The 90,023-nt window shown below is 60.0% G+C and carries 79 protein-coding genes and 2 pseudogenes (1 of these 81 running past the window's edge); 53 read left to right on the forward strand and 28 right to left on the reverse strand.

From position 1 onward, the window contains the following. The 7 genes from RGM2987_RS25895 to RGM2987_RS25925 form a co-directional block, all read left to right on the forward strand. Nucleotides 1-324, forward strand: partial view of a hypothetical protein gene (locus RGM2987_RS25895; protein ID WP_245145705.1) — the end only. 402 nt of this gene lie to the left of the window's left edge; 324 of the gene's 726 nt are visible here — the last part of the coding sequence; its start codon lies beyond the left edge, outside the window; its stop codon occupies nucleotides 322-324. Nucleotides 325-338: 14 nt separating this feature from the next. Further along, the gene (locus tag RGM2987_RS25900) at nucleotides 339-1,607 is read left to right on the forward strand and encodes a hypothetical protein (RefSeq protein ID WP_245145706.1); all 1,269 of its coding nucleotides are present in this window, start codon (nucleotides 339-341) and stop codon (nucleotides 1,605-1,607) included. Further along, entirely contained in the window at nucleotides 1,607-1,948 is a 342-nt protein-coding gene (locus tag RGM2987_RS25905; protein ID WP_245145707.1) for a hypothetical protein, read from the forward strand. Before RGM2987_RS25900 ends, RGM2987_RS25905 begins: the two co-directional genes overlap by 1 nt. After that, nucleotides 1,938-2,303, forward strand: a complete 366-nt coding sequence (locus RGM2987_RS25910) for a phage tail protein (RefSeq protein WP_245145708.1) — start codon at nucleotides 1,938-1,940, stop codon at nucleotides 2,301-2,303. The genes RGM2987_RS25905 and RGM2987_RS25910 overlap by 11 nt, the downstream gene beginning before the upstream one ends. 57 nt (nucleotides 2,304-2,360) lie before the next feature. Then, a complete protein-coding gene (locus RGM2987_RS25915; protein WP_245145709.1) occupies nucleotides 2,361-2,786 on the forward strand; it encodes a structural protein in 426 nt (141 codons plus the stop codon). After that, nucleotides 2,783-3,295: a lysis system i-spanin subunit Rz gene (locus tag RGM2987_RS25920; protein ID WP_245145710.1), complete on the forward strand. Its 513-nt coding sequence runs from the start codon at nucleotides 2,783-2,785 to the stop codon at nucleotides 3,293-3,295. Before RGM2987_RS25915 ends, RGM2987_RS25920 begins: the two co-directional genes overlap by 4 nt. A gap of 87 nt (nucleotides 3,296-3,382) precedes the next feature. Continuing rightward, the gene (locus RGM2987_RS25925; RefSeq protein ID WP_245145711.1) at nucleotides 3,383-3,676 is read left to right on the forward strand and encodes a hypothetical protein; all 294 of its coding nucleotides are present in this window, start codon (nucleotides 3,383-3,385) and stop codon (nucleotides 3,674-3,676) included. A 501-nt stretch (nucleotides 3,677-4,177) separates the two neighbouring features. Here RGM2987_RS25925 and RGM2987_RS25930 read toward each other — a convergent pair. Then, on the reverse strand, nucleotides 4,178-5,023 hold the full coding sequence (locus RGM2987_RS25930; protein ID WP_245145712.1) for an AraC family transcriptional regulator: 846 nt from the start codon (nucleotides 5,021-5,023) through the stop codon (nucleotides 4,178-4,180). 83 nt (nucleotides 5,024-5,106) lie between these two features. Here RGM2987_RS25930 and RGM2987_RS25935 point away from each other — a divergent pair, with 83 nt between their 5' ends. Both RGM2987_RS25935 and RGM2987_RS25940 read left to right on the forward strand, forming a co-directional pair. Beyond that, nucleotides 5,107-5,730 carry a glutathione S-transferase family protein gene (locus tag RGM2987_RS25935; RefSeq protein WP_245145713.1) on the forward strand — a complete coding sequence of 208 codons (624 nt, stop codon included), beginning with the start codon at nucleotides 5,107-5,109 and terminating at the stop codon, nucleotides 5,728-5,730. 168 nt (nucleotides 5,731-5,898) lie between these two features. Then, nucleotides 5,899-6,804, forward strand: coding sequence for a DMT family transporter (locus RGM2987_RS25940; RefSeq protein WP_245145714.1), 906 nt, complete (start codon nucleotides 5,899-5,901; stop codon nucleotides 6,802-6,804). 125 nt (nucleotides 6,805-6,929) lie between these two features. Here RGM2987_RS25940 and RGM2987_RS25945 read toward each other — a convergent pair whose 3' ends face one another. Further along, on the reverse strand, nucleotides 6,930-7,283 hold the full coding sequence (locus RGM2987_RS25945) for a DUF6124 family protein (protein WP_245145715.1): 354 nt from the start codon (nucleotides 7,281-7,283) through the stop codon (nucleotides 6,930-6,932). Between the two features lie 638 nt (nucleotides 7,284-7,921). Between RGM2987_RS25945 and RGM2987_RS25950 the strand changes: the two genes are divergently transcribed. Both RGM2987_RS25950 and RGM2987_RS25955 read left to right on the forward strand, forming a co-directional pair. Continuing rightward, nucleotides 7,922-8,215 (forward strand): type II toxin-antitoxin system RelE/ParE family toxin, encoded by a 294-nt coding sequence (locus RGM2987_RS25950; protein WP_245145716.1) that lies wholly within the window; start codon nucleotides 7,922-7,924, stop codon nucleotides 8,213-8,215. Nucleotides 8,216-8,217: 2 nt separating this feature from the next. Continuing rightward, entirely contained in the window at nucleotides 8,218-8,526 is a 309-nt protein-coding gene (locus RGM2987_RS25955) for an addiction module antidote protein (protein ID WP_245145717.1), read from the forward strand. On the opposite strand, the gene RGM2987_RS25960 is transcribed toward RGM2987_RS25955, so the two are convergent. Beyond that, nucleotides 8,511-8,708, reverse strand: a complete 198-nt coding sequence (locus RGM2987_RS25960) for a hypothetical protein (protein WP_245145718.1) — start codon at nucleotides 8,706-8,708, stop codon at nucleotides 8,511-8,513. The genes RGM2987_RS25955 and RGM2987_RS25960 overlap by 16 nt on opposite strands. A 268-nt stretch (nucleotides 8,709-8,976) precedes the next feature. Beyond that, nucleotides 8,977-9,330 carry a DUF6124 family protein gene (locus RGM2987_RS25965; RefSeq protein WP_245145719.1) on the reverse strand — a complete coding sequence of 118 codons (354 nt, stop codon included), beginning with the start codon at nucleotides 9,328-9,330 and terminating at the stop codon, nucleotides 8,977-8,979. Between the two features lie 695 nt (nucleotides 9,331-10,025). On the opposite strand from RGM2987_RS25965, the gene RGM2987_RS25970 reads away from it, so the two are divergent. Next, nucleotides 10,026-11,660 (forward strand): methyl-accepting chemotaxis protein, encoded by a 1,635-nt coding sequence (locus tag RGM2987_RS25970; protein WP_245145720.1) that lies wholly within the window; start codon nucleotides 10,026-10,028, stop codon nucleotides 11,658-11,660. A gap of 71 nt (nucleotides 11,661-11,731) precedes the next feature. Here RGM2987_RS25970 and RGM2987_RS25975 read toward each other — a convergent pair whose 3' ends face one another. The 3 genes from RGM2987_RS25975 to RGM2987_RS25985 all read right to left on the reverse strand — a co-directional run bounded on the left by RGM2987_RS25975 (nucleotide 11,732) and on the right by RGM2987_RS25985 (nucleotide 13,426). After that, complete coding sequence (locus RGM2987_RS25975; protein WP_245145721.1) at nucleotides 11,732-12,100, reverse strand: cupin domain-containing protein; 369 nt, start codon at nucleotides 12,098-12,100, stop codon at nucleotides 11,732-11,734. 212 nt (nucleotides 12,101-12,312) lie between these two features. After that, nucleotides 12,313-13,119: an AraC family transcriptional regulator gene (locus RGM2987_RS25980; protein WP_245145722.1), complete on the reverse strand. Its 807-nt coding sequence runs from the start codon at nucleotides 13,117-13,119 to the stop codon at nucleotides 12,313-12,315. Between the two features lie 115 nt (nucleotides 13,120-13,234). After that, nucleotides 13,235-13,426 carry a DUF1508 domain-containing protein gene (locus RGM2987_RS25985; protein WP_245145723.1) on the reverse strand — a complete coding sequence of 64 codons (192 nt, stop codon included), beginning with the start codon at nucleotides 13,424-13,426 and terminating at the stop codon, nucleotides 13,235-13,237. Between the two features lie 221 nt (nucleotides 13,427-13,647). Here RGM2987_RS25985 and RGM2987_RS25990 point away from each other — a divergent pair, with 221 nt between their 5' ends. Then, nucleotides 13,648-14,562, forward strand: coding sequence for a LysR family transcriptional regulator (locus RGM2987_RS25990; protein ID WP_245145724.1), 915 nt, complete (start codon nucleotides 13,648-13,650; stop codon nucleotides 14,560-14,562). 101 nt (nucleotides 14,563-14,663) lie between these two features. Further along, nucleotides 14,664-15,029, forward strand: coding sequence for a 5-carboxymethyl-2-hydroxymuconate Delta-isomerase (locus RGM2987_RS25995; RefSeq protein ID WP_245145725.1), 366 nt, complete (start codon nucleotides 14,664-14,666; stop codon nucleotides 15,027-15,029). A 3-nt stretch (nucleotides 15,030-15,032) separates the two neighbouring features. On the opposite strand, the gene RGM2987_RS26000 is transcribed toward RGM2987_RS25995, so the two are convergent. Beyond that, entirely contained in the window at nucleotides 15,033-15,965 is a 933-nt protein-coding gene (locus RGM2987_RS26000; RefSeq protein ID WP_245145726.1) for a LysR family transcriptional regulator, read from the reverse strand. Nucleotides 15,966-16,305: 340 nt separating this feature from the next. Between RGM2987_RS26000 and RGM2987_RS26005 the strand changes: the two genes are divergently transcribed. From RGM2987_RS26005 to RGM2987_RS26025, 5 genes are all read left to right on the forward strand, one after another. Next, on the forward strand, nucleotides 16,306-17,955 hold the full coding sequence (locus tag RGM2987_RS26005) for a phosphoethanolamine--lipid A transferase (RefSeq protein WP_245145727.1): 1,650 nt from the start codon (nucleotides 16,306-16,308) through the stop codon (nucleotides 17,953-17,955). Nucleotides 17,956-18,021: 66 nt separating this feature from the next. Further along, nucleotides 18,022-18,663 carry a class I SAM-dependent methyltransferase gene (locus RGM2987_RS26010; protein ID WP_245145728.1) on the forward strand — a complete coding sequence of 214 codons (642 nt, stop codon included), beginning with the start codon at nucleotides 18,022-18,024 and terminating at the stop codon, nucleotides 18,661-18,663. 121 nt (nucleotides 18,664-18,784) lie between these two features. Continuing rightward, nucleotides 18,785-19,918, forward strand: coding sequence for a ribonuclease D (gene rnd, locus RGM2987_RS26015; RefSeq protein WP_245145729.1), 1,134 nt, complete (start codon nucleotides 18,785-18,787; stop codon nucleotides 19,916-19,918). Next, entirely contained in the window at nucleotides 19,915-20,208 is a 294-nt protein-coding gene (locus RGM2987_RS26020; protein ID WP_245145730.1) for a YcgL domain-containing protein, read from the forward strand. Before rnd ends, RGM2987_RS26020 begins: the two co-directional genes overlap by 4 nt. Nucleotides 20,209-20,329: 121 nt before the next feature. After that, on the forward strand, nucleotides 20,330-21,262 hold the full coding sequence (locus tag RGM2987_RS26025) for a D-2-hydroxyacid dehydrogenase (RefSeq protein ID WP_245145731.1): 933 nt from the start codon (nucleotides 20,330-20,332) through the stop codon (nucleotides 21,260-21,262). Between the two features lie 257 nt (nucleotides 21,263-21,519). On the opposite strand, the gene RGM2987_RS26030 is transcribed toward RGM2987_RS26025, so the two are convergent. Further along, nucleotides 21,520-22,113 carry a nitroreductase family protein gene (locus RGM2987_RS26030; protein ID WP_245145732.1) on the reverse strand — a complete coding sequence of 198 codons (594 nt, stop codon included), beginning with the start codon at nucleotides 22,111-22,113 and terminating at the stop codon, nucleotides 21,520-21,522. Nucleotides 22,114-22,273: 160 nt separating this feature from the next. On the opposite strand from RGM2987_RS26030, the gene RGM2987_RS26035 reads away from it, so the two are divergent. Next, the gene (locus tag RGM2987_RS26035) at nucleotides 22,274-22,723 is read left to right on the forward strand and encodes a YcgN family cysteine cluster protein (RefSeq protein ID WP_245145733.1); all 450 of its coding nucleotides are present in this window, start codon (nucleotides 22,274-22,276) and stop codon (nucleotides 22,721-22,723) included. 31 nt (nucleotides 22,724-22,754) lie between these two features. After that, nucleotides 22,755-23,984 carry a hypothetical protein gene (locus tag RGM2987_RS26040; RefSeq protein ID WP_245145734.1) on the forward strand — a complete coding sequence of 410 codons (1,230 nt, stop codon included), beginning with the start codon at nucleotides 22,755-22,757 and terminating at the stop codon, nucleotides 23,982-23,984. Nucleotides 23,985-24,247: 263 nt separating this feature from the next. Here the strand turns inward: RGM2987_RS26040 and RGM2987_RS26045 are convergent, their stop codons facing one another. The 4 genes from RGM2987_RS26045 to RGM2987_RS26060 form a co-directional block, all read right to left on the reverse strand. Further along, nucleotides 24,248-24,625 carry a DUF2892 domain-containing protein gene (locus RGM2987_RS26045; RefSeq protein ID WP_245145735.1) on the reverse strand — a complete coding sequence of 126 codons (378 nt, stop codon included), beginning with the start codon at nucleotides 24,623-24,625 and terminating at the stop codon, nucleotides 24,248-24,250. 77 nt (nucleotides 24,626-24,702) lie between these two features. Continuing rightward, nucleotides 24,703-25,173, reverse strand: a complete 471-nt coding sequence (locus tag RGM2987_RS26050) for an RNA methyltransferase (protein ID WP_245145736.1) — start codon at nucleotides 25,171-25,173, stop codon at nucleotides 24,703-24,705. A 274-nt stretch (nucleotides 25,174-25,447) separates the two neighbouring features. Beyond that, on the reverse strand, nucleotides 25,448-25,822 hold the full coding sequence (locus RGM2987_RS26055) for a YajD family HNH nuclease (protein ID WP_003184246.1): 375 nt from the start codon (nucleotides 25,820-25,822) through the stop codon (nucleotides 25,448-25,450). A 48-nt stretch (nucleotides 25,823-25,870) separates the two neighbouring features. Beyond that, on the reverse strand, nucleotides 25,871-26,557 hold the full coding sequence (locus RGM2987_RS26060; protein ID WP_245145737.1) for a hypothetical protein: 687 nt from the start codon (nucleotides 26,555-26,557) through the stop codon (nucleotides 25,871-25,873). Nucleotides 26,558-26,631: 74 nt separating this feature from the next. On the opposite strand from RGM2987_RS26060, the gene RGM2987_RS26065 reads away from it, so the two are divergent. Continuing rightward, nucleotides 26,632-26,919 (forward strand): hypothetical protein, encoded by a 288-nt coding sequence (locus tag RGM2987_RS26065; RefSeq protein WP_245145738.1) that lies wholly within the window; start codon nucleotides 26,632-26,634, stop codon nucleotides 26,917-26,919. Between the two features lie 132 nt (nucleotides 26,920-27,051). On the opposite strand, the gene RGM2987_RS26070 is transcribed toward RGM2987_RS26065, so the two are convergent. Both RGM2987_RS26070 and RGM2987_RS26075 read right to left on the reverse strand, forming a co-directional pair. After that, on the reverse strand, nucleotides 27,052-27,525 hold the full coding sequence (locus RGM2987_RS26070) for a cyclic nucleotide-binding domain-containing protein (protein ID WP_245145739.1): 474 nt from the start codon (nucleotides 27,523-27,525) through the stop codon (nucleotides 27,052-27,054). A gap of 225 nt (nucleotides 27,526-27,750) precedes the next feature. Next, nucleotides 27,751-29,805 (reverse strand): S9 family peptidase, encoded by a 2,055-nt coding sequence (locus RGM2987_RS26075; protein ID WP_245145740.1) that lies wholly within the window; start codon nucleotides 29,803-29,805, stop codon nucleotides 27,751-27,753. A 164-nt stretch (nucleotides 29,806-29,969) separates the two neighbouring features. Between RGM2987_RS26075 and RGM2987_RS26080 the strand changes: the two genes are divergently transcribed. The 7 genes from RGM2987_RS26080 to RGM2987_RS26110 all read left to right on the forward strand — a co-directional run bounded on the left by RGM2987_RS26080 (nucleotide 29,970) and on the right by RGM2987_RS26110 (nucleotide 35,840). Further along, entirely contained in the window at nucleotides 29,970-30,458 is a 489-nt protein-coding gene (locus RGM2987_RS26080; RefSeq protein ID WP_245145741.1) for an MFS transporter, read from the forward strand. 31 nt (nucleotides 30,459-30,489) lie between these two features. Further along, nucleotides 30,490-31,266 carry a class II glutamine amidotransferase gene (locus tag RGM2987_RS26085; protein WP_245145742.1) on the forward strand — a complete coding sequence of 259 codons (777 nt, stop codon included), beginning with the start codon at nucleotides 30,490-30,492 and terminating at the stop codon, nucleotides 31,264-31,266. A 12-nt stretch (nucleotides 31,267-31,278) separates the two neighbouring features. Beyond that, nucleotides 31,279-31,821 carry a DUF2937 family protein gene (locus RGM2987_RS26090; protein ID WP_003184238.1) on the forward strand — a complete coding sequence of 181 codons (543 nt, stop codon included), beginning with the start codon at nucleotides 31,279-31,281 and terminating at the stop codon, nucleotides 31,819-31,821. Between the two features lie 300 nt (nucleotides 31,822-32,121). Next, on the forward strand, nucleotides 32,122-33,408 hold the full coding sequence (locus tag RGM2987_RS26095; protein WP_245145743.1) for an MFS transporter: 1,287 nt from the start codon (nucleotides 32,122-32,124) through the stop codon (nucleotides 33,406-33,408). 61 nt (nucleotides 33,409-33,469) lie between these two features. After that, entirely contained in the window at nucleotides 33,470-34,222 is a 753-nt protein-coding gene (locus RGM2987_RS26100; protein ID WP_245145744.1) for a 5-oxoprolinase subunit PxpA, read from the forward strand. Continuing rightward, a complete protein-coding gene (gene pxpB, locus RGM2987_RS26105; RefSeq protein WP_245145745.1) occupies nucleotides 34,219-34,923 on the forward strand; it encodes a 5-oxoprolinase subunit PxpB in 705 nt (234 codons plus the stop codon). The genes RGM2987_RS26100 and pxpB overlap by 4 nt, the downstream gene beginning before the upstream one ends. Further along, nucleotides 34,920-35,840: a biotin-dependent carboxyltransferase family protein gene (locus RGM2987_RS26110; RefSeq protein ID WP_245145746.1), complete on the forward strand. Its 921-nt coding sequence runs from the start codon at nucleotides 34,920-34,922 to the stop codon at nucleotides 35,838-35,840. The genes pxpB and RGM2987_RS26110 overlap by 4 nt, the downstream gene beginning before the upstream one ends. 104 nt (nucleotides 35,841-35,944) lie before the next feature. On the opposite strand, the gene RGM2987_RS26115 is transcribed toward RGM2987_RS26110, so the two are convergent. Beyond that, entirely contained in the window at nucleotides 35,945-37,123 is a 1,179-nt protein-coding gene (locus RGM2987_RS26115) for a VWA domain-containing protein (RefSeq protein WP_003198888.1), read from the reverse strand. A gap of 34 nt (nucleotides 37,124-37,157) precedes the next feature. Further along, nucleotides 37,158-38,003: a MoxR family ATPase gene (locus tag RGM2987_RS26120; protein WP_025212404.1), complete on the reverse strand. Its 846-nt coding sequence runs from the start codon at nucleotides 38,001-38,003 to the stop codon at nucleotides 37,158-37,160. Nucleotides 38,004-38,202: 199 nt separating this feature from the next. On the opposite strand from RGM2987_RS26120, the gene RGM2987_RS26125 reads away from it, so the two are divergent. Both RGM2987_RS26125 and RGM2987_RS26130 read left to right on the forward strand, forming a co-directional pair. Continuing rightward, nucleotides 38,203-38,433: a DUF4160 domain-containing protein gene (locus tag RGM2987_RS26125; RefSeq protein ID WP_245145747.1), complete on the forward strand. Its 231-nt coding sequence runs from the start codon at nucleotides 38,203-38,205 to the stop codon at nucleotides 38,431-38,433. Continuing rightward, entirely contained in the window at nucleotides 38,421-38,921 is a 501-nt protein-coding gene (locus RGM2987_RS26130; RefSeq protein WP_245145748.1) for a DUF2442 domain-containing protein, read from the forward strand. Before RGM2987_RS26125 ends, RGM2987_RS26130 begins: the two co-directional genes overlap by 13 nt. On the opposite strand, the gene RGM2987_RS26135 is transcribed toward RGM2987_RS26130, so the two are convergent. Further along, on the reverse strand, nucleotides 38,918-39,994 hold the full coding sequence (locus RGM2987_RS26135) for a DUF748 domain-containing protein (RefSeq protein WP_245145749.1): 1,077 nt from the start codon (nucleotides 39,992-39,994) through the stop codon (nucleotides 38,918-38,920). The two genes, RGM2987_RS26130 and RGM2987_RS26135, sit on opposite strands and share 4 nt — an antisense overlap. A gap of 129 nt (nucleotides 39,995-40,123) precedes the next feature. Here RGM2987_RS26135 and cysK point away from each other — a divergent pair, with 129 nt between their 5' ends. Both cysK and RGM2987_RS26145 read left to right on the forward strand, forming a co-directional pair. Beyond that, nucleotides 40,124-41,098: a cysteine synthase A gene (gene cysK, locus RGM2987_RS26140; protein ID WP_245145750.1), complete on the forward strand. Its 975-nt coding sequence runs from the start codon at nucleotides 40,124-40,126 to the stop codon at nucleotides 41,096-41,098. Nucleotides 41,099-41,470: 372 nt separating this feature from the next. Then, nucleotides 41,471-42,409 (forward strand): aspartyl/asparaginyl beta-hydroxylase domain-containing protein, encoded by a 939-nt coding sequence (locus RGM2987_RS26145; RefSeq protein ID WP_245145751.1) that lies wholly within the window; start codon nucleotides 41,471-41,473, stop codon nucleotides 42,407-42,409. Between the two features lie 161 nt (nucleotides 42,410-42,570). Here the strand turns inward: RGM2987_RS26145 and RGM2987_RS26150 are convergent, their stop codons facing one another. Further along, on the reverse strand, nucleotides 42,571-43,479 hold the full coding sequence (locus RGM2987_RS26150; RefSeq protein WP_245145752.1) for a DMT family transporter: 909 nt from the start codon (nucleotides 43,477-43,479) through the stop codon (nucleotides 42,571-42,573). Between the two features lie 130 nt (nucleotides 43,480-43,609). Here RGM2987_RS26150 and aceK point away from each other — a divergent pair, with 130 nt between their 5' ends. The 7 genes and pseudogenes from aceK to RGM2987_RS26185 all read left to right on the forward strand — a co-directional run. After that, the gene (aceK, locus tag RGM2987_RS26155) at nucleotides 43,610-45,331 is read left to right on the forward strand and encodes a bifunctional isocitrate dehydrogenase kinase/phosphatase (RefSeq protein ID WP_245145753.1); all 1,722 of its coding nucleotides are present in this window, start codon (nucleotides 43,610-43,612) and stop codon (nucleotides 45,329-45,331) included. A gap of 223 nt (nucleotides 45,332-45,554) precedes the next feature. After that, a complete protein-coding gene (gene hrpA / locus RGM2987_RS26160; RefSeq protein WP_245145754.1) occupies nucleotides 45,555-49,466 on the forward strand; it encodes an ATP-dependent RNA helicase HrpA in 3,912 nt (1,303 codons plus the stop codon). Nucleotides 49,467-49,804: 338 nt separating this feature from the next. Next, the gene (locus RGM2987_RS26165) at nucleotides 49,805-50,926 is read left to right on the forward strand and encodes a beta-ketoacyl-ACP synthase III (RefSeq protein WP_245145755.1); all 1,122 of its coding nucleotides are present in this window, start codon (nucleotides 49,805-49,807) and stop codon (nucleotides 50,924-50,926) included. A 380-nt stretch (nucleotides 50,927-51,306) separates the two neighbouring features. Then, nucleotides 51,307-52,617, forward strand: coding sequence for an OprO/OprP family phosphate-selective porin (locus tag RGM2987_RS26170; RefSeq protein ID WP_245145756.1), 1,311 nt, complete (start codon nucleotides 51,307-51,309; stop codon nucleotides 52,615-52,617). A 254-nt stretch (nucleotides 52,618-52,871) separates the two neighbouring features. Further along, the gene (locus RGM2987_RS26175) at nucleotides 52,872-53,885 is read left to right on the forward strand and encodes an RHS repeat-associated core domain-containing protein (protein ID WP_245145757.1); all 1,014 of its coding nucleotides are present in this window, start codon (nucleotides 52,872-52,874) and stop codon (nucleotides 53,883-53,885) included. Further along, nucleotides 53,870-54,973, forward strand: a complete 1,104-nt coding sequence (locus RGM2987_RS26180; protein ID WP_245145758.1) for an RHS repeat-associated core domain-containing protein — start codon at nucleotides 53,870-53,872, stop codon at nucleotides 54,971-54,973. Before RGM2987_RS26175 ends, RGM2987_RS26180 begins: the two co-directional genes overlap by 16 nt. A gap of 160 nt (nucleotides 54,974-55,133) precedes the next feature. Then, nucleotides 55,134-56,252 (forward strand): annotated as a pseudogene (locus tag RGM2987_RS26185) (GNAT family N-acetyltransferase); the annotation flags it as partial. A gap of 21 nt (nucleotides 56,253-56,273) precedes the next feature. Here RGM2987_RS26185 and RGM2987_RS26190 read toward each other — a convergent pair. The 4 genes from RGM2987_RS26190 to RGM2987_RS26205 form a co-directional block, all read right to left on the reverse strand. Continuing rightward, nucleotides 56,274-58,106, reverse strand: a complete 1,833-nt coding sequence (locus tag RGM2987_RS26190) for an ABC transporter ATP-binding protein (RefSeq protein ID WP_245145759.1) — start codon at nucleotides 58,104-58,106, stop codon at nucleotides 56,274-56,276. Between the two features lie 83 nt (nucleotides 58,107-58,189). After that, nucleotides 58,190-58,753, reverse strand: coding sequence for a peptidylprolyl isomerase (locus RGM2987_RS26195; RefSeq protein ID WP_245145760.1), 564 nt, complete (start codon nucleotides 58,751-58,753; stop codon nucleotides 58,190-58,192). A 3-nt stretch (nucleotides 58,754-58,756) separates the two neighbouring features. Continuing rightward, complete coding sequence (locus tag RGM2987_RS26200; protein ID WP_245145761.1) at nucleotides 58,757-59,560, reverse strand: alpha/beta hydrolase; 804 nt, start codon at nucleotides 59,558-59,560, stop codon at nucleotides 58,757-58,759. 14 nt (nucleotides 59,561-59,574) lie between these two features. Beyond that, nucleotides 59,575-60,498: a LysR family transcriptional regulator gene (locus RGM2987_RS26205; RefSeq protein ID WP_076385912.1), complete on the reverse strand. Its 924-nt coding sequence runs from the start codon at nucleotides 60,496-60,498 to the stop codon at nucleotides 59,575-59,577. Nucleotides 60,499-60,548: 50 nt separating this feature from the next. On the opposite strand from RGM2987_RS26205, the gene RGM2987_RS26210 reads away from it, so the two are divergent. The 3 genes from RGM2987_RS26210 (at nucleotide 60,549) to RGM2987_RS26220 (ending at nucleotide 62,803) form a co-directional block, all read left to right on the forward strand. Beyond that, nucleotides 60,549-60,863 (forward strand): 3-phosphoglycerate kinase, encoded by a 315-nt coding sequence (locus RGM2987_RS26210; protein WP_245145762.1) that lies wholly within the window; start codon nucleotides 60,549-60,551, stop codon nucleotides 60,861-60,863. A 150-nt stretch (nucleotides 60,864-61,013) separates the two neighbouring features. Beyond that, nucleotides 61,014-61,613: an FMN-dependent NADH-azoreductase gene (locus RGM2987_RS26215; protein ID WP_245145763.1), complete on the forward strand. Its 600-nt coding sequence runs from the start codon at nucleotides 61,014-61,016 to the stop codon at nucleotides 61,611-61,613. Nucleotides 61,614-61,939: 326 nt separating this feature from the next. Further along, nucleotides 61,940-62,803, forward strand: a complete 864-nt coding sequence (locus RGM2987_RS26220; protein WP_245145764.1) for a carboxylate/amino acid/amine transporter — start codon at nucleotides 61,940-61,942, stop codon at nucleotides 62,801-62,803. Here RGM2987_RS26220 and RGM2987_RS26225 read toward each other — a convergent pair. Then, nucleotides 62,796-63,683 carry a LysR family transcriptional regulator gene (locus RGM2987_RS26225; protein ID WP_245145765.1) on the reverse strand — a complete coding sequence of 296 codons (888 nt, stop codon included), beginning with the start codon at nucleotides 63,681-63,683 and terminating at the stop codon, nucleotides 62,796-62,798. The genes RGM2987_RS26220 and RGM2987_RS26225 overlap by 8 nt on opposite strands. 158 nt (nucleotides 63,684-63,841) lie before the next feature. Here RGM2987_RS26225 and RGM2987_RS26230 point away from each other — a divergent pair, with 158 nt between their 5' ends. Next, on the forward strand, nucleotides 63,842-64,486 hold the full coding sequence (locus RGM2987_RS26230) for a hydrolase (protein ID WP_245145766.1): 645 nt from the start codon (nucleotides 63,842-63,844) through the stop codon (nucleotides 64,484-64,486). Nucleotides 64,487-64,656: 170 nt separating this feature from the next. Here the strand turns inward: RGM2987_RS26230 and RGM2987_RS26235 are convergent, their stop codons facing one another. Beyond that, on the reverse strand, nucleotides 64,657-65,955 hold the full coding sequence (locus tag RGM2987_RS26235; protein ID WP_245145767.1) for a mechanosensitive ion channel family protein: 1,299 nt from the start codon (nucleotides 65,953-65,955) through the stop codon (nucleotides 64,657-64,659). 194 nt (nucleotides 65,956-66,149) lie between these two features. Here RGM2987_RS26235 and RGM2987_RS26240 point away from each other — a divergent pair, with 194 nt between their 5' ends. Next, complete coding sequence (locus RGM2987_RS26240) at nucleotides 66,150-67,496, forward strand: DEAD/DEAH box helicase (protein ID WP_245145768.1); 1,347 nt, start codon at nucleotides 66,150-66,152, stop codon at nucleotides 67,494-67,496. Nucleotides 67,497-67,744: 248 nt separating this feature from the next. On the opposite strand, the gene RGM2987_RS26245 is transcribed toward RGM2987_RS26240, so the two are convergent. Next, a complete protein-coding gene (locus RGM2987_RS26245; RefSeq protein ID WP_245145779.1) occupies nucleotides 67,745-68,017 on the reverse strand; it encodes a hypothetical protein in 273 nt (90 codons plus the stop codon). Nucleotides 68,018-68,297: 280 nt separating this feature from the next. On the opposite strand from RGM2987_RS26245, the gene RGM2987_RS26250 reads away from it, so the two are divergent. The 4 genes from RGM2987_RS26250 (at nucleotide 68,298) to RGM2987_RS26265 (ending at nucleotide 85,897) form a co-directional block, all read left to right on the forward strand. Continuing rightward, nucleotides 68,298-70,004: a ShlB/FhaC/HecB family hemolysin secretion/activation protein gene (locus RGM2987_RS26250; protein WP_245145769.1), complete on the forward strand. Its 1,707-nt coding sequence runs from the start codon at nucleotides 68,298-68,300 to the stop codon at nucleotides 70,002-70,004. Between the two features lie 24 nt (nucleotides 70,005-70,028). Further along, nucleotides 70,029-84,632, forward strand: a complete 14,604-nt coding sequence (locus tag RGM2987_RS26255) for a hemagglutinin repeat-containing protein (protein WP_245145770.1) — start codon at nucleotides 70,029-70,031, stop codon at nucleotides 84,630-84,632. A gap of 15 nt (nucleotides 84,633-84,647) precedes the next feature. Further along, nucleotides 84,648-85,061: a hypothetical protein gene (locus RGM2987_RS26260; RefSeq protein ID WP_245145771.1), complete on the forward strand. Its 414-nt coding sequence runs from the start codon at nucleotides 84,648-84,650 to the stop codon at nucleotides 85,059-85,061. A 140-nt stretch (nucleotides 85,062-85,201) separates the two neighbouring features. Next, the gene (locus tag RGM2987_RS26265) at nucleotides 85,202-85,897 is read left to right on the forward strand and encodes a transposase (RefSeq protein WP_245145772.1); all 696 of its coding nucleotides are present in this window, start codon (nucleotides 85,202-85,204) and stop codon (nucleotides 85,895-85,897) included. A 458-nt stretch (nucleotides 85,898-86,355) separates the two neighbouring features. Here the strand turns inward: RGM2987_RS26265 and RGM2987_RS26270 are convergent, their stop codons facing one another. After that, nucleotides 86,356-86,628: a hypothetical protein gene (locus RGM2987_RS26270; protein WP_245145773.1), complete on the reverse strand. Its 273-nt coding sequence runs from the start codon at nucleotides 86,626-86,628 to the stop codon at nucleotides 86,356-86,358. A gap of 611 nt (nucleotides 86,629-87,239) precedes the next feature. On the opposite strand from RGM2987_RS26270, the gene RGM2987_RS26275 reads away from it, so the two are divergent. The 3 genes and pseudogenes from RGM2987_RS26275 to RGM2987_RS26285 all read left to right on the forward strand — a co-directional run bounded on the left by RGM2987_RS26275 (nucleotide 87,240) and on the right by RGM2987_RS26285 (nucleotide 88,450). Next, nucleotides 87,240-87,860 (forward strand): DUF1493 family protein, encoded by a 621-nt coding sequence (locus RGM2987_RS26275; protein ID WP_245145774.1) that lies wholly within the window; start codon nucleotides 87,240-87,242, stop codon nucleotides 87,858-87,860. Between the two features lie 99 nt (nucleotides 87,861-87,959). Beyond that, nucleotides 87,960-88,073: pseudogene (locus RGM2987_RS26280) on the forward strand (3-oxoacyl-ACP synthase); the annotation flags it as partial. Nucleotides 88,074-88,156: 83 nt separating this feature from the next. Next, nucleotides 88,157-88,450 (forward strand): HigA family addiction module antitoxin, encoded by a 294-nt coding sequence (locus tag RGM2987_RS26285; protein WP_245145775.1) that lies wholly within the window; start codon nucleotides 88,157-88,159, stop codon nucleotides 88,448-88,450. Nucleotides 88,451-88,544: 94 nt separating this feature from the next. Here the strand turns inward: RGM2987_RS26285 and RGM2987_RS26290 are convergent, their stop codons facing one another. Beyond that, nucleotides 88,545-89,276 carry a thioredoxin family protein gene (locus RGM2987_RS26290; RefSeq protein WP_245145776.1) on the reverse strand — a complete coding sequence of 244 codons (732 nt, stop codon included), beginning with the start codon at nucleotides 89,274-89,276 and terminating at the stop codon, nucleotides 88,545-88,547. A gap of 275 nt (nucleotides 89,277-89,551) precedes the next feature. Between RGM2987_RS26290 and RGM2987_RS26295 the strand changes: the two genes are divergently transcribed. Beyond that, complete coding sequence (locus RGM2987_RS26295; protein ID WP_245145777.1) at nucleotides 89,552-89,944, forward strand: transcriptional regulator; 393 nt, start codon at nucleotides 89,552-89,554, stop codon at nucleotides 89,942-89,944. Nucleotides 89,945-90,023 lie beyond the last annotated feature (79 nt).

Below are 90,023 nucleotides of genomic sequence, written 5' to 3' on the forward strand. Positions count from 1 at the left end.
TACTCCTCAAGTGACAACGTAATTAGGTATGGGAAGTTCACAAAGTCCTGGGCTTTTACACAAGGCGATACATTGGATGTTTATAGCAGTGGTCTTGTTATTGACGAGGATGATTTTGTTTCTATTTCCTCAATAGATAAAGGTGTTAGCTGGTTTGCGGGGCATTCCAAATACGCAGGTTTAACTTTGTTGTCGGGTGGCGTTCGCACGCTGGAAATACATAATTTAAAAATCACGGCTGACTGGTACTACCAAGGAACCAATGGCACTTGCCTGGCAATTCCTGTGTGCAAGTTTCCTGCTTCCAGATACTTCAACACTTAATTGAGGGGTTGCGCATGCCCTGGTATAAAACCGGGACGGTCTCTATCGTCCTGAATTCCAATGCTGTGACAGGTGTTGGAACATCTTTCATCGCGAACTGCAGGATTGGTGATGCGTTTCGCGGGCCGGACGGTCGCTGGTACGAAGTGACCAACGCACCCAGCAACACTTCCCTATCAATCGATCCGCCATACCTGGGGCCTACCGTCTCCGGAGGCAGCTATGCGCTTGCGCCGATGCAGGGCTACGTGAAGGATTCGGCGGACGCACTGAGGGCGCTGGTCAACACCTACGGATCTCAGCTTGCCGCACTTGGCACGACAGGCAACTACGACGTCTTGCCGGTCAGCAAAGGCGGAACCGGAGGCACTGATCAGGCTACTGCTCGAGCAGGGCTGGGCCTGGGGACCACAGGCAACTACGACGTGCTTCCGGTAATAAAGGGTGGCACAGGAGGAACAACCCAAGCTGCCGCGCAGTCTGGTCTGGGGCTTGTCCCGCAACAGAATACGGGCGATACAACAGCTGGTCGTTTGCTGACGCCGGGTGCTTTCGGCTGGGGCGGCACTGGCGTTTCTATTGCCGAAGCCAGCCTCAACAGCACTCGGCAGACACAGCTGAACATCGTGTCGGCCGCTGGGCTCGGAATTCTCCCTGCCAACATCAACAGCTACGTGTTCCACTGGAACAACCCGAGCAACGGATACGCGTACCAGACTTGCCGAGCGGTAACCGGCGGGCCGGAATACACCCGGTATCAGGTGGCTGGAACATGGTCGGCATGGGATTCCAGGGCAAAGTCCGGCGCCAATAGCGACATCACTTCGCTGACAGGCATGACGACGCCACTGAGTGTTGCGTTTGGCGGTACTGGCAATAACGCAGGTATCGCACAACGCATAGCGCCAGGCGCAATGGTGGGCACGGTTAGCCAAAGCTCAGGTATCCCGACGGGAGCCATCATTGAGCGTGGAAGCAATGCCAATGGCGAGTACGTGAAATTCGCCGACGGGACGATGCTGGCGAGCTTCACAGATGTCGTAACAATGAACATCGACATCGGTTACGCCTCGATCTTCTATAGAGCCGCAGCCTGGACGTTCCCTCTCCAGTTCGCCGCGTCGCCAACTGTTTCTTTGCAGGCTAACCGCACATCCGGTGTTTTTGCCACGGGCGGCGGGGCCTCCTCTGTGAGTGCAGCAACTCTTTATATCATTGACTTCGTATCTGTATCGGGTGCGTCAGTCACTCGCAAATGGTTCGCTATCGGGAGGTGGTTCTGATGAGGATGATTCTGTCCCCGCAGCGGCGTGATGACACGCTGGAAATAGTTAAGGCCGGCGACGTTCTGTCAGTAAACGGCGAGTCATTTGATTTCTCGCAGATCGGTGAGGGTGACACCTTGCCGGCCTCGGCCATTTCCTCTCAGTGGTTTCTGGACAAGGTGGACAGGGTCGGCGGTGAACTGGTCTTTACGATCCTGTTGCCGCTTCCTTGGAACTACAGCCAGGAGCAGGCATTCCCAGTGCCGCTGGAGAACATTCAGGACGGCCCCGTTGAGTTTCCGCTGCCCCTCCCTGTTCCTGATGCTGAAACGATGCCGGAGGGCGAAGATGAACATTGATTGGTCACAGCTCATCACGAAAGCCATGAAGGACGCCGCCGACCAGGCCGCACAGCTCGCCGCAGCCAAGGCGGATCTGCTGGCCCGCAATACCAGGGCGGTTGCGCAGATCGCTCGGGTTCAGGAGCGCATAGACACCATCGGGTTCGGCATCGAGGTTGGCGAAGCGACCGAGGAGGAAGAGGCCGAGCAGGCCGCACTGCTGATCACACTGAAGGCCTGGAAGAAGTACAAGTATGACCTGGGTAAGGTCACGGTCCAACCGACATGGTACCAGGCGCCGGTGTGGCCGGTGGAGCCGCCCATTCCCGAAATCGTCGCCGCGCCGATGCTGCGAGTCGACGAAACCATCTGACGCGAAGCCGTCACCGCAACCCGCCATTGAGCGGGATTTTTTTGCCTGGAGAAACCCATGCCTTCCACCGAAACCCGCGGAGTGCGCAACAACAACCCTGGAAACATCGATTACAACCCGGCCAACCAGTGGCAAGGCCAGCTCAAGCCAGACCCGGCGATCGAGAAGCGCTTTGCCCGGTTCGATACGCCGGAGAATGGTATCCGCGCCCTGGGCAAGCTGCTGCTGACCTACCAACGCAAGCACGGGCTCAAGACCGTGGAGGCAATCATCAGTCGCTGGGCGCCGTCGGTGGAGAACGACACCGCCGCCTACGTGCGAGCCGTCGAGACGAACATCGGCACCCGGCCGGGCGCGGAGGTAGACCTGAGCCAGCCAGCGGTGATGGCGGGCTTCGTCAAGGCGATCATCCATCAAGAGAACGCAGGGTATGCCTACCCTGACGCAGTGCTGGCTGAAGGCGTGCGGCGGGCTCTGGCATGACACCGGTGCAGAGGCTGGCCGCGTTATTGGTGCTGGTGCTGGCGCTGATGGTCGGCACCGCCGGCGTGACCTGGCAGGTGCAGGAATGGCGGATGGGCAAGAAGCTCGCCGACCAGGCCAGCCTGCACAAGGATGACCTCACGGCCATCAGCAACGCAGCCGCCGCCCAGGCCAAGGCCGAGCAGGACAAGCGCCTGGCCCTGGAGCAGCGACTGTCGGCCAGCGAGCAAACCCATTACAAGGAACTGACTGATGCTGAAAAACAACAGGCTCGCCAGCGCGATCGCCTTGCCACTTCTGATCTGCGGCTGTCAGTCCTCCTCGAGGATTCAGCCAGTTGCAGCCCAGTGCCTTCCACCGCCGGCGCCGGCGGCGTGGTTCATGGAAGAGCAAGAGCCCAACTTGACCCAGCGCATGCTCAAAGAATTATCGCCATCACCGACGACGGCAACCGGGGGCTGATCGCGCTGAAAGCGTGCCAGGCGTATGTCAGAGGATTAAATCAGTAACGATGCGCGAAACCGCCCATCGGTGCGATTTGAAGATGTTATGTGCTCAGCTTGATACTGTTTGTTTGTACAGTATTGAGCCAAGCCATGTACTTCTTAATCACTCCACGCCGCAAGCTGGGCGTAGCCATCCCGAAGGATCAGTTGAAGAATGCTGAGGCGTTTCGCGGAAATATCATCATAAGTGAATCGCTGGAGCCTGACTTTGGCAGGGCAGCGGTCGTAGCTAAGATTTTCAATTCGGGGCCTGACCCTGACAACATCCCGCCGTTGCTCGACGTGAAGATAACGGGGATGGCCCAAGGTGGGATGAACCTGACCGGTGTGGAAAAAATAGGAGATGCGTTTTACGCACAGTCGTGGTGGTGCCGTGCTGAGTGATGGGGTTGTTTTGGGTCGGCAGGACGCCGGGGGAAAAATGGGGGAGCTACTCCCCCAAATGGTGTGGAATGGTGTTGTGTTGGTCCATGTTGAAAGCCAGACCCTCAAGGGTTCCTGGAGGGTGTCGCCCAATGTTTGTTTGGTGCGAAAACGGATTCGAAATCCGTTGTACTGGCGACAGTACCTAGGGTTCAAATCCCTATCTCTCCGCCATACGTATACACAGAAAAGCCCTGATATTCAGGGCTTTTCTGTTTCTGTGCTTCCAGAAAAAAGACCTGCCCTTACATTGGGCCATTTCCCGTGCGGATTGCTGCTGACTGGAATTGGGGCAGTCTTGTATCGGCACGGGGTCAAAAACGCATAAGACAACACCCTATCAGTGCTCGGGTGGTGACCGATACAGAGCGTGTAACACCACGCACATTGGGATTTCGCCAGATACTGCAAAGCCTTTCAGGACTGACTCAAACGAGTCAAGCTGTGGGGTTGCTTACAGCCTCAGGCACTGTTGTTGCGGAAACTGCCGGGTGTGATGCCGACTACTTTTTTGAAGGCGCGGGTCATGTGGCTTTGATCGAAGAAGCCGCAAGTGAATGATGCTTCTGCGAGACTGGACCCGGTGCGCAGCAGTTTTTGGACCTGGGCGATTCTTTTCTGGATTTGATAGCTGTGGGGGGACACGCCAACGCTTTTTTTGAACACCCGGATCAGGTAAAGAGGGTCAAGGTTCACCAGTTGCGCCAGTTCTTCCAGAGACAGATGTTTGTCGAACTCGTCTTCAAGCTTCCTCTTGATCCTTTGCACTGCGTGCTGCTCAGCCGCACTGACTGGTTCGATGGGCGCTCCGCTGCGCTCGAAGAGCTGTGTCACCAGATCCAGCAGGATAGTTTCCCGTTCAAGACTGGAGGGGGATTTTTCCATGATTTGATGTTGATGCAAAAAAGCCCGGGCGAACTCGGGGGCCTGGCTCAGGGCTGTTTGAAAAAGATGAATATGATCGTCTGAAAAGCGCCCTTGAAACACCATTCGATTGACCCAGTCGGGGTCGATATAGAGCATTCGATACATCCAGCCCTCATCATGGCCCGGCAAGCCGTCGTGGATCTCCCCAGGGGTAATGGTGACCACGCTGCCAGCGACCCCCATGCAGTAACTACCGCGATAAAAAAGTTTTTCAACACCGCTACTTATAACGCCGATAGCGTACCGGTCATGTGAATGTCGGCCGAAAGATTGAGTACTGTAACGCGCGGATAGCAACTCACAATCGCCTTCAGGTATGCGCCAGAATTGAACAAAGTCCTTGTCTTTTTGAGGGGCTTTGTTATGGCGATTCTCGTCCATGAATTGTCCAGTTTTGTGCAATACGTATGAAAAAAAGGTCGCTAAATTTAGCACCTATTTCATAACACAAGCTAGGGGATGCGATGTCTACAAAACTGGTAATTGGGGATTTTAATAAGTCTTCATGGTCATTTCGTGCGTGGCTGGTTCTTGTGACTGCGGATGTCGCATTTGAAACCCTTCAGATCAAACTGGAACAAAGCGACACCCGCCAGCGCATTCTGGAGCACTCGCCTTCAGGCAAGGTGCCGGCGCTGCTGCTTGATGATGTCGTGATCAACGACAGCCTGGCCATCAGCGAATACATTGCCGACACCTATCCGACTGCCAATCTTTGGCCTCAAGAGTTGCAGGTCAAGGCCCTGGCACGAGCTGCTGCGGCAGAGATGCACTCCGGTTTCACCTACCTGCGCACGCACATGTCGTTTGGCCTGAACACCGGTGACATCCCAGAAAGCCTAACCGCCGAGACCCGAGAGGAAATCATGCGGGTATTCGCTATCTGGAACCAGCTCCGTGAGGTGAGTGGTTCAACACAGTTCCTCTGTGGTGACTTTGGCATTGTTGATGCGATGTTTGTTCCGGTGGTGTTCCGCTTCCGTCGTTATGGTATTGCCATCCCTGCACAACTACAGAGCTATGTCGAAAATATTCTGGGTTATGCACCGGTACAACAATGGTTGAAGTTGGCCGCGCAAGAGGTTTAAAGAGTTGTGTTGCTGCTAACTATTAAAGCCAATTATTAGCTGTTTTTTGGGCTTGTGGCAGAAAAGACCTTTGGGGCTTTTCTGCTTTGTCGAGTCTGATGTTTGTTGCCCGGGAGAAGTTGTGAGTGTTCATAAAATTAATACCGGTCTTTATCAATGAGGTTGCTCGTGTCGACTAATAACAATCGGGCAATCATTGAATTGACCATCGGTGGACTGATGCTCAGTCTGTCTGCTCTAGCCGTCGCTTTCGCCCATATCGGCGCGGGTGGCGCCGGGTTCTATCGGATGGTGTTCGCCTCGATCCTGTTCTTCCTACTCCTCAAGGTGCGCAAGACGCCGGTGCGACTAAAAAGCGTCAAAGCCCAGCTCTACACCGCATTGGCCGGGGTATTCCTGGCGATCGACCTGGTGCTTTGGCATCAGAGCATCTACATCGTTGGCCCGGGCATCGGCTCGATCCTGACCAACTGCCAAGTGTTCTTCATGACCCTGTTGGGGTTGTACCTGTTGAAGGAAAAGCCCTCGATCTACTTCCTTATTTCCATCTCGCTGGCCTTCGTCGGGCTATACCTGTTGCTGTTGCCGGAAATGACCAGCGGGATCGGGATCAAGGGCGTGGTGTATGGGGTGTTGTCGGGGCTGGCATATGCCATTTGCGTGTACTTCCTGAAGATCAATACCCAGTTGCCTGACGGTGGTGGTGATAAGATTGCCCAGATGCTCAATTTGAGCCTGTGGGCGGCGCTGGTATTGCTGGTGTACGCGCTGGCGACCGGGGAAAGCCTGGCCATCGTGGACGGACAAACCCTGGTGATGCTGGTGATTTATGGGGTGCTGGTGCAATTCGTCGGTTGGCTGCTGGTAAACCGTTCGATCGGCGCCATCAGCCTGGGGCTGGCTGGACTGATCCTGCTGCTCGAACCGGTGATCACTTACTTCATCGACGTCGCTTTTCTCGGCAAGGCCAGCTCCTCGCTACAGATTGTCGGCGCGCTGCTGACGATCTTCGCGGTGTACATCGGCTCAATCAAACCGCCGGAAAAGGCTCAGGCCATCCCCGAGGCTACCTGATGGATGGGGTGTCAAAGCGTTCGGTGAACAGGTGAGCTGACTATCTCTGCGTCACTATTGAATGCGACTGATCCCCTGAAATAGTTGAATATTTCAGGGGATTTTGGTCTCGGGGATCTGCTTCGCTAGCGCGGATCGATGTTATCCAATACTCGGTTCGCCAACAGTTCGCTCAGTTCGATCACCTGCAAAATACCCATTGCCACGCGTCGGCGTGACCCTTCGAGGTCGAATGTCAGGTCGTTGATCATGGCGTTGGCCGAGGCCAGGTTTTCGCTGAGGTTGGCGAGCAGGGTTTCATTGTCGATGCCCTCGACGACCGTGAAGAGCTGACCCGGTGATGGATTGCTTTTAGTGTCGGCTTCCTTTGGCTTCAAGTAGTAATCCAGCGCCCTGTCGGTAGCTTCCTGGACTTTTTTTGGATCGAGGCCGGCGGAGCTGGCGTCCGTTTCCGGTGGGTTGGGGGTGACCTTGAACATAGTAAAACTCCTGTACCTGTTTGAGCCACCATGACTTGTCGCTAAACAAGTAAGGGTGGCGGCTGTACGCAGGTTAGCGAACCGGGGGTACAGGAGCCCGGCAGATCCGAAGATCTCCCGCGCACAGCCACCATTGCAACCGTTGCAGACATGAATACCTGCAACGAGATCAGGAGTGCTGATGCGTCCATACCCTTCGGGTCGCTAAACCCGATCACTGATGAGCAGTGACGGGAACCAAGCTACCCGTGCCGGCAAAGGCGCACAAGCGGGCGGATTCTGGCTTAGTTGTAGGCAAAGGCGCAAGGTAACGTAGCCGGGATCCATGGGGTTGGTGTTTCCAGGTATGTATGGTTGTAGGACTGGCTACTCGTCTTGCTGAGACGGCGCCTATAAGTAAAAGCCCGCCCACTGTTTAGAGCTGGAATGCATCCGTGGCGAGGGAGCTTGCTCCCGCTGGGCTGCGAAGCGGCCCCTTTTCTATGAGCGCACAAAGACTGGGGACAGACCACAGTTTGAGTTCACTCATATCAGATCGTGGTCTGTTCCATTTCCTCCCTCATCCCGGATTGAGAATACGGAGGGATGACCAGCATCAGCATCTTGACTTTCTGTATCCAACTGGATACGGTCCGCCCATGAATTATCTCATTCAGCAAACGCAGACGTTTACTGCTTGGCATTCATCGGTTCGTGATCTGCGAGCAAAAATCGCAATCGCCCGCCGCATCAATCGCGCCGCAGCAGGTAACCTGGGCGATGTGAAACCTGTCGGTGACAGTGTTTCAGAGTTGCGTGTGGATGTAGGCGCTGGCTACTGGGTCTATTTCACCATGCGCGGTGGAGTGGTCATCGTGCTACTGGCTGAAGGCGACAAGTCTTCACAGAGTGCTGATATCCGGCGAGCGAAGAAATTGGCAAAGGAGATTTGAGCATGAGCCAACACCTGACGACATTCGACATGGCGGCACTACTCGATAGCGACGAAGCGATCAGTGAATACCTTTCTCAGGTGTTGGCTGATGGTGATAGCGAGGAGTTTCTCCGAGCGATCGGCTATGTAGCCAAGGCCCGAGGCATGGCGCAGATCGCTAAAGACTCCGGCCTGGGACGAGAAAGCTTGTACAAGGCATTCGCCCCCGGATCAAAACCGAGATTCGATACCGTACTCAAGGTCATTCATGCGCTAGGCATTGATCTTCATGCACAGCCTGGGCATGCGGCTAATCATTCACCTGCCTGAAGAAGGGATTGGACAGTGGTGATTGGGAGCAGGCCACGATTATGAGTAATAGGAAGCTTGCCAGTGAGTACAAATTTATCGAACGCTTTTAGACCAGCACGCGCTGCTTGTCGGACGTCAGCAAACGTCAGCTGGTCTTGAGCGATTTTTTTGTGTGTGCTGTCGGCTTTTATGGTCTTCATCGGAGTTCTCTAGATAGCCTCTTGGTATTACTTGGGCAGAAACGAAAAAAGATGCCATAGGTGCCTTTTTTCGTGTTCGGTAAAGCAGATCCAGACACCACTTGCGAACCGCCTTGCGCGGGTTACGGCTTTCGCCGCTGAGAAGCGCTCTATCTCATCTGGTCAGTCGCTTCGAGGGAGTAAATCTGGAGAAGATTGAGAGACCCGTCGATCAAGCCTCTGAAATGTCTGAGCACTCCAGAGGCCTGATCGTTTGAGGTTTGCTTCGCTAGCGCGGATCGATGTTATCCAACACTCGATTCGCCAACAGTTCGCTCAGTTCGATCACCTGCAGAATACCCATTGCCACACGTCGGCGTGACCCTTCGAGGTCGAATGTCAGGTCGTTGATCATGGCGTTGGCCGAGGCCAGGTTTTCGCTGAGGTTGGCGAGCAGGGTTTCATTGTCGATGCCCTCAACGACTGTGAAGAGCTGAGCCGGTGATGGATCGCTTTTAGTGTCGGCTTCCTTTGGCTTCAAGTAGTAATCCAGCGCCCTGTCGGTAGCTTCTTGGACTTTTTTTGGATCGAGGCCGGCGGAGCTGGCGTCCGTTTCCGGTGGGTTGGGGGTGGCCTTGAACATGGTGACGCTCCTATAAGTATGGAGCCGCCAAGATCTGTCGCTAAACAGAATGGTGGCGACTGTACGCAGGTTAGCGAACCGGTCATAGGCACCCGGCAGACCCGAAGGTCTCCTACATACAGCCGCCATGACGTAATTGCAGTGAAGCCTGCAAAAAGCATGGAGCGCTCATGTCCTAATGATCCGAGTCGCTAAACCCGATCGCTGATTTTTCAGCGACCTGGAAACGATAGGGGCGGGAACCAAGGCGCACAAGCGGGCGGATTCTGGCTTAGTTGTAGGCAAAGGCGCAAGGTAACGTAGCCGGGATCCATGGGGTTGGTGTTTCCGGGTATGTATGGTTGTAGGACTGGCTACTCGTCTTGCTGAGACGGCGCCTATAAGTAAAGACTCGCCCACTGTTTAAAGCTGGAGTGCACCCGTGGCGAGGGAGCTTGCTCCCGCTTGACCGGGCTGGCGTTCCAGTGCGAAGCACTCACAGAAAAGGGGCCGCTTCGCAGCCCAGCGGGAGCAAGCTCCCTCGCCACGGAAAGCCAAGCAGATCCTGATCGTTCTCTCCCTCACCGAGCCAAGCAGTTCCCAGTGCGATTCTCCATCGCACGTCACCACCCTGTGACAATTTGGTCTACCGTCTCTCTAGCAGAACCCACCTCTGCCGATAGCTAAAGACATACCCTCGAAAAGGAGCAGTACCCATGCCACGGTTTTTCGCCGATCTGGGCTTCCGCTGGAAAATCACCTTGCCCATTGCGTTCCTGGCGTTGCTGCTGGTGCTGATGGGGTGGTCAGGCATGCGGGGGATTGGGCAGGTGACTGAGTCCAGTACTCAGTTGACCAAACGGTATCTGCCGGCGATCAGCCTGTTGCTCAACGCCGACCGGGATCTCTACCAGGCTTTCGTCGCCGAGCGCAGCCTGTTGGGCGGTAATGCCGGGGATCATTCGGAGGCGTTGCGCGCCAGTCATCGGGACAATCTGAAGCAGGCCTATGACCGCGTGCAGAAATATGCGGCGATGCAGCCTGGGGCCGAGGCGATGGCGTTGGTCAGTCAGTTCAATGATCGCTTTGCCCAGTGGTCGCAGATTTCCCGGCAAGTGGTCGAGCAGGCGGCGAGCAATCCGCAGGCGGCCAGTGCGCTGAGTTTCGGTGAGGGCGAAAGTAAGTTCGATACCATGCGTGACGCCATCGACAAGCTCGGTGAGCTGGAAGATGCGGCCTCCAACCGCGAGGGTCAGGCGGCCATAGATCACGGGCAGGCGGTGGGCGTGCAACAGGGTGGCATTTTGCTGATCGGTCTGCTCGGGTGCGCGCTGTTGATCGTGGCCTTGCCCATGGTGGTGTTGAGCCCCATGCGTCGTTTGCTGCATCGCGTCGAGCAGATTGCCGAGGGTGGGGGTGATCTGAAGGGGCGTCTTGAGGTGCGTTCGGCTGATGAACTGGGGCAGCTTGGCAGCGCCTTCAACCGCTTCCTCGATAAATTGCAGCCATTGATCGCCGAAGTGGGCCGGGTCACCGGTGAGGTGGATGCCGCGGCACGTGCGATGGCCAATATGGCGGCGACCAACGATCAACTGATCAGCAGTGAGCATGCGGCGCTCGATCAGGTGAGTACCGCCGCGACCCAGATGAGCGCCGCCGTGCATGAGGTGGCGCAAAATGCCGTGGGTGCCTCGGACGCTGCGCAACAAGCCAGCAGCCAGTCTCGCGATGGCGCCGAGGTGGTCAGCAGCACCATTGAATCGATCCGCCAGTTGGCCCAGGAAGTGGAGAGCGCTTCGGGCACCATCGAGGCGTTGGCCCAGGAAACCTCCAGCATTGGCGCGGTGCTCGAAGTGATCCGCGGCATTGCCGAACAGACCAACCTGCTTGCGTTGAACGCGGCCATCGAGGCGGCGCGGGCGGGCGAGCAGGGCCGGGGGTTTGCCGTCGTGGCCGACGAAGTCCGGGCGTTGGCGGCGCGTACCCAGGATTCGACCAAGGACATCCAGGTCCGTATCGAACGCCTGCAGTCCGGTGTTGCCAAGGCGGTGCAGGCCATGCAGGTCGGGAGCAACAAGGCCCGGGACAGCGTCGAACGCGCCGCCGGCGTCGATCAGGTGCTCAGCGGCACCAGCGGCTCAATCCAGCGGATCAACGACATGGCCGCGCAGATTGCCAATGCGTGCGAGGAGCAGAGCAGCGTCACCGAGGAAATTGCCCGCAATATCTCCGACATCCGCGACTTGTCCAACGAAGCCGCCGAGAACTCGGCCCAGAGCATGCACGCCAGCCGGCAGCTTTCCAGCTTGTCGAAAAACCTGGCGGAGCTGACCGGCCGCTTCCGCACCTGAGTTCGGTCCATCCTGGTTATTGAGCGTGAGCCCAGCGCAATCATCATCCGGTGATTGCGCTGGGTGTGCGCTCAGATCCAGACATCATTGATCGCGGTTCGCTCGTTGGTTTCTTCACCGGTATTGAGCACGCCACGGGGTTCGATCAGCAACAATTTCACTTCCCGCTCGGCACTGGGCTTGTGCTCGATGCCTTTTTTGACCACGTACATCTCGCCCGTGCCGATGGTCACCGCGCCGTCGCGAAAATCGATTCGAAGCTCGCCCTCCAGCACGATGAAGGTTTCATCGGTGTCGGCGTGGACGTGCCACATGAAATCCCCCTCCAGCCTGACGATCTTGAACTGGTAGTCGTTCATCTCGGCCACGACTTTAGGGGCCCATTGGTCGTGGAACAGGGCGTATTTCTCGGCGAAGTTGATAGGCGCGTAATGGGTCATGGCGAGGACTCGAATGAGGTGGAAAGCGCCACCTTACTGCCCGGCACCGGGGAGGGATTGTACGATTGTGCAGCTTACGAGAATCGATTGTGGCGAGGGAGCTTGCTCCCGCTGGGACGGTCCGACGCTTCGGGCGCAGCAAACCCTCCTTGTGAGCGCTACGCACTCAAGCGGGAGCAAGCTCCCTCGCCACAGGGGGGCTGAGTTTGAATTCATCGCAGCATGTTCAACCAACGCGCCGGTGAAATGCCGAAGGCCTGGGTGTGCAGGCGGGTCATGTGGCTCTGATCGAAAAAGCCACAGGCCAGCGCCACCTCGCTCCATGCCACGCCTTGAAAGGCCAGGCGACGGGCTTCGTTGAGGCGGCGCTGGGTGATGTAGCGATAGGGGCTGGTGCCGTACAACGCACGAAAATCCCGGGACAGGCTCCAGCGATCCCGGCCGCTGGCCTGCACCAGGCCGTCCAGGGTGATCACCTGGTCCAGGGCATCATGGATGAACAGGCGTGCGCGCTCTGCCGCAGGGTAGTCGAGCAACCGCCGGCCACGCCGGTTGCCGGCGGCGAGGTCGAGGGCCTGGGCCACATCATAGATGGCGTCTTCTTCCTCCAACGGATCGAGAGAGTGATCGATGCTGCTCAGTAACCGACGGGTCGCGATGTTGAGACGAGGATCGCTAGACAGTCCCCCCTCGATGAAGGGCAGCGGCCTGCCCCCCAGCACTTGCTGGATCACCGACGGCTCTATGTAGAACATCCGGTAACGAAAACCGTCGCTTGTCCCGGCTTCGCCATCGTGGATTTCGTCCGGGTGCAGGACGATGGTTCCGCCGGGCTGGCTATGACGCTTGCTGTGGCGATAATTGAAGCTCTGCACGCCAGCAAGCGTGACCCCGATGGCATAGGTGTCATGCCGGTGTGCGCTGTAGCCATGGCCGCTGAAATAGGCTTCGATGCGTTCCAGTTTCTTCGACTCTGGAGCCCGCAGCAGCCAGTCGCGATGGTGGTTGGATAGGGTCATTGCGACCGGCCTCTCACGGTTGTCTGCGCACCATACCTGAGCCTGGAGAAAGTGCGAATACAAAGACCAGACAGGCCCTGGAGACAGCCTGTCTGTCGATACAGCGCGAGGCTGTTCAGATCTCCTTCACAGGCGTCTCGCCCTGGACGTTCTTGATCAGCCCGATCACGTGCAGGCAGTCACTCTTGTTCACGTAGGACTCGCCGCTGGCGATGGTCTCGTGATTGCCGGCCCTCAGGCGCCAGCGCCATTGGCCTCTTCCACTGCTTTGGGTGCCTCGGGTCTGACGGTAGATTTCAAAGTACATCGATTCGCTCCCTGCGATTGATTCATTCAAGACATGTGTTGCACATGTGGCTGCAAGCCTAGCCAAGCTGAAGTTTTTGGCTACGGGAAATTCGTTTCCATTGGTTATCAGATATTACCGAGGGATCGGTCCGGCAGAGATTGTGGCTTGGGCTTGATGTGGATGGACGCGTCCCCGTCCCCGTTCCTACACTGCATGCATTCAGGGAAAAGGAGCAGTAGATGAACCGCAACGAATTGCGCAAGGCTGACATCAATCTGATGGTGGTGTTCGAAACGCTGATGCTTGAGCGCAACGTGACCCGGGTGGCGGAAAAACTGTTCCTGGGCCAGCCGACCATCAGCTCGGCGCTCAATCGGCTGCGCAAGATGTTCAACGATCCGCTGTTCATTCGCGTCGGCCATCGCATGGAACCGACCGCCCGGGCCGAGGAGATCATTCGGCATCTGTCGCCGGCGCTGGACTCGCTGTCGATGGCCCTGAGCCTGACGCATGATTTCGACCCTGCCAGCAGCACCATGACCTTTCGCATCGGGCTTTCGGACGACGTGGAGTTCGGGCTGCTGCCGCCGTTGTTGGGCAGTCTGCGCCAGGAAGCACCGAACGTGGTGTTTGTGGTCCAGCATGCGGATTACTGGCGCATTCCCGATCTGCTGGCATCGGGCGATATCACCGTGGGTATCAGCCAGACGCGCGGGTTGCCGGCCAATGCCAAGCGCAAGTTGTTGCGACATATCCAGCCTCGGGTGTTGCGCGCCGATGCGTCCGACACGCCGCTGACCCTCGACGAATATTGCTCACGACCCCATGTGCTGGTGTCCCACACTGCGAATGTCGCCGGTCTCGCTGACGAATGGCTGGCCGAGATCGGCCGCCAGCGTCAGGTCGTGTTGTCGGTGCCGCAGTACAGCGCCTTGCCGGCGCTGCTGGCCGGCACTGACCTGATCGCCAGCCTGCCGGATTACACCGCCGCCGCCATGGCCGCGTCGGGTCAGTTGTTCAGTGAACCGTTTCCTTTCAAGACCCCGAACCTGGACCTGTCCATGGTCTGGCTGAGCCATGTCGACAGCGATCCGGCTGAACGCTGGTTGCGCTCTCGGCTGGAGGCGTTCATGGGGGAGCGTGGGCAACCGTGAACGGCGCGCGGCGAAACAAAATCTGCCGCCAGGAATAAAGTCGCGGTAAGGTTGCGACGGTTGGAATCACCTCACCATATTTTCGAAATGGAGTCGAACACATGCCTCACCTGCACCTGGAGTACACCGCCAACCTGCCGGAGCTCAAGGCCGATGTCGCGCTGCTGCGCCTGAATAATGCACTGGTGGCTTCCGGCCAATTTGCCGCCGAGCCGGACATCAAGAGCCGGGCCATAAAGCTTGAGACGTTCCGGGTCGGCACCGGTATGGGTGAGCGTGGTTTCGTTTATGTGAAGCTGGCCTTGCTGGGCGGTCGATCACCGACGATCAAGAAACAGCTGTCCGATAGTCTGCTGGCCGTGCTCCAGGACCTTTGTCAGTGGCCGGCTGAGGTTTCCGTGCAGTTGTGCGTGGAAATCGTCGATCTCGACAGAGGTTCCTATGGGAAGGCCTTGGCCGGCCAGTGATGATCAGGCGTCTCGCCCGGCGCAGGCCTTGATGATCTGTTCGCGCAGCCAGGTATTGGCACTGTCCTGATTGGCCGCCTGGGTCCACTGCATGTCCAGGGTAAACCCAGGCAGACCATTGGGCGCTTCGTGGTGATTGAACGTCGCCTCGCTGGCCAGCAGCCTCTGAATGCGTCGGGGCAGGGTGAGGATGAAGTCGGTGCCGCTGATCATCTTCAATGCGGCGCTGTAGCTGTTGGCGCGGGCGGCGATTTGCCGTTGCTGGGCCTGTTGCGCCAGCCACCCGTCCACCATGTTGGTGGGTGACGTCCAGGGCGTCGGAAAGATGTGCCGGCGCCGTACGAACGTCTGAAGACTCAATTGCGGTTCCAGGGGCGCTGCCCGTTTATCGACGACACAGACCAGATCCTCCTGTAGCAGTTGCCGGGATAGTAGGTCGGCATGATTGCTGTGGAAGTTGGGGCCGAAGCAAATCACCAGGTCCAGGCTGCCGTCGCGCAGTCCATCGGCCGGAATGTCGGCCTCGAGCTTGTGCACGTTCACGACGACCGGCAGGTCGGCGTAATCGAAACCTTGCAGCAGTTGCGGCAGGATCAAATGCTCGAAGTATTCCGGCGCGCAGATGTTGAAGGTCACCGCCTGGCGTGTCGGATCAAATGTTGGCGTACCGGCATGGCACAGGTTGATGCTTTGCAGGATCGCTTGCACATGGTCGTACATTCTCACGGCCTTGCAGGTGGGGCGCATGCCGCTGCGGGTGTTGGTAAACAGTTCGTCGTCGAAACAGGTCCGCAGTTTCTTCAGGCAATAACTGACGGTGGACTGGCTGACGCACAGCGCCTCGGATACACCGCTGACACTGCTTTGCTCGTACACCGCGCTAAACACCATGAGGTCCTGCATATCGAGCTTTCTTAGGGCGTTACTGTTCAGCATCCGTTCTGTCTCTCGCTGTGCTCCTTGCGCGGATCGTGCGCAAACCAGGCTGGTGATCCTAGCGGAACGATAGTCCCAGGAGAATGCCCGGCAGGCCGTTCAACGATCAGGAGTGGGACAGATAGTGTAGGGAACACGACGTTCGATCAACAGCCGGGCGTTTATCCGTTGCTCGGTTCGTCCAGTCCATTCGCTTAAAAAATAATTTACTAGCAACTTTTTCACGAAAAATTGATGGTGGGTTACCTAAAGTTTGTGCTGCCGTAGGAAACGAATTTTTCACATTCCTTTTCCGGCACTTCTTTTCCAAAGAGCAACTTTCAGGAAGCCGTCAACTATCATGCTGACTATTAAAGCCGTGCGCCCGGAATGGGTGACGCTGGTTGCCAGTGCCTTTTTATTGGCAGGCTTCAACATTGTTCTGTGGCAACACCTGCTCTCGATCACCGCAGATGACGGCCGTGGCATGCTGATGTGCGTGGCGTTTGGCGTGATGATCTTCTGCGCGTTCAACCTGGTACTCACCCTCGTGGCGTTCCGTCCGGTGCTCAAGCCCGTGCTGGTGCTGCTGTTTCTGATCAGCGCCGGGGTGGCGTATTTCATGGCCCAGTACGGCGTGCTGATCGATGCAGGGATGTTGCGTAACTTCGCCGAAACCAATGCCACGGAAGTCCGTGATCTGTTATCCCTGAAGTTGTTTGCTTATCTTGCACTGCTCGGTGTTCTGCCTTCCTGGTTATTGTTAAAAACACCGATCAAATACCGTCGCTGGCCCAGGGAGCTGTTAAGTAAGTTGCTGGTGGGCGTGGCTTCGGCGGCGGTGATTGGTGGGGTTGCCCTGGCCAACTATCAGGGCCTGTCTTCGTTGTTTCGCAATCACCATGAATTGCGCCTGATGGTGGTGCCGAGCAACTACATCGGTGCATCGATCGGCTACTTGCGCGAGCAGGTCGCGTCGGCCAAGCAACCGTTCATCCCGTTGGGCGAGGACGCCAGCCGCAACCCGGCGTGGCAGTCCCATGCACGTAAATCCCTGACGGTATTGGTGGTAGGGGAGAGCGCCCGTGCAGAGAACTTTGGCATCCTGGGCTATAACCGTGACACCACGCCAACGCTGGACAAAGAGGCCGGCCTGATCGCCTTCACCGATGTGCATTCCTGCGGTACCGAAACCGCGGTGTCGGTGCCGTGCATGTTTTCCAACATGGGGCGCAAGAACTACGACGCCAGCAAGGCCAAAAATGAAGAGGGCCTGCTGGATGTGCTCAAGCGCGCCGGCCTGGACGTGATCTGGCGGGATAACCAGTCCGGCTGCAAGGGCACTTGTGACCGGGTCACCTTGCAGGATGTGAGCAACCTCAAGGATCCGGCCCTGTGTGCCAACAGCGAATGCCGCGACGAGATCCTGCTCCAGGGCTTGCAGCATTTCATCGACACCCTCGACAAGGACACCGTGCTGGTGCTGCACCAGATGGGCAGCCACGGGCCGGAATACTTCAAGCGCTACCCCAAGGAGTACGAGCATTTCACCCCAGTGTGCGAGAGCAACGCGCTGAACAATTGCAGCCGCGAGAGCATCGTCAACGGCTACGACAACACCCTGGTGTACACCGATCATGTGTTGTCGACCCTGATCGACCTGCTGCGGGCCAATCAGGACAAGGTCGACACCGCCATGCTGTACCTCTCGGACCACGGTGAGTCGTTGGGCGAATACAACCTGTTTCTCCATGGCACGCCCTACATGCTTGCCCCCGAGCAACAGAAACACGTGGCGATGCTCGCCTGGTTCTCCGACAGCTATCAGAAGTCGTTCTCGGTCGACACCCATTGCCTGCAATTGAGCCGGGAAAAACCCCTGAGCCAGGACAACCTGTTTCACTCGATGCTCGGACTGCTGGAGGTCAACAGCCAGGTCTACAACCGGGATCTGGACATGTTTGCCAACTGTCGCGGCGCGGTTATCGACGGGGTGTTGGCGCGGGAATAATTCCTACACCTTTTTTTCACGAATGAGTGTTTAACCTGTCATCCAACTATTCCAAGAGCGGTTCGTATGTCCGGGTTACCTCCCTCCACCGTCGAGCTTGAGTTCGCCAGGCATCACGATCAGGAGCACGCGCAGGTCTGCTGCCAGCCAGCGCCTCGTCGGATGCGCCTGGCGTACTGGCGTGACGAGCAAATGGTGCGCAACGCCCTGAAAGTGGCGGGAGAGCCCGGGCTGGTGCTGGATGTGGCCTGTGGCGCGGGGCGGTTCTGGCCGGTACTGGCCGAGCACGCCAACCGGGTGATCCTTGCGGCGGACCCGTCGCCGGACATGCTCGAGCACGCGCTCACCCACCATGGCGGCGCGTTTCTCAAGCGGGTCAAGACGTTTCCCAGTTCAGCGTTCACCATCGGGCTGTCAGCCAATGCGGTGGACTGCATTTGTTGTCTGCAACTGTTTCGCCACGTCTGCGCCAGCGAGCATCGCCTGGCGTTGTTGCGCGAATTTCATCGGGTCAGTCGCGATACGGTGATCGTGTCGGTCCGGATCGAAGGCCCCCTGAAGATCGGCCATCCGCCGCAGCGAAACCTGGCCGGCAAGGCTGACATCGAGGCCGAGTTTCGCCAGGCCGGTTTCAGCGTGCTGTGGCATCAGGATTTCCTGCCCGGTTTCGCGCTGACCCGGGTTTATGTACTGCGTAAGACCGGATAACTCCTGATGTAGGACTATTCTTGCTTTTGCGTAGGCGATTTCTCTCAGGCTCTTGCTCTATGGGTGCTCGCAATCGCCGACGGCGATATATACTGCGCGCCATTCTTCAAGGGAGAGCCGTGTGGCCATCGATATTCACTGGATTCGCGACAACGATAGCCTCGGTCAGTTTTGCGCCGAATGGCAGCAGTTGCCATTCGTCGCCCTCGACACCGAATTCATGCGGGTCGACACCTTTTACCCCATCGCCGGCTTGCTGCAGATCGGTGACGGCAAGCGTGCCTACCTGATCGACCCCTTGACCATCGACAACTGGCAGCCTTTGGCGGCCCTGCTGGAAAACCCGGCGGTGCTCAAAGTGCTGCACGCCTGTAGCGAAGACCTTGAAGTGCTGCTGCGCCTGACCGGCAGCCTGCCCGCGCCGTTGTTCGATACACAATTGGCGGCCGCTTACCTGAACCTCGGTTTTTCCATGGGTTATTCGCGGCTGGTGCAGGAAGTGCTGGGCATCGAACTGCCCAAGGGCGAGACCCGTTCCGACTGGTTGCAACGGCCGCTGTCCGAGACGCAGATCAGCTATGCCGCGGAAGATGCCGTGCATCTGGCGGAAGTTTTCGTACAGTTGCGTCCCAAGCTGTCTGACGAAAAATATGCCTGGGTCCTGGAGGATGGCGCCGAGCTGGTAGCCAACCTGCGTCGCGAAGTCGACCCGTACGAGGTGTACCGCGAAGCCAAGCTGGCCTGGAAACTGTCCCGTGCCCAATTAGCCGTGCTGCGCGAGCTGTGTGCCTGGCGCGAGCGCGAGGCGCGGGCCCGTGATCTGCCGCGCAATCGCATCATCCGCGAACATTCACTGTGGCCGCTGGCCCGCACGCAGCCGGACAACCTCGGCGCGTTGGCAAAAATCGAAGACATGCACCCGCGCACGGTGCGCCAGGACGGCGAGTTCCTGTTGGGCCTGATCCAGCGCGCCGCCAACGTACCACCCGAGCAGTGGCCGCCGGCCGTGGCCGAGCCGCTGCCCATCGAGGCCTCGGCGCTGGTCAAGCGCCTGCGGGCGCTGGGGCAGGCTGAAGCCGAGCGCCTGGGGATTGCTCCAGAGCTGATGCTGCGCAAGAAAACCCTCGAAGCGCTGATCAAGAGCGGCTTTCCCGAGGGCCCTTACCAATTGCCCGATTCGCTGCGTGGCTGGCGCCGCGAATTGATGGGCCAGGCGCTGCTCGACAGCCTGGCCACTGCCGGAGAACCGCCTTGAAACGTATCTGCTCCATCTACCGAAGCTCGAAGAAAAACGAGATGTACTTGTATGTGCTCAAAAGCGATGCCCTGGCCCGCGTGCCGGAGCCGTTGATGGCGGCCTTTGGCAAGGCGATCCATGCTTTTGACCTGGTACTGAGCCCCGAGCGGCAGCTGTCCCGGGAAGACATCAACCAGGTGCTGGAGAACCTCGACACCCAGGGTTATCACCTACAGATGCCGCCGGCCGAAGACGAGTACATCGAGCATTTGCCCGAAGAGCTGCTGCGCCGCAACGACCCCGTTTGACGCTACCCCAGGCACTCGTCCTGGGGGTTCTTGAAATACGGAATGATTTTTGGCGACGATCGCATGGATGGAGTGACACTCTGTCGGCGCTCGTCTGCCCTGTTTTTGAAAGGTTTGATTCATGCGCGTTCTGATTGCCGAACACGACCACGCGGTGTATGCCCAGCTGTTGCGTCAGGCGGCACCCGATCTTGAAGTACTGACCAGCGGCGATTCCGCCGAACTGTCGCGATTGGCCGGCGATTGCCCGGTCTGGCTCGGCCAGCCGGACCTGCTGGCGACCCTGTTGCGCCAGGGCCACCGGCCCCATTGGCTGCAATCGACCTGGGCCGGCATCACGCCGTTGCTGGCCGAGGGCCTGACCCGTGATTACCGCCTGACCCGGGCGGTCGGCATTTTTGGCCAGGTGATGGCCGAGTACGTGCTCACCTACATGCTCGGCCATGAGCGCGAGGTGCTGGCGCGGTTGGTCAGCCAGGTGGAGCGCAAGTGGGACAATCGCCAGGGGCAGGGCCTGGCGGGGCGCAAGGTGCTGATTGTCGGCACCGGTGATATCGGCCAGCGCGTGGCGCAGTTCCTGGTGCCGTTTGGTGTGCAGCTGTATGGCATCGCCCGGGAACCCCGGGAGCTGGCACCGTTCATCAAGGTGGGCGGGCTGGCGGATCTTCCGCGCCTGGTGGGGGAGGTGGATTACGTCATCAATCTGCTGCCCAACACCCCCGATACCCATGATGTGTACGATGCAGCGCTGTTCAAGCAGTTCAAACCGACCGGATTGTTTATCAATGTCGGTCGCGGCGTCGCCGTGGTCGATGCCGACCTGGTGCAAGCCCTGAAGGACGGTCATCTGGCCGGTGCGGTGATCGATGTCTGCCGCCAGGAACCATTGCCCCAGCGCCACCCGTTCTGGACCGCCTGGGGCCTGCTGCTGACCGGCCACAGCTCGGCGCCGACCTCGCCGTCGATGATGGCACAGCTGTTCCTGGAAAACCTGCGGGCTTATCAAACCGGCGAAGTATTGCGTGGGGAAGTGGATTTCACCCGGGGGTATTGAGGCTCACCTTGATCCAGTGTGGGAGCGAGCCTGCTCGCGATAGCGATCTACCAGCCGACATTGTTGTTGCCTGACACTCCGCCATCGCGAGCAGGCTCGCTCCCACAGGAAGCTCCAGTGAAGGTTGGGTTTGCGTCCACCACGAGCCCAAGTGTGGGAGCGGGCTTGCCCGCGAAAGCGTCAGATCAGTCAGCATTGATGTGGCTGACCCACCGCCTTCGCGAGCAAGCCCGCTCCCACAGGGATTTCAGCGGGTGCTACAGCGTGAACTCACCTTCCGCCACCAGCTCGCTCAATGGCCGGCGCGGGCTCGGGGTTTCGCGGGCCTGAAGGTAATCGGCCAGGGTGGATTTGTCCCCCAGCTTGCCAATCGCCACGGCAGCATGCAGGGCATAGCCTTCCGGGATTTTCAGTTCCTTGCGGGTCAGTTCCTGGTCGAAACCGGCCATGCCGTGGGTGTGCCAGCCGCTGAGGCTGGCTTGCAGCGCCAGGTGGCCCCAGGCCGCACCGGTGTCGAAGGTGTGCCACAGCGCCGGGGTTTCCTCGGTGGCGCCGGGCACGGCGAAGGTGGTTTTCGACGCAATGATCACCAGTGCCGAGGCGTGTTGCGCCCAACCGCGGTTGAACTCGTTGAGCAGGCCCAGGAAGCGCTCCCAGTTCGGCGTGTCGCGGCGCGCATAGAGGAAGCGCCACGGCTGGGAGTTGTACGCCGACGGCGCCCAGCGCGCAGCTTCGAAAAAGCCCAGCAGGGTTTCTTCGGCAATGGCCTCGCCGGTAAAGGCACGGGGCGACCAGCGTTCGATGAACTGAGGATGGATGGCGTAGTCGGCGATGCGGGAATTGGCGCTCATGGGCTTACCTGACCGGATTGGGGAAGAGGAATTGAGCAACCTACGTCCCGGCGCGCAGCCTGGCAAGCCCCGCACTACCGACAGTCGCCCGTGCTTGGCCTCAAGAGGCCCCGGCACTAGACTGTCGGCCTTTTCACCACCTGATGTTGATGCTTGAGCCATGGCCGCCAAAGTCGAACCGTTCTGGATACGCAAAACCCTCGATCAGCTCGATGCGCAGGAATGGGAATCGCTGTGCGACGGCTGTGGCCTGTGCTGCCTGCAAAAGCTCGAAGACGAAGATGACAACAGCGTCTATTACACGCGCATCGCCTGCAAACTGCTGGACCTGAACACCTGCCAGTGCACCAACTATCCCAACCGCCGCGAATTTGTGCCCGATTGCATTCAACTCACGCCGGGCAAGGCCGATGAATTCAAGTGGCTGCCGCCAACTTGCGGTTACCGGTTGGTGAGTGAGGGCAAGGATCTACCGTTGTGGCACCACCTGGTCTGCGGTGATCGCGACGCCGTGCACCATGAACGCATTTCCCAGTCCGGGCGTATGCTGGCCGAAGGCAGCGTGCCTGAAGAGGATTGGGAAGATCATCTGATTTTTCGCGCCGGCTGAGCGTCCGGACGCCGTACGACCGGGAGAACCCATGGCTGCAGGATTGAAACGGATGCTGGCGGTCGGGCTGCTGGCGGTGTGCGGGCCGTCATGGGCGGCTCAGAAGGTTAATCTGGATTATCACGTGCAGCTGTTGCCGCAGAGCGACCAGGCCGAAGTGCGCCTGACCCTGGCGCGGGGTTCGGCGGTGCGCAGCCTGGATTTCGACCTCGGCGATGGCAGCCGCTACAGCGACTTCAAGGCGGACGGCCAATGGCAACTCACCCCCGGTCAGCAGGCGCGTGGGGCTTGGCGTCCGACAGCCGACACGGCCAGCCTGAGCTACCGGGTGCGCATCAGTCATGGACGCAAGAGCGGCACCTTCGAGACCCGGATGACCCCGACCTGGGCCCTGCTGCGCGGTGACGACCTGGTGCCGTCGGCCAGGCTCGACCAGCAGGACGGCGTCGAACTGGTGGCCCGCCTGGAGGTTGAATTGCCCAGCGGTTGGAAAAGCATCGAAACCCCCTGGCCGCGCATCGGTAAGCAGCGTTTTCGCATCGACAACCCCTCGCGCCTGTTCGATCGCCCGACGGGCTGGATGCTCGCCGGCAAGCTCGGCAGCCTCCGCACGCGCTTGGGCGAGACCGAAGTCACCGTCGCTTCGCCCCGAGGCCAGGGCATGCGCCGGATGGACGTACTGACGTTGCTCACGTTTGTCTGGCCGCAGGTGCAAGCGGTGGTGCCGCGCCATCCGGCCAAGCTGCTGATAGTCGGCGCGGGCGATCCGCTGTGGCGCGGGGCCCAGTCCGGGCATGACTCGATCTACCTGCACAGCCGTCCACCGCTTGTGAGCGAGCGGGGCAGCAGCCCGTTGTTGCGGGAGTTGATGCAAGTGCTGGCGCGGGTCAATGACCGTGATCGCAGCGACTGGATCAGCGAAGGCCTGACTGAGTACTACGCCATCGAACTGCTGCGCCGCGCCGGCGGTATGAGCGACGAGCGCTACCAGGCCTTGAACGAACGGCTGGCGCGGGACAGCAAAGGCGTCACGACCCTGCGCGGCGAGCAACTGAGCCCCGCCACGGTGGCCAAGGCGGTGGTGCTGCTCCAGGAACTGGACCGCGAGATCCGCCTGAAAACCCGCAATAAGCGCTCACTGGATGATGTATTACAGGGGGCGATGCGGCTGGAGACGGTGGATACCAAGGAGTTCGTGCAGCTCAGTGAGAATGTGCTGGATGGCAGCTCTACTGTGCTCGATACCCGGTTACTCCAGTAATACCGCTATCGCGAGCAGGCTCGCTCCCACAGGTGGGGCTGTGGTGTGTCCGGATCCCGGATCCACCACAGCCCCACCTGTGGGAGCCGGGCTTGCCCGCGAAGACGGCCTGTCAGTTGACATCGTTTTTGATGATCCACCGCTTTCGCGAGCAAGCCCGCTCCCACAAGGGGGCTGTGGTGTGTCGGATTTCTAAGTTCGCCAAAAAAACACTGTGGGAGCGAGCCGGCTCGCGATGCGGCCATCAGCCCCGGCGCAAAAAATCAGAGCCCGGCTTTCGGCGAAACCAGCGAATCATTGCCCGTCACCGTAGCCGTCCCCGTGGCGGCCTCGGCATTGGCCTTCATGCGGCTCAGTTCATCGCCGGCCTGTTCGATCCGGGCGCGGGCGTTGTCGAGGTTCTGGCGGTTTTTCTCCAGCAGACTCTTGGCCGAACAATGCCCGGTGATGCCCCGCGCAAGCGCCACGCCGCCGATGGCCAGTTGCGCCAGCCCGATCACACCACCACGGCGCAAGCCTTTGCCCATCATCAGCACACCACCAGCCAGTGAGCCAATACGTTCCCAACCATGGACATTCTTCGGTGGGTGGGATTGGAAAGGGGTGGTCTCAATCGGCTCGAATGGATTGTTATCGCTCATGATCTGTCTCCAGTGTGGGGATTGGTATAAAGCTGACTGTCTGAGCGATTGCCTCGTTCAATCGGATTTCACACCGATCAGCGGAATTGCGGCCCCGAACGGGTGTTGTTGCCTTTGGCCATGCGGTCATAGAGCACGACGTTGACCGTAGCCGCCAGGTTCATGCAGCCGTTGGTGGGGATGTACACCACGTCTTCGCACCAGTCGCGGATCTCCTTGTCCAGCGAGCCGTCTTCGGGGCCGAAGATATACAGCGCCCGATCCGGGTGAGTGTATTCGGGCAACGGCCGGGCACCCTCCACCAGTTCCACCGCCACCGGCACGCAGCCCAGGGGCAGGATCTTTTTCAGGTCGTCGATGCCGATCAGGGGAATGTCGTAGTGGACTTTCTTGGTGTCGGTGACGAAGTCGGCGGCGCGTTCATAGCGCTTGCCGGTGTAGAACACCGACGCCACGCCGTAGCAACCGGCGGCGCGCATGACCGAACCGACGTTTTCCGGTGACTTGGGGTTGAACAGACCGATGCAGCTGTAGCGTTTGTTGGCCACGGGCGGGGTGCCTTTGGGGAAAAGGCGCGATTATACGGGGAATGGGGGAGGGTGGTCAGTTTCGAGATTGACGGTGGCCGTTGCATCGTCATCGTCGGATTGCCGCCCGGAGCAGGCTCGCTCCCACATGGGATTCTGTCGTTCACAAAATCCCCTGTGGCGAGGGAGCTTGCTCCCGCTGGACTGCGCAGCAGTCCCCTTCTAAAGCGGGGGTTGCTTCGCAACCCAGCGGGAGCAAGCTCCCTCGCCACAAAAGCCTGCTCTCGTCAGCCGGTTACTCGTCTTTCTTCATCAACCCAGCCAGCGCGGCGAAGGGGTTATGGGTCGCCTTGGCGATTTTCGGGGTGCTCAGTGAGCCGTCGCCGAAGTATTGCTGGTCGGTGTAGCGCGAGTGTTCGTTGTCGTGGCAGTACAGGCACAGCAGTTCCCAGTTGGAACCGTCCTGTGGGTTGTTGTCGTGGTTGTGGTCGCGGTGGTGAACGGTCAGTTCGCTCAGGCGTTTACCGGAAAATTCCCGGGCGCAGCGACCGCAAACGTGGGGGTACATTTTCAGGGCTTTGTCGCGGTAGCCCATTTCCCGGTCGCGCTGGGCATCGGCCAGGATACGGTCCAGCTTGGCGGTGTTGGACGGCGGCGTTGACGAACTCATGGGTTCACCTTTGTAAAAAAGACTGATGACGGTTGCACAGAGTTTAGCTCAGCCCTTGAGCTTCTCGGCAATCCAGATCGTGTGGCGGGTGCCTTTGTTGCCATGGGCGAACACTTGCATCTCTTCGGCCTTGAACCCGGCCTTCTTCAGTTTGTCGGAAAATTGCCGGTCAGCGCTGGCCGACCACACCGCCAGCACGCCCTTGGGCCGCAGTGCCTTGGCGCACGCCGCCAGGCCACCGGCCGAATACAGCCAACTGTTGGCTTTCTGGGTCAGGCCTTCGGGGCCGTTGTCGACGTCGAGCATGATCGCGTCGAACCCCTGGGGCTCGGCTTGCAGGACCTTGGCCACGTCCTCCATACGAATCACGGTGCGTGGGTCCGATAGCGGCCGCCCGGCCTTTTCGCCCAGGGGGCCGCGGTTCCACTCCACCACACCGGGCACCAGTTCGGCTACCACCACTTCAGCGTTCTTGCCCAGGTGCTTGAGGGCGGAGGCGAGGGTGAAGCCCATGCCGAGGCCGCCGATCAACACCCGCGAGCCGGGCCTGCCAGCGACCTTGCGGCAGGGAATCTCCGCCAGGGCGTCTTCGGAGCCGTGCATGCGGGTGTTCATCAGTTGCCCGCCGTCGCCGCCCTGGATCTTGATGACGAAGTCCTCGCCGTATTCGAACAGGCACAGGGCGCCGCCATTATCGGGGATGGGGGTGGTGTCGAGCAGGACAAAACGTTTCATGGAAGTCTCATGAAGAAGGGCGAACCAGCGCGGTTAGGACTAGCCTGAAGGTAGACAAAGCCACGGAGCCATTGATGAAGTGCATCATTCTAACGGCCATTGTCCTGACGACGCTCTCGTTAAGTTGCGCGCAGGCCCAGGAGCCGACGATACCGGTCAATCCACCGAGCATTCCCGGTTCGCCCGGCACCGCCACTCCCATGCCTTACCCTCCGGTTACGCCCAGCGGCATACCCAAGGCAGGCCCCGGCAGCGCCGGCCCGCCATTGTTGCCCCCGATTGAAATGCCCAGGCCGCCGAGGGATCAGCCGATACCTGGTATGGAGACGGTGCCACCGAGGGTTAAGTCGCCCGGCGGATGAATCGAGGAGGTGAATGCAAACCCCCTGTGGGAGCGGGCTTGCTCGCGAAAGCGGTGTGTCAGTCAATGTCGATGTGACTGGCCTGGCGCTTTCGCGAGCAAGCCCGCTCCCACAAGGACTGCGGTGCGACCGTCAAACCTGCTGCGACAGCAACTGCCCATCCGCCATGCGCAGGCGTTTGGACAGGGAAACGGCGAGGGCACGGATGATCTTGGCGGCGACCTTGGGGGCGTCGTTGAGCATTTTCTCCAACGAGTCCTTGCCCAGGTTCAGCAATTGGCAGTGGCTCGCGGCGATGCAACTGGCCGAGCGCCGCTCGCCATCGAGTACCGCCATTTCGCCGAACGCCCGGCCGCTGCGCAGCGTGGCGATGGTCACGGGCTGGCCGTCGGGGCCGGTTTTCTGCACGGCCACTTGCCCTGTGTGGATGATGCACATGAAGCTGCCGGCATCGCCCTCGCGAAAGATCGCCTCACCCTCGGCAATGGCGCTGATGCTGAAATAGCCCGACGCGGCGGCGAAGTCGACGGGCAGCAATTGGTCGAACAGACCGCAGTCCATCAGCCAGTCGCGGATTTCTTTGTTCAGTAAGGTCGGTTCTGACATGTCGTCACGGTCTTTTTGTTGTGGCTGTTGCAGGTTCAGTTTGGCCCGGGTGTAAAAAGATCCATGGTAGATCCCCTGTGGGAGCGAGCCTGCTCGCGATAGCGGTGGGTCAGCTTGCATCAATATCAAATGTGCCGACGTCATCGCGAGCAAGCTCGCTCCCACAGTTATTTGACCGGGATGCCCAGCGCATGGAGCTAAGACCCGGCCATCCCACAGAGTTCCTCACCCCAACCCCAAAACCTTCAGCACGAATGCATATTCGAGCGCTACGTCACGCAATCCCTGGTAGCGCCCGCTCATGCCGCCGTGGCCGGCGCCCAGTTCGGTCTTGAGCAGCAACGGGTTGTCATCGGTCTTGGTGGCGCGCAGTTTCGCCACCCACTTGGCCGCTTCCCAGTACTGTACGCGGCTGTCGTTGTAGCCGGCGATGACCAGCAGCGCCGGATACGCCTGGGCCTTGACGTTTTCGTACGGGGCGTAGGCCCGAATCCGATCATAAACGTCTGGCTCCTGCGGATTGCCCCATTCGTCGTATTCCGTGACGGTCAATGGCAGGTCCGGGTCGAGCATGGTGTTGAGCACGTCGACGAACGGCACCTCGGCAATCGCCACTTTGAACAGTTCCGGGCGTTGATTGAGTACCGCACCGATCAGCAGGCCGCCAGCGCTGCCACCGCTGATCGCCAGTTGGTCGGCGGTGGTAAAACCGTTGGCGATCAAATGCTCGGCGCAGGCGATGAAGTCGCTGAAGGTGTTGGGCTTGTGCTCCTGTTTGCCGGCGCGATACCAAGCCTCTCCCAATTCGCCACCGCCACGCACATGGGCAATGGCGAACGCCACGCCGCGATCGAGCAGGCTCAGCCGCGCATGGGAAAACCACGGGTCGAGGCTCTCGCCATAAGCGCCATAGCCGTACAGGTACAGCGGCACCGGCTGACCGAGGGCTTCTCGCTTGACCACCAGGCTGATGGGCACCTGTGTGCCGTCCGCAGCCGTCGCCCACAGCCGCTGGCTGACATAGGCATCGGCGTCGAACGGCCCCAGCACCGGGGTTTGCTTGAGCACAACCTGTTCGCCACTGGCCAGGTCCAACTGGCGGATCTGTGCCGGGCGGTTGAGGGCCTCATAGCGTAGGCGAATACGCTCGCTGGAAAATTCCAGGCTGTTCTGTACGTGCAGGCTGTAGGCCGCGTCCGGCAGTTGCACCCGATATTTCGGCAGATCCTGCGGGTGTACTTCGATGATCGGCAAGCCGCCTTCGCGCAGGCTCAACGTCATGGCGCCGGCGTTCAGGCTCAAGCCGTCGATCATCACCGTGTCGCTGTGGGGAATCAGGTTCTGCCAGTCGGCTTCGCTCGGCGCCACGCCGGTATCGACCGCCTGGTACAGCGCGAAGTTGATGCCGTCGCGGTTGCTGCGGATAAACCAGGTCCACTGGCCGTCGAGCAGGCCGTGGTCGACGTCGTATTCATGGTGTTCGACCCGTGGCGCCAGGCAGGTGAAAGGTTGCTGGGGTTGCGCGGCATCCAGCACCCAGACTTCGCTGGTGGTCTTGCTGCCCAGGGACAGGATCAATTGGCGTTCGGAGCTGGAGTGGTAGCAATGCAGGAAGAATCGCCCGTCCGGCTCATGGAACACTTCTTCGGCGGCCGTGCCATCGAGGCGGTAGCGCCAGAGTTTGTGCGGGCGATGGGTTTCGTCCAGTTCGCCGAAGAACAGCGTCAGGCTGTCGTTGGCCCAGGTCATGCTGCCGTCGCAATTCTCGAAGGACAGTTCGCTGACCTTCTCATTGGACAATTCCTTCACGAACAGCGTGTAGATCTCATCGCCCGTGGTATCCAGGCTGTAGGCCAGGCGTTGGTGATCGGGGCTGATGCTGAATGCCCCGAGGGAAAAGAAACCACCGCCCGCCAGTGCATTCGGGTCCAGCAGCAGTTGTTCGTGGCTTTCGTCGACCGTCAGGCTGTCGTCGGCCGGGCGTGGGCAACGGTAATGGCGGGGGTATTCGTCACCGGCCGTGGTGCGCGTGTAATACAGGTACGGGCCCCAGGGCGAGGGCAGGGACAGGTCGGTCTCGAGGATCCGGCCCTTGATTTCCTCGAACAGGGTTTCGCGCAGTACAGCCTGATCGGCGAGTTGCGCCTGCTGATAGCTGTTTTCCGCCTTGAGGTAGTCGAGCACGGCGTCGGTGTCGCGCTCCTGCAGCCAGGCGTAGGGGTCGACGCCGGGGGCCTTGCGGGCAATCGGGGCGTTGGAATCTTGGGCGGATAAGGACATGAAAGGCTCTCGAACGTTGTACGAAAAGGGACCAGTGGCCTGTGCGGATAGTTCGCAGATAACAACCCTGGTGCCTGAAATTGGACTCGTCCACTCACGGGGCAGCCCGAGGAGCGAAAAGCCGTTACTATAAGCGCCTCTTTGCCTGCCTTGCCACGGACACCATGACCGAGAACGACTATCTGATCGCCTGGGGCCTTTACGCCTTCGCTGCCTTGGGCTGCCTGCTGGTATGGATGCGCATGACCCGCTGGATGTGGCGCTGGTTGCGCGAGCCGTTGCGGTTGTTGATGGCGGTGCTGCTGTTCAGCCCGACGATCATCGACCCGGTGAAGGATAAATTTGCCCCGGCCGTGGCCATTGTCGCCCTGGATGTGCTGTTCAAGGTTGGCAATAACGTCTGGCGGGCCGCCTCCGATCTGCTGATGTACGGCATGATTGCCTTCGGTGTTTACCTGGTTTTCGTGCTGATCCGCTTCCCCATCGAGCGTGCGTCGAGCGCTCGCAAGGAGCGCGCGGCCGCCGCCAAGGCCGCCGCTGCGGCCGATGAGCGTGATGATGAGCCGCCGTTCGGTGTGGCCGGTGACGACCGCTACGGTCGCCCACCCGTGCCGAGCAACCCCCAGCGTTCGCGTATCGAACCGCGTCTGTAGCCTGGCCTGCCTTTGAAGCGAGAGTCCGAGCATGTGTGAATTACTAGGCATGAGCGCCAATGTGCCGACCGACATCGTGTTCAGCTTCACCGGGCTGATGCAGCGTGGCGGCAAGACCGGGCCGCACCGCGACGGCTGGGGCATCGCCTTCTATGAAGGCCGTGGCCTGCGCCTGTTCCAGGACCCCGCCGCCAGCAGCGAGTCGGAAGTGGCGAACCTGGTGCAGCGCTATCCGATCAAGAGCGAAGTGGTGATCGGCCACATTCGCCAGGCCAACGTCGGCAAGGTCTGCCTGTCCAACACCCACCCGTTCGTGCGCGAACTGTGGGGCCGCAACTGGTGCTTCGCTCACAACGGCCAGCTCGCCGATTTCCAGCCGGGCGCCAGTTTCTACCGACCGGTGGGCGATACCGACAGCGAAGCGGCGTTCTGCGATCTGCTCAACCGTGTGCGCCAAGCCTTTCCGGAACCGGTGGAGGTCGAACAGTTGTTGCCAACGTTGCTCCAGGCCTGCACTGAATACCGTGGCAAGGGTGTATTCAATTGCCTGCTGAGCGACGGTGACTGGCTGTTCTGCTATTGCTCGACCAAACTTGCGCAGATCACCCGTCGTGCGCCGTTCGGCCCGGCGCGGCTCAAGGATGTGGATGTGATTGTCGATTTCCAGGCGGAAACCACGCCCAACGACGTGGTCACGGTGATCGCCACTGAGCCCTTGACCGAAAATGAAACCTGGACCCGCTACGAACCGGGCCAATGGAGCTTGTGGCGACGCGGTGAATGCGTCAGCCAGGGCCGGACCGAATAAGGACGTCACGTTATGTTGCTCAGTTATCTGCGGTTGGTGTTGTTTGCAGTGGGCCTGTTGGTGGGGGTCCAGGTGCCGGGTTTCATCAATGACTACGCCAAGCGGGTCGAAGCCCACCTGATCGAGGCGCAGACCGGCCTGCAAGGTTTCCAGGGCACCGCCAATCAGTTCTTCAAGGGCGACATGCAGGCCCTGGTGGCCCATTACCGCGCCAGCGAAGACCCGATCTTTCGCAGCGACGCCGACAGCCTGAACACCCTGCTGGTGCGCCAGCAGGCCCTGGACAAGCAGTTCCAGGCGATGCAAGGCCCGTGGTACATCCGCTTGCTGCAAGTGGCGCTGGCCGCCGACCCGGACATCCGCAAGGAAACCTGGAACGGCTACAGCTACCAGATCCTGCTGACCCCCGAGGCGATGATCTGGGGCATCAGCGGCGCAATGCTGCTGTCGTTCGGCCTGGAATGCCTGTTCCGTCTGATCGACTGGGTGGTGCTGGGCGGCAAGCGCCTGCGCCAGAGCCGGCCGATTGAAGAGCGGGATTTGCGCGGGCTGTAACGCCGCAGAAAACGAGCTTTTTGTGGCGAGGGAGCTTGCTCCCGCTTGAGTGCGAAGCGCTCATCGCTTTTTTGAGGCCGCTGCGCGCTGGAGCGCCAGCCCGGCCCAGCGGGAGCAAGCTCCCTCGCCACAATGGCTTTGCGCCGTTTCTGCGGGTAGTTCTACCCAATCAACTTTTTCTTATGACCCGGCCGCTGTTTTATTAGTTGGACGCGTCGGCGTGCGCGCTCAAGAATCGGGGCAACCGGTCTCCACGTGTGCAGCGTCGAGGCTTAGAACAATAAAACGTGGAGAACCACCATGAGTGCACCCGACACGCTCGGCGTCCCCAAATCCCAGGCCCGTTCCGGTCCGTTCGACTGGTATCGCAACATCAACCAGCAAGAGCGCCGCACCTTCTGGAGCTGCAAGATCGGCTACGCCCTGGATGGCATGGACACGCAGATGCTCAGCTTCGTGGTGCCAACCCTGATCGCGATGTGGGGTATCACCACCGGCCAGGCGGGGCTGATCCACACCAGCACCCTGATCGCGTCGGCCATTGGCGGCTGGGTGGCGGGGATTCTCTCCGACCGCATCGGTCGGGTGCGCACCTTGCAGCTGACGGTGCTGTGGTTCGCGTTTTTCACCTTCCTCTGCGGTTTCGCCCAGAGTTATGAACAATTGTTGATCGCCCGCACGTTGATGGGCTTTGGCTTCGGCGGCGAGTGGACCGCCGGCGCGGTGTTGATGGGCGAAGTGATCCGCGCCCAGGATCGCGGCAAGGCGGTGGGCATGGTGCAATCGGGTTGGGCGCTGGGCTGGGGCATGACGGCGATTCTGTATGCGCTGCTGTTCTCGGTGTTGCCGCCGGAAGACGCCTGGCGCGCGCTATTCATCCTTGGCATCGTCCCGGCGGTGTTCGTGATCTTCGTCCGCCGGCTGGTCAAGGACCCGGAGGTCTATAACCAGGCCAAGGCCCGGCAAACCCCGAGCAACCCGGCGAAGTTCTACGAGATCTTCGCCCCCGGCATCCTTTTCACCACCATCCGCGCCTCGCTGCTGACCACCGGTGCGCTGGGCGGCTACTACGCCATCACGTCCTGGTTGCCGACCTTCCTGAAGAACGAGCGCGGCTTGAGCGTGCTGAGCACCGGCGGCTACCTGGCCATGGTCATCGTCGGTTCCTACGTGGGCTACGTCATCAGCGCGTACCTGTCGGACATCCTCGGTCGCAAGAAGAACTTTGTCCTGTTCGCCGTCGGTTCGTTCACCATCGTGTTGCTGTATACCCAGGTGCCGGTGAGCAATAACGTGATGCTCTGGCTGGGCTTTCCCCTGGGCTTCTTCGCCTCGGGGATGTTCAGCGGCATGGGCTCGTTCCTGACCGAATTGTTCCCGACACGCATCCGGGGTTCGGGCCAGGGTTTCTGCTACAACATTGGCCGGGCGGTGGCGGCGCTGTTCCCGCTGTTGATCGGCTTGCTGAGCCAGAAGGTGCCCCTGAGTGTCGGCATCGGGGCGTTCGCGGCGGTGTCCTATGGCGTGGTGATTCTGGCGGCGCTGAGCCTGCCGGAAACCCAAGGCAAGCAGCTCGAAGCCGAATAATCTATAACCGTGGGCGCGTGCCCCATGGTCAGTAAAAAGCACACTTACAGGAGCGTTCAGCGTGAACCGCCTGCTATTGAACTGCGACATTGGCGAAAGCTTCGGCAACTGGACCATGGGTCTGGACGCCGAGGTGATGCCCTTCATCGATTGCGCCAACATCGCCTGCGGCTTTCATGCCGGCGATCCGAGCATCATGCGCAAGACCGTCAGCCTGGCCCTGAGCCACGGCGCGCGGATCGGCGCGCACCCGGCCTACCAGGACCTGGCGGGCTTCGGCCGCCGCTCCATGGCCTATGGCGCCCAGGAGTTGCAGGACTTGCTGCATTACCAGATCGGCGCCCTTGACGGCATCTGCCGGGCCCAGGGCGGGCGGGTCAGCTACGTCAAGCCCCACGGCGCGATGTACAACGACATGATGGCGAACCCGGCGCAGTTGCGTGCGGTGATCCAGGCGGTGGCCGCCTATGACCGGGAACTGCCACTGATGCTGATGGCAACCCGCGACAACAGCGCCGCCCAGGCCCTGGGCGATGAGTACGGCCTGACCCTGTGGTTCGAAGCCTTTGCCGATCGTGCCTACGACAGCGCCGGGCACCTGGTCTCGCGCCAAGCGCCGGGCGCGGTGCATCACGACCCGCAGGTCATCGTCGCCCAGGCCCTGAGCATCGCCCGCGGCGATGCGTTGACGGCCAGTGATGGCAGCGCCCTGATACTGCACGCCAACACCCTGTGCGTGCACGGTGACAACGCCAGCTCCGTGGCGGCCGTGCAGCGCATCCGTGAAGCCCTGGACCGGCAGGCCGCGCCATGAACCCACGTGTGGAAGTGGTGGCGGTGGACTGCCTGATGGTGCGCCTGTTCGATGAAATCGCCGAAGCCAACATGCCGTGGATGCTCGCCGCCAGCGAGCGCCTGCGGGCAGTGTTTGCCGAGCGGTTGATCGACTTGGTGCCGTCCTACACCACGCTGATGGTGCATTACGATTTACTGGCGCTGACCCCGGTGCAGGCTCGGGAATTGATCGGCGAGGCGTTGAATAACCTGTCGCCTGATGACCGGACTGCCGGCCAATGCCATGTGCTGCCGGTGTGGTACGACCTCAGTGTCGGGCCGGAGCTGACGCTACTGTCCAAGCGCAGCGGCCTGACAGTGGAGCAGGTGATCCGTCGCCACAGCGAGCACGAATATCAGGTGTTTGCCCTGGGCTTTGCGCCAGGGTTTGCCTTCATGGGGCTGGTGGACGAAGCCTTGGCTGCACCCCGCCTGGACACGCCGCGCAAGCGGGTGGCGGCGGGTAGCGTCGGCATTGCCGAACGCCAGACCGCCGCGTATCCGCTGGTATCGCCCGGGGGCTGGAACCTGATTGGGCGTACCCCGGCCAAACTGTTCGACCGTGAGCGCGACGGCTACAGCCTGATGCAACCCGGCGACACGGTGCGTTTTACCGCCGTGGACCACGCCGAGTTCATCCGCTTGGGCGGCGATGACACCCCGCAGGAGGCCCTGGCATGAGCCGTTTATTGATCGAGGCGAGCACCCCGCTGTGCCTGTTGCAGGATGCCGGCCGTTTTGGTGTCAGGCATTTGGGCGTGACCCAGGGCGGGGCGGCGGACTGGCTGTCGATGGCCTGGGCCAACTGGATGCTTGGTAATCCCCTGGACGCGGCGGTGGTCGAGGTTACCCTCGGTGGTTTCACGGTGGTGGCTGAAGAAGATTGCGTGCTGGCGCTGGCCGGGGCGGACCTGGGAGCACGGATCGACGGCCAGCCGGTCGCATCGTGGCGTTTTTTCAGCCTGCGCAAAGGCCAGGTCTTGTCGCTTACCCAACCGGTGCTCGGCGCCCGGGCCTATCTGGCGGCCCCCGGCGGGTTCGATGCGCCTGCGGTGCTCGGCAGCCGGGCGACCGTGGTGCGCGAAGAACTCGGCGGCCTGGATGGTCAGGGCAGGGCGCTGGTGCGCGGCGAACACCTGAGCTATCGCGGCACGGCGACGCCCCGGCCCATGCCGCAGTCGCGGATTCCGGACTTCCAACAACAGGCGCCGCTGGATTTGATCCTGGGGGCACAGAATGGCGCATTCAGCGGACGCAGCTTGTTCGACGCGTTCAACACCGCCTGGACACTGGACAGCCGCGCCGACCGCATGGGCATCCGCCTGCTCGGTACACCGTTGCAATACCAGGGCTCGCCGATGATTTCCGAAGGCATCCCGCTCGGCGCCGTGCAGGTGCCGCCGGACGGCCAGCCGATCGTGCTGCTCAACGACCGGCAGACCATCGGCGGCTATCCGCGTCTGGGCGCCTTGACGCCGCTGGCCCTGGCCCGGTTGGCGCAATGCCTGCCGGGGGCGCAGGTGCGGTTGCGGCCTGTGGTGCAGGAGGTTGCGCATCGGCAGCAGGTTGAATGTCGGCAGGTGTTTTCCAAAAGCTAAAAGCTTCGCGAGCAAGCCCGCTCCCACAAAGGATTTTGTGTGCTACACAGATCCAGTGTGGGAGCGGGCTTGCTCGCGAAGAGGCCCTGACAGTCGCCCGAAGACTACTTGGACAGAAACCGCATCCCTTCCTCCAACCCCCGCAAGGTCAGCGGATACATCCGGTCTTCCACCAGTTCCCGGACGATGTTGGTCGAGGCGGTATAGCCCCAGGTGTCCTTCGGGTACGGATTGATCCAGATGAGTTTCTTGTACTTCTCCATGAAGCGCTGCATCCACACATAGCCGGCTTCTTCGTTCCAATGCTCGACGCTGCCGCCGGCCTGGGTGATTTCATAGGGCGCCATGGCGGCATCGCCGATGAAAATCACTTTGTAGTCGGCGCCGTACTTGTGCAGCAGGTCCTGGGTCGAGGTGCGCTCGGAGGTGCGGCGCAGGTTGTTCTTCCACACCGACTCGTAGACGAAGTTGTGGAAGTAGAAATATTCCAGGTGCTTGAACTCGGTCTTGCAGGCCGAGAACAGTTCCTCACAGATTTTCACGTGGGCGTCCATCGAGCCGCCGATGTCGAACAGCAGCAACAACTTCACCGTATTGCGCCGTTCCGGGCGCATCTGGATGTTCAGCAGGCCGGCGTCGCGGGCGGTGTGGTCGATGGTGCCGTCGATGTCCAGTTCTTCGGCCGCACCCTGGCGGGCGAATTTGCGCAGGCGACGCAGGGCGATCTTGATGTTGCGGGTGCCCAGTTCCACTTGGTCGTCGAGGTTCTTGTACTCGCGCTGGTCCCAGACCTTCACGGCCTTGCCCTGGCGCTTGCCGGCGTCGCCGACGCGGATCCCCTCGGGGTTGAAACCGCCGGAGCCGAACGGGCTGGTGCCGCCGGTGCCGATCCACTTGTTGCCGCCGGCATGGCGTTCCTTCTGTTCTTCCAGGCGCTTCTTGAACTCTTCGATCAGCTTGTCCAGGCCACCGAGGGACTGGATCTGTGCGCGTTCTTCGTCGGTCAGCGAGCGCTCGAACTCCTTGCGCAACCAGTCTTCGGGAATCAGCGCCTGGAGGTGGTCGTCAAGCTTCTCCAGGCCATTGAAGTAAGCGGCGAACGCCCGGTCGAACTTGTCGAAATGCCGCTCGTCCTTCACCAGGATCGCCCGGGACAGGTAATAGAACTCGTCCATGTCGGCGAAGATCACCCGCTGTTTCAGCGCGTTGATCAGGTCCAGCAGTTCACGCACCGACACCGGCACCTTGGCGGCGCGCATCTCATTGAACAGATTCAGCAGCATGGCAGTTGCCCTCGCGCTTGTTGACGAAGAGGGCTCAACGCGTGCCGCGACGGCTCATGAACGCCAGGCGTTCGAGCAGTTGCACGTCCTGCTCGTTCTTGACCAGGGCGCCGGCCAGCGGCGGAATGGCCTTGGTCGGATCGCGCTCGCGCAGCACCGCTTCGCCGATGTTGTCGGCCATCAGCAATTTGAGCCAGTCCACCAGTTCGGAGGTGGAAGGCTTTTTCTTCAAACCCGGCACCTTGCGCACGTCGAAGAACACGTCCAGCGCTTCGCTGACCAGGTCTTTCTTGATGTCCGGGTAATGCACATCGACGATTTTCTGCAGGGTGACGCGGTCGGGGAAAGCGATGTAGTGGAAGAAGCAGCGGCGCAGGAACGCGTCCGGCAGTTCTTTTTCGTTGTTGGAGGTAATGATGATGATCGGGCGCTGCTTGGCCTTGATGGTTTCATCGGTCTCGTAGACGTAGAACTCCATTTTGTCGAGTTCTTGCAGCAGGTCGTTGGGGAACTCGATGTCGGCCTTGTCGATCTCGTCGATCAGCAGGATCACCCGCTCCTCGGATTCGAAAGCTTCCCAGAGCTTGCCCTTCTTCAGGTAGTTGCGCACGTCGTGGACCTTGTCCACGCCCAGTTGCGAGTCCCGCAGACGGCTGACCGCATCGTACTCGTACAGGCCTTGGTGGGCCTTGGTGGTGGACTTGATGTGCCAGGTGATCAGGCGCGCGCCGAAGGACTCGGCCAGTTGCTCGGCCAGCATGGTCTTGCCGGTGCCCGGTTCGCCCTTGACCAGCAACGGCCGCTCCAGGGTAATGGCGGCGTTCACGGCCAGCTTCAGGTCATCGGTGGCCACGTATGCGCGGGTGCCTTCGAACTTCATCTGCAATTTCCTCGAGGGGTGTCGCCGGCCCGGCGAGGCGGGGCGCGCGAAATAAATGTCGTGCCCGACTATAACGCGCCGCCGCGCCGCCTGTGAACGCAGACGCCGTATTCAGTCTCTGAATGGAGCGTCACATGTTGACTCAGTCTCGGCGGCTTGCCAGTATTGCATATCGCCAATTTGGCGATATGTTGACGACATGTCTACTAAATATCGATTCAAGAATACCTACCGCATTCAACTGCGTGAAAGAGACCATCCACCGCCCCATGTCCATCTCACGGGCGGCGGGCTGGATGTGGTCCTGAGCCTCGAAACCGTCGAAGTGATGATGGGATGGGCGCCGCCGTCGATTATCAAGGAAGCGCTGGAGTGGGTCAGGGCCCATCAAGCGCAACTGTTGGAGGAATGGCAACGATGCTACCCATGAAACGACCCAGGCTGTTGGCGGTGCAGGCCATCATGCCGTTCAGTCTCGAGCTCACGTTCATCGATGGACAGCGACTGGCGCTGGACTTGAGCGCCGATGTACAACGCTACCCGGGCTTACAGCCATTAGCTGAAGAAGGAGCATTTGCGCACGCCGCCTTGGGCGACGATGGCTGGAGCGTGGAATGGCCAGAGTTGGATATCCAGATTGGCGCCGATACGTTGTACCTGGATGCGTTGGCCCAGAACGCGGTCGATGAAAATACCCGAATCTTTATTGACTGGCGTGCTCGCACCGGCTTGCCATTGAACAAGGCCGCCGAAGCGCTGGGGGTCAGCGCTCGCAGCATCAGTCGCTACAGCAGTGGTCGCGATGCCGTGCCGCGTTCGCTGGCCCTGGCCTGTCTAGGCTGGGACTCGTTGCAGCGTGGCACGGGCATCGCGGTAGCGGAATCGACCGGCCGCTATACCATCACGCGAAAGCCCTAATCCTTGGAAGGCGGCGGCTGCTCATAGCGGGCATTGAACGCCTGGACAAAGCCATTGCGCAGAATCTGCAGGAAGGCCTCGAAGGCGCTGATGTTCTGCTGGTGGACATTGCCGCTGAGTTCCACCCGGGTGGCGAACTGGTTCTTGCGCTGATTCTTGAGGGCGGTTTCCCCGGTGCCGACCAACGCCTCCCAGACCGAGCGGAAGATGTTCTTTTTCTCGTTTTCCACGTCCTGCTGCCAGTCGAACACGTCCACATCGCGCAACAGCGGCTTGATGTAGCCGCTGAGCCGGGCGTTGTCGGCCTGGGCTTCAATCACCAGGTCGCCATGGCCGGCGTTGAAATCGAATTTGCCATAGGCTGCGGCGAAGTCGTTCAGGCGCTTGAGCTCGATATTCCTGGCCCGCAAGCGGAAGTCGAAATCCTCGAAGTTGCTCAGCGGGTCGAAGGTTGCCTGTACTTCCAGCGGCGCGTGTTCGGCCACCAGGGCCTTGCCTTCGAAGCGGGCGTCGCGCTTGCCTTCGGTGTCGACCACGTTGGTCAGGTTATAGAAGCTGGCGTTGACCTCGGTGGCCCGCAGGTTGACCGGCGGCTGGGAGTTGAAGTTGCGAAAGGTGATCTTGCCGTCCCTGATCCGCACTTCGTTGAGGGTGATGGGCAGCAGCTTGCTCAATTGCTCGCGCCAGTTGGTGCCCTGACCGGTCTGGGAGTTCTGGCGGTTGGGGCCGCCATCGACGAAGTTCACCTCGGGACGGGCGAATTCCGCTTCGGCCACCACCGCATGGTCGTACCACAGCGAGTGCCAGCTGACGGAAAGGTCGATCAGCGGCGCATCGACGAACGGCACCGGGACCTTGCCGTCGACCTTGACGATTTTCAGGCCGTTGATCCGGTAGGCCCCACGCCACAGCGCCAGGTCCACATCGGTGACCTGGCCGCGGTAATCGCCCATATCGGCCAGTTTGTCGTTCAGGTAGTCGCGTACCAGGTATGGCAAAGTGAAATGCAGGGCCACCAGCACCGCGACGATGGCGGCGAATATCCACAGTGGCCAGCTGTATCGGCGTTTCATGTCAGCACTCCCAGCGTTGTTAATGCCATTGACTGTTGGAGCAACCGGAACGTTCGGTGCAACTGGACGCACTCGGGCAACAGGCATACCTTTAGGCGTTAAATTCCCGCTGAATCAAGGACCCCAGCCATGAGCCGCATATTCGCTGACAACGCCCATTCCATCGGTAATACGCCGTTGGTGCAGATCAACCGCATTGCCCCACGCGGAGTGACCATCCTGGCGAAGATCGAAGGGCGCAACCCGGGTTATTCGGTCAAGTGCCGGATCGGCGCGAACATGATCTGGGACGCGGAAAGCTCGGGCCGGCTCAAGCCTGGCATGACGATTGTCGAGCCGACCTCGGGCAATACCGGCATTGGCCTGGCGTTTGTCGCCGCTGCCCGTGGCTACAAGCTGATGCTGACCATGCCGTCGTCCATGAGCATCGAACGGCGCAAGGTCCTCAAGGCCCTGGGCGCGGAACTGGTGCTCACCGAACCGGCCAAGGGCATGAAAGGCGCCATCGAAAAAGCCGCCGAAATCCTTGCCAGCGACCCTTCCAAGTACTTCATGCCGCAGCAGTTCGAAAACCCGGCGAACCCGGCGATCCACGAAAAGACCACCGGCCCGGAAATCTGGAACGACACCGACGGCGCGGTGGATGTACTGGTCTCGGGCGTCGGCACCGGCGGGACGATCACCGGGGTGTCGCGGTATATCAAGAACACCTGCGGCAAGCCGATTCTGTCGGTGGCAGTGGAGCCTGAGTCTTCGCCGGTGATTACCCAGGCGCTGGCCGGGCAGGAGATCAAGCCCAGCCCGCACAAGATCCAGGGGATCGGCGCCGGGTTCGTGCCGAAGAACCTTGACCTGTCAATCGTCGATCAGGTCGAGCGGGTCACGGATGAAGCGTCCAAGGCCATGGCCCTGCGCCTGATGCAGGAGGAGGGCATCCTCTGTGGCATTTCCTGTGGCGCGGCAATGGCGGTGGCCGCACGCCTGGCGGAGAAGCCGGAAATGCAAGGTAAGACCATCGTGGTGATCTTGCCGGATTCGGGCGAGCGGTACTTGTCGAGCATGTTGTTCAGTGATCTGTTTACCGAGCAGGAAATTCAGCAGTAACGCAGGCCTCACTGCGCAGGTGAGTGAACGTTATTGTGGCGAGGGAGCTTGCTCCCGCTCGACTGCGAAGCAGGCGCCTGCGGGTCTTGTGGCAATTATCGCAGTGGGGGTACTGCGCACCCCAGCGGGAGCCAGCTCCCTCGCCACAAAAGCCGCTCCAGGTTTGAAAGCTTTACCAGGTTTGAGCCATGGTGTTTGACCGGTGTCAGTCAAGGTTCAGGCCAGGGATGTTATGAAAGTCATTGTTGCGCATCCCTCAACAATGAATATTACGCCGGGCGGTTCCTTACGCCGCCCACGATCTATACCATGGCCGGCCGCTGCGCTGGCCCGATGGCATCGCGTAAGTTGTTTTCTGACAAGGAGTTCCAGATGACGTTTTCGTTTGTCGCCAAGGCCTCGGTCCTGCTGCTGTTTCTCGGCAGCACGCTGTATGTGCATCTGCGCGGTAAGGCGCGTTTGCCGGTCTTGCGCCAGTTCGTCAATCATTCGGCGCTTTTCGCTCCTTACAACGCCTTGATGTACCTGTTCTCCGGCGTGCCGTCCAAGCCCTACCTGGACCGCAGCAAGTTCCCCGAGCTGGATGTGCTCAAGGACAACTGGCAGGTCATCCGCGACGAGGCCCTGCACTTGTTCGACGAGGGCTACATTCGCGCTGCGCAGAAGAACAACGACGCCGGCTTCGGTTCGTTCTTCAAGAAGGGCTGGAAGCGTTTCTACCTCAAGTGGTACGACAAACCGCTGCCCTCCGCCGAGCTGCTCTGCCCGAAAACCGTCGAGCTGGTGAGTGCGATCCCCAATGTGAAAGGCGCGATGTTTGCGCTGCTGCCGGGCGGAAGCCATCTGAACCCCCATCGCGATCCGTTCGCCGGTTCCCTGCGTTATCACCTGGGGCTGTCCACGCCCAACTCCGATGACTGCCGCATCTTCGTCGACGGCCAGGTCTATGCCTGGCGTGACGGCGAGGACGTGATGTTCGACGAAACCTACGTGCACTGGGTCAAGAACGAAACCCCGCAGACGCGGGTGATCCTGTTCTGTGACATCGAGCGGCCCCTGAGCAACCGCCTGATGACCCGCGTCAATCGCGCCATCAGCGCCTTCCTCGGCCGCGCCACCGCGCCGCAGAACCTGGATGACGAACGCGTCGGCGGGATCAACCAGGCCTACGCCTGGAGCAAGTCGTTCAGCGACTCCTTCAGCGGCCGGGTCAAGCAGTTCAAGCGCAAGCACCCCAAGGCGTACCGGGTGATGCGTCCGGTGCTGGCGGTGGCGGTGTTGACGGCGTTGGGGTACTGGTTGTTTGGTTGATGTTGGGCAGTGGACGCTGGTGACATCAGCAGCGTGTTTTACCGGGCAGACCTCCAGTGGTGGTCACATTGCTTTCGCGAGCAAGCCCGCTCCCACAGGTTACGCGCTATCCCTGTGGGAGCGGGCTTGCTCGCGAAGACGCTGTCAGCCGCGCCGATAAACTACCGGCCAGCCCCCTCAACCGGTTTCGCCGCACCCGGTTTCAACACCAACCACAACGCCGCCGCAATCAACACGCCGCCATACAAATGCGCCATCCCCAGCGGCTCATCCAGCAGCAAAGCCCCCCACAACACGCCGAATGGCGGAATCAGAAAGGTCACGGTCATCGACTTCACCGGGCCGATCGAGCTGAGCAGGCGGAAGTAAAGAATGTACGCCAGGGCCGTGCACACCAGCCCCAACCCCAGCAGCGACCACCAGACACTCCAGCCGCCCCAACTGACCGGTGGCTGGTTGATGACGCTGTAGCCAAACAGCGGCAGCAGGAACAGCGTGGCGCCGAACATGCTGCCCAGGGCCGAGAGGCGGCTGTCCAGCCCTCCTTGATGATCGAGCCAGCGGCGGGTGAGGAAGCCGGCGAAGCCGTAGCAGGTGGTGGCGAGGAGGCAGGCGAGTGCGCCCATCAGCAACTGCAGGTCGAAGGCCACCGGGCCGGCGCCGGTCAGGATGCCGACGCCGAGCAATCCAAGAAACACACCACTGAGTTTGGCCGCGGTGAGTTTTTCGCTGAAGAACAACCCACCGATCAGCACGCCCATCAGCGGCGTCGTCGCGTTGAAGATCGCCGAATAGCCGGCCGGCAGCACCTGGGCCGCCACTGAATAGAAGGTGGCCGGGATACCCGAGTTGATCAGGCCCAGCACCATCACGACTTTCAGCTTGCCGCGAAAATTGAAGTCGATGCGCATCAGCGCCAGGATCACCAGCAGGCCAACGAAGGCGATGGACACCCGGAAGAATGCAGTGGGGATCGTGCCAATGACCGGGGCGATAATGCGCATGAACAGAAAGCTCGCGCCCCAGATGGCGGCCAGAGACAGCAGACGCAGGATATCGACGGGGTTCACGAGGCATTCCTTGCTGGATGGGCCGGCAAGTGTCGCCGCCCCCGATACCGATGGCAATGGTTGCGTTGCCGCCTGATTGGCCTCTAAGCTCAGTCGCCAATAACAAGCATGACCCGCCGAGGTTAACCCTATGCCGCAGCCATGGCCCGCCACCGCTATCGCCCGTTCGATACTTGACGGTTTCGACGATTATCGCGAGCAATTCCGGCAGATTACCGACGGCGCCCGCGCCCGGTTCGAGCAGGCCCAGTGGCAGGAGGCGCAGGCGGCATCGGCGGCACGGATCAACCTGTACGAAGAAAAGGTCTTCGAAACCGTGGCCCGCTTGCGCCAGGCATTCGACACCGAAGCGCTGATGGATGTCAGTTGCTGGCCGTTGGTCAAGAGCGCCTACATCAGCCTGATCGACCTGCGGTTCGACGATGAACTGTCGGAGACCTGGTACAACTCGATCTTCTGCGGGCTGTTCAGCCATGATCTGATCAGCGACGGCACCATGTTCATCCACACCACCCGGCCCAGCCTGCGCCGGGCCCGTGCCGCCCAGACCCGCACCTACAAGCCCCAGGGCCAGCTCGACCGGATGCTCGCGCAGATCTTCGCCGACTACCGTTTCAGCGAAGACTACGCCGACCTGCCGGGCGACTTGCAGCGCCTTGAAGCCCAACTGCGCGAGAACCTGCCGGACTGGGTCTGCAAGGATCCTGAGCTGACCGTGGAACTGTTCTCCTCGGTGCTCTATCGCAACAAGGGCGCCTACCTGGTGGGCCGGATCTACACCCGCGATGACCAATGGCCGTTGGTGATTCCGCTGCTGCACCGCGAGGGCCGGGGCATCCAGATCGACGCGCTGATCACCGATGAGGCGCAGGTCTCGATCATCTTCTCGTTCACCCGCTCGTACTTCATGGTGGACGTGCCGGTGCCGGCGGAATTCATCGGCTTTCTCAAGCGTATCCTGCCGGGCAAGCACATCGCCGAGCTGTATACCTCCATCGGCTTCTACAAGCACGGCAAATCCGAATTCTACCGGGCGCTGATCAATCACCTGGCCAACACCGACGATCAATTCATCATGGCACCGGGCGTGCGCGGCATGGTCATGAGCGTGTTCACCCTGCCGGGCTTCAACACCGTGTTCAAGATCATCAAGGACCGTTTCTCGCCCTCGAAGAACGTCGACCGGGCCACGGTGATCGAGAAGTATCGCCTGGTGAAAAGCGTCGACCGGGTCGGGCGCATGGCCGACACCCAGGAGTTCGCCGATTTCCGTTTCCCCCTGAGCAAGTTCGAGCCGGCGTGCCTCGAGGAATTGCTCGAGGTGGCACCGTCCACGGTCTCGGTGGAAGGCGACACAGTGTTGATCCGCCACTGCTGGACCGAGCGGCGCATGACCCCGCTGAACCTCTACCTGGAAAACGCCAACGAAGCCCAGGTGCGCGAGGCGCTGGAGGACTATGGCCTGGCCATCAAGCAACTGGCGGCGGCCAATATCTTCCCCGGCGACATGCTGCTCAAGAACTTCGGCGTGACCCGCCATGGCCGCGTGGTGTTCTACGACTACGACGAAATCTGCTTCCTGACCGAAGCCAACTTCCGCCACATCCCCCAGCCTCGCACCCCGGAAGACGAAATGGCCTCCGAGCCCTGGTACTCCATCGGGCCGCTGGACGTCTTCCCCGAGGAATTCCCGCCGTTCCTGTTTGCCGACGCGGGCCAGCGCAAGCTGTTCGACCAGTTGCACGGCGAGTTGTACAACGCCGACTACTGGAAAGGCCTGCAAGAGGCGATCCGGGCCGGGAAGGTGATCGATGTATTCCCTTATCGGCGCAAGGATCTGGACAGCGAATAACCTCGTTTTAGTAGACCTATAGCAAGCATGCTCTTGTGGCGAGGGAGCTTGCTCCCGCTGGGCTGCGAAGCGGCCCCGGCTTTTGGGCGGTTGCTGCGCAACCGAGCGGGAGCAAGCTCCCTCGCCACAAGTGTTCCTCCCACAAAGCGGTTGAATTCGTCGTGCCGCGCGCAAATCTGCGACAATCGCCCACTGCACAAAACCGACGACCCTTGCGTACCTGATGACTGACCAAGCCCCCGCTCTCGACAAGCTGCTGAAAAACCTCGACCACGCCATGCTCGCCGACCGTCACCGGTTGCGGCGCCAGTTGCTCGAGCTGCGCAAGAAGCCCGACGAGGCCAAGCTGGCCCAGTGGGTGGCGCGCATGCAGGCGTCGTGTGACCAGGTGCTGGCGCGCAAGGCCAGCCTGCCGCTGATTCGCTACGACGACAATCTGCCGATTGCCGCCAAGCGCGACGAGATCAAGGAGGCGCTGCTCAAGCACCAGGTGCTGATCATCGCCGGCGAAACCGGTTCGGGCAAAACCACCCAGTTGCCGAAGATCTGCCTGGAAATCGGTCGCGGCCAGCATGGTTTGATCGGCCACACCCAGCCCCGTCGGATCGCCGCCCGCAGCGTGGCGAGCCGGGTCGCCGAGGAGCTGGCGACGCCGTTGGGCGCGCTGGTGGGGTATCAGGTGCGGTTCGAGGACCAGAGCGACGCCAACACCCTGATCAAGCTGATGACCGACGGCATCCTGCTGGCCGAGACCCAGAACGACCGTTACCTGGAACGCTACGACACGATCATCGTCGACGAAGCCCATGAACGCAGCCTGAACATCGATTTCCTGCTGGGCTATCTCAAGACGCTGCTGCCGCGCCGCCCGGACCTGAAAGTCATCATCACCTCGGCGACCATTGATCTTGAGCGTTTTTCCAAGCATTTCGATGATGCGCCGATTGTCGAGGTCTCCGGCCGGACCTTCCCGGTGGAAACCTGGTATCGGCCGCTGACCCTGGAGCAGGACGAGGAGGGCAACCGGGTCGAAGACGACCTGACCGTCGACCAGGCGATCCTTGCCACCCTCGATGAAATCGCCGCCCATGAGCGCAGCGAGCGCCGCAGTCCGGGCGACGTGCTGGTGTTCCTGCCGGGCGAGCGGGAGATTCGCGACGCGGCGGAAATGCTGCGCAAGGCCCAGCTCAAGCACACAGAGATCCTGCCGCTGTATGCGCGCTTGTCGCCGGCCGAGCAGCAGCGAATCTTCCAATCCCACCCGGGCCGGCGTGTGGTGCTGGCGACTAACGTCGCCGAAACCTCGCTCACCGTGCCGGGCATCCGCTACGTGATCGACAGCGGCACCGCCCGCATCAGCCGCTACAGCTACCGGGCCAAGGTCCAGCGCCTGCCCATCGAAGCGATTTCCCAGGCCAGCGCCAATCAGCGCAAGGGCCGCTGTGGGCGGGTCGAGCCGGGGATCTGTGTGCGGTTGTACAGCGAGGAGGATTTCCTCGGCCGGCCGGAATTCACCGACCCCGAGATCCTGCGCACTAACCTGGCGGCGGTGATCCTGCAGATGCTGCACCTGCGTCTCGGGGAAATCACCGATTTCCCGTTCATCGAGCCGCCGGACGGCAAGGCCATCAGTGACGGTTTCAACCTGCTGCAAGAACTCTCGGCGGTGGACCGCAACGGTCAGTTGACCCCACTCGGTCGGCAGTTGGCGCGCCTGCCGGTGGACCCGCGCATGGGCCGCATGCTCTTGGAAGCGGCCAAACTCGGCAGCCTTCAGGAAGTGCTGATCGTCGCCAGCGCCATGTCGATCCAGGACCCGCGCGAGCGCCCACCCGAGCGCCAGCAAGCCGCCGACCAGGCCCACGCCCAATGGAAAGACGTGGATTCGGACTTCGCCGGGCTGGTCAATCTGTGGCGCGGTTTTGAAGAGCAGCGTCAAGCGCTGACCGCCAGCCCGCTGCGCAATTGGTGTCGCAAGAATTTCCTCAACTACCTGCGCCTGCGCGAGTGGCGTGACTCCCATCGCCAACTGAGCCTGATCTGTCGCGACATGCAGTTGAGCCTCAACAAGGAGCCGGCGGATTACCCGAAACTGCACAAGGCGGTGCTCTCGGGCCTGCTCAGCCAGATCGGCCAGAAAACCGAAGAGGGCGATTACCTCGGTGCCCGGCAGCGTCGGTTCTGGGTCCACCCCTCGTCGGGCCTGGGCAAGAAGCGTCCACAGTGGCTGATGACTGCTGAGCTGGTGGAAACCACCAAGCTGTATGCGCGCATGGTCGCCAAGATCGAGCCGGACTGGATCGAGCCACTGGCCGGGCACCTGATCAAGAAGAACCATTTCGAACCCCATTGGGAGAAGAAGCGCGGGCAAGTGGTGGCCTATGAACAGATCACCCTGTTCGGGCTGATCGTGGTCGGTCGTCGGCCGGTGCATTACGGTCCGGTGGACCCAGTGGTGTCGCGGGAGCTGTTCATCCGCGAGGCGCTGGTGCGCGGCGAGATCCAGTCGCGGGCCAAATGCCTGGGAGCCAACACCCGGCTTCTGGAACAGCTCGACGAACTGGAAGCCAAGGCCCGCCGTCGCGACATCCTGGCCGACGAAGAAACCTTGTTCGCGTTTTACGACGCACGCTTGCCGGCCGAGATCCACCAGACCGCGACCTTTGACAGCTGGTACCGGATCAACAGCCAGAAAGACCCGCAGTTGCTGATCATGCGCGAAGAAGACGTGCTGGCCCGCGAGGCCAGCGAAGTCACCGCCGCGCATTACCCGGACACCTTGCGCGTCGGCGACCTGACCTTGCCCCTGAGCTACCACTTCGAGCCCAACCATCCCCGCGACGGCGTGACCCTGCGGGTGCCGGCGCCGCTGTTGCCGATGCTGCCGCCGGAGCGCCTGGAATGGCTGGTGCCGGGGATGATCGAGGCCAAGTGCATCGCCCTGGTGCGCAACCTGCCCAAGGCATTGCGCAAGAACTTCGTGCCGGTGCCGGATTTCGTCAAGGCGGCGCTGCAACGCATTACCTTTGCCGAAGGTTCGTTGCCGCAGTCCCTGGGCCGTGAGCTGTTGCGCATGACTGGGGCGCGGGTCAGTGATGAAGCCTGGGCCGAAGCGGCGCAGCAAGTGGAGAGCCATTTGCGCATGAACCTGGAAATCGTCGACGGCCAGGGCAAGTTCCTTGGCGAGGGCCGCGACCTGGCCGAGTTGACGGCGCGTTTTGCCGAGGCCAGCCAGGCCGCATTGGCCGTGCCACAAACGGCCAAGAGCCAGGCGCCGGTGGAGGCGAGAGTCTTCGCGCCGGTGGCCGAGAAAACCCAACAGAAGATCGCCGGGCTGTCGATGACGGTCTACCCGGCGCTGGTCGAAGAGGGCGGCGTGGTCAAGGAAGGCCGCTTCCCGACCCCAGCCGAAGCCGAGTTCCAGCATCGCCGCGCCTTGCAACGCTTGTTGATGCAGCAACTGGCCGAGTCCGCCAAGTTCTTGCGCGGCAAGCTGCCAGGGTTGACCGAGCTGGGCCTGCTGTACCGCGAACTCGGGCGCATCGACAGCCTGGTGGAAGACATCTTGCTGGCGAGCCTCGACAGCTGCGTGCTGGACGGCGAGGCGAGCCTGCCCCGCGACGGCGCGGCGCTGGCGTCCCTGGCCGAGCGCAAGCGCGGCGGCTGGACCGAGCACGCCGAGCGTCTGGCGAAGCTGACCCTGGACATTCTCAAGCTCTGGCATGGCCTGCAAAAACGCTTCAAGGGCAAGATCGACCTGGCCCAGGCCGTGGCGCTCAACGACATCAAGCAACAGCTCAGCCACCTGGTGTACCCGGGCTTCGTGCGCGAAACCCCGCATCAATGGCTCAAGGAACTGCCGCGCTACCTCAAGGCCATCGAGCAGCGTTTCGAGAAGCTGGGTAGCCAGGTGCAGAAGGACCGGGTCTGGAGCGGCGAGCTGTCGAACCTCTGGACGCAATACCAGGCCCGCGCCAGCAAACACGCCCAGGAAGGCAAGCGCGACCCGCAACTGGAGCTGTACCGCTGGTGGCTGGAGGAATACCGGGTCTCGCTGTTCGCCCAGCAGTTGGGGACCAAGGTGCCGATTTCGGATAAGCGCTTGAGCAAGCAGTGGGGGCAGGTGGAGCCTTGATCTGCATCGGGCAACACCCCTGATCCCTGTGGGAGCGGGCTTGCTCGCGAAAGCGGTGTGTCAGTCGACATAAATATTGAATGTGCCACCATATTCGCGAGCAAGCCCGCTCCCACATCAAGAGGAGATGTGCGACAGCTCATGGGAATGGGCCAAACCCAGCGTTTATGGCAAACTTCGCGCCTATAAATGCCGGTCCCGTGGTTTTGCGCTTCAATACCACGGGCGGATCGGAATAAAGCGATGCCAGGTCTGCCTCCCCTGGATGGGAAAAGACCCTTTGCGTATTGGTACGTCGGTGCCAATGCTTTCTGCCTGAACAGATCAGAGACACGACCATGCATAACGTCGTCATCAGCGGCACCGGCCTGTACACCCCGGCCAACAGCATCTCCAATGAAGAGCTGGTGCAATCTTTCAACACCTATGTCGCCCAGTTCAACGCCGACAACGCCGAAGCCATCGCGCGCGGCGAGGTCGAGGCGTTGACCGAATCCAACGCGGCGTTCATCGAAAAGGCCTCCGGCATCAAGAGCCGCTTTGTCATGGATAAGGACGGCATCCTCGACCCGCAACGCATGACCCCGCGCCTGCCCGAGCGCACCAACGATGAATGGTCGATTCTTTGCGAAATGGCCGTCGGTGCCGCCAAGCAGGCCTTGGAGCGTGCCGGTCGCACGGCCGCCGATATCGATGGCGTGATCGTCGCCTGTTCCAATTTGCAGCGTGCGTACCCGGCCATCGCCATCGAAGTCCAGGAAGCCCTGGGCATCCAGGGGTTTGGCTTTGACATGAACGTTGCCTGTTCTTCGGCGACCTTCGGCATCCAGGCGGCGGCCAACAGCGTGCAGTTGGGCCAGGCCCGGGCGATCCTGATGGTCAATCCGGAAGTCTGCACCGGTCACCTGAACTTCCGCGACCGTGACAGCCACTTCATCTTCGGCGACGCGGCCACCGCCGTAGTCATCGAACGGGCCGACCAGGCCACCTCCAAGCACCAGTTCGACGTGGTCAGCACCAAGTTGCTCACCAAGTTCTCCAACAACATCCGCAACAACTTCGGCTTCCTCAACCGCGCTGCAGAAGAGGGCATCGGCAGCCGCGACAAGCTGTTCGTCCAGGAAGGCCGCAAGGTGTTCCGCGACGTCTGCCCGATGGTCGCCGAGCTGATCGGTGCCCACCTGGAGGAAAACCAGCTGAACGTCGCCGATGTGAAGCGCTTCTGGCTGCATCAGGCCAACCTGAGCATGAACCAGCTGATCGTGCGAAAACTGCTGGGCCGTGAGGCTACCGAAGAGGAAGCGCCGGTGATCCTCGACCGCTACGCCAACACCAGTTCGGCAGGTTCGGTGATTGCCTTCCACAAATATCAGGACGACCTGCCCGGTGGCTCGGTCGCGGTCCTCAGCTCGTTTGGCGCCGGGTATTCGATTGGCAGCGTGATTCTGCGCAGGCGCTGATCCGGTCCGGCCATCCTCTGTGGCAAGTGGAGCTGTCGTGGCAAAGGAGCTTGCTGTGGCGAGGGAGCTTGCTCCCGCTGGGCTGCGAAGTAGCCCCAAAGCTTGCGGTCGCTACGCAACCGAGCGGGAGCAAGCTCCCTCGCCACAAAGAGCAGCCTCAGGCCTCTCAACCTCTTCCCCATCGCATTAGCCAGTACAAAACCCTGTGGGTTTGTGGTGACTGGTTATTCACTTTCGAAGTAAAAAGTTCCCCTGTCATAAAATCTTTATCTGATGGCAACTTGCCTGACACAACCTGCCGCCAAGATCCCCTCCCAACACCAGCGGGCCCGTTTCCGCGTGTTTTCTAACGCATAGACTACCAACAGGGGAATTCTTCGATGATCCGTAAGCACTTCGCAGGTGTTGCCGCCAGCGCACTGGCAATGGCAGTTACCGCCCAGGCTTTCGCCGGCACCGTCACCACCGACGGCGCCGATATCGTGGTCAAAACCAAGGGCGGCCTTGAGGTTGCCACCACTGACAAAGAGTTCAGCTTCAAGCTCGGCGGTCGTTTGCAGGCTGACTACAGCCAGTTCGACGGGATCTACACCGACAACGGCAAATCGGCTGACGCCGCCTACATCCGTCGCGCCTTCCTGGAGCTGTCCGGCGTGCTGTACACGGACTGGGCCTACACCATCAACTACGACATGTCCCACAACAGTGGCGACTCCGATAACGGCTATTTCGACGAAGCGTCCCTGGCCTACAACGGCTTCAAGCCGGTTTCCATCAAGGTCGGTCGTTTCGACCCCGACTTCGGCCTGGAAAAAGCCACCAGCTCCAAGTGGGTCACCGCACCTGAGCGTAACGCCGCCTACGACCTGATCGACTGGACCAACAGCCACCAGAACGGCCTGGGCCTGCAAGCCTCCAGCACCTTCGCCGACTCGTTCTACGCCTCGGCCGGTGTGTTCAGCAAAGACACCGACGACACCGACGGCGACAGTGTCAAGCAAGTCAACGGTCGCTTCGTCTTCGCCCCGATGCACGACGCCGGCAACGTGCTGCACTTCGGTGTGAACGTGGCTTCGCGTGACGTCTCCGACACCGTGTTCGACGCTCGTTATCGTTCCCGCCTGGGCATGCGTGGCGTGGAAACCCTCGGCGGCAACGATGCCGGTCCTAACGGCAACCGTCCGGTACTGGGCGGCGCCAACAACTCGCCGGCCGGCTCCTACGACCGCGACACCGCGTTCGGCCTGGAAGCCGCTTTCGCCATGGGCCCTGCGTCGATCCAGGGTGAATACATCACCCGCAAGACCAAGGCTGATGCCGATGGTTTCGAAGACATCAAGGGCCACGGCTTCTATGTCCAGGGCGCCTACACCCTCACCGGCGAATCGCGCGGCTATAAAGTCGGCAAGTTCGACGCCATCAAGCCGCAGAACAAGTCCATCGGCGCCTGGGAAGTGTTCTATCGCTACGACAGCCTGACCGTCGAAGACGACAACATCACCACCGCCAGCGCCACCCGTGACGTCGGCGATGCCGAAGCCAAGGTGCACAACCTGGGCGTGAACTGGTACGCCAACGAAGCGGTGAAAATCTCCGCCGCCTACATCAAGGCCAAGACTGACAAAGTCACCAACGTCAACGGCGACGACGACGGCGATGGCTTCGTGGTTCGTGCCCAGTACGTGTTCTAAGCCACGTAGCTGATACACCGCTCTTGCTTCATCCGTTAATGCTCCTTTGAACCCCGCCGCTGGCGGGGTTTTTTTTGAGCTGCATTTGGGTGAAGCACTGTATGGGCAGTCACCTGTCAACCCTGACAGTTTCAAGGCAGCGCGAAAGGGTGCTTACTCCCTTCAACGGCAGAACGATGAGGCTCCTGATCTGCTTGTCGAAATGCAGCGCCATGTACAGCACATGGCAGCCTACGGTGAATAGGGAGAGCAACATGGCGGGTTCAGATAAAACAGGTCAGCCCGCGTCCCGGGAGACAGTTGTGAGCTTTCGCTATGACGCACTGGACTCGCTGATCGGACGCGACATCCCCGAGGGCAGGGAGCAACGGTTCTACCGGAACGATGAACTGGCGACCGAGATCCGGGGTTCCGCCAGCAGCACTTTCGTCCGGGCAGAAGGCGTTGTGCTCGCCGAGCGTCAGGCAGGTGCCGGTCCAACACCTGTGTTACTGGCAGGTGACGAAAAGAACAGCGTGATCGGCGAGGTCAGTTCGCAGGCTGTCAAGGGAATGGCTTATTCACCCTACGGGCATCGCAACCTTGCCCTGCTGGTCGCCGGCCTGCTGGGGTACAACGGCGAGCGGCGTGAGGCGCAAACCGGGTGGTATCTGTTAGGCAAGGGTTATCGGGTGTTCAACCCGGTCTTGATGCGGTTCCACAGCCCGGACAATTTGAGTCCGTTCGGGGAAGGTGGGGTGAATGCGTATATGTATTGTGGGGGGGATCCGATTAATAATGTGGATCCGACGGGGCACTTTATTTTTAGTGCGTTTTCACGAAATTTCAGGAGCCTTATTGGGGTTAGAGTTACTACTGCATCTCCGCGCTTTAAAAATTATCCAGATATTCTTCGAGAAAACCCTCATAACAGGCCTACAACTATGCATACTTTTAAGCCTGAGCATGTTAAGCAGCTGAAACATAGAATCGAGCTATTAGAGAAAGATCTTAAGGTGGCTAAACGTCGTAATAACGCAGAAGATGTTGTAGGTCTTGAGCATCAAATACAGGATACCGAAAAGGCCCAAGCGATTGTGAAGGTGGGTGAGAAAGGTATTACAAAGTATGGGGCTGATATACTTAAGAAGAATACGGAGGAGCTTGTAAGTCGAAATCTTTACAGGGGGGCGAAAATGTCTAAACAAGCGATGGCTATACGAGAAGCTGGGTGGAAGGCCGAGAATCCATCAAGTGGAAAGAAACAGTGGCAATGGGAACAGACGTAATGGTCCTCAATATTATTAAAAAGGTGGAGAGTGATTTAGATGAACCCGCTCAATCAGCCTCTGATAAACCTATTGCGGACACCAGCACGTCTGGTGGAACTCTGGTGAGCTTCCACTATGACGCATTGGACTCTTTGATCGGACGCGCTACTTCCAACGGCAAGGAGCAACGGTTCTACCGAAACGAAGAGCTGGTGACCGAGATCCGAGGCTCCGCCAGCAGCGCTTTCGTCCGGGCAGAAGACGTTGTGCTTGCCGAGCGCCAGGAAGATGCGGGTCAAACGTTGCTTCTGCTGGCGAGCGATGAAAAGAACAGCGTGCTATGCGAGGTCAGTTCGCAGGGCCTCCAGGGCAGTGCTTATTCAGCGTACGGCCATCGCAGTAATGAGCCGTTGGCCGGCAGCCTTTTGGGTTATAACGGCGAGCGGAGAGAGATGCAGTTCGGTTGGTATGTATTGGGCAATGGCTATCGGGTTTTCAATCCTCGGTTGATGAGGTTCCACAGTCCGGATAATTTGAGCCCGTTTGGTACGGGAGGACTGAACGCCTATCAGTATTGTGGTGGCGATCCGATTAATAATGTGGATCCGGCGGGGCACACTTTTATTGGGCGGTTTCTGCGCAGCTTCAGACCAACTACTGCATCGCCTCCTCCTGGTGCTGGAGAAATCCCCGCCATATTTCTGTCCAGGCCAAAAGCAAACAAGGCAGCGACCTTGGTGCCATTGAGGATTAAAGATAACAAGCGGGTTCTGCAACAAGCAGCGTTCTATGAACGTGATGTTGAGAGAGCTGAGCTTATGAACTCACCGAACTTGCTTGTTATTAAGAGTCGAAGGGACGAATTCGTTAATGCGCTTCGGTACGGTGTCAAGCATGTAGGTCAGAAGGTGATTACCAAGCATGCGGTGAAGGAACTTAAGACAAAGCTAAAGGAGATGGCGTCTATAAGGGATGCAGAGAGAGCGGCAGATAAAGAAATGAGCGACATTAATTATGCTAAATGGTTGCGAAAAATTGCTCTGGAAAACTATGACCAACCTCGGCCAGGTCTTGGGCAAACGAGGCTCTTGGGTGCCTACGTTTGATGGTTTCGGATAATCAACTGTTCGGAGTGGATGGCAACGAGTTGCCTATCGCTTCCCAAACCGGGCGATTTCATCCGGCCTGAAGACTTTTATGTTTTTCTGCCCATTCTCTCCAGATCGGTGATACTCCCCCCATACGCCGCTGGATGCCGGGAACCCCATGCCGCTTCACATACTGGACAATCTATCCACCATCACGCCCCAGGAGTGGGACGCGCTGGTGCCCGCCAATCAACCGTTCCTGCGCCACGCCTTCCTCAGCACCCTGGAAGACAGCGCCAGCCTCGGCCCGCAGTCCGGCTGGCAGGCCGAGCATCTGTTGCACATCGAGGACGGGCGTTTGCGGGCGGCCTTGCCCAGTTATCGCAAGTGGCATTCCTACGGTGAGTACGTGTTCGATCACGGCTGGGCCGACGCCTGTGCCCGGGCCGGGATTGATTACTATCCCAAGCTGCTGACAGCGGTGCCGTTCAGTCCAGTCAGTGGCCCACGGCTGTTGGCGGCTGGGGCAGAGGATGGTCTGGAACTGCTGGGCAACCTGCCGGGGTATCTGGAAGTCGAAGGGCTTTCCAGCGCCCACATCAACTTCACCGATGCGTTCACCGACGCCGCGCTGGCCGGGCAGGAGGGTTGGCTGCAGCGGATCGGTTGTCAGTATCACTGGCAGAATCGCGGTTATCGCGACTTCCAGGACTTTCTCGATGCGCTCAGTTCCCGCAAGCGCAAGCAGATGCGCAAGGAGCGCGAGCAGGTGGCGGGGCAGGGCATCGAGTTCGAATGGCTCGAAGGCCATCAACTGGACGAGGCGCAGTGGGATTTTGTCTACGCCTGTTACGCCAACACTTATGCGGTGCGTCGGCAGGCGCCGTACCTCACCCGGGCGTTTTTCAGCCTACTGGCCGAGCGCATGCCCGAGGCGATCCGCGTGGTGCTTGCCAAGCAAGGTTCACGGCCGGTGGCGATGGCGTTCAGCCTGGTGGGGGGTGACAGTTTCTATGGGCGGTATTGGGGCTGCCTGGCGGAGTTTGACCGCCTGCACTTCGAGACCTGTTTTTACCAAGGGATGGACTACGCGATTGCCCACGGCTTGCAGCGCTTCGACGCCGGCGCCCAAGGCGAGCATAAGCTGATTCGTGGGTTCGAGCCGGTGATTACCCGCTCGTGGCATTACTTGCGCCATCCGGGGTTGAAGGCGGCGGTGGCGGATTTCCTGGCGCGCGAGCATGAGGGGGTGCTGGCGTATGCCGAAGAGGCGAGGGCGGCGCTGCCTTATCGGCAGGGTTGGTGGTGTTCGATCTATTCAATCAATCCCCACAAACCCACCCGTCTGATGCTGCCAAAGCCGCGCATACAACCCGCCGTGCGCCAGCAGTTCGGCGTGGCTGCCGGTTTCGGCGATGCGGCCATTCTCCAGGACTACCAAGCGGTCCATCCGCGCGATGGTGGAAAGGCGGTGGGCAATGGCGATCACAGTCTTGCCTTGCATCAGCGTCTCGAGACTTTCCTGGATCGCCGCTTCGACTTCCGAGTCCAGCGCTGACGTCGCTTCGTCCATGATCAGGATCGGCGCATCCTTGAGCAGCACTCGCGCAATAGCGATGCGCTGGCGCTGGCCGCCGGACAGTTTCACCCCGCGCTCGCCCACGTGGGCATCGAAGCCGGTGCGCCCCTCGGCGTCCGACAGCAACGGGATGAACTCATCGGCGCGGGCCTTGTGCACCGCTTCCCAGAGTTGCGCATCGCTGGCGTCGGGTTTGCCATAGAGCAGGTTGTCGCGAATCGAGCGGTGCAGCAGCGAGGTGTCCTGGGTGATCATGCCGATGCGCTCGCGCAAGCTTTCCTGGCTGACTTCGGCGATGTCCTGGCCGTCGATCAGAATCCGCCCGCCTTGCACGTCATAGAGGCGCAGCAGCAGGTTGACCAGGGTGGATTTGCCCGCGCCGGACGGGCCGATCAGGCCGATTTTCTCGCCGGGCTTGATGGTCAGATTGAGATCGCTGATCACCCCGCTTTTCTTGCCGTAGTGGAAGTCCACATGCTCGAAGCGCACCTCACCACGGGCCACCGCCAGGGGCTTGGCCTGGTCGCGGTCGGTGACGCTGACCGGCTGGGCGATGGTCTCCAGGCCGTCCTGGACCATGCCGATGTTTTCGAAGATGCCGTTGACCACCCACATGATCCAGCCGGACATATTGACGATGCGGATCACCAGGCCGGTGGCCAGGGCAATCGCGCCGACGCTGATCAGCGACTGTGTCCACAGCCACAGCGCCAGGCCGGTGGTGCCGACGATCAGCAGCCCGTTCATGCTGGTGATGACCACGTCCATGCTGGTCACTACACGACCGGCCAACTGGGCTTTTTCGGTCTGCTCCTGGATCGCCTCACGGGCGTATTGCTGTTCGAAATGGGTGTGGGCGAACAGCTTCAGCGTGGTGATGTTGGTGTAGCCATCGACAATCCGGCCCATGAGTTTGGAGCGGGCGTCGGACGACACCACCGAGCGTTCCTTGACCCTCGGCACGAAGTAGCAGAGTGCACCGATGTACGCGGCGATCCACATCAACAGCGGGATCATCAAGCGCCAGTCGGCTTCGGCGAACAGCACCAGCGAGCTGACGGCGTAGATCAGCACGTGCCACAGCGCGTCCACGGCCTGTACGGCTGAGTCGCGCAGGGAGTTGCCGGTCTGCATGATGCGCTGGGCGATGCGCCCGGCGAAGTCGTTCTGGAAGAAGTTCAGGCTCTGCTTGAGCACGTAGCTGTGGTTCTGCCAGCGGATCAGGCTGGTCATGCCGGGGCTCAGGGTCTGATGCACCAGCAGATCGTGCAGGGCCACGAAGATCGGCCGGAAGATCAGCGCCACCACGGCCATCCAGGCCAGCTCAAGGCCGTGGATCTTGAAGAAGTCGACGTTGGGCGTGCCTTGAGTCAGGTCGATGATGCGGCTCAGGTAGCTGAACAGCGCCACCTCGATCAGCGCACCGATCAGGCCCACCACCAGCAGCACGGCGAAGCTGGGCCAGACTTGTTTCAGGTAATAGGTGTAGAAGGGCAGGACGCGGTTCGGCGGGGCCGAACTCGGGGCGTCGCGGAAGATGTCGATCAGTTTTTCGAAACGGCGGTAAACCATGGGTCACTAGCCCGGGCAGGGCTCTCCTTTTCTGCTGTGAGCGGCGCGCGATTGCCGTCGCCGCTCAGGCTTGCCCTGTGGGTTCAGTCGATGCGCTTGGCCGACTTGATGATCACAGGGTCGATCGGCACGTTTTGCATGCCTTGTTTGGTGGTGGTCTGGGAGTTGACGATGATGTCCACTACGTCCATGCCCTTGACCACCTTGGCGAAGACCGCGTAGCCGGCGTCACGGCCCGGGTCGAGGAAGGCGTTGTCGGCCACGTTGATGAAGAACTGGCTGGTGGCCGAGTTCGGATCGGAAGTACGGGCCATCGACAGTGTGCCGCGCACGTTATGCAGGCCGTTGCTGGCTTCGTTCTTGATCGGCGCCTTGGTGTCTTTCTGCTGCATCTGCTGGGTGAAGCCACCGCCCTGGGCCATGAAGCCTGGAATTACCCGGTGGAAGATCGTGTTGTTGTAGAAGCCGCTGTCCACGTACTCCAGAAAGTTCTTGCTACTGATGGGCGCCTTGACCGGGTCCAGTTCGATTTCGATCTGGCCGTTGGTGGTGTCCAGCAGTACGTGGGGGGCCTTGGCAGGTTGTGCGGCCATCAGGTTGGCAGCAAACAGCACGGTACCGGCGGCGAGGGCAATCTTTTTCAGCATGGGTCAGTGATCCTGAGTGGTGGAATCGGTTGCGGTCAAAAATTCGAGCAGGGTCTGGTTGAAACGTTCGGGTTGATCCAGGGGGGTAGCGTGCCGTGAATCGGCGATGACCGCCAGCCGTGCGTTGGGTAGCTGCTTTACATAGGCTTCTTTCAGCGCCACCGGGGTGTAGTCGTGCTCGGCGCAGACGACGAGGGTTGGACAGGTGACCTGCGACAGTCGTTCCTGTACACCCCAGCCCACGATGGCGTCGAAACTGGCGAGATAAGCATGTTTGTCGTTCTTTGCCCAGCGCCGGGCCATTTCCAGGCGTAACTCGGATTGTCCGGGCTTGGGGAACAACTTGGCGCCCAAGGCCTTGCCGATGCTTTCCAGGCTGAGCAGGCGCATCAGGCTCCAGCGCTTGAACCATTGCCAGCGATCGTCGAGGGTGCGGACTTTGACTTCGGGCGCGCTGTTGACGATGCACAGGCTCTTGACTCGCCGGGGTTCATCCACCGCCAGTTGAAAGCAGATCATCCCGCCCATGGACCAGCCCACCAGGTGCACCGGCCCCAGGCCAAGGTGCTCGATCAGGGCCAGCAGGTCAGCGCTGAAACCTTCGATGCTGTAGCGCTCACGGGGTTTATCGGAGCGCCCATGGCCGCGTACATCCACCACGACCAAGTGGTAGTGGGTCGACAATACCGGGATCTGTTTTTCCCAATCCCGGGTGCTGGAACCCAACCCGTGGACCAGCACCAAAGGCGCGCCGTGGCCATATTCTTCGTAGTGCAGGTTGCAATCTTCGTGGACGAAATAGGCCATCGGCGAAATCCTTGTCAGGCTTGTTCAGGGGCGGCGAACGGCGCATCCAGCGGCGCAGTGTCGAAGGTGCGCAGCAGTTCGATGAGGATCTGCGTGGCTGGCCCCAGGGGTTTTTCCTTGTTCGAAAACAGATAGAAGGTCGAGTTGCGGCTGCCCCCTTGCTCCAAGGGTAGACGCTTGAGCAGGCCTTCCTTGAGTTCCCGTTCGATCATGTGCCGGGGCAGCCAGGCGAAGCCCAGGCCGCTGCCGACGAAGGTCGCGGCGGTTGCCAGGCTGCCCACGGTCCAGCGCTGTTCGGCGCCCAGCCAGCCGACATCGCGCGGTTGCTGGCGACCGGAGTCGCGGATCACCACTTGCAACTGGCTTTCCAGGTCCTGGAAGTTCAGCTCGCGGTTGAGGCGGTGCAGGGCGTGTTCGGGATGGGCCACCGCGACGAACTCCACGTCGCTCAACTCCGCGCCCAGGTAGCCGGGGATGCTGAAGCCGCTGATCGCCAGGTCGGCCACGCCTTCAAGCAGCACTTCTTCGACCCCCGACAAGACCTCTTCGCGCAGGCGCACCCGGCAACCGCGGCTTTGCGGCATGAAGGCGGTCAAGGCGCGCACGAGGCGGGCGTTGGGGTAGGCGGCGTCGACCACCAGCCGTACTTCCGCTTCCCAGCCCTGTTCCATATGGTGGGCCAGGTCTTCCAGTTGGCTGGCCTGTTTCACCAGTTGCCGGGAACGGCGCAACAGCACGCCGCCGGCTTCGGTCAGCACCGCCTTGCGCCCGTCGATGCGCAGCAACGGCACGCCGAGCTGATCCTGCATGCGGGCCACGGTATAGCTGACCGATGACTGGGAGCGATGCAACACTTCAGCTGCCTGGGCGAAACCGCCATGGTCCACCACGGCCTGCAACGTTCGCCATTGATCAAGGGTCACGCGGGGCGCTTTCACATTGAGCTCCTCTTGTCCTAAGCTGGCGGTCCCCTGGTGGAGACTGCCGAATGAAGAAAATCTGTTGCGCGGTACTGGCCTTGCTGCCGCTGACTGCCTTTGCCTACCCGATCGACGTGGAAAAACACCTCAACGGGCTGAGCATCGACTACAACGCCTATGACACCGACGCCGACATCGGTTCGATCCAGGTCAACAACTACGGCAACACCGACGCGGCCTGCACCGTGGTGTTCCGCAACGGACCCGAAGCGCCGCGCACCCGCAAGATCGAAGTCGCCGCCGGCAAGTTCAAGAACGCCACGGCCAAATTCAATCGCAACATCATCAAGCTGCGCATCGTATTGACCTGCCAGCCGAAATAGCCCGGCGGCGGAGCACTGCGCAACGCATGCTCCGCTTATAAACGAATTTATCGATGCTTTGCAGCAATTATTTGCGCTTTTTCATCGATACGACCGCGTTTAACCTTCACTCCATCGACTTACAACATTCTCAGATGGAGCCTACATCCCATGTCCCGCGTTCTGATCATCGAAAGCAGTGCCCGCCAGCAAGACTCGGTTTCCCGTCAACTGACCCAGACCTTCATCAGCCAGTGGAAAGCCGCACACCCGTCCGACGAAATCAGCGTGCGTGACCTGGCGATCAATCCGGTCCCGCACCTGGATGCTCATCTGCTGGGTGGCTGGATGAAGCCCGCCGAGCAGCGCAACGACATCGAAAACGCTTCGCTGGAGCGCTCCAACGAGCTGACCGATGAGTTGCTGGCCGCCGACGTGCTGGTGATGGCCGCGCCGATGTACAACTTCGCCATCCCCAGTACCTTGAAAGCCTGGCTCGACCACGTGCTGCGTGCCGGCGTGACCTTCAAATACACCCCGACCGGCCCCCAAGGTCTGTTGACCGGCAAGCGCGCCTTTGTGCTGACCGCCCGCGGCGGCATCCATGCCGGTGGCAGCACGGACCATCAGGAACCGTACCTGCGTCAGGTCATGGCCTTCATCGGTATCCACGACGTGACCTTCATCCATGCCGAAGGCATGAACCTGGGCGGCGATTTCCAGGAGAAGGGCATGAATCAGGCCAACGCCCAACTGGCCCAGGTCGCCTGATCCGTTAATCCTCGGGTAATCGCCAGGTGGTCTAGTGGCCTGGCGCTTCCCTTCAAACCGTTTTGCGCATCGAACCTCCCTTTGCACTTGTTGCTCCTGAGTGCCGTAGCCCGATTGAACGCTTTAGCGAGATCGGGCTTTTTTTTGCCCGCGATTCCACTCACACAGCCCCCCTGTAGAAGAAGCCCCCTCTGTGGGAGCGAGCCTGCTCGCGATAGCGTCGGTTGAGCCAGCACCTTTGTTGACTGACACACCGCCATCGCGAGCAAACTCGCCCCCACCGCTCAAACCCGCTATCTTCGCCGCCATTCGAAACCGGGGGGCGTATGGGCTATCTACTTTTTGTGACATTGATCCAGGCATTTTCCTTCAGCCTGATCGGCGAATACCTAGCCGGGCATGTCGACAGTTATTTCGCGGTGCTGGTGCGGGTTCTGCTGGCGGGGCTGGTGTTCATTCCGTTGACGCGCTGGCGCCAGGTCGAGCCGGCGTTCATGCGCGGCATGCTGGTGATCGGTGCCTTGCAGTTTGGCGTGACCTACGTGTGCCTGTACCTGAGCTTCCGGGTACTGACCGTGCCCGAAGTCCTACTCTTCACCATCCTCACACCGTTGCACGTGACCTTGATCGAAGCTGCCCTGAACCGTCGCTTCAATCCCTGGGCGCTGATCGCGGCGCTGGTGGCCGTGGCCGGTGCGGCGGTGATTCGCTACGACCGGATCAATCCGGATTTCTTCATGGGCTTCCTGCTGCTGCAACTGGCCAACTTCACCTACGCGGCCGGGCAGGTGTTGTACAAGCACTTGGTGGCGCGCCATCCGAGCGATCTGCCGCACTACCGACGGTTCGGCTATTTCTACCTCGGCGCGCTGGCGGTGGCGTTGCCGGCCTTCCTGTTGTTCGGCAAGGCGAACTTCTGGCCTGAAGCGCCGTTGCAATGGGGCGTGCTGGTGTTCCTTGGCCTGGTCTCCACCGCGCTGGGGCTCTATTGGTGGAACAAGGGCGCGTGCCTGGTCAACGGCGGGACGCTGGCGGTGATGAACAACCTGCACGTCCCGGTGGGGCTGTTGCTGAACTTGCTGATCTGGAACCAGCACGAGGAACTGGGTCGGTTGTTCCTCGGTGGCTCGGTCATTCTGGCGGCGGTATGGATCAGCCGTCTGGGCCTGCGCAGCGCCCAGGCTACTTAGCCGCCAATTGCTCCACCAGGAACTCAATGAATGCCCGGGTTTTCTGCGGCAGGCGCCGGGCTGACGAGTACACCGCGTTGATGCTGATCGCCGGAGCCTGCCATTCGCACAGTACCGGTACCAATCGCCCGGCAGCCAGGCCTTCTTCGACGATGAAGTCCGGCAACAGCGCAATGCCCATGCCAGCCTCGGCGGCCTGGGCCAGCAAGTCGCCGTTGTTGACGTGCAACGGGCCGGTGACCGTGACCCGCTGCGTCTCCTTGCCGTTGCTCAGTTGCAGACTCACGCCACTTTGCAGATAACCGTAGTTGAGGCACTGGTGGGCGCGCAGGTCCTGGGGCGTCTGCGGTACACCGACGCGCTCCAGGTACGCGGGGGCGGCGACCATGATCCGCGGCGCGGGGGCCAGTTGCCGGGCGATCATGGTTGAGTCCGGCATGCTGGCGATGCGGATGGTCACGTCGAAACCGCCGCGCACCGGGTCGACCTGCTGGTCACTGAGCACCACTTGCAACTCGATGTTCGGATGCTGCTCATGGAACAGCGGGATCAGCTTGCCCAGCCGACGCAGGCCGAACGACATCGGCGCATTGACCCGCAACACCCCGCGCAACTCACCGATTCCATCCCGGGCTCGTTGTTCGGCCTCATCCAGTGCCGCCAGGACTTCCCTTGCCGCTTCGAAATACTCCGCGCCCGCCTCGGTGAGATGCAGGCTGCGGGTGGTGCGTTGTAGCAGCTGCACGCCGATCGCTTCTTCCAGCGCCTGAATCTGCTTGCTGACCTTCGACCTCGGCACGTCCATGGCCCGTGCGGCGGCGGCAAAGCCGTTTTCGCCCACCGTGACGACGAACGCGCGCATGCATTCGATGCGATCCATGATTGTCCCTATTTTAGAATCAATGATTCTCGATTTTAGGTAATTGTCCCTTTTATGGCTAGCCCCTAAAGTAGCACCCATGGCGACGACATCACCGCTGAAGCGAACGTCGACCACCCCTAACTGATTGAAATCTTGACATTAAAAAGGAACACACCATGTCTAACCGCGAACTGCTGAACCCAACCAACTCCGCCCTGATCCTGATCGACCATCAGCCACAAATGGCCTTTGGCGTGCAGTCGATCGACCGTCAGACCTTGAAGAACAACACCGTGGGTTTGGCTAAGGCAACGAAGATCTTCAACGTACCGACCATCTACACCTCGGTCGAAACCGAAAGCTTCAGCGGCTACATCTGGCCGGAGTTGCTGGCCGTTCACCCGGATCAGAAACCCATCGAACGTACTTCGATGAACTCCTGGGAAGACAAGGCGCTGGTCGACGCAGTAAAAGCCACCGGCCGCAAGAAACTGATCATCGCGGCGCTCTGGACCGAGGTCTGCCTGACCTTCCCGGCCCTGGAAGCACTGGCTGAAGGCTACGAGGTGTACATCGTCACCGACGCCTCCGGCGGCACCACCAAAGAAGCCCACGACATGTCAGTACAGCGCATGATTCAGGCCGGTGCGGTACCGGTGACCTGGCAGCAAGTGCTGCTCGAATACCAGCGTGACTGGGCGCACAAAGAAACTTACGAGGCGGTGATGCAACTGGTCCTGGAACACAGCGGCGCCTACGGCATGGGCGTGGACTACGCCTACACCATGGTGCACAAGGCACCGCAGCGTCAGGCCAAATAACCAACCGAAGCGGTAACCCCTGTGGGAGCGAGGTGTGCCCGGTATTGGTATACGAACCGAATCCCTGTGGGAGCGGGCTTGCTCGCGAAAGCAGAGTATCAGTTGATATCTGATTGACTGACCCACCGCCTTCGCGAGCAAGCCCGCTCCTACAAGGGGTGGTGTGGGTTTCAGATGACCTTTTTCTGTGGCTCGGCTATGTGACTCGCCCCCAACACCGCCGGCAGCATCCCCGAACGCAAATCCATGCCACTGGGCTGCTGGTACAGGTTCAACCCGAACTCCGGCATCACCGCCAGCAGATAATCGAAAATATCCCCCTGGATGCGCTCGTAATCGGCCCACACCGTGGTGCCGGTGAAGCAGTAGATTTCCAGTGGTATGCCCTGGGCCGTGGTTTGCAACTGGCGGACCATGCAGGTCATGTTCGGTTGGATCTCGGGATGGCTCTTCAGGTACGCCAAGGCGTAGGCGCGGAAGGTGCCCAGGTTGGTCATGCGCCGGCGGTTGGCCGACATGACCGCGACGTTGCCCTGGGCTTCGTTCCAGGCCTTGAGTTCGGCCTGTTTGCGGCTGATGTAGTCGGTTAGCAGACGCACCTGGGTCAGGCGCTGTTCTTCCTCATCGTGTAGAAAGCGCACGCCGCTGGCGTCGATGAACAGGCTGCGCTTGATCCGCCGCCCGCCGGACTGCTGCATGCCGCGCCAGTTCTTGAACGATTCGGACATCAGCCGCCAAGTGGGGATCGAGACGATGGTCTTGTCGAAGTTCTGCACCTTGACCGTGTGCAGGGTGATGTCCACCACGTCGCCATCGGCACCGACCTGGGGCATCTCGATCCAGTCGCCAACCCTCAACATGTCGTTGCTGGTCAATTGCACGCTGGCGACGAAGGACAACAGCGTGTCCTTGTAGACCAGCAGGATTACCGCCGACATCGCACCCAAACCCGACAGCAGTAACAGCGGCGAGCGGTCGATCAGCGTGGCGACGATGATGATCGCGCCGAACACATAGAGCACCATTTTCGTCAGTTGCACATAGCCCTTGATCGAGCGGGTACGTGCATGTTCGGTGCGGGCGTAGACATCCAGCAGGGCGCTGAGCAGGGCACTCAGTGCCAGCACCATGAACAGGATGGTGAAGGCCGTGGCGACATTGCCGAGCAGTACCAGGCTGGTCTTGCCGAGTTCCGGCACCAGGTGCAGGCCGGACTGGATGATCAGTGATGGGGTGGTCTGCGCCAGGCGATGGAAAACCTTGTTCTGGCGCAGGTCATTGACCCAGTGCAAGGCGGGCTGGCGTCCCAGCAGCTTGGCACCGTGCAGGATCAGGTAGCGCGCCACGCGCCCGAACACCAGGGCGATGGTCAGCAGCAACAACAGGCCGAGGCTGGAATGCAGGAGCGGGTGCTGGTCTAGGGCACCCCAGAGGTCTTGGAGGTTGACCCAGAGCTGTTTGATATCCATGGACGAAACGATTCTTCTATAAAGGACGCGACGGCGCGATTAGAGCATTTAAGCCGGTCCAGGTGACTGTTTGCGGCGTACCGGTTGAAAAAAATGCCGCTGATTGTCGGCGTTTGCAGAAAGAAACTCGGCCTTCGCGCTCGAAACCGTTACCCTATGCAGCTGTTTTTTTGCATTTCTTCGAGGTAGCACCCGTGTTTTCCGAATTCGCCCTGCACGAACGCCTGCTCAAAGCCGTGGCCGAGCTTAAATTTGTCGAGCCAACGCCCGTGCAGGCAGCGGCCATCCCGCTCGCGCTCCAGGGGCGTGACCTGCGGGTGACGGCGCAAACCGGCAGCGGCAAGACCGCCGCGTTCGTGCTGCCGATCCTCAATCGCCTGATCGGCCCGGCCAAGATTCGCGTCAGCATCAAGACTTTGATCCTGCTGCCGACCCGTGAACTGGCCCAGCAGACCTTGAAGGAAGTGGAGCGCTTTTCGCAGTTCACCTTCATCAAGTCCGGCCTGATCACTGGCGGTGAAGACTTCAAGGTCCAGGCCGCCATGCTGCGCAAGGTGCCGGATATCCTGATCGGCACCCCGGGGCGGATGATCGAGCAACTGAACGCCGGCAACCTGGACCTGAAAGAAGTCGAAGTGCTGGTGCTGGACGAAGCCGACCGCATGCTCGACATGGGTTTTGCCGAAGACGTGCAGCGCCTGGTGGACGAATGCGTCAACCGCCAGCAGACCATGCTGTTCTCTGCCACCACCGGTGGTTCGGGTCTGCGGGAGATGGTCGCCAAGGTGCTGAACAACCCGGAGCACTTGCAACTCAACGCGGTCAGCCAACTGAACTCCACGACGCGTCAGCAGATCATCACGGCTGACCACAACGTCCATAAAGAGCAGATCCTGAACTGGCTGCTCGCCAACGAAACCTACGAAAAAGCCATTGTGTTCACCAACACCCGGGCCATGGCCGACCGCATCTACGGTCGCCTGGTGGCTCAGGAATACAAGGCGTTCGTGCTGCACGGCGAGAAGGACCAGAAGGACCGCAAGCTGGCGATCGATCGCCTCAAGCAGGGCGGCGTGAAAATCCTCGTCGCCACCGACGTCGCCGCCCGTGGCCTGGACGTGGATGGCCTGGACATGGTCATCAACTTCGACATGCCCCGCAGCGGTGACGAATACGTGCACCGCATCGGCCGTACCGGCCGCGCCGGCAACGATGGCTTGGCGATCTCGCTGATCTGCCACGGCGACTGGAACCTGATGTCGAGCATCGAGCGCTACCTCAAGCAGAGCTTCGAGCGCCGCACCATCAAGGAAGTCAAAGGCACCTACGGCGGACCGAAGAAGGTCAAGGCCTCGGGCAAGGCTGTGGGCGTGAAGAGGAAAAAGGTCGACGCCAAGGGCGACAAGAAGAAAACCGCCGCCAAGGCCCCGACCAAGCGCAAGACCGCCAACCGCCCGAAAGCCGAAGCGCCTTCGCTGGTGAGCAAGGACGGCATGGCCCCGCTCAAACGCCGCAAGCCAGAGGCTCCGGCGGCTGAGTGAATCGGCGGCACTGCTTCACAAAAAAAACCGGACCTGTGTCCGGTTTTTTTATGGGTGGAAACCCACACTCAAGCTTGGCACTGCCCCCGTGGCGAGGGAGCTTGCTCCCGCTGGACTGCGCAGCAGGCCCAACGATAGCGGCCTGCTCATCAGCCTCATAGGTTGACTGCCTGAGCAGAGGGGGCGCTTCGCACCCCAGCGGGAGCAAGCTCCCTCGCCACAAGAGCCGGGGGGTTGGCTTTGGTTGATTAGCCAGCCTTTTTCTCGGCGTCTTTCAACTCACCCAAGCGCTTATCGATCAACTGGCACTTGTCCGGCAGATCCTTGCTGGCCGTGTCCAGGTCCATGGCCTGCAATTCATCATTGATTTCCTTGGCCTTGGTCGGGTTTTGCTGGGTGAGCCGAGTCACTTCCTGGGCCAGTTGTTCACGCTTGACGGTGGCCTCCTCGGGGGTGCAGGCCCAGGCGGGCAGGGCGCTGGCGAGGGCGGCGGCGAGGGTGAGCTGCATGAGGGTTTTCATGGTGGGGGCCTCGTATTCCTTGTAGGCAGGTAATGGGTTGAGGCTGGTGTCGGGTGGAAAGTTCATTGCCAAGGCTTGGTTGTCGTCCATTTCCCGCAGCTTCCTACGACCCTTCCAGTCGCTCGACGAGACATTTCTTGCCGTATAGAGAGAAGGAGCTGATTTCAGATGAGCGGTCCCAGCGATAGCCTCAAAGCTCAATTATTTAATTGACGTCAAAATGATGGCTAACTAATATCGCGCCGCTATTTTGATATCACTTTCGCTCGAGGGATCGAACATGTCCTCACCCGCCCTTTGGGCGAGGTTGTGCCTGGCTTTGCTATGCCTTTCTCCACTGAGCCTTGCCAACGCCGCCACCACGCCCGGTGACACGGACCTGATCCGCGAGCGCCAGAATCGCCTGCTCGAAGAGCAGCGTCGGCGTCTGGAAGACTTGAAGGACCTGCCTGGCAAAGAGACGCAGCCGACCCAGTCCACGGCGCCTGCCGACAGCCGTTGCTTCCCGATCCAGACCATCGAACTCAAGGGCGCCGACAGTCTCTCTAAACGCGAGCGCCAGGCTTTGCTCAAGCCCTATATCGGCCAATGCCTGGGCGTGACGCAGCTCAACGAACTGCTCAAGGTCATCACCGACCACTACATCGAAAAAGGCCTGGTCACCAGCCGTGCCTACCTTCCGCAGCAGGATCTTTCCGGCGGGCACCTGCAAGTGCTGGTGGTCGAGGGACGGCTCGAAGGTCTGAAAGGCGCCGAAAACAGCCAACTGTCGGAGCGCGAATTGGCCATGGCATTCCCCGGCCAGACCGGCGAGCTGGTCAACCTGCGAGAGATCGAACAGATGGTCGATCAGCTCAATCGCCTGCCATCGAACCAGGCGAAAATGGAGCTGACCCCCGGCCAGAACGTCGGCGGCAGTGAAGTGCGCGTCACCAACGAGCCGAAAAAGCCCTGGCGTGCCGGGCTGTCGCGCAGCAACGACGGCCAGCGCAGCACCGGTGAGCAGCAGTGGGGCAGCAGCTTTGAATGGGACAGCCCACTGGGCCTGGCTGACCAGTTGATGCTGCGCGGCGGTCACGACGCAATGACCGACCACCAGCACACCTCCAACAACGCGATGCTCTATTACAACCTGCCTTGGGGCTGGTGGAACGTCAGCTACACCTACAGCCAGAGCGAGTACCGCTCGCAGATCGCCGCCAACGGTTTCAACTTCAAGCAGACCGGCGACAGCCAGAACCATCAGTTGCGGGTCGAGCGGGTAATCCACCGCGATGCGCTGAGCAAGACCTCCCTCAACACTGGCCTTTCGTACCTGCGCACCAACAACTTCATCGAAGACAGCAAGCTTCGCGAGAGCAGCAATCGCATCAGCGAGGCCCAGTTCGGCATCAACCATGGACGGCGGGTCGGCAGTGCCTTCGTCAACCTCGATCTGGGAATGCAGGAAGGCATCGGTGCCCTCGATGCCCAGGGCGATCACGACCCGGGCCCCGGCGTGCCGGACGCGCGCTATCGCAAATACACCGCCACCGCCAGCTACCTGCAACCGTTCAAGCTGTGGGACGAGTCGTTCAGCTTCAGCAGCCTGATGACCGGCCAGCGCAGTGAAGACGTGCTGTTCAGCCCGCAGCGCATGAGCCTGGGCGGGCAGTCGTCGATTCGTGGTTACAAGGACCAATCCTTGTCTGGCGACAGCGGCGGCTACTGGCGCAACGACTTGCGCTGGAGCCGTCCGGTGACGCTGGAGTGGCTGCGCCCGGTATTTGCCGAATATGGCACCAGCCTCGGTTATGACCAGGGCGTGATTCGCGGTGACCGCTACAACGGCCAACAACACGGGCGCATGTCGAGCAACTCGCTGGAGCTGTTCGCCCGCGGTGAGCACCTCAGCGCCAGCGTCACCTTCGCCCACTCCCTGGAACGACCGGACGCCCTGACCGAGCGCGAAGCGCCGATCTACTTCCGCATCGATGCATTTCTCTAATTCTGCTGTAACGAGACCTTGACCATGGACGAACGCCAATACGCCTTGCTGGCCCGCCAACCTTCCGCTGCCCTGCAAACCCGTGAGCGGTTCTGGGGCATGCCCAAGCGCGGCCTGGCGTTTTTGCTGGCCAACGTCATGTTCTGGCAACCGATGTGGGCCCAGGCTGACGGTATTGTCGTCAGCGCACCGGGCACCGGCCTCAGCCAGGCAGGCAATGGCGTGCCCATCGTCAACATCGCCCGGCCCAACGGCAGCGGTCTGTCCCACAACCAGTTCAGCGACTACAACGTCGGCAGCAACGGCGTGATCCTCAACAACGCCACCGCCCGCACCCAATCCACGCAACTGGGCGGGATCATCGTAGGCAACCCGAACTTCAACGGCGCGGCCGCCACCACCATCCTCAACGAAGTCAACGGCGGCAACCCCAGCCAGTTGCGCGGCTACACCGAAGTGGCGGGGCAATCGGCTCGAGTCATCGTCGCCAACCCCTATGGCATTACCTGCAACGGTTGCGGCTTCATCAACACCCCGAAAACGACCCTGACCACCGGCAAGCCGATCATCGAGAACGGTCAGGTGAGCCGCTACCAGGTTGACCAGGGCAGCGTCGCCATCGAAGGCGCGGGGCTTAACGCCAACAACGTCGACAGTTTCGAAATCATCACCCGCAGCGCGAAGATCAACGCCGAGATCCAGGCCAAAAACCTGACCATCGTCACTGGGCGCAACGACGTCAACGCCGACACCCTTAACGCCACCGCCCGCGCCGACGACGGCAGCGCCAAGCCGCAACTGGCAATCGACTCCTCGGCCCTGGGTGGCATGTACGCCGGCAGCATCAAACTGGTGGGCACCGAGGCCGGTGTCGGGGTGAAGCTGGACGGCCAATTGATTGCCAGTGGCGGGGATATTCAGCTCGATGCCAACGGCCGCCTGAGCCTGGCGCAGACCTCGGCCACCGGCGCGGTCAACGTCAAGGCCGCGAGCCTTGATGCCCAAGGCCCGATCTATGCCGGCACCGCGTTGAACGCCCAGACCCAGGGCAACCTGAGCAACCAGCAGAGCCTTGCGGCGCGGGACAGCATCACCCTGAGCGCGGGGGGACAACTGACCAACAACGGCATTATCGAGGCCGGGGTTAATGCGGATAACACCCGTAATGCGGCGGGGGATGTGAGCCTGACGGCGCAGAGTCTGAGTAACAACGGCGGGAGCGTTGTTGCCAGTCGTAACCTCACCGCCAACGTTGCGCAGACCCTGAGTAACCAGAGCGGAACCCTGAGCGCCGGGCAGGCCACCATGGTCAACGCCGCGACCCTGGACAACCAAGGCAAAGGGCGGGTGCTTAGCAGCAATACGCTCAACGTCACCGCCAACACACTGCTCAACACCCAGGGCACGCTCAGCAGCAATGGCAACCTGACGGCCAATGTCAGTCAGTTCAATAACAACAGTGGCGGACTCACCGGCTTGAGCGGCGTCACGTTGCGCGTTGCCTCGCTGGACAACGTCGCAGGCCTGGTCGCGGCGGGGCAGGGGTTGGATATCAACGCCAGCGGCCAGGTGAACAACCGCAGCGGCCGGCTCACTTCAAGCAAGAGCGTCCAGCTCAGCGCTGCGTCGATGGATAACACCGCAGGTCGTTTGCTCAGTGACGGCGCGCTCACCGCCAGCATTTCGGCGCAACTGCTGAACCAGGCGGGATTGCTGTCGTCGGCCGGACTGCTGACCCTCAATGCGGCGAGCCTGGACAACCGTCAGAACGGCGTCGTCACCACAACCCAGGCCGCCAGCCTCAATGTAGGCAAGTTGGATAACCGCGGCGGCGAGCTGTCGAGCCAGGGCGTCCTGACGCTGACCGGCACCGAGCTGGACAACAGCAACAGCGGCAAACTGATTGCCTACGGCGACCTGCGCCTGACCCTGGAGCGCCTGACCAACCAGAGCCAAGGGGTGATCTCCAGCCGGAGCGCCCTGGCTGTCAACGCCGGGCAACTGGACAACCGCCAAGGCTCGCTTTACGCCCGGCAAGGGCTGAACCTGGACTTGCGTGGGCAACTGCTCAATGCCCAAGGCAGCCTCAAAAGCGACACCAGCGCCAGCGTCAAAGCCGCCGCGATCACCAACGATGCGGGCCAGCTGACCAGCGTCGGTGCGTTGACCATCGACAGCGCTGCGACCCTGAGCAACCTGGGCGGTAGCGTCATCAGCGGTGACACGCTGCTCTTGAAGGCCGGTCAGGTGAACAACGCCTCCGGTCGCATTGCCAGTGCCAAGGCGCTGAATGCCAGCGTCACCGGGCTGGCGCAACAGAACGGCCAATTGGTCAGCAACACCAGTCTTTCCCTCGACCTCAACCACGGGCAGTTGAACAACCAGGGCGGGCTGATCAGTACCCCCGGTGCGCTGCTGCTGAACAACCTCGCCGCCGTGGACAACCGCGACGGCGAGATCTCCAGCGACAAGGCCTTCAGCCTGAACGCCGTCAGCCTGGACAACCGCACCGGCAAGATCGTCAGCAAGCAGAGCCTCAACCTGATCATCGCCCAGGCGCTGAACAACGCCCAAGGGCTGGTCTCGGCAAACGGCCTTGCCGTGCGCGCAGCCAGTCTGGACAACAGCGGCGGCACCTTGAGCAGCGACGCCGACCTGAGCGTGAACCTCGACGGCGCGCTGACCAACCTGGCGGGCGAAGTCTCCAGCGCCGGCCTGACCCGGCTCAACGCGATGACCCTGAACAACCGCAACGGTGAGGTACTGGGCGACAACGCCTTGAACATCACCCTTGGTGGTGCGCTGGACAACCGCGAGGGCGTGCTCGGTTCGGGCAAGGTCGTGGACATCCAGGCGGCCAGCCTGAACAACAGCAACGACGGCCAGGTGATCAGCGACGGTAGCCTGAGCGCTCGCATCAGCGGCCTGCTGGACAACCAGAGCCAGGGCGAAGTGATTGCCAAAGGTGCACTGGACCTGCAAACCGGCAGCCTCGACAACCGTAGCGGTCGCCTCACCGGCATTGACCTGCTGACCGTGCGCAGCGATTCGCTCGACAACCGCAGCGGCAATGTCCGCGCCGACAAAGCGCTGCAACTGACGGTCGCACAACTGGACAACCGCAACAACGGCGTCATCACCGGCAAGGCCGGCGTCAACGTCCAAAGCACACGGCTGGACAACAGCGGCGGCCTGCTGAGCAGCGTCGGCCCGCTGACCTTGAAGGCCGGGGAAGTGCAGAACGGCCTCGGTCGCATCTCCAGCCAGACCGATCTCACTGCAGTAATCGATACCCTGCAACAGCAGGGCGGTGCGCTGGTAGCGCAAGGCAACCTGAAGCTTTCCGGCAGCGTTCTGGATAACCGCAACGGTGGTTTGGTCGGCACCACAAAAGCGCTGGATTTGCAGGTTGGGCAGGTCGATAACCGGGCGGGTGAATTGTCCGCAGGGCTGGGCGTCAAGGTCGGCGGTCAGCGCCTGGACAACAGCGACGGCGGTAAACTGATTGCCGGCAACGCTCTTGAATTGAAAGTCGTGCAACTGATCAACCAGACCCAGGGGCTGATCCACGCCCAAGGCAGCCTCACGCTCACCGGCAGCACCTTGGACAACAGCGCTGGCTCGCTTAGCAGCCTTAATGCTCTGGTGGTCACACTTGACAACGCACTACTGAATAACAAAGGCCTGATCAGCAGCGAAGGTGAACTGACCGTCAACGCCGGCAGCCTCGATAACACCGCCGGCAGCCTGGGCAGCGCTGGCGCGTTGTCGATTGTCAGCCTGGGCGGGTTGGTCAACCAGGGCGGCTCCATCAGCACCGATGCCGGCCTGAGTCTCAAGAGCGCCAGCCTGGACAATAGCCAGAAAGGCCTGGTCTCGGGCAGCGCCGCCACCCAGGTCAACACCGGCGCTTTCAACAACAGCCAGGGCGGGCGTCTGACATCGGGCAGCACCCTCAAGCTCACGGCCACCCAAGTAAATAACGCCGCCGGCCGTATCGCCAGCAGTCAGGCCCTGACTGCATCGGTCACTGGGCTGGACCAACAGCAAGGCGAGCTGTTCAGCACCACCAGCGTCAGCCTGGACATGAACCAAGGCCAGCTGAACAACCAGGGCGGCCTGATCAACGCTCCGGGCCTGTTGCTGCTGAGCAACCTCAAGGACGTCAACAACCAGGGCGGTGAAATTTCCAGCCAGCAAGCCTTCACCCTGGCGGCGCGCAACCTCGATAACAGCGGCGGCAAACTGCTCAGCAACCAAGGCCTGACGCTTCGAACAGTGCAGGCGTTGAACAACGCCAAAGGGATTATTTCGGCCTCGTCCGTGGACAGCCACAGCGCCAGCCTGGACAACAGCGACGGCCTGATCAGCAGTCGCGATCAGCTCGATTTGACTGTCGATACGTCGCTCGACAACCAGCGCGGTTCGCTGATCGCCGACGGCGCGCTGACAGTGAACGCTGATCGCCTGGACAACCGCGCCGCCAGCATCGCCGGCAAAGCCGGGCTCGACGTCACGGTCACTGCGCTGGACAACCGTCAAGGCACGCTGGTCAGCACCACGGACCTGACCTTGAAGGCATCCAGCCTCGACAACCGCCAAGCCGGTTTGATCGGCGCAACAAAAGCGCTGGATCTCAACGTCGACGATCTCGACAACCGTGGCGGCGAGCTGAGCGGCAATACCGGCGTCACCCTGGTGAGCAACAACCTCGACAACAGCGACAGCGGCCAGGTATTCGCCGGACAAGCGTTGAAGCTCACCGTGGACAAGCTGATCAACCGCAACAAGGGCCTGCTCAGTGCCAAGACACAGTTGAACCTCGTGGGCGCCTCGCTGGACAACAGCGGTGGCTATCTGGTCAGCCAGCAGAACCAGCGCATCGATCTGAGTGGCGACCTGATCAACAGCCAAGGTCAAATCAGCAGCGAAGGCACGTTGGATGTCAGCGCCGCCAACCTGAGCAACACCGGCGGCAGCCTGTCCAGTGCGGCCAACCTCACGGTTAAAAGCCTGGGCCGCCTCGACAACCAGGGCGGCGAACTGGTGACCGACGGCGCGTTGCTGCTCACCAGCACGGCGCTGGACAACCGTCAGCAGGGCAACATCAGCGGCAAAGGCGCGGTGACCGTCACCACCGGGGCTTTCAACAACAGCCAGAAAGGCCTTCTCAGCAGCGGCGCCACATTGAACCTCAAGGCCGGTCAGGTCACCAACCAGGACGGCGGCCGCATCGGCAGTCAAGGCGTGTTGACCGCCTCGGTTTCCGGTCTGGACCAGCAAGGCGGCAAGCTGTTCAGCAACACCTCGCTGAGCCTGGACCTGAACAACGGCCAGCTCAACAACCAGAACGGCCTGATCAACGCTCCCGGCACGCTGCTGCTGAAAAACCTCCTCGGCGTGAACAACCAGGGCGGTGAAATTTCCAGCGCCCAAGCCTTCACCCTGGCGGCGCAGAACCTCAACAACGATGGCGGCCGGCTGCTCAGCAACCAGGGCCTGACCCTGCGCATCGCCCAGGCGCTGAATAACGTCAAAGGCCTGATCGGCGCGGCCAGCATCGATGCCCATACGCAAAGCCTGAACAACAACGGCGGCACCCTTACCAGCCGTGGCAACCTCGACCTGATGGTTGACCAACAACTGGATAACCAGGCCCAAGGCCTGATCAGCGCCGCGCAACGGCTGACACTCAACAGCGGCAATCTGCACAACCAGGGCGGCAGCGTGCTGGCGGGCGGCGCGCTGGTCCTCAACGCCATGGCGCTGAACAACAACGCCAACGGCCTGATCAATGCCCAATCCAGCCTGACTCTCACAGCCGACTCGCTGGACTCCAGCGACGGCGGTGAAGTGTCGGCCAAGGGCGACCTGACCCTGTCCCTGGCAGCGCTCAGCCAAAACGGCGGGCGTCTGCTGGGCGAGCAAGCCCTGACGCTGAACCTCGGCGGTCATGACCTGAACAATCGCAACGGCCTGATCACCGCCAAAGGCCAACTGGCCGTCAACGGCCTGCGCAACCTGGATAACCAGGGCGGCGAAATCTCCAGCAGCCAAAGCTTCAACCTCAACGGCCAGACAATCGATAACAGCGGCGGCAAGCTGATCAGCAGCCAGAGCCTCGGCGTGACCGGTACCACCCTGATCAACCAGAACGGCCTGATCTCCGGCTGGCAGGGGCTGGACATCAACAGCACCAGCCTCGACAACCGCAATAACGGCACACTCTCCAGCCGTAACGGAAACCTCGGCGTCACCCTCAGCGGTGCGCTGCTCAACAGCGGCGCCGGTGCGTTGGTTACTCAGAAAACACTAACCGTCAACGCAGCCAGCCTGGACAACCGTGGCGGCATCCTGTCCAGCGGCAGCGACCAGACCCTGACCGTCACCGGCGGCTCGCTGAACAACGCCCAAGGCGGCCTGATCGACAGCGGCGCCACCTTGGTCATGAACGCCATGACCCTGGGCAACGCCAGCGGCACCATCAACGCACAAAACGCCCTGAACTTCACCGGCACCAGCCTGGACAACAGCGGCGGCAACCTGATCGGCAACGCCGCCGTCACCCTCGACCTGCTCGGTGCACTGACCAACACCAATGGCAAGATCGCCAGCGTCGGCCCACTGCGGGTCGAGCGCGCCACGCAAATCAACAACCAGGGCGGCCAGATCGCCAGCCAGGGCCTGTTGACCTTGCTCACTGCTGGACTGGACAACCGCAATCGCGGCACCGTTGCGGCCAATGATCAACTGATCCTCAACACCTCCGGCGCGGTACAGAACGACGCCGATGGCTTGATCTACAGCCAGAACGGCGGCGTGGAAATCGACGCCGCCAGCCTTACCAACGGCAAGGGTGTGGTGCAAAGCCAAGGAGGGTTGAAACTCACCATCGATGCGGACATCGATAACCAGAGCGGTCGAATCCAAGCCAAGGCCGGCGATGTAACCGTAACGGGTCGCCATTTCGATAACCGAGGCGGCGTGCTCGCCAGCCTGCAAGGCCTACTCACCACCCAACTGAGCGGCGTGCTGAAAAACGGCTACGACCTGAACAACAACCGCCAGGGCGGCATCACCCAGGCCCAGCGCCTGAACCTGATCGCACTGGGTGGGCTGGATAACTACGGCGGGCGCATCTCCGCACAGACCGGCGACGCGACCGTCGTCACCCGCAACTTCGACAACCGCAACGGCGGCCTCTACGCCAAAGGCAAGGTCAACGTCACGGCCAACGACTTCGACAATAGCGGCGACAACGACGGCCAGATTGCCGGCAGCCAGATCGACCTGAACCTCTCCGGCGCCTTGAACAACCGCCTGGGGATTATCGAGAGTGACAGCACCCTGGCGATCAAGGCGGCAAGCCTGGATAACCAGACCGGGCAGTTACGTGCATTGGGCAGCAGCGGCACCACCAACTTCCAGATTGGCGGGCTGTTCGACAACCGCAACGGCACACTGGAAACCGCCAACAACGGCCTGATCCTCAACGCCGCCAACTTCCAGAACCTTGGCGGCAGGCTGTTGCATGTCGGCAGTGGCGACTTTGACATCTCCACCGCCAACCTGACCAACGCCGGCGGCAGCCTCGTCACCCGCGGTGGCTTGACGCTGACGGCTGACAGCTGGACCAACAGCAGCGTCATCCAGGCCGGGCGACTGACCGTCAATGTGAACAACCTGACTCAGACCGGGACCGGGCAGTTGCTGGCTTCCAGCAGTTTGGTGGGGAGCGGGGGGAACTGGAGTAACGATGGGCTGATTGCCAGTGATGGTTCGATCAGCCTTGAGTTAGAGGGGAGTTATGGTGGCAACGGACGCTACACCAGCCTGGGCAACCTTGCCCTGACGGCAGCCTCGATGAATCTGGGCAGCGCGGGCAGCATCGCCAGTGGGGGAGACGCCACTCTCAATATCGGTGGGCAACTCAACAACTACGGCCGCATGACTGCCGCCTCTGCCATGACCGTCAACGCCGGCTCAATCAACAACTACGGGACGCTGGGCAGCGGCGGCAACCTGCGCCTGGGCGCGACCAGCCTGCTCAACCAGAATGGCTTGATCTTCAGCGGTGCGGACATGGCGCTACGCGTCAACGACTTCACCAACCGTTTTGCCGACGTCTATGGCACGGGCAACATCAGCGTCAGTCGCGATGACAGCAACGCCTGGAGCGCTTCGATTGCCAATATCTCGGCATCGATTGAAAGCGGCGGCGACTTGACCCTGGCGGCGGATCGTATCGAGAACCGCAAGGATGTGTTCGAGGCTACGGGTGGGTTGGTGTCGGGTTACATCGGGATCCAGTGTTACGCCTGTGCAGAGTTCGTTCCGTACATTGGTTACAAGGAAGACGGTTACATGGTCTGGGTGGAAAACTATACGTCTCAGATCGTTCAGGATTCTGCGTCAGCCAGTATGACGGCCGGAAAAAATTTCCTGACCAATGGGGGCGATTTTCTCAATCAGGCCTCGACGGTTAGCGCCGGCGGCAACTTGACCCTTAGCCTGCGGACCTTCGCCAACAGCGGTGCGTCGGTAGGTGATTACAGTGTGCGGCGCTCATTCAACTTACCCCACAACGCCGATGAGAATATGGCCTTTTGGGAGGCGGTGATGAACTACAACGCCGCCAATGATCCTTTTTACTATAACCAATACCAGCGTCCCAGCTTGCATGCCTGGAACGCTGTCAATGTCGAGTCCATGTTCACGATACTTTCGAAGCCTGGGGGGCGTGGGGATAATCCCTACACTTCCTTTGGCATCGTTCATGTTGATGGCGGCCCTGACAATCTTGACCCGGCACACTACAACGACGGGGTGCGTACCGACGCTCCGGCTTCTGTCAAAAACGCTGCCTTCTTCGAAAACACCATCACCTACAACGGCCCCTCAAGCTTTGCCAGTGCCGTCGTACAAGCTGGCGGAACGGTACACATCAATGCAACTCAAAACCTCACCAACAGTGTCGTCCGTGAAGGCGTCACTCTAAATGGCGGAGCCTCCAAAGTTGGCTCGACCCAACTCACCGGCCAGGTGACTCCGGCGGTCATACAGATCAATGGACAGCTCCCACCCAACCTCGCGCAGCAACAGCTCAACCCGTTGACCCTGCCGGGTTTCAGCTTGCCTACCGGGCAGAACGGCCTGTTTCGCTTGAGCGGCCAGGGTGGCTCGGCCCAACAGGCGACCCAGGCCAACAGCGTGCCGCAAAGCTGGAGCATGGCCAGCAACGCCATCAGTACCACCCAGCGCCAACAGGACCTGCCGGACATCCAGGCTCGCAGCGTCCAGGTCGGTGAGGCTGCGCAATTGGTCACGGCTGACCGGCAGCTGACTCAAGTCACTCGCCAAGCCGCTGACAGCAATGTGAGCACCCGCGTGCCTGATGCAAGCGCGCCTGTCGAAAATGGTCATTCGCTGCCAATGCCGAGCCGCAACAGCGGTACGGTCGTTGCGACCCCAGTGGAAAGAGTCAATGTCACGGGCATCAGCCTGACCCCAACCGCCCAGGTCGTCCCGACGGTGGGTAATGCGGTTGCCACCCCGGCGTCCAGCCAGACAGTGGCGCGGGTTCAAGGTGTGCCGGATACCTCCTTCAAGACCAATCCACAGAAATACCTGATCGAAACCAACCCCGCGCTCACTGAACTCAAGTCGTTCATGAGCTCGGACTACTTGCTGGGCGAACTCAAGTACGACCCCGACCAGAGCGCCAAGCGCCTGGGCGACGGCCTCTACGAACAGCGCTTGATCCAGCAAGCGGTCGTCGCCCGCACCGGCCAACGCTTCATCGACGGCCAGACCAGCGACGAAGGGATGTTCAAGTACCTGATGGACAACGCCATCGCCAGCAAACAGGAACTCGGTTTGTCGGTGGGCGTGACGCTGACCTCGGAACAAGTCGCCGCGCTGACCCATGACATCGTCTGGCTGGAAGAGCATGAGGTGAATGGCGAAAAGGTGCTGGTGCCGGTGCTGTATATGGCCCAGGTGAACAATCGTCTGGCGCCGAACGGGGCGTTGATTCAGGGGGCGGATGTCAAGCTGATTGCTGGTCAGGATCTCAAGAACTCCGGCACTTTGCGGGCAAGCAATAACCTTGATGCGTCCGCCGGTAATGACATCGTTAACAGCGGACTGATCGAAGCGGGGGAGCGCTTGGATCTGTTGGCGGGGAATAACATTGTTAACAAGGCTGGGGGGATTATTGCAGGGCGGGATGTGAGCCTGACCACAACCCGTGGTGATGTGATTAATCAGCGCGATGTGACGGGTATCGATGTCAGATTCGGCGCTAACTTGAATCATCGCGATTATCTCGACAGTGCAGCGAGGATCGAAGCAGCCAATGATCTGAAAATAGACGCCGCTCGGGACGTTAACAACATCGGTGGAGTTCTGCAAAGCGGACGTGATCTGGAGCTAACGGCTGGGCGCGACGTGAACATCACATCGGTCCAGGACCGCACTACGTATGCGCGAGGCAGCAGTTTTCTTGATCAAACCGTTAAGCAACAAGGTGCGGAAGTGACGTCCGGTCGAGATCTCTACATTGATGCTGGTCGTGATGTGACAGCGATTGCCAGTCGCCTGGATGCCAAGCGGGATCTCGACATCAGTGCCGACAACGATCTCACGATCAGTTCGGCGGCCAATACAAGCGACTTCGTCTCACGTGGCAAGAGAAGCGCGCAGGAGGCACACAATGTCACCCAACAAGCGTCCGTGCTTGACGCCGGTCGCGACATTGCGCTCTCCGCAGGTAACGATCTGGGCGTCATCGCCAGCCGGATCAAAGCCAAGGATGACGTCAGCCTGGATGCGGAACGAGACGTCGTAATCGCCTCAGCCCAAGACGAAGCTTCTTCCTATTACTACAAGAAAAAGAAAGGTTCGTTCGGTCGTAGTAAGACGACGGAGAAACAAAGCTACAGCAGTACCAATGTGGCGTCTGTCATCGAGGCGGGAGGGGACCTGACCGTTAATACAGCCATGGATGGAGACGGCGACGTCAGTCTGAACGGCGGACGCAATGTCACTATCATGGGCAGTGAGTTAAAGGCTGGAAATGATCTGATCGTAGGCGCTACCAATGACGTGACGGTGCTATCCGCCAGCGAAGAAAGCGGGGCGTATAGCAAAAAAACCAAAACCGGTTTGTTCGGCCTGTCCAAAAGCGGCAAAAGCCAGTTGCAGACCAACGTGACTCAGGTGGGCAGTGAGCTGAGTGCGGCGAACGATGTGGTGCTTATTGCTGGTCATGACATCGGTATGCAGGCAAGTGAAGTCACAGCGAAAAACAATGCTGAGCTACACGCCGGCCTGATCGACAAGACCGGTGACATTGATCTCACCGCAGCAGATGACCAAGCCTATAGCCGGACTGAGGAATACAAGAAAAAGGTTGGTCTGTCTCTCAAGGACACGGTTGGGCTTTTTGCCGGTACGCCTGGGGCTGGGGCGGACATCACCCTGAGTGCCTCGCAGAAAAAAGGTCGTGAAGTAGTCAGCAGCACCAGTGTCGGTAGCCAGATCAGCGCAGGGAACGATGCTGTGCTGGACGCTGCCCGAGACATCAATATCGTTGGCAGCGGCGTAAGCGCTGACCGAAATGCGACGCTTGATGCCGGGCGCGACGTAAACATACTCGCCGGCACCAATCAGCACAGAAGCAATGATTGGAAAACCAATAAAAGTTACGGCATCAAGCAGGATGTCGACAACAATGGCTACACCACGTTCGTCGGCAATGAAACGATTAAGAAAGGGCGTGATGCCGACGGTAATACCGCAGCAGGCAGCCTTATTGACGCAGGACACGATGTACGGATCGATGCCGGTCGTGACATCAATCAACTTGGCTCCGACCTGCAGGCTGACAACGACATCAGTTTGAAAGCGGTACGTGACATCAACATCCTCGCGGTCAACGAGCGGGATCGAGTCACTACTACCGAAAGTGTAAAGCGTAACGGCACCACGACTACTGTCGCCTATAACCTTGGCAACACGATAGATGCCTTGGGCGGGACGGGTAAAGGCGAAGACGGTGTCAGCAAAGTTTCCAGTGTGTTGAAAACCGTCGATGCCCTTGACCAATTCTTCAGCGGTCCCAAGTTCGACGGGCACATTGGCGGTTCAAGTACCAGCCAGAGCCAGACTCAAACTTCGCTGACTAATCGCCCTTCCAGCCTTTCGGCAGGCAACGATGTCAGCCTTGAGGCCGGGAACGATGTGAACGTCAGCGGCAGTCGCTTTGACGCGGTGCGTGACATCAATGTAAGCGGTCGCAACATTACGCTCGATGTGGCTCATGGGGCGCAAAGCACTGATAGCAATCAAACCCAAAGCAAAGGGGGCGTGAAAGGAGGCACCACTGGCGGCTTCAAGCTGGGCGTAGGTATGAGCAATGCCGGCGGGAAGGACGAGTCTACACAGGGGACCTCTACGGCAACGCAACTCAACGCAGGCCGTGACGTCAACCTGGATGCCAAAAAAGATCTGACCCTGATTGGCACCGAAGTGACAGCTGAGCGGGATATCAAACTCAAAGCCGGCGATGACCTGAAAATCCTGTCGGCGCAAAACGCCTCCAGCAGTGAGAGTAGCCGGCGCAGTTGGGGGGCTGAGGGCGGTCTTATTGCAGGTCAAGACGGCTTCGGTGTCTATGGCAGCGCTAATGTCGGTCTTGGAAATCTGGAGCGAGAAGGGGTCCAGCAGCAAGAGGCCTATCTCTACGCGGGCAACCGGCTGGGCTTTGAGAGCGGTCGCGACACCACCGTTGCCGGTGCCACGTTACGCGGGGATGAGGTGATCGGTGATGTGGGCCGCAACCTCACAGTAACCTCGGTGCCGAATACAGGCAAAGCCGAAGGCAAAGAGTTCGATGCGAGTCTCACGGTAGCCGTGAGTTATGGCATGACCGTCAGCGGTTCGGTTGGCTACGGTCAGACCAATGGCAAAACCAATTGGGTTGAAAACCAGACCGTTATCAGCGGCGAGAAAAAAGTCGATATACGCACCGAAAACCATACCCAGCTGGACGGGGCGGTATTAGCTGCGGACAACGGCAACCTGAAGCTCGATACCGATACCTTGGATTTCCGCGATATCACCGGTAAAGACAATGAGCATGGTTATTACCTCAACGTCAGCGGTAGCTACAGCAACGGTGGTGGGGCGCAAGCTGACAAACCCAACAAGGGTATGGAGGGGAAAGACAAAAATAGCTGGGCGCTTGAGGGTTACAACTACAACAAGGACCGGGAGCAGATCCTCCGTGCGACAGTGGGGGCGGGTGAGATTGTTGTGCGTGACGACAAGGTCACGGGAGAGGACTCGGCGGCGGGGCTAAACCGGGATGTGGGCAAGGCGTACGAGGTGACTCGGGATGAGGAGCATCGGACGGAGTTGTATGTAACCAATACCTCTATTGAGGCTGTGGTTAGCCCTCGGAAAACCCTCGATAGATGGCAGAAGAACGTTGAAAACTATGGTGAGAATAGCCTTGAGACATTGAATGTTTTAACCGACTTCCTGTTTGGTTCTGCGGCGGCTGTTAAGTGGCAGGACTTTCAGGTTGCGGACGAGATAATGTTGCGTCGTGCTTTCCAAAGGCAGCTTGGAAGTCGAGATGCCGAACGCAGAATGGCTGCTGTCGATAGCGCGCTGAAAAAAATTACCAATGGTGCTCAATCCCCTGAAATAACAGCTTTAGTCCTAAGAGTTACAGCCATTGCGGGCGATAATCCTGATCAGGCTTTAAGGTTATTAGATTTACTCCAAGATTCGCAACAACGTCATTTAGGGAGCAATAGCTTTTTGCCAGCGCTCGCGGCTGGTGGGGCGATTGGTGCGTTAGGGGCTATGCTGTTAACTACAGCGAGCTCGCCGCAGAATCAGGAAAACATGCAGGACGCGGCAAACGCGGTGGTACTGTCTTTTGGGGATGCGGGCTACACCGGGCAACAACAGTTGAGTTTGTCGGCAGAGTTGTGGCTGTTCATTTTTAAAACCACCTTCCCGGTCCATCTGCTTGATCCCAAATATGGCGTACTGGAATTCCTGGCAGAAAATAACGACTCGCTCCATCCTGTTAGTGCGGGTGGATCTATCGTACTGCCTTCAGGGCCAAATAGTACCGGGGGGAGTACGATCGAGGATAATGGCGGCTGGAGCACCACTTCACCTGCGGTGGACCCGGACTTGTCACCGGGGAATATGTATAGCAGTCCGGTGGATTATGACCATATTATTGGTGCGGACTATACAAGTAATAATAAACCCACTGGCGCACATACCCTATTGAATGGGGATGTGAGAATCGTGCCTGGGACTCAGACAGCGCCTGACCCTTTCGGCGTTTACCAAGCTACCGTGGAGGTACCAGACCCAAGAAATCCTGGACAGTGGATTGTCAAGCCTGCTAATAATGCAAGGAATTCTATGTTTCCTGCTGCTTGGGATAAAGAAAGACTAATTTACGAAGTAGATGCTGCGTGGAATAGCCCTAAAAAAACAGTTAACGGTACAATGTGGCGTTCAGAGACTCCTTCAGGCGTCACGGTCACCGGATATATTTCTCCAAGAACAACGGTGTATCCTGTCTATAATCCTTAATTTTGATGGTGTTATATGGAGCTAAAGTTTTATCACGTATCGGGGGGGGTATACCCTCCTGCGGGACAAATTTTTCACGCCGAAGCTGAAGTTTCACCCGGTCAGCAGGACGCGGATCGTTACAGTCTCTATGTTTGCAGCGTATTAAGTGCAATCGCTCAAACTCCGACGAGCTGTGATCGAATGCTGAAGTCTATCGCAGCTGTCGAAGAGGGTGGACTAACTTCAATCGTTGAGGGCGGGAATGATGTCCTATTGAATATCGACGCCTCTGGTGTGCAGGTCGATATTTTGGTCAATGAAGAATGGACCGGTCAGCCAGAAAGCAGGTTTACCTTACATGAATGGCGCAAGGTTCTGGAGCATTGGAAATACCTTTTAGAATTGCCCAAAGGTTCTGAAGAGGTCGTTATAGTTAAGTTGCCCTAAGCTCTGTACGAAATCCCCAGAAACCCAGTATAAAGAGCTGGGGGGAGAGAAACTCAAAAAAAGGGGACAAAAAAAGGGGACAGATTTATTTTTCAATCCTCTGCTACGCTGAAGGCTTCCAAGGATGGAGGAACCAAAATATGCCCAGAATGGGACGTATTGTTTTACCAAACTACCCCCACCACGTAGTACAACGCGGCCATAATCGGCAGGTAGTGTTCGCAGCGGCAGAGGATTATCAGCGCTATCTATCTGATCTGCGCGAGCTAAAGGATGCTTTCGGTGTAAAGGTCTATGCCTATTGCCTGATGACGAATCATGTCCATCTATTGCTGGCTCCGGGTGAATCGACCGTTGGGCTGGGGCAGTTAATGAAAGCGTTGGCCGCTCGTGCAACGCGCTATCGAAATCGATTGGAAGGGCGTTCAGGCACTTTGTGGGAAAGCCGTTATAAATCCAGCGTGGTGCAGTCGGATTCATATTTGCTCGCCTGTAGTCGTTACATTGAATTGAATCCTGTACGCGCTCGCATGGTCGCCGATGTCGCAGACTATGCATGGTCGAGCTATCGAAGCCGGGTAGGTGATGAGCCTGGTAGGTGCTGGTTAGATGCTGATCCATGCTTCTTGGCCTTGGGTGATACCCCGCTGGAGCGGCGGCTTCGGTATGAGGAATATGTGCGCCAAGCCATTCCGTGTGATCAGCTTCGGTTAATCCGCGATGCTTTGCAGCGAGGTCAATTGACGGGGACAAGCCGTTTCGTAGATGAGGTGGAGCGAATTGTTGGCGTGCGGGTAGAGCGGCGAGGACAGGGGCGGCCAAGGACTGAGGTATGAGGTAGAAAAATAAATCTGTCCCCTTTTTTCGTTCGTGCGGTGTTGCGGGAGGCTCTTCAGCAAAGCGCTGAATCTGAAAAGGTTTTAGCTAGGCAGTGTGAGTTTAACTGCTTTGATGTTGAATTTGATTTTTTAAAAGGAATTGTGGTTGTTCAAGATGTTCTCGAGTCGGGGGAGGGGAGTTGCATGGAAATGCCGATATCAGAATTTGCTGTTCTTTGTGGGTTGAATGATGGTTAGGGTGGTGCCAATATTTTAAAGGTGTGGGCATAAATAAATCTGTTCCGAATGGCACTTACTTAACAGCTAACTCACTGATATGGCGTAAAAAATGAAACCAAGGCTGGCCTTGGTCATGTGCTCTCCGTGTCTACGTTATACAGGTTAAATCGCATCCTATGATGGCAACTTTGCTTGTTGAAGCGTGAAACGGGCGACCCTCAAGTCGCCCGTTTTCATTACTCCGCCGCTTGCGCCCGCAAGCGTCTCCCAATCACGTCCATCACATCACACCCATCGCGCAGCGATATCGTGAGCATTTTGCAGAAATCGGTAAGCACCAACGTGTCGGAGCTAATATCCGAGCGGAACGCTAGATTTTCAAGCAGTTGGGTCACTGTGCGGATGCGGTAGTCGGCTGTTTCGAAGAGGACGTCGAGTGGGGCTTCGGTGTCGATGAGCAGGGTGGCAGGGGTGATGTCGATGCCGGTGATGGGCATGTATCGATTCATAGGTTGTAGCCTCGTTTGATTTAGTGAGAGCTACCAACCATCCGTCGCCAAACGAAAGGGTGGCAGCTGTACGCAGGTTGGCGAACCGGAACGAGGTACCGGCAGACCCGGAGATCTCCCGCGTACAACTGCCATAAAGCGAGGCAGTATCGCGGATGCGGGGACGCCTGCAAACAAGCAGATCGCTTTCGCACCTCGTTGACAGGTCGCCAAACCTGAACCGCCATTAGGCGACAACGGACTATAGGCTCCCCCGTTCCAGCGCAACAAGCCGCCGCTTTCCGAGCTTCACGTAGGATTTTTTGGCAGGGTTTGCAAGCCGTCGGGCCACTAAATGGGCGGACATTAAACACACACATCAAGTTGTGGGAAAAAACACTCTGCCTCGTCAGCCCATTCCCAAAGTGCTTTTTCTGCTCTTCGCGTCTACATCCAGATGGCTTGTTTCTGAGGCAGACTCTTTGCCCGACTCAATCTACTCGGCAGAAGAAAGTGGACCTCGAAAGAACCCATTACCTATTTATTGTTGACCTCAATGCTCAAATCAGAGGCGCCGGGTCCTCAGCGGTCTACGTCCTCCATGGTCATTTACCTTCCGGAATAGACCGCTGATGATTTATTGGGTTCAGTTGCTATTTTTTCTAAGCCTCTACCTCTTCCTGTATTACCAGATCAAGGACAGATTTTTTAGAAAGTGGTCAGGGCTGGTGCTCCTAATGGGCGGGTTGGTTCTGATTCTATGGTTGCCTTACATGATGTTGTTTTTCAGCACCCCAATCATTTCAATCGGTACGTTCCTGATGGGGGTGGGGCTGTTCGTTACCCAGAACAAGTACCGTCGCCTGCGGTCCGGATTGCCCCTTCATCCGCTGCGACGTATGGGAACGACGAATCTGGCCGATGGCTTTCCCTGCGATTCGGATATGCAGGAGTTGTTAAATCTGCTGCACGAAGAGATTGGCCTTCCCAAGCACCGGGTTATCAGTTTGGACATGGCGATTAATCTCGACCTCGGATGTAGCAGGGGGGAGGCTCGCTATCTGATTAAGGCGCTACGACAGGATTTCGGGATCGATTTTTCTGAGTACCGGTCTTGCCGTTATTTTCCGCTGTCGATATTCGACGGGCTTCTGGGTAGCAAGGGGGGCGTCGGTGAGCCGCTGACTATTGCGATGCTGTATCAGGCGATCAAGGCTCGGCGCTGGGAAACTTGGACGCTGGAGGGGCTTTGATTGGGTTCATTCTGCATGCGCCTGCTTCGCAGTCGAGCGGGAGCAAGCTCCCTCGCCACGGGACGGTGTTTGGCTTCAGGTTGAGGGGAGCACAACATTGTGTTCGTAACATCGAAAACTAATTGGGAGTATCTGGCCAGGATGGATGATGAGGATGTCGATACCAGTGACATTCCTGAATTGGGCGAGGACTTCTTTCGCCGCGCCGAGTTGATCATGGTGAACGGCAACCGGCAGCTGACGTTCGAGTTTCGTGAAGGAAACGCTTATGGCTTGGAATGTGAGGATTACTACAAATGAATATGCACAACCCACCCCACCCCGGTGCATTCATAACCGAGTTCTATATGGAGCCGAACGCTATAAGTGGTCGTGAGCTGGCGCAAAATCTTGGCGTGTCGCCCTCGACTCTGTGTCTGGTCTTGAAGGGGAAACGCCGCGTTTCGCCTGAAATGGCGTTGCGGCTGTCGGTCGCGCTTGGCCGCTCGCCGGAAAGTTGGTTGGCTATGCAAGGTGCTTACGATCTTTGGCTTGCTCGCCAGCATGTTGATTTGCAGCAGGTAGGGGATTGTATGCGGTCGGCTTCGTGATTGCGTTGAGTCTGGCAATGTAGGCGCCTGCTTCGCAGTCGAGCGGGAGCAAGCTCCCTCGCCACGGGGCGGTGCTCGACTGGTGGCCTGGGCGTCAGCTATGGCAGCAGCTGTGGGGCTTGGCGTCTTCGTATTTATCGTGATGCCGTACCCAATCCATGATCTCGTCCTCATTGCGGCCCTTGGGCGTCAGGTCGAGGTAGTGGTAGGTGCCGACCAGCATGTCCAGGCCGCGGGCGTAGGTGGAGTAGGTGTGGAAGATGTCGCCGGCTTCGTTGCGATAGAAGACGCTCAGGCCGGGGAGTTCGGTGGCGGTGGTGTCGGTTTTTTCGTAGTTGTAGGTGGCTTTGCCGCTGGCGAGGTCTTCGGCGTCGAAGCTGACGCCGAAGTCGTGGTTGAAGTCGCAGCCTTGCGACGAGACCCAGTCGAAGGTCCAGCCCATGCGGCGTTTGAAGGGTTGGAATTCGGCGAAGGGCGCGCGTGATACCGCGACCACGGCGACGTCGTGGTGGGCCAGGTGTTGATTGGCGCCGTCGATGTGGTCGGACAGGAAGGAGCAGCCTTGGCAGCCTTCTTCCCAGCCGGGGCCGAACATGAAGTGGTAGACGATCAGTTGGCTACGGCCGCCGAACAGGTCGGCCAGGCTCAGTTCGCCGTGGGGACCCTGGAAGCGGTAGGGTTTGTCGATTTTGACCCAGGGTAGGGTGCGGCGTTCGGCGCTGAGTTTGTCGCGTTCGCGGGTGAAGGCTTTTTCATGGGCCAGGTGTTCGCGGCGGGCGGCGAGCCATTCTTCTCGCGAAACGACGCGATGGTGCTCTACGTTCATGGTGGTTTCTCCTGTTGGCAGAGGGGCTTCAGGAATTGGTCGTTTGGCCTGGGGGGAATTCGACAGGCCGTTGGTCGGTTTGTGAAGCGATCCGTTGCTGAGCGAATGCCGTTCACTTGGGAATATAGGTGGACCTGTGGCGAGGGGATAAATCCCCTCGCCACAATAGGTTCACTTGAGTGGGCAGGATTGCGTCGGGAACCTCGGCTGAACGGCGGCGCAGCGCTTGGGTCACAGCTTAGGTAGGCATCTCACTCTTTGGAGGATGGATCAGGATGACGACTTATAACTGGGACTTGATCGAAAAGTTGTTGCACGAAGTGCAGAACGGCGCCGGCCACAGTTTTACGCCTCGGCCTTATGCAGAGCAGTACGCCGCAGAGAAAGCGGCCGCGGGTGAGGACATCGAGAACCTCGATCATCTGAAAGCGGTCGCCGGGGAGTACGAAAAGTTACTGCTTGAGCGCGGCTATATCGAGCCTCGTCCGGAGGAAGAGGGCGGCAATGGCGAGAATTTTGTGCTGACGCCCCGTGGTTCGCGGTTGTTGAGCCTGATCGACAGTAGCATTCCGGGTAATGATCATCCGCGCCAGGTGCTGGATGAGCAGGAAGATGCGCTGGATGAGTTTACGTTTGATGATCTGGCTTCGAAGGCGCAGATAGCTTAGGGATTCAGCTCGACTTTGTGGGAGCGGGCTTGCTCGCGAAGGCGGTGTGTCAGTCAGCATCATTGTTAACTGATACACC

It is taken from the genome of Pseudomonas sp. RGM2987, assembly GCF_022952855.1.
In the GTDB taxonomy this organism is placed as follows: domain Bacteria; phylum Pseudomonadota; class Gammaproteobacteria; order Pseudomonadales; family Pseudomonadaceae; genus Aquipseudomonas.

What these genes read in the sequence shown, in the direction of transcription:
- RGM2987_RS25900 (WP_245145706.1), top strand. Translation starts at nt 339, where the DNA reads ATGCCCTGGTATAAAACCGGGACGGTCTCTATCGTCCTGAATTCCAAT.
- RGM2987_RS25905 (WP_245145707.1), top strand. Translation starts at nt 1,607, where the DNA reads ATGAGGATGATTCTGTCCCCGCAGCGGCGTGATGACACGCTGGAAATA.
- RGM2987_RS25910 (WP_245145708.1), top strand. Translation starts at nt 1,938, where the DNA reads ATGAACATTGATTGGTCACAGCTCATCACGAAAGCCATGAAGGACGCC.
- RGM2987_RS25915 (WP_245145709.1), top strand. Translation starts at nt 2,361, where the DNA reads ATGCCTTCCACCGAAACCCGCGGAGTGCGCAACAACAACCCTGGAAAC.
- RGM2987_RS25920 (WP_245145710.1), top strand. Translation starts at nt 2,783, where the DNA reads ATGACACCGGTGCAGAGGCTGGCCGCGTTATTGGTGCTGGTGCTGGCG.
- RGM2987_RS25925 (WP_245145711.1), top strand. Translation starts at nt 3,383, where the DNA reads ATGTACTTCTTAATCACTCCACGCCGCAAGCTGGGCGTAGCCATCCCG.
- RGM2987_RS25930 (WP_245145712.1), bottom strand. Translation starts at nt 5,023, where the DNA reads ATGGACGAGAATCGCCATAACAAAGCCCCTCAAAAAGACAAGGACTTT.
- RGM2987_RS25935 (WP_245145713.1), top strand. Translation starts at nt 5,107, where the DNA reads ATGTCTACAAAACTGGTAATTGGGGATTTTAATAAGTCTTCATGGTCA.
- RGM2987_RS25945 (WP_245145715.1), bottom strand. Translation starts at nt 7,283, where the DNA reads ATGTTCAAGGTCACCCCCAACCCACCGGAAACGGACGCCAGCTCCGCC.
- RGM2987_RS25950 (WP_245145716.1), top strand. Translation starts at nt 7,922, where the DNA reads ATGAATTATCTCATTCAGCAAACGCAGACGTTTACTGCTTGGCATTCA.
- RGM2987_RS25955 (WP_245145717.1), top strand. Translation starts at nt 8,218, where the DNA reads ATGAGCCAACACCTGACGACATTCGACATGGCGGCACTACTCGATAGC.
- RGM2987_RS25960 (WP_245145718.1), bottom strand. Translation starts at nt 8,708, where the DNA reads ATGAAGACCATAAAAGCCGACAGCACACACAAAAAAATCGCTCAAGAC.
- RGM2987_RS25965 (WP_245145719.1), bottom strand. Translation starts at nt 9,330, where the DNA reads ATGTTCAAGGCCACCCCCAACCCACCGGAAACGGACGCCAGCTCCGCC.
- RGM2987_RS25970 (WP_245145720.1), top strand. Translation starts at nt 10,026, where the DNA reads ATGCCACGGTTTTTCGCCGATCTGGGCTTCCGCTGGAAAATCACCTTG.
- RGM2987_RS25975 (WP_245145721.1), bottom strand. Translation starts at nt 12,100, where the DNA reads ATGACCCATTACGCGCCTATCAACTTCGCCGAGAAATACGCCCTGTTC.
- RGM2987_RS25980 (WP_245145722.1), bottom strand. Translation starts at nt 13,119, where the DNA reads ATGACCCTATCCAACCACCATCGCGACTGGCTGCTGCGGGCTCCAGAG.
- RGM2987_RS25985 (WP_245145723.1), bottom strand. Translation starts at nt 13,426, where the DNA reads ATGTACTTTGAAATCTACCGTCAGACCCGAGGCACCCAAAGCAGTGGA.
- RGM2987_RS25990 (WP_245145724.1), top strand. Translation starts at nt 13,648, where the DNA reads ATGAACCGCAACGAATTGCGCAAGGCTGACATCAATCTGATGGTGGTG.
- RGM2987_RS25995 (WP_245145725.1), top strand. Translation starts at nt 14,664, where the DNA reads ATGCCTCACCTGCACCTGGAGTACACCGCCAACCTGCCGGAGCTCAAG.
- RGM2987_RS26000 (WP_245145726.1), bottom strand. Translation starts at nt 15,965, where the DNA reads ATGCTGAACAGTAACGCCCTAAGAAAGCTCGATATGCAGGACCTCATG.
- RGM2987_RS26005 (WP_245145727.1), top strand. Translation starts at nt 16,306, where the DNA reads ATGCTGACTATTAAAGCCGTGCGCCCGGAATGGGTGACGCTGGTTGCC.
- RGM2987_RS26010 (WP_245145728.1), top strand. Translation starts at nt 18,022, where the DNA reads ATGTCCGGGTTACCTCCCTCCACCGTCGAGCTTGAGTTCGCCAGGCAT.
- RGM2987_RS26025 (WP_245145731.1), top strand. Translation starts at nt 20,330, where the DNA reads ATGCGCGTTCTGATTGCCGAACACGACCACGCGGTGTATGCCCAGCTG.
- RGM2987_RS26030 (WP_245145732.1), bottom strand. Translation starts at nt 22,113, where the DNA reads ATGAGCGCCAATTCCCGCATCGCCGACTACGCCATCCATCCTCAGTTC.
- RGM2987_RS26035 (WP_245145733.1), top strand. Translation starts at nt 22,274, where the DNA reads ATGGCCGCCAAAGTCGAACCGTTCTGGATACGCAAAACCCTCGATCAG.
- RGM2987_RS26040 (WP_245145734.1), top strand. Translation starts at nt 22,755, where the DNA reads ATGGCTGCAGGATTGAAACGGATGCTGGCGGTCGGGCTGCTGGCGGTG.
- RGM2987_RS26045 (WP_245145735.1), bottom strand. Translation starts at nt 24,625, where the DNA reads ATGAGCGATAACAATCCATTCGAGCCGATTGAGACCACCCCTTTCCAA.
- RGM2987_RS26055 (WP_003184246.1), bottom strand. Translation starts at nt 25,822, where the DNA reads ATGAGTTCGTCAACGCCGCCGTCCAACACCGCCAAGCTGGACCGTATC.
- RGM2987_RS26060 (WP_245145737.1), bottom strand. Translation starts at nt 26,557, where the DNA reads ATGAAACGTTTTGTCCTGCTCGACACCACCCCCATCCCCGATAATGGC.
- RGM2987_RS26065 (WP_245145738.1), top strand. Translation starts at nt 26,632, where the DNA reads ATGAAGTGCATCATTCTAACGGCCATTGTCCTGACGACGCTCTCGTTA.
- RGM2987_RS26070 (WP_245145739.1), bottom strand. Translation starts at nt 27,525, where the DNA reads ATGTCAGAACCGACCTTACTGAACAAAGAAATCCGCGACTGGCTGATG.
- RGM2987_RS26075 (WP_245145740.1), bottom strand. Translation starts at nt 29,805, where the DNA reads ATGTCCTTATCCGCCCAAGATTCCAACGCCCCGATTGCCCGCAAGGCC.
- RGM2987_RS26080 (WP_245145741.1), top strand. Translation starts at nt 29,970, where the DNA reads ATGACCGAGAACGACTATCTGATCGCCTGGGGCCTTTACGCCTTCGCT.
- RGM2987_RS26085 (WP_245145742.1), top strand. Translation starts at nt 30,490, where the DNA reads ATGTGTGAATTACTAGGCATGAGCGCCAATGTGCCGACCGACATCGTG.
- RGM2987_RS26090 (WP_003184238.1), top strand. Translation starts at nt 31,279, where the DNA reads ATGTTGCTCAGTTATCTGCGGTTGGTGTTGTTTGCAGTGGGCCTGTTG.
- RGM2987_RS26095 (WP_245145743.1), top strand. Translation starts at nt 32,122, where the DNA reads ATGAGTGCACCCGACACGCTCGGCGTCCCCAAATCCCAGGCCCGTTCC.
- pxpB (WP_245145745.1), top strand. Translation starts at nt 34,219, where the DNA reads ATGAACCCACGTGTGGAAGTGGTGGCGGTGGACTGCCTGATGGTGCGC.
- RGM2987_RS26110 (WP_245145746.1), top strand. Translation starts at nt 34,920, where the DNA reads ATGAGCCGTTTATTGATCGAGGCGAGCACCCCGCTGTGCCTGTTGCAG.
- RGM2987_RS26115 (WP_003198888.1), bottom strand. Translation starts at nt 37,123, where the DNA reads ATGCTGCTGAATCTGTTCAATGAGATGCGCGCCGCCAAGGTGCCGGTG.
- RGM2987_RS26120 (WP_025212404.1), bottom strand. Translation starts at nt 38,003, where the DNA reads ATGAAGTTCGAAGGCACCCGCGCATACGTGGCCACCGATGACCTGAAG.
- RGM2987_RS26125 (WP_245145747.1), top strand. Translation starts at nt 38,203, where the DNA reads ATGTCTACTAAATATCGATTCAAGAATACCTACCGCATTCAACTGCGT.
- RGM2987_RS26130 (WP_245145748.1), top strand. Translation starts at nt 38,421, where the DNA reads ATGCTACCCATGAAACGACCCAGGCTGTTGGCGGTGCAGGCCATCATG.
- RGM2987_RS26135 (WP_245145749.1), bottom strand. Translation starts at nt 39,994, where the DNA reads ATGAAACGCCGATACAGCTGGCCACTGTGGATATTCGCCGCCATCGTC.
- cysK (WP_245145750.1), top strand. Translation starts at nt 40,124, where the DNA reads ATGAGCCGCATATTCGCTGACAACGCCCATTCCATCGGTAATACGCCG.
- RGM2987_RS26145 (WP_245145751.1), top strand. Translation starts at nt 41,471, where the DNA reads ATGACGTTTTCGTTTGTCGCCAAGGCCTCGGTCCTGCTGCTGTTTCTC.
- aceK (WP_245145753.1), top strand. Translation starts at nt 43,610, where the DNA reads ATGCCGCAGCCATGGCCCGCCACCGCTATCGCCCGTTCGATACTTGAC.
- hrpA (WP_245145754.1), top strand. Translation starts at nt 45,555, where the DNA reads ATGACTGACCAAGCCCCCGCTCTCGACAAGCTGCTGAAAAACCTCGAC.
- RGM2987_RS26165 (WP_245145755.1), top strand. Translation starts at nt 49,805, where the DNA reads ATGCATAACGTCGTCATCAGCGGCACCGGCCTGTACACCCCGGCCAAC.
- RGM2987_RS26170 (WP_245145756.1), top strand. Translation starts at nt 51,307, where the DNA reads ATGATCCGTAAGCACTTCGCAGGTGTTGCCGCCAGCGCACTGGCAATG.
- RGM2987_RS26175 (WP_245145757.1), top strand. Translation starts at nt 52,872, where the DNA reads ATGGCGGGTTCAGATAAAACAGGTCAGCCCGCGTCCCGGGAGACAGTT.
- RGM2987_RS26180 (WP_245145758.1), top strand. Translation starts at nt 53,870, where the DNA reads ATGGGAACAGACGTAATGGTCCTCAATATTATTAAAAAGGTGGAGAGT.
- RGM2987_RS26190 (WP_245145759.1), bottom strand. Translation starts at nt 58,106, where the DNA reads ATGGTTTACCGCCGTTTCGAAAAACTGATCGACATCTTCCGCGACGCC.
- RGM2987_RS26195 (WP_245145760.1), bottom strand. Translation starts at nt 58,753, where the DNA reads ATGCTGAAAAAGATTGCCCTCGCCGCCGGTACCGTGCTGTTTGCTGCC.
- RGM2987_RS26200 (WP_245145761.1), bottom strand. Translation starts at nt 59,560, where the DNA reads ATGGCCTATTTCGTCCACGAAGATTGCAACCTGCACTACGAAGAATAT.
- RGM2987_RS26210 (WP_245145762.1), top strand. Translation starts at nt 60,549, where the DNA reads ATGAAGAAAATCTGTTGCGCGGTACTGGCCTTGCTGCCGCTGACTGCC.
- RGM2987_RS26215 (WP_245145763.1), top strand. Translation starts at nt 61,014, where the DNA reads ATGTCCCGCGTTCTGATCATCGAAAGCAGTGCCCGCCAGCAAGACTCG.
- RGM2987_RS26220 (WP_245145764.1), top strand. Translation starts at nt 61,940, where the DNA reads ATGGGCTATCTACTTTTTGTGACATTGATCCAGGCATTTTCCTTCAGC.
- RGM2987_RS26225 (WP_245145765.1), bottom strand. Translation starts at nt 63,683, where the DNA reads ATGGATCGCATCGAATGCATGCGCGCGTTCGTCGTCACGGTGGGCGAA.
- RGM2987_RS26230 (WP_245145766.1), top strand. Translation starts at nt 63,842, where the DNA reads ATGTCTAACCGCGAACTGCTGAACCCAACCAACTCCGCCCTGATCCTG.
- RGM2987_RS26235 (WP_245145767.1), bottom strand. Translation starts at nt 65,955, where the DNA reads ATGGATATCAAACAGCTCTGGGTCAACCTCCAAGACCTCTGGGGTGCC.
- RGM2987_RS26245 (WP_245145779.1), bottom strand. Translation starts at nt 68,017, where the DNA reads ATGAAAACCCTCATGCAGCTCACCCTCGCCGCCGCCCTCGCCAGCGCC.
- RGM2987_RS26250 (WP_245145769.1), top strand. Translation starts at nt 68,298, where the DNA reads ATGTCCTCACCCGCCCTTTGGGCGAGGTTGTGCCTGGCTTTGCTATGC.
- RGM2987_RS26255 (WP_245145770.1), top strand. Translation starts at nt 70,029, where the DNA reads ATGGACGAACGCCAATACGCCTTGCTGGCCCGCCAACCTTCCGCTGCC.
- RGM2987_RS26260 (WP_245145771.1), top strand. Translation starts at nt 84,648, where the DNA reads ATGGAGCTAAAGTTTTATCACGTATCGGGGGGGGTATACCCTCCTGCG.
- RGM2987_RS26265 (WP_245145772.1), top strand. Translation starts at nt 85,202, where the DNA reads ATGCCCAGAATGGGACGTATTGTTTTACCAAACTACCCCCACCACGTA.
- RGM2987_RS26270 (WP_245145773.1), bottom strand. Translation starts at nt 86,628, where the DNA reads ATGAATCGATACATGCCCATCACCGGCATCGACATCACCCCTGCCACC.
- RGM2987_RS26275 (WP_245145774.1), top strand. Translation starts at nt 87,240, where the DNA reads ATGATTTATTGGGTTCAGTTGCTATTTTTTCTAAGCCTCTACCTCTTC.
- RGM2987_RS26285 (WP_245145775.1), top strand. Translation starts at nt 88,157, where the DNA reads ATGAATATGCACAACCCACCCCACCCCGGTGCATTCATAACCGAGTTC.
- RGM2987_RS26290 (WP_245145776.1), bottom strand. Translation starts at nt 89,276, where the DNA reads ATGAACGTAGAGCACCATCGCGTCGTTTCGCGAGAAGAATGGCTCGCC.
- RGM2987_RS26295 (WP_245145777.1), top strand. Translation starts at nt 89,552, where the DNA reads ATGACGACTTATAACTGGGACTTGATCGAAAAGTTGTTGCACGAAGTG.